Origin of the sequence: Paenibacillus sp. 1_12 (assembly GCF_900114475.1) — a bacterium.
Taxonomy (GTDB): domain Bacteria; phylum Bacillota; class Bacilli; order Paenibacillales; family NBRC-103111; genus Paenibacillus_S.
On sequence record NZ_FOTE01000003.1, the window covers coordinates 470,338 to 585,680 of the forward strand.

99 protein-coding genes and 1 pseudogene (2 of these 100 only partly in view) are annotated in these 115,343 nt (G+C 44.0%); 75 read left to right on the forward strand and 25 right to left on the reverse strand.

Going from position 1 to position 115,343, the window contains the following annotated elements; all coding sequences use genetic code 11:
- Positions 1 to 1,399, forward strand: the 3' portion of a protein-coding gene (thrS, locus tag BM210_RS09730; RefSeq protein WP_091167416.1) for a threonine--tRNA ligase. It extends 542 nt beyond the left edge of the window; only the last 1,399 of its 1,941 coding nucleotides appear in the window; its start codon lies off the left edge, out of view; the stop codon is at positions 1,397 to 1,399.
- 140 nt (positions 1,400 to 1,539) lie between these two features.
- On the opposite strand, the gene BM210_RS09735 is transcribed toward thrS, so the two are convergent.
- The gene (locus BM210_RS09735) at positions 1,540 to 2,292 is read right to left on the reverse strand and encodes an MBL fold metallo-hydrolase (RefSeq protein WP_091167417.1); all 753 of its coding nucleotides are present in this window, start codon (positions 2,290 to 2,292) and stop codon (positions 1,540 to 1,542) included.
- 237 nt (positions 2,293 to 2,529) lie between these two features.
- On the opposite strand from BM210_RS09735, the gene BM210_RS09740 reads away from it, so the two are divergent.
- The 3 genes from BM210_RS09740 (at position 2,530) to BM210_RS09745 (ending at position 3,969) form a co-directional block, all read left to right on the forward strand.
- Positions 2,530 to 3,198: a 3D domain-containing protein gene (locus BM210_RS09740; protein ID WP_091167419.1), complete on the forward strand. Its 669-nt coding sequence runs from the start codon at positions 2,530 to 2,532 to the stop codon at positions 3,196 to 3,198.
- A gap of 74 nt (positions 3,199 to 3,272) precedes the next feature.
- Positions 3,273 to 3,401 carry a hypothetical protein gene (locus tag BM210_RS35635; RefSeq protein WP_256223437.1) on the forward strand — a complete coding sequence of 43 codons (129 nt, stop codon included), beginning with the start codon at positions 3,273 to 3,275 and terminating at the stop codon, positions 3,399 to 3,401.
- A gap of 226 nt (positions 3,402 to 3,627) precedes the next feature.
- Positions 3,628 to 3,969, forward strand: coding sequence for a hypothetical protein (locus tag BM210_RS09745; protein WP_091167696.1), 342 nt, complete (start codon positions 3,628 to 3,630; stop codon positions 3,967 to 3,969).
- Between the two features lie 97 nt (positions 3,970 to 4,066).
- On the opposite strand, the gene BM210_RS09750 is transcribed toward BM210_RS09745, so the two are convergent.
- The gene (locus BM210_RS09750) at positions 4,067 to 5,362 is read right to left on the reverse strand and encodes an ammonium transporter (RefSeq protein WP_091167420.1); all 1,296 of its coding nucleotides are present in this window, start codon (positions 5,360 to 5,362) and stop codon (positions 4,067 to 4,069) included.
- A 219-nt stretch (positions 5,363 to 5,581) separates the two neighbouring features.
- On the opposite strand from BM210_RS09750, the gene BM210_RS09755 reads away from it, so the two are divergent.
- The 8 genes from BM210_RS09755 to glnA all read left to right on the forward strand — a co-directional run bounded on the left by BM210_RS09755 (position 5,582) and on the right by glnA (position 14,603).
- Positions 5,582 to 5,998: a YugN family protein gene (locus BM210_RS09755; protein WP_091167421.1), complete on the forward strand. Its 417-nt coding sequence runs from the start codon at positions 5,582 to 5,584 to the stop codon at positions 5,996 to 5,998.
- Between the two features lie 233 nt (positions 5,999 to 6,231).
- Entirely contained in the window at positions 6,232 to 7,821 is a 1,590-nt protein-coding gene (locus BM210_RS09760) for a S1C family serine protease (protein ID WP_091167423.1), read from the forward strand.
- A gap of 129 nt (positions 7,822 to 7,950) precedes the next feature.
- The gene (locus tag BM210_RS09765; protein WP_091167425.1) at positions 7,951 to 8,643 is read left to right on the forward strand and encodes a response regulator transcription factor; all 693 of its coding nucleotides are present in this window, start codon (positions 7,951 to 7,953) and stop codon (positions 8,641 to 8,643) included.
- Position 8,644: 1 nt separating this feature from the next.
- Complete coding sequence (locus BM210_RS09770) at positions 8,645 to 10,171, forward strand: sensor histidine kinase (RefSeq protein ID WP_091167426.1); 1,527 nt, start codon at positions 8,645 to 8,647, stop codon at positions 10,169 to 10,171.
- Positions 10,172 to 10,194: 23 nt separating this feature from the next.
- The gene (locus BM210_RS09775; protein ID WP_091167428.1) at positions 10,195 to 11,157 is read left to right on the forward strand and encodes a 4-hydroxy-3-methylbut-2-enyl diphosphate reductase; all 963 of its coding nucleotides are present in this window, start codon (positions 10,195 to 10,197) and stop codon (positions 11,155 to 11,157) included.
- Between the two features lie 13 nt (positions 11,158 to 11,170).
- On the forward strand, positions 11,171 to 11,701 hold the full coding sequence (locus tag BM210_RS09780) for a DUF2062 domain-containing protein (RefSeq protein ID WP_177237731.1): 531 nt from the start codon (positions 11,171 to 11,173) through the stop codon (positions 11,699 to 11,701).
- 179 nt (positions 11,702 to 11,880) lie between these two features.
- Positions 11,881 to 12,924 carry a 3-deoxy-7-phosphoheptulonate synthase gene (gene aroF / locus BM210_RS09785; protein WP_091167430.1) on the forward strand — a complete coding sequence of 348 codons (1,044 nt, stop codon included), beginning with the start codon at positions 11,881 to 11,883 and terminating at the stop codon, positions 12,922 to 12,924.
- A gap of 254 nt (positions 12,925 to 13,178) precedes the next feature.
- Complete coding sequence (gene glnA, locus BM210_RS09790) at positions 13,179 to 14,603, forward strand: type I glutamate--ammonia ligase (protein ID WP_091167432.1); 1,425 nt, start codon at positions 13,179 to 13,181, stop codon at positions 14,601 to 14,603.
- A gap of 62 nt (positions 14,604 to 14,665) precedes the next feature.
- On the opposite strand, the gene BM210_RS09795 is transcribed toward glnA, so the two are convergent.
- Positions 14,666 to 16,819, reverse strand: coding sequence for an AraC family transcriptional regulator (locus BM210_RS09795; RefSeq protein WP_256223441.1), 2,154 nt, complete (start codon positions 16,817 to 16,819; stop codon positions 14,666 to 14,668).
- A 328-nt stretch (positions 16,820 to 17,147) separates the two neighbouring features.
- On the opposite strand from BM210_RS09795, the gene BM210_RS09800 reads away from it, so the two are divergent.
- The 4 genes from BM210_RS09800 (at position 17,148) to serC (ending at position 22,987) form a co-directional block, all read left to right on the forward strand.
- Positions 17,148 to 18,686, forward strand: a complete 1,539-nt coding sequence (locus BM210_RS09800; protein WP_091167435.1) for an extracellular solute-binding protein — start codon at positions 17,148 to 17,150, stop codon at positions 18,684 to 18,686.
- Between the two features lie 382 nt (positions 18,687 to 19,068).
- A complete protein-coding gene (locus BM210_RS09805; RefSeq protein WP_091167436.1) occupies positions 19,069 to 20,385 on the forward strand; it encodes a DUF1800 domain-containing protein in 1,317 nt (438 codons plus the stop codon).
- Positions 20,386 to 20,402: 17 nt separating this feature from the next.
- The gene (locus BM210_RS09810; RefSeq protein WP_091167438.1) at positions 20,403 to 21,644 is read left to right on the forward strand and encodes a DUF1501 domain-containing protein; all 1,242 of its coding nucleotides are present in this window, start codon (positions 20,403 to 20,405) and stop codon (positions 21,642 to 21,644) included.
- Positions 21,645 to 21,898: 254 nt separating this feature from the next.
- Positions 21,899 to 22,987 carry a 3-phosphoserine/phosphohydroxythreonine transaminase gene (gene serC / locus BM210_RS09815; protein WP_091167439.1) on the forward strand — a complete coding sequence of 363 codons (1,089 nt, stop codon included), beginning with the start codon at positions 21,899 to 21,901 and terminating at the stop codon, positions 22,985 to 22,987.
- 127 nt (positions 22,988 to 23,114) lie between these two features.
- Here the strand turns inward: serC and BM210_RS09820 are convergent, their stop codons facing one another.
- On the reverse strand, positions 23,115 to 23,828 hold the full coding sequence (locus tag BM210_RS09820) for a response regulator transcription factor (protein WP_091167441.1): 714 nt from the start codon (positions 23,826 to 23,828) through the stop codon (positions 23,115 to 23,117).
- A gap of 145 nt (positions 23,829 to 23,973) precedes the next feature.
- Between BM210_RS09820 and trmL the strand changes: the two genes are divergently transcribed.
- Positions 23,974 to 24,438 (forward strand): tRNA (uridine(34)/cytosine(34)/5-carboxymethylaminomethyluridine(34)-2'-O)-methyltransferase TrmL, encoded by a 465-nt coding sequence (trmL, locus tag BM210_RS09825; RefSeq protein WP_091167442.1) that lies wholly within the window; start codon positions 23,974 to 23,976, stop codon positions 24,436 to 24,438.
- Between the two features lie 132 nt (positions 24,439 to 24,570).
- The gene (locus BM210_RS09830; RefSeq protein ID WP_091167444.1) at positions 24,571 to 24,825 is read left to right on the forward strand and encodes an AbrB/MazE/SpoVT family DNA-binding domain-containing protein; all 255 of its coding nucleotides are present in this window, start codon (positions 24,571 to 24,573) and stop codon (positions 24,823 to 24,825) included.
- A gap of 321 nt (positions 24,826 to 25,146) precedes the next feature.
- On the opposite strand, the gene BM210_RS09835 is transcribed toward BM210_RS09830, so the two are convergent.
- Genes BM210_RS09835 through BM210_RS09850 form a run of 4 tightly spaced genes read right to left on the reverse strand, consistent with a single transcriptional unit; the run spans position 25,147 to position 30,132 of the window.
- Complete coding sequence (locus BM210_RS09835; protein WP_091167445.1) at positions 25,147 to 26,217, reverse strand: phosphodiester glycosidase family protein; 1,071 nt, start codon at positions 26,215 to 26,217, stop codon at positions 25,147 to 25,149.
- A gap of 29 nt (positions 26,218 to 26,246) precedes the next feature.
- Positions 26,247 to 26,714 (reverse strand): hypothetical protein, encoded by a 468-nt coding sequence (locus BM210_RS09840; RefSeq protein WP_091167447.1) that lies wholly within the window; start codon positions 26,712 to 26,714, stop codon positions 26,247 to 26,249.
- Positions 26,711 to 28,327: a response regulator gene (locus tag BM210_RS09845; RefSeq protein ID WP_091167449.1), complete on the reverse strand. Its 1,617-nt coding sequence runs from the start codon at positions 28,325 to 28,327 to the stop codon at positions 26,711 to 26,713. Before BM210_RS09845 ends, BM210_RS09840 begins: the two co-directional genes overlap by 4 nt.
- Positions 28,328 to 28,341: 14 nt before the next feature.
- Positions 28,342 to 30,132: a cache domain-containing sensor histidine kinase gene (locus BM210_RS09850; RefSeq protein WP_091167450.1), complete on the reverse strand. Its 1,791-nt coding sequence runs from the start codon at positions 30,130 to 30,132 to the stop codon at positions 28,342 to 28,344.
- Between the two features lie 195 nt (positions 30,133 to 30,327).
- Here BM210_RS09850 and BM210_RS09855 point away from each other — a divergent pair, with 195 nt between their 5' ends.
- The 4 genes from BM210_RS09855 (at position 30,328) to BM210_RS09870 (ending at position 35,025) form a co-directional block, all read left to right on the forward strand.
- The gene (locus BM210_RS09855; RefSeq protein ID WP_091167452.1) at positions 30,328 to 31,212 is read left to right on the forward strand and encodes a carbohydrate ABC transporter permease; all 885 of its coding nucleotides are present in this window, start codon (positions 30,328 to 30,330) and stop codon (positions 31,210 to 31,212) included.
- The gene (locus BM210_RS09860; RefSeq protein WP_091167453.1) at positions 31,212 to 32,048 is read left to right on the forward strand and encodes a carbohydrate ABC transporter permease; all 837 of its coding nucleotides are present in this window, start codon (positions 31,212 to 31,214) and stop codon (positions 32,046 to 32,048) included. The genes BM210_RS09855 and BM210_RS09860 overlap by 1 nt, the downstream gene beginning before the upstream one ends.
- A 107-nt stretch (positions 32,049 to 32,155) precedes the next feature.
- The gene (locus BM210_RS09865) at positions 32,156 to 33,460 is read left to right on the forward strand and encodes an ABC transporter substrate-binding protein (protein WP_371263454.1); all 1,305 of its coding nucleotides are present in this window, start codon (positions 32,156 to 32,158) and stop codon (positions 33,458 to 33,460) included.
- 305 nt (positions 33,461 to 33,765) lie between these two features.
- Positions 33,766 to 35,025, forward strand: a complete 1,260-nt coding sequence (locus tag BM210_RS09870) for an MFS transporter (RefSeq protein WP_256223444.1) — start codon at positions 33,766 to 33,768, stop codon at positions 35,023 to 35,025.
- Here the strand turns inward: BM210_RS09870 and BM210_RS09875 are convergent.
- From BM210_RS09875 to BM210_RS09900, 6 genes are all read right to left on the reverse strand, one after another.
- Complete coding sequence (locus tag BM210_RS09875; protein WP_218184911.1) at positions 35,022 to 36,113, reverse strand: GerAB/ArcD/ProY family transporter; 1,092 nt, start codon at positions 36,111 to 36,113, stop codon at positions 35,022 to 35,024. The genes BM210_RS09870 and BM210_RS09875 overlap by 4 nt on opposite strands.
- Positions 36,114 to 36,176: 63 nt before the next feature.
- Positions 36,177 to 36,308 carry a hypothetical protein gene (locus BM210_RS35640; protein ID WP_256223445.1) on the reverse strand — a complete coding sequence of 44 codons (132 nt, stop codon included), beginning with the start codon at positions 36,306 to 36,308 and terminating at the stop codon, positions 36,177 to 36,179.
- 101 nt (positions 36,309 to 36,409) lie between these two features.
- Entirely contained in the window at positions 36,410 to 37,642 is a 1,233-nt protein-coding gene (locus BM210_RS09885; protein WP_091167459.1) for a Ger(x)C family spore germination protein, read from the reverse strand.
- 1 nt (position 37,643) lies between these two features.
- Entirely contained in the window at positions 37,644 to 39,188 is a 1,545-nt protein-coding gene (locus BM210_RS09890) for a spore germination protein (RefSeq protein ID WP_091167460.1), read from the reverse strand.
- Between the two features lie 124 nt (positions 39,189 to 39,312).
- On the reverse strand, positions 39,313 to 40,428 hold the full coding sequence (locus BM210_RS09895) for a polysaccharide deacetylase family protein (RefSeq protein ID WP_256223447.1): 1,116 nt from the start codon (positions 40,426 to 40,428) through the stop codon (positions 39,313 to 39,315).
- A 60-nt stretch (positions 40,429 to 40,488) separates the two neighbouring features.
- Positions 40,489 to 41,424: a DUF2161 family putative PD-(D/E)XK-type phosphodiesterase gene (locus BM210_RS09900; RefSeq protein ID WP_256223448.1), complete on the reverse strand. Its 936-nt coding sequence runs from the start codon at positions 41,422 to 41,424 to the stop codon at positions 40,489 to 40,491.
- 342 nt (positions 41,425 to 41,766) lie between these two features.
- Between BM210_RS09900 and BM210_RS09905 the strand changes: the two genes are divergently transcribed.
- Both BM210_RS09905 and BM210_RS09910 read left to right on the forward strand, forming a co-directional pair.
- Complete coding sequence (locus tag BM210_RS09905) at positions 41,767 to 43,659, forward strand: PrkA family serine protein kinase (RefSeq protein WP_091167462.1); 1,893 nt, start codon at positions 41,767 to 41,769, stop codon at positions 43,657 to 43,659.
- A gap of 307 nt (positions 43,660 to 43,966) precedes the next feature.
- A complete protein-coding gene (locus tag BM210_RS09910; RefSeq protein ID WP_177237733.1) occupies positions 43,967 to 44,311 on the forward strand; it encodes a hypothetical protein in 345 nt (114 codons plus the stop codon).
- Between the two features lie 49 nt (positions 44,312 to 44,360).
- Here the strand turns inward: BM210_RS09910 and BM210_RS09915 are convergent, their stop codons facing one another.
- The gene (locus tag BM210_RS09915; protein ID WP_091167463.1) at positions 44,361 to 45,899 is read right to left on the reverse strand and encodes a PAS domain-containing sensor histidine kinase; all 1,539 of its coding nucleotides are present in this window, start codon (positions 45,897 to 45,899) and stop codon (positions 44,361 to 44,363) included.
- Positions 45,900 to 46,317: 418 nt separating this feature from the next.
- Here BM210_RS09915 and BM210_RS09920 point away from each other — a divergent pair, with 418 nt between their 5' ends.
- Complete coding sequence (locus BM210_RS09920) at positions 46,318 to 47,088, forward strand: class I SAM-dependent methyltransferase (RefSeq protein WP_091167465.1); 771 nt, start codon at positions 46,318 to 46,320, stop codon at positions 47,086 to 47,088.
- Between the two features lie 45 nt (positions 47,089 to 47,133).
- On the opposite strand, the gene BM210_RS09925 is transcribed toward BM210_RS09920, so the two are convergent.
- Positions 47,134 to 48,273 (reverse strand): LacI family DNA-binding transcriptional regulator, encoded by a 1,140-nt coding sequence (locus BM210_RS09925; RefSeq protein WP_091167467.1) that lies wholly within the window; start codon positions 48,271 to 48,273, stop codon positions 47,134 to 47,136.
- 108 nt (positions 48,274 to 48,381) lie between these two features.
- Here BM210_RS09925 and BM210_RS09930 point away from each other — a divergent pair, with 108 nt between their 5' ends.
- The 7 genes from BM210_RS09930 (at position 48,382) to BM210_RS09960 (ending at position 61,500) form a co-directional block, all read left to right on the forward strand.
- The gene (locus BM210_RS09930) at positions 48,382 to 51,588 is read left to right on the forward strand and encodes a beta-galactosidase (RefSeq protein ID WP_091167468.1); all 3,207 of its coding nucleotides are present in this window, start codon (positions 48,382 to 48,384) and stop codon (positions 51,586 to 51,588) included.
- A 227-nt stretch (positions 51,589 to 51,815) separates the two neighbouring features.
- Positions 51,816 to 53,753 (forward strand): DUF2334 domain-containing protein, encoded by a 1,938-nt coding sequence (locus BM210_RS09935; protein ID WP_091167470.1) that lies wholly within the window; start codon positions 51,816 to 51,818, stop codon positions 53,751 to 53,753.
- Positions 53,754 to 53,909: 156 nt separating this feature from the next.
- Positions 53,910 to 55,274, forward strand: coding sequence for an MATE family efflux transporter (locus tag BM210_RS09940; protein ID WP_091167472.1), 1,365 nt, complete (start codon positions 53,910 to 53,912; stop codon positions 55,272 to 55,274).
- Between the two features lie 60 nt (positions 55,275 to 55,334).
- Positions 55,335 to 56,249 (forward strand): N-acetylmuramoyl-L-alanine amidase family protein, encoded by a 915-nt coding sequence (locus BM210_RS09945; protein WP_177237734.1) that lies wholly within the window; start codon positions 55,335 to 55,337, stop codon positions 56,247 to 56,249.
- Between the two features lie 219 nt (positions 56,250 to 56,468).
- Complete coding sequence (locus tag BM210_RS09950) at positions 56,469 to 57,164, forward strand: response regulator transcription factor (RefSeq protein ID WP_091167475.1); 696 nt, start codon at positions 56,469 to 56,471, stop codon at positions 57,162 to 57,164.
- Between the two features lie 89 nt (positions 57,165 to 57,253).
- Positions 57,254 to 58,411, forward strand: coding sequence for an exonuclease SbcCD subunit D (locus tag BM210_RS09955; protein ID WP_091167476.1), 1,158 nt, complete (start codon positions 57,254 to 57,256; stop codon positions 58,409 to 58,411).
- A complete protein-coding gene (locus BM210_RS09960) occupies positions 58,408 to 61,500 on the forward strand; it encodes an AAA family ATPase (RefSeq protein ID WP_091167478.1) in 3,093 nt (1,030 codons plus the stop codon). Before BM210_RS09955 ends, BM210_RS09960 begins: the two co-directional genes overlap by 4 nt.
- Before the next feature lie 197 nt (positions 61,501 to 61,697).
- Here the strand turns inward: BM210_RS09960 and BM210_RS09965 are convergent, their stop codons facing one another.
- Positions 61,698 to 62,048, reverse strand: coding sequence for a hypothetical protein (locus BM210_RS09965; RefSeq protein WP_091167479.1), 351 nt, complete (start codon positions 62,046 to 62,048; stop codon positions 61,698 to 61,700).
- Between the two features lie 22 nt (positions 62,049 to 62,070).
- A complete protein-coding gene (locus BM210_RS09970) occupies positions 62,071 to 62,769 on the reverse strand; it encodes a pirin family protein (RefSeq protein ID WP_091167481.1) in 699 nt (232 codons plus the stop codon).
- A 221-nt stretch (positions 62,770 to 62,990) separates the two neighbouring features.
- Between BM210_RS09970 and BM210_RS09975 the strand changes: the two genes are divergently transcribed.
- The 9 genes from BM210_RS09975 to BM210_RS10015 all read left to right on the forward strand — a co-directional run bounded on the left by BM210_RS09975 (position 62,991) and on the right by BM210_RS10015 (position 74,629).
- Positions 62,991 to 63,569, forward strand: a complete 579-nt coding sequence (locus tag BM210_RS09975; RefSeq protein ID WP_177237735.1) for a TetR/AcrR family transcriptional regulator — start codon at positions 62,991 to 62,993, stop codon at positions 63,567 to 63,569.
- A gap of 46 nt (positions 63,570 to 63,615) precedes the next feature.
- Positions 63,616 to 64,269: a VC0807 family protein gene (locus tag BM210_RS09980; protein ID WP_177237736.1), complete on the forward strand. Its 654-nt coding sequence runs from the start codon at positions 63,616 to 63,618 to the stop codon at positions 64,267 to 64,269.
- An 18-nt stretch (positions 64,270 to 64,287) separates the two neighbouring features.
- Positions 64,288 to 64,800 (forward strand): GNAT family N-acetyltransferase, encoded by a 513-nt coding sequence (locus BM210_RS09985; protein WP_091167484.1) that lies wholly within the window; start codon positions 64,288 to 64,290, stop codon positions 64,798 to 64,800.
- Positions 64,801 to 64,876: 76 nt separating this feature from the next.
- Positions 64,877 to 65,581 (forward strand): purine-nucleoside phosphorylase, encoded by a 705-nt coding sequence (gene deoD / locus BM210_RS09990; RefSeq protein WP_091167485.1) that lies wholly within the window; start codon positions 64,877 to 64,879, stop codon positions 65,579 to 65,581.
- Positions 65,582 to 65,912: 331 nt separating this feature from the next.
- Positions 65,913 to 68,324, forward strand: coding sequence for an alpha-glucuronidase family glycosyl hydrolase (locus tag BM210_RS09995; protein ID WP_091167487.1), 2,412 nt, complete (start codon positions 65,913 to 65,915; stop codon positions 68,322 to 68,324).
- Positions 68,325 to 68,679: 355 nt separating this feature from the next.
- The gene (locus tag BM210_RS10000) at positions 68,680 to 69,582 is read left to right on the forward strand and encodes an ABC transporter permease (RefSeq protein ID WP_091167708.1); all 903 of its coding nucleotides are present in this window, start codon (positions 68,680 to 68,682) and stop codon (positions 69,580 to 69,582) included.
- A gap of 38 nt (positions 69,583 to 69,620) precedes the next feature.
- Positions 69,621 to 70,490 carry a carbohydrate ABC transporter permease gene (locus BM210_RS10005; RefSeq protein ID WP_256223451.1) on the forward strand — a complete coding sequence of 290 codons (870 nt, stop codon included), beginning with the start codon at positions 69,621 to 69,623 and terminating at the stop codon, positions 70,488 to 70,490.
- Positions 70,491 to 70,518: 28 nt separating this feature from the next.
- A complete protein-coding gene (locus BM210_RS10010) occupies positions 70,519 to 72,099 on the forward strand; it encodes an extracellular solute-binding protein (RefSeq protein ID WP_091167489.1) in 1,581 nt (526 codons plus the stop codon).
- Positions 72,100 to 72,307: 208 nt separating this feature from the next.
- Positions 72,308 to 74,629 (forward strand): helix-turn-helix domain-containing protein, encoded by a 2,322-nt coding sequence (locus tag BM210_RS10015; RefSeq protein WP_091167491.1) that lies wholly within the window; start codon positions 72,308 to 72,310, stop codon positions 74,627 to 74,629.
- 58 nt (positions 74,630 to 74,687) lie between these two features.
- Here BM210_RS10015 and BM210_RS10020 read toward each other — a convergent pair whose 3' ends face one another.
- On the reverse strand, positions 74,688 to 75,500 hold the full coding sequence (locus BM210_RS10020) for an HpcH/HpaI aldolase family protein (RefSeq protein WP_091167492.1): 813 nt from the start codon (positions 75,498 to 75,500) through the stop codon (positions 74,688 to 74,690).
- 221 nt (positions 75,501 to 75,721) lie between these two features.
- On the opposite strand from BM210_RS10020, the gene BM210_RS10025 reads away from it, so the two are divergent.
- Entirely contained in the window at positions 75,722 to 77,332 is a 1,611-nt protein-coding gene (locus tag BM210_RS10025) for an ATP-binding protein (RefSeq protein WP_091167494.1), read from the forward strand.
- Positions 77,333 to 77,478: 146 nt separating this feature from the next.
- The gene (locus BM210_RS10030; RefSeq protein WP_091167495.1) at positions 77,479 to 78,105 is read left to right on the forward strand and encodes a type 1 glutamine amidotransferase family protein; all 627 of its coding nucleotides are present in this window, start codon (positions 77,479 to 77,481) and stop codon (positions 78,103 to 78,105) included.
- Between the two features lie 90 nt (positions 78,106 to 78,195).
- On the opposite strand, the gene tlp is transcribed toward BM210_RS10030, so the two are convergent.
- Positions 78,196 to 78,411 carry a small acid-soluble spore protein Tlp gene (tlp, locus tag BM210_RS10035; RefSeq protein ID WP_091167497.1) on the reverse strand — a complete coding sequence of 72 codons (216 nt, stop codon included), beginning with the start codon at positions 78,409 to 78,411 and terminating at the stop codon, positions 78,196 to 78,198.
- 227 nt (positions 78,412 to 78,638) lie between these two features.
- Here tlp and BM210_RS10040 point away from each other — a divergent pair, with 227 nt between their 5' ends.
- Together BM210_RS10040 and BM210_RS10045 are read left to right on the forward strand one after the other, a co-directional pair.
- Entirely contained in the window at positions 78,639 to 79,256 is a 618-nt protein-coding gene (locus tag BM210_RS10040; protein ID WP_091167498.1) for a DNA-3-methyladenine glycosylase family protein, read from the forward strand.
- Positions 79,257 to 79,272: 16 nt separating this feature from the next.
- Entirely contained in the window at positions 79,273 to 79,956 is a 684-nt protein-coding gene (locus BM210_RS10045) for a DNA alkylation repair protein (protein WP_091167499.1), read from the forward strand.
- Positions 79,957 to 79,997: 41 nt separating this feature from the next.
- Here the strand turns inward: BM210_RS10045 and BM210_RS10050 are convergent, their stop codons facing one another.
- From BM210_RS10050 to BM210_RS10070, 5 genes and pseudogenes are all read right to left on the reverse strand, one after another.
- Entirely contained in the window at positions 79,998 to 80,816 is an 819-nt protein-coding gene (locus BM210_RS10050) for an SPL family radical SAM protein (protein WP_091167500.1), read from the reverse strand.
- Between the two features lie 18 nt (positions 80,817 to 80,834).
- Positions 80,835 to 80,947 (reverse strand): annotated as a pseudogene (locus tag BM210_RS10055) (2OG-Fe(II) oxygenase); the annotation flags it as partial.
- Positions 80,935 to 81,477, reverse strand: a complete 543-nt coding sequence (locus BM210_RS10060) for a methylated-DNA--[protein]-cysteine S-methyltransferase (RefSeq protein WP_091167502.1) — start codon at positions 81,475 to 81,477, stop codon at positions 80,935 to 80,937. The gene BM210_RS10060 and the pseudogene BM210_RS10055, both read right to left, overlap by 13 nt.
- Complete coding sequence (locus BM210_RS10065) at positions 81,428 to 82,090, reverse strand: bifunctional transcriptional activator/DNA repair enzyme AdaA (RefSeq protein WP_091167711.1); 663 nt, start codon at positions 82,088 to 82,090, stop codon at positions 81,428 to 81,430. Before BM210_RS10065 ends, BM210_RS10060 begins: the two co-directional genes overlap by 50 nt.
- Before the next feature lie 172 nt (positions 82,091 to 82,262).
- Positions 82,263 to 83,231, reverse strand: a complete 969-nt coding sequence (locus tag BM210_RS10070; RefSeq protein WP_091167503.1) for a GntR family transcriptional regulator — start codon at positions 83,229 to 83,231, stop codon at positions 82,263 to 82,265.
- 163 nt (positions 83,232 to 83,394) lie between these two features.
- Between BM210_RS10070 and BM210_RS10075 the strand changes: the two genes are divergently transcribed.
- The 30 genes from BM210_RS10075 to BM210_RS10215 all read left to right on the forward strand — a co-directional run.
- Positions 83,395 to 83,910 carry an HPP family protein gene (locus tag BM210_RS10075; protein WP_256223455.1) on the forward strand — a complete coding sequence of 172 codons (516 nt, stop codon included), beginning with the start codon at positions 83,395 to 83,397 and terminating at the stop codon, positions 83,908 to 83,910.
- A 373-nt stretch (positions 83,911 to 84,283) separates the two neighbouring features.
- Positions 84,284 to 84,610 (forward strand): hypothetical protein, encoded by a 327-nt coding sequence (locus BM210_RS10080; RefSeq protein WP_091167506.1) that lies wholly within the window; start codon positions 84,284 to 84,286, stop codon positions 84,608 to 84,610.
- A gap of 240 nt (positions 84,611 to 84,850) precedes the next feature.
- Complete coding sequence (locus tag BM210_RS10085) at positions 84,851 to 85,579, forward strand: GntR family transcriptional regulator (protein WP_091167508.1); 729 nt, start codon at positions 84,851 to 84,853, stop codon at positions 85,577 to 85,579.
- 129 nt (positions 85,580 to 85,708) lie between these two features.
- On the forward strand, positions 85,709 to 86,914 hold the full coding sequence (locus BM210_RS10090; protein WP_091167510.1) for an extracellular solute-binding protein: 1,206 nt from the start codon (positions 85,709 to 85,711) through the stop codon (positions 86,912 to 86,914).
- On the forward strand, positions 86,901 to 87,743 hold the full coding sequence (locus tag BM210_RS10095) for an ABC transporter permease (RefSeq protein ID WP_091167511.1): 843 nt from the start codon (positions 86,901 to 86,903) through the stop codon (positions 87,741 to 87,743). The genes BM210_RS10090 and BM210_RS10095 overlap by 14 nt, the downstream gene beginning before the upstream one ends.
- A complete protein-coding gene (locus BM210_RS10100; protein WP_091167513.1) occupies positions 87,740 to 88,600 on the forward strand; it encodes an ABC transporter permease in 861 nt (286 codons plus the stop codon). The genes BM210_RS10095 and BM210_RS10100 overlap by 4 nt, the downstream gene beginning before the upstream one ends.
- 1 nt (position 88,601) lies before the next feature.
- Positions 88,602 to 89,648, forward strand: coding sequence for an ABC transporter ATP-binding protein (locus BM210_RS10105; RefSeq protein ID WP_091167515.1), 1,047 nt, complete (start codon positions 88,602 to 88,604; stop codon positions 89,646 to 89,648).
- Positions 89,649 to 89,904: 256 nt separating this feature from the next.
- Positions 89,905 to 90,891 (forward strand): hypothetical protein, encoded by a 987-nt coding sequence (locus BM210_RS10110; protein WP_091167517.1) that lies wholly within the window; start codon positions 89,905 to 89,907, stop codon positions 90,889 to 90,891.
- Between the two features lie 88 nt (positions 90,892 to 90,979).
- Positions 90,980 to 91,669 carry a response regulator transcription factor gene (locus BM210_RS10115; protein WP_091167518.1) on the forward strand — a complete coding sequence of 230 codons (690 nt, stop codon included), beginning with the start codon at positions 90,980 to 90,982 and terminating at the stop codon, positions 91,667 to 91,669.
- The gene (locus BM210_RS10120) at positions 91,650 to 93,185 is read left to right on the forward strand and encodes a HAMP domain-containing sensor histidine kinase (protein WP_091167519.1); all 1,536 of its coding nucleotides are present in this window, start codon (positions 91,650 to 91,652) and stop codon (positions 93,183 to 93,185) included. The genes BM210_RS10115 and BM210_RS10120 overlap by 20 nt, the downstream gene beginning before the upstream one ends.
- A 416-nt stretch (positions 93,186 to 93,601) precedes the next feature.
- Positions 93,602 to 94,321 (forward strand): YveK family protein, encoded by a 720-nt coding sequence (locus BM210_RS10125; protein WP_091167520.1) that lies wholly within the window; start codon positions 93,602 to 93,604, stop codon positions 94,319 to 94,321.
- 21 nt (positions 94,322 to 94,342) lie between these two features.
- On the forward strand, positions 94,343 to 94,996 hold the full coding sequence (locus BM210_RS10130) for a CpsD/CapB family tyrosine-protein kinase (RefSeq protein ID WP_091167522.1): 654 nt from the start codon (positions 94,343 to 94,345) through the stop codon (positions 94,994 to 94,996).
- Positions 94,997 to 95,044: 48 nt separating this feature from the next.
- A complete protein-coding gene (locus tag BM210_RS10135; RefSeq protein WP_091167523.1) occupies positions 95,045 to 96,319 on the forward strand; it encodes an efflux RND transporter periplasmic adaptor subunit in 1,275 nt (424 codons plus the stop codon).
- A 35-nt stretch (positions 96,320 to 96,354) separates the two neighbouring features.
- Positions 96,355 to 98,052: a hypothetical protein gene (locus tag BM210_RS10140; protein ID WP_091167524.1), complete on the forward strand. Its 1,698-nt coding sequence runs from the start codon at positions 96,355 to 96,357 to the stop codon at positions 98,050 to 98,052.
- Positions 98,053 to 98,219: 167 nt separating this feature from the next.
- Positions 98,220 to 100,163, forward strand: a complete 1,944-nt coding sequence (locus tag BM210_RS10145; RefSeq protein WP_091167526.1) for a lasso peptide isopeptide bond-forming cyclase — start codon at positions 98,220 to 98,222, stop codon at positions 100,161 to 100,163.
- 20 nt (positions 100,164 to 100,183) lie between these two features.
- Positions 100,184 to 100,327, forward strand: coding sequence for a paeninodin family lasso peptide (locus tag BM210_RS34275; protein ID WP_143101026.1), 144 nt, complete (start codon positions 100,184 to 100,186; stop codon positions 100,325 to 100,327).
- A gap of 99 nt (positions 100,328 to 100,426) precedes the next feature.
- Positions 100,427 to 101,365: an HPr kinase/phosphorylase gene (locus BM210_RS10150; protein WP_091167527.1), complete on the forward strand. Its 939-nt coding sequence runs from the start codon at positions 100,427 to 100,429 to the stop codon at positions 101,363 to 101,365.
- Positions 101,358 to 101,651, forward strand: coding sequence for a lasso peptide biosynthesis PqqD family chaperone (locus BM210_RS10155; RefSeq protein ID WP_091167528.1), 294 nt, complete (start codon positions 101,358 to 101,360; stop codon positions 101,649 to 101,651). The genes BM210_RS10150 and BM210_RS10155 overlap by 8 nt, the downstream gene beginning before the upstream one ends.
- The gene (locus tag BM210_RS10160) at positions 101,652 to 102,101 is read left to right on the forward strand and encodes a lasso peptide biosynthesis B2 protein (RefSeq protein WP_091167530.1); all 450 of its coding nucleotides are present in this window, start codon (positions 101,652 to 101,654) and stop codon (positions 102,099 to 102,101) included. It abuts the gene before it with no gap.
- A 17-nt stretch (positions 102,102 to 102,118) separates the two neighbouring features.
- Complete coding sequence (locus BM210_RS10165; RefSeq protein ID WP_091167532.1) at positions 102,119 to 103,315, forward strand: nucleotidyltransferase domain-containing protein; 1,197 nt, start codon at positions 102,119 to 102,121, stop codon at positions 103,313 to 103,315.
- A 1-nt stretch (position 103,316) separates the two neighbouring features.
- Positions 103,317 to 105,116 carry an ABC transporter ATP-binding protein gene (locus BM210_RS10170; RefSeq protein ID WP_091167534.1) on the forward strand — a complete coding sequence of 600 codons (1,800 nt, stop codon included), beginning with the start codon at positions 103,317 to 103,319 and terminating at the stop codon, positions 105,114 to 105,116.
- 44 nt (positions 105,117 to 105,160) lie between these two features.
- A complete protein-coding gene (locus BM210_RS10175) occupies positions 105,161 to 105,892 on the forward strand; it encodes a glycosyltransferase family 32 protein (RefSeq protein WP_091167535.1) in 732 nt (243 codons plus the stop codon).
- 11 nt (positions 105,893 to 105,903) lie between these two features.
- The gene (locus BM210_RS10180; RefSeq protein WP_091167537.1) at positions 105,904 to 107,103 is read left to right on the forward strand and encodes a glycosyltransferase; all 1,200 of its coding nucleotides are present in this window, start codon (positions 105,904 to 105,906) and stop codon (positions 107,101 to 107,103) included.
- Between the two features lie 3 nt (positions 107,104 to 107,106).
- Complete coding sequence (locus tag BM210_RS10185; RefSeq protein ID WP_091167539.1) at positions 107,107 to 108,138, forward strand: glycosyltransferase; 1,032 nt, start codon at positions 107,107 to 107,109, stop codon at positions 108,136 to 108,138.
- Between the two features lie 17 nt (positions 108,139 to 108,155).
- Entirely contained in the window at positions 108,156 to 109,316 is a 1,161-nt protein-coding gene (locus BM210_RS10190; protein ID WP_091167541.1) for a polysaccharide pyruvyl transferase family protein, read from the forward strand.
- A gap of 13 nt (positions 109,317 to 109,329) precedes the next feature.
- Positions 109,330 to 110,523, forward strand: a complete 1,194-nt coding sequence (locus BM210_RS10195; protein WP_091167543.1) for a glycosyltransferase — start codon at positions 109,330 to 109,332, stop codon at positions 110,521 to 110,523.
- Positions 110,524 to 110,538: 15 nt separating this feature from the next.
- Positions 110,539 to 111,723 (forward strand): glycosyltransferase, encoded by a 1,185-nt coding sequence (locus tag BM210_RS10200; RefSeq protein ID WP_091167545.1) that lies wholly within the window; start codon positions 110,539 to 110,541, stop codon positions 111,721 to 111,723.
- Positions 111,724 to 111,741: 18 nt separating this feature from the next.
- Complete coding sequence (locus tag BM210_RS10205; RefSeq protein WP_091167546.1) at positions 111,742 to 112,929, forward strand: glycoside hydrolase family 88 protein; 1,188 nt, start codon at positions 111,742 to 111,744, stop codon at positions 112,927 to 112,929.
- A 159-nt stretch (positions 112,930 to 113,088) separates the two neighbouring features.
- Positions 113,089 to 113,973, forward strand: coding sequence for a glucosamine inositolphosphorylceramide transferase family protein (locus BM210_RS10210; protein WP_143101027.1), 885 nt, complete (start codon positions 113,089 to 113,091; stop codon positions 113,971 to 113,973).
- Positions 113,970 to 115,343 carry the 5' portion of a lipopolysaccharide biosynthesis protein gene (locus tag BM210_RS10215; protein ID WP_091167550.1) on the forward strand. It continues 192 nt past the right edge of the window, so only the first 1,374 of its 1,566 coding nucleotides appear in the window; it begins with the start codon at positions 113,970 to 113,972; the stop codon falls past the right edge of the window. Before BM210_RS10210 ends, BM210_RS10215 begins: the two co-directional genes overlap by 4 nt.

Below are 115,343 nucleotides of genomic sequence, written 5' to 3' on the forward strand. Positions count from 1 at the left end.
TGACTTATGCCGCGGCCCGCATTTGCCTTCAACCGGTCGTATTAAAGCATTCAAGCTGCTTAGCGTTGCTGGTGCTTACTGGCGTGGTGATGCCAAAAATAAAATGCTGCAGCGTATTTATGGAACAGCCTTTTTGAAAAAAGCGGATTTGGACGAGCATTTGCATCTGCTGGAGGAAGCAAAGAAGCGTGACCACCGTAAGCTGGGCAAAGAGCTGAAAATGTTCACTTTTTCACGTGAAGTTGGACAAGGCTTGCCGTTATGGCTGCCTCATGGAGCCAAGCTGCGTCGTACTATGGAGCGCTATATCGTCGATCTGGAAGAGCGTCTCGGCTACCAGCACGTATACACGCCTGTATTGGCTAATGTAGAGCTTTACAAAACCTCGGGACACTGGGAGCATTACCAGGAAGACATGTTCCCCAAAATGATTATGGATAATGAAGAGCTAGTTCTTCGTCCTATGAACTGTCCGCATCATATGATGATCTATAAGAGCGATATGCGCAGCTACCGCGATCTACCGATTCGTGTAGCCGAGCTTGGCATGATGCATCGTTATGAGATGTCAGGAGCGCTAACTGGTTTACACCGTGTACGTGCGATGAATTTGAATGATGCGCATATTTTCTGTCGTCCCGATCAGATTAAGGAAGAGTTCAGCCGGGTTATTAATTTGATCCGTCAAGTTTATGAGGATTTTGGTATCAAGGAATACCGCTTCCGCTTGTCTTACCGTGATCCTAAAGATACGGAAAAATATTTCCCGGATGATGCGATGTGGGAAATGTCCCAACGTATGCTGAAAGAGGTAGTTGAGGAGTTAAATATTCCTTATTTTGAAGCAGAAGGCGAAGCGGCTTTCTACGGACCGAAGGTAGATGTGCAGATCAAGACTGCATTGAAAAAAGAAGAAACTCTCGGAACCGTTCAGCTTGACTTCCTGCTGCCAGAGCGCTTCCAGCTGGAATATGTCGGTGAAGATGGTCAAAAGCACCGACCAGTCGTTATCCATCGTGGCGTGATTTCGACTATGGAGCGGATGACGGCGTTCCTGCTTGAGAACTTTGCTGGTGCGTTGCCTACATGGCTTTCACCGGTTCAGGCTAAGGTAATTCCAGTCTCTACAGCTTTTGAAGATTATGCCAAGAAAGTGGAAGAGCAGCTTCAGCTCGCTGGAGTTCGCGTCGAATCCGATTTGCGTAACGAAAAGCTGGGCTATAAAATCCGTGAGGCGCAGCTGGAAAAAATCCCTTATATGCTCGTTGTAGGGGAAAATGAAATGAACAATTCCAGTGTCTCCGTCCGTAAACGCGGTGAAGGTGATCTGGGTGTGCAAAGCTTGGATAGTGTAGTAGACATGATCGAATCAGCCATTCGCAATAAGGTTATTGATTAATAAAGGTAAAACGGACTGTTCCTTAATGGAGCGGTCCGTTTGTTTGTATGTGAGGGGCTGTGAATGAGCAGTTCATCCTGTGAACTTTTTTACGGAGATATAGGATAGTCAGAATTGAACGCATGCAAGCTTCAATCTGACTAAACGGTAGCCAATTCTTTTATCCGTTGATGGATGTTGTTGGCTCTATAGAGACCGCCGTGATAGCAAATGACGTTCTCAATTTCATATTGAATAAACTTGTGAAGTGATTGTGTGGCTAACTGGATATCAACAGCATGCTCTGGAGTGGGTCCATGCAATTGTCCGTCGATTACGGCCATCGCATCAGCCGCTATTAAGGTTTTGCTCGGTTTGTGGAACAGGCTAATATGCCCTGGGGTGTGGCCGGGAGTATGGATGACGATAACGCCGCCACCGATAGGCAGCTCCTGCTCATCCTCTAAGATACAATCAACCTGTGCTTTTGGCGGATTTTCAAGAACGGATCTAAATGCTTTGCGCCATTCTAAGGGTACCTCAGCTGGCAAGGATGACACAGCGAGCTCAATAGCTTCCGGCGTAATTTTTATTAATTGCTTTTCACCTTGAATATACGGCTGTTCCAGCTTGTTGGCTGAGACGGTAATCACTTGTGGGCTGTCCGCCAATATGTTGGCCAAGCTCCCGATATGATCCAGATCCTGATGGGTAATAATGATGTGATTGAGCCGATCCCAAGATACACCGGCGTTTTCCAAAGCCTCCTGAAATTTGGGCAGCTGTCCAGGATAACCTGTATCTACCAAAATAGCTGATTCATCGTCCCATATTAGTATGGGGTGAATGGTGTCGAGCTTCCCCATCACTATGGCTGAGATTTCGAGCATCTCTAATCCGGCTGCTATTTTCATAGAATCCCTCTAGACGTTTAATGAAGAACTATGTATTATCATAGTAAACGAAAAGAGTATAGTCAATAGTTAAATATTTTATTGTAACATATAAATAAATATTAGTCAATAGTTATAAGGATTCATTTTGGTGATATTCCGAGTCCAATGGGTATGTTTTTTCGTGATTTGGACTGCTTGGTATAATTATTTTCCATTTTGGAAAACCTCCTATAGTAAGGGGTGGTATATCCAAGTATGTTACCTAAAGCGGTAAATCATGCAAAATGGATCTGTGTAGCAACAATTATGATGCTACTGATAATGAGCTTCGAGAAGGAAGAGCAAATGGCAGCCTCGAGTTGGGGAATTGAGCCTTCTGCTGTGCAGAAGATGCTATCGGAAGGTGCTAGTGTTACGTCAATGGTATCAAGAGAGTCATTGCCTGTGAAGGCAGAATCGGCCGAGCTTCAAACATCTGAGGTTAAATACGAACGTACAAACAACTATAGCATATTGCCTAATTTGAATCAGGATTTGTCCAAATACACAGCGACAGAAGTTGTTGCTACGGGCTATTTTGCTGGGAAGGAATCGACGGGGAAAAATCCGGGGCATCCCGAGTATGGGGTAACGTTCTCTGGCTTAAAGGTGCAGCGCGACAAAAATTCACTCTCAACCATTGCGGCTGATCCGTCCGTATTTCCGATAGGTTCTGTGCTGTACATACCGGGTTACGGATATGGAGTTGTTGCCGATACAGGGAGTGCAATTAAAGGTAACCGGATCGATCTTTATTTTGAAACAAAGGACCAGGTTTATAAAGAATGGGGTAAAAAGACGCTGCATGTTTTTGTCGTTAAAAAAGGTGATGGTAAAATAACGACAGTGATGTGGAATCAACTAGTCAGCGAATTATTGTTATAAAAATTCAAAAACTTACCAACATAAAAGATTGCCTTGTTACCCATACTATGGTTTGTACGGGGAGGTGATCATCCATGGCAAAAAACAAAAATAAGAAGCAACAAAATGATACCGAATTTTCAGAAGAAGTTGTAGCCAAAAATGCTAAGCAAACAGCTGCAGGTTCTCCAAGTGAAGGTGCTAATTCGAAAAATAAATACTAACATTGAGCTTGTGGAAAATGGTGTTGCAAGGAGTCGGCAGGGTTAGCTTGCCGGCTTTTTTGCTGTATATAGACGTTTAGAGCAGTTTTGAAAAGATGGATCTCAAAAAAAGAGGTTTTCAAAGCTAAATATTTAGTGTAATATAACTGTATTGTAAAGAAAGTTAACATGTGAAGACAGGTGGTATACCGTGATTGATGCTATGTTAATAGGGAGTTCGATTCCGATGATTCAACGAAAAGCAGCCGAGGTTTACCCCTTTTTAGAGTCATATGTCGCTCGTAAGGAAAGTCAAATTGCAGAAATTGAACAAATCATTGATCGATATGAGAAAAAAAGGCTTATGGAAGAAAGGAGCTATCAATCCATGTCACCTTTACGTCGGATGTTTACGGGGAAAAAGCCTGATCACCATGCGGCTGTGGAATATATCCATTACGTAAAGAGACCGATGGCTCAGATTCGACAGCTGCGTATCGAACTGGAACAAGCGAAGGCGATTATGACGGGTAGTGATCCTGGTGATTTGATCGAAATCAGCTACGATCTGGATCGGGAATTGCAATAGTTTATTATATTATATTATATATAGGTGATTATAGATAAAAGAGGATTCTCAAAAGTCATTTTGAGAATCCTCTTTTTTGAGATGATGGAGTTGGATATCAGCGATTGTTAGTCAGCTTGGTTAGCTCGATGAAATCATGATCCTGACTGTAAGCGGGCACTCCGTGGATGCCTACATCCAAGCCTACTAATTCTTCATCGCGGCTGACGCGAACTGGAACGATTAATTTGATCAATTTGAAGGCGATCCAGGTTAAGCCAAAGCCCCATATGGAGACGGTAATGAGACCGAGTGTCTGAACGCCAAGGAGGCTCCAGCCGCCTCCGTAAAATAATCCGCTATAACCTTGCCCATATCCCGCTGTAAGCTCGGGTTTGGCGAAAAGACCGATGGCTAGTGTGCCAATGCTGCCGCTGACTCCATGGACGGCGAATGCTCCGACCGGATCGTCGATTCGTTTGGATTCGAGGAATTCGGTTGCGAAAACCATCGCAATACCGCATACAGAACCGATTAAAATAGCAACGATGTCGCTAACAAAAGCACAACCAGCCGTAATACCGACAAGACCGGCTAAAGATCCGTTGATGACCATAGGAGGATCTGCTTTGCGGTAGCGGAACATCGTGAACAGGATGCAGGTTGCGCCGCCGGCTGCGGCTGATAACATGGTGGTAATGGCGATGTGACCGATTGTGGTATTCGTGGCGCTCAGTGTGCTTCCAGAGTTAAAGCCAAACCAGCCGAACCAAAGTATGAATGCGCCAACTGAGGCTAACGGTAAATTAGAAGGCGGAACAATATTTGGGCTTCCATTATCGGAAAACTTGCCAATCCGAGGTCCTATGAATAACGCTGCAGCCAAAGCTGCGAAACCGCCTAAAGCATGAATGACGGCTGAGCCAGCAAAATCGATCATTCCGAGTTTGCCAAGCCATCCGCCGATGCTCCATACCCAATGGCCTGCTATTGGGTAAATCAGACCGGTCATTGCAATTGTATATAAAATGTATGCGTGGAAGTTGATTCGTTCAGCAACTGCCCCTGATACAATAGAGATAACAGCAATTACAAAGGCGCATTGGAATAGCCAATAGGTATCATGTGAGATTGTGAGCTTGATGTGTGCAAGATCGCCTCCAAGCATAAAACCGCTGGTTCCGATTAATCCAGACAAATCCTTACCGTGCATGAAAGCGAAACCAACAAAGAAAAATACGAGCGCACCGAAGGTTATGTCTACAAACACCTTCATGATAATGCTAACTGCGTTTTTCTGTCTGACGAAACCTGCCTCCAATAAGGCGAAACCGCCTTCCATCAGTAAAATCATCGCGGCTGTGAGAACTACCCAAATGGTATCCAATCCACTGGACAAAGTCGTTATATCCATATCATTTCATCTCCCTATTACGTACCATCTAATCATTCGTTGCCCATAATTATACGTTTCCAATGATATTTATGTCAACGTATTGCGTTATATAACATGACATGATTAGATGGTTGTTTGCTGATATATAGTAAGGCTGCAGAGTTGTACATATTTTGCCCGACTGCTGCGTACTCTAACACAAAATGCGTTTTGACTATAATAAGGAGGAGTGAGCAGATGATACCGATAAAATCCGTTCTAACGAACTATGAAGAACCCTTTAATGAAGTAAGCCAACAATTACATCAATTGGAGTTCACGCTGGGAGGAAACTGGAGTTATGATCATGGTTATTTCGATCGTTATTTGGACGAGGCACATCAAGTATGGCTGCGTATTCCATTCGAAGTAACCCACGGTACTCTGGATGGTGACACGCCTGCTACAGATGCGATCATTTGCATAGGTACTCCTTTTGTACTGAAGCATGTCTATAATGATGGTTTGGATAATGAGGCGCAACTGAATGTTACTGGTGCTCTTATCAATCAATTTCAGGAGCCTATCGATAAAGATGCTCCTGTTGAAGATAAATGGGTAGCGGTGGCGAAAGATATGCTGGATCATGTGGAACGAGCTTGGAAAGTTAACTGAGTAAACTATCCGGCATAACCCTTCTTGGAGCATGAAATCATTTGTGATTGTATGGGCTGAACCTCCTATCCGAAACCAAGGATCAGGAGGTTATTTTATGAATGCAAATCATAGTAGGCATTTTAGGCTCTTTTTATTTTTCTTTAAGGTTTCTTTAAGGTTACGAGTCCAATATAAGAGCAAGAGCAGCAAACACATAACAATCTTAGAACCTTACCAAGGAGGGTTTTACAATGGAAGATAACAATAACAACAATAACAATGAATTTTTGCGCCGTCCAAGTGGCGAGTCCTCGAATACTTCATCCCATGATGAAGCAGAAGCGGGCCAAGCAGGTTCAGACCCAATAAAGCAAGATCGTCCTTCCCACTACTACTCTTACGGGCCTTATAAATCGACTATGGGACATGACGAAGTGGCAGCATCCGATACAACTGCCAACTCGATCGAAGGAACTTCTCCGGTTGAAGTGACGCCGCCGCGTCCGGTTCGTCCTTTTTCCTACAATGGTTTCGAGAAATCGAGTCAGGAACCGTACCCAAATAACAACTGGCAGCATGATAATGGAAAGAGAGGCTCCTCCGTTAAATCCGTTTTTTCCGCTTTTATGGCAGGTGCCGTATTGGTGGGAGGATTGATGTTCGCTTCCGACAAAATGAATTGGTTTACTAGTGGTCCAAGCGCTGCAAGCAGTGCTTCTACTCCAATAGCAGCAAGTAAAGTAACCGCGGCCCCTGTAACAGGTAACGGCGGGGTTAAGGAAGCGGCAATTGATTTGGGCAGACCTACCAACATCGCTCAAATTGCTGAGCAATCAGGGCCAGCAGTAGTTAAGATAGAGACGAAAGTAAAAGCGAAGAGCTCCCGGAGTAATGGAAGTTCTCTAATGGATGATCCGTTCTTCCGTCAATTCTTTGGCAATAATGGCGGAGGCACTCAAACACAGCCGAAAAGTGGAACTGAACAGCTGCAGCCCGCAGGGATGGGTACCGGATTTATTTTTGAAAAATCGGGTTATATTTTGACCAATGAGCATGTTATCGACGGTGCTGATGAAATTTGGGTAACGGTTGAGGGCTACGAGAAGCCGTTTAAAGCAACATTGCTTGGTAACAGCTATGATCTGGATTTAGCCGCTTTGAAAATTGAAGGCACTAAAGATTTTGCTTCGCTAACACTGGGCAAAGCAGAAAATACCGCAGTTGGTGATTGGGTAGTGGCGATTGGTAATCCATACGGCTTCGATCATACGGTGACGGTTGGGGTGCTAAGTGCCAAAGAACGTCCGATCTCTATTCCGGATGCACAAGGTACTCGTAACTACAAGCATTTGCTGCAAACCGATGCTTCGATCAATCCAGGTAACTCAGGTGGACCTTTGTTGAATCTGAATGGCGAAGTGATCGGGATCAACACAGCGGTTAGTGCACAAGCCCAAGGTATCGGTTTTGCGATTCCGACAAGTACAATTTCTTCCGTACTCGATAATCTAAAAAATAATGTAAAAATCCCTAAAGAGCCTTCACCTTACATTGGTGTGAAGCTGTCGGATATTGATAAAGATTGGTTGACTGAACTGAAGCTTTCCAATAACGAAGGTGCTATCGTATCTGAAGTGGAGCGCAAGAGCCCTGGGTTTGTAGCAGGTCTAAGACCTTATGATGTGATTACCGAGGTTAATGGATCGAAGGTCAAAACTTCTCAGGAGTTGGTTGACGCCATTAAAAAGCTTAAAGTGAAGGATCAGGCGGCTTTAACAGTAATGCGTGACGGCAAGAAAGAGACCATAACCGTGACCATCGGCGACCGTAACGCGGAGTAAGGATTATTTTTAAGTAAGAGATGGATAGGGTCATGAGTAAGTTGAGCGGAGCATACTTGCGGGTTGCTCCGCTTTTTTTTGTATCGGCTCTATATCTGCTACAATGTTAAGCATGGGGGGATAATATTTATGAGAGAAAAAGTATTAATTATTGATGATGATGAAAAAATCACTTCGATGCTTAAGCGTTCGTTGGCATTTGAAGGGTATACCGTATTTACTGCCCATCATGGTATGGACGGGCTCAAACAAATATTGGAGAACGATCCGGATACAGTTATTTTAGATGTAATGATGCCTCAATTGGATGGTTGGGAAGTGGTCCGCCGTATTCGCGAGGGTGGAGCTTCTGTGCCTGTTCTTATGCTAACGGCCAAGGATGAGATCGGTGACCGTGTAAAAGGACTGGATATGGGCGCAGATGATTATTTGGTCAAACCATTTGCTTTAGAGGAGCTATTAGCAAGGGTACGGGTACTATTGCGAAGAAGAAGCGCGGAAAAATCCGAACAGCCCACTAATCGCCTGCAATACCAGGATGTATTTATGGATATGGATACACGTGAAGTGTTTCGTGGAAGCCAGCTTATCGAGTTGACCACGAAGGAATTTGATCTGCTGCATCTCTTTTTGCAAAATCCGAAGCGGGTGTTATCTCGTGATGTCATTATGGAAAAAATCTGGGGCTATGATTATAGTGGAGAATCCAACGTGCTGGAAGTGTATATCGCACTCTTACGTCAAAAAACGGAGGAGTACGGTCACAAGCGGATGATTCAAACCGTTCGTGGTGCCGGTTACGTGATGAGGGGAGAGAGCTGACGTGTCTATTCGTCTGCGTCTAACATTATGGTATTCGGGGATTTTGTCCGTAGTCCTGCTCATATTCGGTTTGGGCTTATATGGTTTGGTTTACCATTACTATTTTCAAGCGGTGGAGGATGATTTGCAGCAGCAGGCTGAAAAGGTGTTATCCCGCATCGAGCCAAGGATGACTACGACCTTGCGCGGCGGAATCACCCCGGACTTTGTTCTGCAGGGTCGCGATATCATTAGCAATACAGGAAAATATTACCAAGTGACCAACTTTGAAAACGGGAAAATTAGCCAGTCGGAAAATTTGAGCCAGCTTAACCTGTCCTTGCCTGAATTAACGAACGCAAAGAAACAGCAATTAGTGAATGAAGGCTTTTTTATTGAGCACACGCGTATTGAGAATTTAAATGTGTTCGTCTACAATAGAGCGATTCCTTTAGTACTGAATGGACAGCCGCAGCTAGCAGGTGTTTTTCAAGCAGCTGTGTTTTTGACGGCAGATGAGAAGCTATTTTCCTTACTGCGGAATATATTGTTATTAACCGCACTGGTGACGGTTATTTTGGCAGCCTCGCTGGGCTGGTATTTGGCGCGTAAAGCGTTACGGCCGATTGAGCAGGTCATAGCAGCTACCAATTCTATTGAAAAAGGTACCGATCTGCACAATCGAATCAACTACTATGGTCCCAATGATGAGATTGGTCGGCTAACGGCTACGATAAATGGCATGCTTGGCAGACTGCAGCATACGTATTCGGAATTGGAGGAAGTGAATCATACCCAGCGACGCTTCGTATCGGATGCTTCACATGAGCTGCGTACCCCATTAACGACAATACGCGGCAATGTGGATTTGCTGGAGAAAATGTGGAAACGCACGGCAGATAGCGGCATGCAGCAGGATCCAGACCAAATTGAAATGTCTTTGGAGGCTATGCGTGACATTGCGAGTGAGGCAGCACGGATGTCGCGGCTTGTTAATGACTTGCTGTCGCTTGCCCGCGCCGATGCAGGCTTTCAAATCGCCAAAATCGAGCAGGATATTTTACCGATTGTCGAGGATGTTGTTCGTAAGGCACAGCTGCTTCCGCGTACGGTGGAATGGTCATCAGGCGATTTGAGTGCACTTTATCATGTTCAAGTGTATGGAAGCCGGGATTATTTACAGCAGCTGCTGTTTATTTTTATTGAGAATGCTTTCAAATACACGGAAACTGGCTTTGTAAAACTCGATTCCCTACGTACAGAGAACCAGATCGGGATTCGAATTGAAGACAGTGGAATAGGTATGGATAGAGAGGAAGTACCCTTGATTTTTGAGAGGTTCTACAGGGCTGATCTGTCACGCGGCAAGACGGCAGGAACCGGATTAGGTCTCTCGATTGCCAGATGGATTATTGACGAACACCAAGGGTCGATTGAAGTCACTACCACACAGGGTGAGGGCAGCGTCTTTATCATTTGGCTTCCTATCAAGTCTACCTCTGATTCATCTGATTTGGGCATTTCCATCGCATCGGATAATCAAGTATAATATAGGGGAAGGTGGGTGCCATAATGGACGTTATTAAAATTACTCCCCGTGGGTATTGCTATGGAGTCGTAGATGCAATGGGGCTAGCTATGCAAACAGCCAAAAATTTAAATTTACCAAGACCCGTGTATATATTGGGGATGATTGTGCATAATGCACATGTCACCGAATTTTTTGATAATGAAGGTGTAATTACTCTGGATGGTCCGAACAGGCTGGAGATTCTGGAAACCATTGAAAAGGGTACGGTTATTTTTACGGCTCACGGTGTTTCACCTGAGGTTCGTAAACGGGCCCGTGATAAGGGATTGACAGTAGTTGATGCGACTTGCCCCGACGTTACGAAGACCCATGACTTAATCAAGGAAAAGACAGCAGAAGGCTATCATATTATTTATATTGGCAAGAAGGATCATCCAGAACCTGAGGGTGCACTCGGAGTTGCCCCTGATTATGTACATCTGATCGAGCAGATCGAGGAAATCGAACATCTGGAGCTGCCGACGGATCGAATTACGATCACGAATCAAACAACAATGAGTCAATGGGATATCAAGCACATTATGAACCGCTTATTGGAAAAGTTCCCAACCGCTGAAATTCATAATGAGATTTGTTTGGCTACTCAGGTGCGTCAAGAGGCAGTATCCGAGCAAGCTATGGATGCGGATTTGGTTATTGTTGTCGGTGATCCACGCAGTAACAATTCGAACCGGCTGGCTCAGGTATCCGAAGAGATTGCTGGTGTCAAAGCTTATCGAATATCTGATGTTTCTGAGATTCAGACGGAATGGTTGAAATCGGTTCGTCGAGTAGGGTTAACCTCTGGGGCATCCACACCGACACCGATTACGAAGGAAGTATTGACCTTTCTGGAGAATTACGATCCTCACGATGCTGCAACATGGGAAATCAAACGTACAGTGAATATGAGTAAATTAATTCCGTACAGTAAAGAACGAGTGGTTGCCAAATCGAGTACGTAAGGGATGAAGGCATATGCAGCGAAAAATAGCTACTACTACCAAGAAGCCTTTTCAATTACGGAATGTGAAGCGTTGGTTCAAGTACAAATACTTGACGCTGACACGTGCTGAAGGAGGCCCGGGCATTGTTGCCTTGGGATATTCGATTGGTTTGGCGGTTGAGATGTTTACACTTCCAACTGCGGGATTGGCTTTCTTTCTGATTTTCCCATTGATCTATGTATTTCGTGCGAGTATGGCTGCTGCTTTAATAGGATTTGTTTTTGGCAAAATCATCTATCTACCAATGACATACTTTCATTTAAAGGTCGGCAATTGGTTACTGCCCCATGGTACTCGAAGGCAGTTATGGGCGTTTCTGCCGGATTGGCTGGATTTCTTTGTAAAATCGAATTTGAAGCTGCTGGTTGGTGGAATCGTAGACGGTATTATACTCGGTATTCTCTTCTATTTCCCGATTAAGTGGCTGTTAATGCTCTATACCGCCAAGCGCAAGCAAAGGCGTGAAGAGAAGAGAGCGAATCTGGTGAATGAGATCAATTAATTTGGAGTCTCGGGCTTCCTTGTTTCAAGAGATATTACTCTTGACGAGTGGCCCTTCTCGTTGTACAATTGCTTTAGTGATTAAAAGCTTTGAAGCGTATAAGCGTTGAAGCGTGTTAGTGCTTGGGCATTATAAATAAAGTTAATTATATACTTAATATATTATAGGAGTGATTGATCATGATCGTTATTATATCCAACAAAACCTCGGAAGAGCGTATTCATGAAATTGTCGCACAAATTGAGAAAAATGATGTTCAAGCTCATGTATCCAAAGGTGTAGACCGTACCGTAATTGGAATTATTGGCAAAGCGCATCCGAAGCTGAGTGAACAAATTCAACAAATGTCAGGTGTCGAGCAGGTTGTGAAAATATCGAAGTCCTACAAGCTTGCCAGTCGCGACTTTCATCCGTCTGACACTATTATCAAGATCAAGGATGTAGAAATCGGCGGCGAGCAGCTGGTTATCATGGGAGGCCCTTGTGCAGTAGAAAACGCAGAGCAAATTGACGAAATTGCGCGTTTGGTCAAAGCGGCAGGAGCACAAGTGTTGCGAGGCGGTGCTTTCAAGCCAAGAACGGGGCCATACAGCTTTCAAGGGGTTGGCGTTGAAGGTCTGGTGATGATGGCTGAAGCCGGAAGAAAACACGGCTTGCTGACAATTACGGAAGTAATGACTCCTGAATATGTAGATGTGTGCGCTGAGCATGCGGATATTCTCCAAGTTGGAACCCGTAATATGCAAAATTTCGATTTGCTTCGCAAGCTGGGGACGATCAAAACTCCTGTGCTGCTCAAGCGCGGCTTTAGCTCCACCTACGATGAATTTCTGAATGCGGCAGAATACATATTAGCTGGCGGTAATCCGAACGTCATGCTGTGTGAGCGTGGCATTCGGACCTTTGAAACCTACACGCGGAATACGCTCGATTTGGCTGCGATTCCTGCCCTTCAAACCCTGAGCCATTTGCCGGTGATCTCCGATCCAAGCCATGGGACAGGACGCCGCGAGCTGGTGGAGCCGATGTGCAAAGCATCCGTAGCTGCCGGGGCTAATGGATTAATTGTGGAGATGCATACCGATCCGGATAATTCAATGACAGGTGACGGGGTTCAGTCTCTCTTCCCAGAGCAGTTTGCCAAACTGATGGTTGATTTGGAAAAGCTGGCGCCTTTATGCGGCAGACGATTTGATACTGTCAAAGAACCTTTTCAAGCTTAAGTTCACATTCCCTAAGCAACAAAATTCGACTTGGTCTTCCGATTGTTGGAAGATCAAGTTTATTTTTTGTCGAAAATGTGAACGAAAAAAAGGCTGTGTGTAAGAATACCTTACACATAATCAAAAATACCTGACATAAGTATTGACGATTAGCGAGGGAAAGTTTTATAATATGAACAATGAATCAATAAAAAACTTGAACGATGTTCGAACAAACCATGTGAAATGTTCGGATTTTAGGAGGTCAATAGTCTATGTCAGCTCAAAATGTATTGAACATCATCGCAGAAAAAGGCATCGAGTGGGTGGATTTTCGTTTTGTGGATCTCTCCGGTAGAGCACATCACATTTCCTTACCAGCTTCTGAAGTAGAAGAGGAAACGTTTGTAAATGGGGTAGCCTTCGACGGTTCTTCTATCCCAGGCTTTAAAGGTATCGAAGAGTCCGACATGGTTATGCTTCCTGAAACGGAGTCCGTATACGTGGACCCTTTTACCGCACATCCAACAATAGTTATTATGTGTAACATCTATACACCGGATGGCGAGGCTTACGATCGTGACCCTCGTGGTATTGCACTTAGAGCAGAGCAATATCTGCAAACTGCTGGTGTGGGCACAACGGCTTACTTTGCTCCTGAATCCGAATTTTTCATTTTTGATGAGGTTCGTTTTAAAAGCGGACAAAATGAATCTTCCTACTTTGTAGATTCTGAAGAAGCACACTGGAATACCAACCGTAAAGACGAGGGCGGCAATCTTGGCTTTAAAGTGGGTCACAAAGGCGGCTATGTTCCTGTAGGTCCTACTGATTCCCAACAAGATATTCGCAGCGAAATGTGCCGTTTGTTGATGGAAGCAGGTCTTCGTATCGAGCGTCATCACCATGAAGTTGCAACTGCAGGACAAGGTGAAATCAACTTCCGTTTTGACACATTAACTAAAACAGCTGATAACTTGATGAAATATAAATATATCGTACAAAACACAGCTAGACAATACGGTAAGGTAGCTACGTTCATGCCAAAACCATTGTTTGGCGATAACGGTAGCGGAATGCACGTTCACCAATCCATTTTCGACGGAGGCAATCCCCTTTTCTACGAAAAAGGCGGTTATGGCAACTTAAGTGAAATGGCGATGCACTACATTGGCGGTATTCTGTACCACGCACCAGCTTTGATCGCTTTGACGAACCCTTCGACGAACTCGTTTAAACGTCTGGTTCCTGGTTATGAAGCACCTGTTAACCTTGCATTCTCCAAAGGTAACCGTTCCGCTGCAGTTCGTATTCCGATTGCTGCTGTTACTCCTAAGGGATGTCGTATCGAGTTCCGTACACCTGACTCCACGGCTAACCCGTATCTTGCATTCTCTGCAATGCTGATGGCTGGTCTGGATGGAATCAAGAAGAAAATCGATCCTATCGCTTTGGGCTACGGTCCACTAGACAAGAACATCTACGAGTTGTCTGATGCCGAAAAAGGCGAGATTCGCAGTGTACCCGGTTCGTTGGATGAAGCTCTGAATGCTCTTGAGGCTGACTATGAGTTCTTGGTAGAAGGCGGCGTGTTCACAAAAGACTTTATCGATAACTATATCGGTTTGAAACGTGACGAAGCAAAAGCTGTATCCATTCGTATTCATCCGCATGAATATTCCTTATACTTTGATCTGTAAGATTTCTCGATTATATATAGCTGAAAGCTCCGGAGTTGCTCCGGAGCTTTTCTGCTTTCCGTTTATTTACGATGTGATTCCCGGAATTTTCCAGGAGTAATCCCCTCTTGTTTTCGAAAAGCTCGTATGAAGTTCTGGGAATTCATATATTGGAGTTTTTCGGAAATTTCTTTGATTGTTATATCGGATTCAGTCAGCCATTTTTTTGCCATACTGTGGCGGTAGGAAGCTAGATACTCACTAAAGGTAAAGCCCGTTTCTTTACGAAAAACGCCGCTTAAATAGTTAGCATTATAATGCAATTCGGTCGCGCACTTTTCAATGGTAAGTTCAGTATCGTAGTATTTGCGAATTTTATCTAAAATTTTCTCGGAAATATTGTGATACTCAGAGTTTAGCCTGTCTCGGAAAATGCGGATCAAAGGTTTAATCACACGAATCCAGAACCACTCTTCAATTTCATGTGTGATCTGAAGCTCATTTAATTCCTCGTATAAGGAGCCTCCACCAGAATGAAGCTGGTTCAACGAAATGCCGGACTGCTCCATGGAAACCATCAAGCTGTTAAGAAACCTGAATATAGAAACCTGATACTCCTGTGGATTCATTTCTTGTTTGAAAATAAGCTGCATGAACGTCTTTAATAGCTCCCTGGACTTCTCTTCATAAGCAATTAATATCGCGTCAAAGAGCTCTGTCTCTGCCAGACTCGGATATTCTGTTAACTGCTTTTGCTTGTCCGCATTAATATTGGCATAAGGAATGATAACATGCTCGCCCAAATAAATGCGGTGCTTCAGTGCCTCAAGCCCTTCGTTATATGCAGTCGAAGCTTTTTTTATATCATGAAAGTGGAGACTAATGCCTATGCTGATTTGTAAATCCAATACTCGCTCTACAGTGCTTTGAATCGTCTCAGTTATGGAATAAATAAAGCTGTTAAACTCAGGCTGGGCTTCAAGCATCCCACCAATGAGAGTAACCTGTGTTTGATCGATGGATATGGGTGGCAGTCTAACCTCCGATGGAATGATTTCCTCAACGATATTGTTAATGGCAAATATCAGCAGCTCCAAGTCATCCTTCGTGTAGCGAGTGCCTTCCAAAGTATCAATTTGCAAAGCTATAATCGACATAACCTGCCATTCGGCAAGCTTTTCACTGAATCCGAACAGCTCCATTTTCTCATACAGTTCATTTCGCCGAATGTCCTTTTGAAACATATTCATCAGAAAAAAGGTGCTGGATTGCTGCAAATGTCGGTTAGCTTCCTGCTCCAGCTGTGATTTGGATTGAAACAGGTTTTGGATCTGATTACTAATAATTTCGAATTCATTGATCCCAAGTTTGACGTTTGAAGGGGATCTTCCTCCGATTTGTTTCAGTAAACTTTGGATTGGATTATACATTTGACGGGATCCTAACCATGCAATAACCAAGAAGATGGTAATGATGGTCAAACAGAACAAGAAGAGATATCGGCCGATTTTTTTGGAATCTTGATTTAAGCTGTCTATGGAGATAATAGAGAGATAGATCCAGTTATTAAGAGATGAGCGCAGGTAGGTAGCTGTATATTTATTACCTTCGAATTCCGTTTCGAATTGACCTACGGGTTGGGTGAATACATGGGTGTCGCTAATGAATCCTGTATCACTTGCATACTTTCCGATCATCGAAGGGTCTGTATGAAACAATATCCGTTCTTGACCATCCATAATGATAACGGTTTCTGATTCTATGGGGGTATAATTCAGAATGCTTCCTAAACTGCAGGCGGGCAGATTTGCAAACGCTAATCCAAATTTATCAAGCTTCTGATCCGGTAATTTTTTCATCAGACTGATGACGTAAGGACATTCGTAAGCATTCGCTTTCTCTTCACTGTAAAACCAAACACTGGGATTGAGCGCCCAGGAGATCGTGTTGGGTAGGTGCATCTGATTTGCTATTTCAATGTGATGTGAATATGTATCAAATGTATAATAACCTGAATTTTTAATCATCCAGTTTTGCTCTATATTCACGATAACAATATCTTCAACTTTGGTGAAAAAAGATTGGGTGTTACTTATTTCCCTGCGTAAATTCTTGTACAGTAGAAAGTCGTTTCCAGAAAAAGGTTCATTCAGAGCTGTCGCTACCACCGTCGAATTTACTAATTGATCAAAAGCATGATTTACGGTTCGAAGCACTTGCTCAACATTGGAATTCATTAATGTCAATACTTGTATTTGACTGCGATTTACTTGTTTTTGAATTTCTTGGGATGATTGAATATAGGAAAAAATACCGAAACAAATAGCGGGAAGTGTGCATAGAAGACACCCAAACATGATGAGTCTAGTGAGATAACTGAATTGTTGCAACGAAGTGTCCTCATTCCTGACATGAAAATATTATGATGTAGCTCTATTCTAGCAATCAGTTGGGGTAACGAGCAATGAGTAATTTTCATAAAATTTTTCGTAGGTCCATGTATTACAGCTGAGGGAACTGTGTTGTATAATAAATGAGATCGTTTACATTGAGAGAAGGGGTTCCATGAGTAGAAAAAACCTGTTAGTTAAACCAGTCATATATCGTCCCATTGCTATTATCATTGCTGCAGTCTTTCTATTAAACGCATGTGATGTAGTCAATACGAATACTAAGGAAACGACTCCTCCCGCAGTCGAGCCTCTTAATATAAGTATGATGGTACCGCTCCACCAAGTCAAAGCTCCCCCTAATGAGCTCATTAGCCGGATTGAGCAAGCAACTCAGACAAAGCTTGATATCGATTGGGTTCCCTATGACATCTATAAGGAAAAAATGATAAATGCTTTGGAAACGAATTCCCCTAAAAAAGTGATTTTCGTAAATCAGCCTGATTATGTGTATGTAAGAAATGAAATTCGATCCGGTATGTTTTGGGAGATAGGTCCCTATCTGGACTTGTATCCAAATTTGAAAAATGTGAATAAGACTATACTCAATGAAACATCGGTTGATGAAAGAATTTATGGTTTGTATACGGAGCGACCTGCATCAAGACAAGGTGTCATTCTTAGAAAGGATTGGTTGGACCGTCTAAACCTGAAGGAGCCAGCCACGATTGATGAATTATATAATGTGATGAAGAAGTTTACCTATAATGACCCCGATGGCAATGGAAAGCAGGATACGATTGGTTTGGCTGACCGCAATGATCTTGTCTTTGGGGCATTTAAAACATTGGGATCGTATTTCGGAACGCCAAATAACTGGGGAGTCGTTGAGGATCGATTAGTACCTGAGTTTATGACATCGGAATATATCCATACGATGGACTTTATGAAAAAGCTGTACGATGAAAATATACTGAACCGCGACTTTTCTATTACGAGTAAACAGGTTGAGCGGTATATGATCATCAGTGGTAAGGCAGGTGGATATATCGGCAGCCTGGAAGATACTCCAAGGTTGTTGGACGAGCTGCAAAAGCTGAACCCTGCAGCTGAATTAACTATCATTAACCGTATTCGCGGTCCTCATGGTTATGGGGTCTGGTCCATACCCAGCTTTAACGGATTATTTCTATTTTCAAAAAAGGAGATCAAAACAGAGGCAGAGCTAAAAAAGATTCTTGCTTATTTTGATAGAACGATGGAATCAGATGTTAGCAATATTATGCAATATGGCTTAGAAGGCAAGTATTACACGATTGAAGAGGGAAAAGTGGTAAAAACGCCAGCGATGAATCAAATGCACAACATGGATGTTTTGCCGTTATACTCCTTAATGATAGCCAATTTAAACAATCGAATATTGAAGCAAAAAGAAGAGGCACAGGACCCGCTCCAAGCTAAAATTAGTAAACTAACCTCTGATAATGAAAGCATCTTAATTCGGGACCCGGCTCAATCCCTGTTCTCTCCGACTTACGATATGGTTGGAGGAGAGCTGTGGCCAATTGTCGTTAATGCTACGTATAGCTACATACTGGGTCAAATAGATTTGAATGGTTTCCAAAAAGAAATTGATAAATGGGAACGTAAAGGGGGAGGCCAAATCATAAAGGAGTATACAGAGGCTTACCGAAAAAGGATTTCCCAAAAGTAATCAGCAAAATTCCAATTCACTCCTGGTGATATCAGCGGGGATAGCATAGTTAACGTCGGAGAAGCTGGTATCGTTTCGGCAGCCTACGGTCTCACATCAAGCAGCCCAGAATGGAATGCTTGTAGTCAATCAGATGATGCTTTATACCCAAATTTAATAGGAACCGTCCGATAAGTCATCGGGCGGTTTTTTTTCTTGTGAACTTATCCCATAGATGTGCTGTAAGCCCTATTTAAGCAAATTTGCTAAAGCTGATGGAAATCTTCGCCGATATTATTTCAATACGAATCAAATGGATACTAGAGTTGGACTCGTCACTTTTAATAATAAATCACCAGTATAATGAAGACTAACAAACATCAGCGGGATGGTGGTACGAATTATGGGAGCAGCCTGGACAGAACAAGAAGCGGTCCATCTCTTAAACCGCACAGGATTTTATACGAGTAAAGCAGATATAGAAGCTTGCTTGACTCTAGGTCAAGCGGAATCCGTAAGACGGCTTGTCGCCGGGGAATCATTAACAGGTAAGACAGTTTCACTGCAATCGATCACGGAACTGACGGCAGATGGCAAAGAAATGAAGGCTGATTCGATTGGTGATCAGCAAACCTATTGGTTGTACCGAATCTTGAATACAGAGGCACCCCTGGTCGAGAAAATGACGCTCTTCTGGCATGGGCATTTTTCTACCTCCTTTTCCAAGGTTAACGACATTCCGCTTATGCTTAGGCAAAACGAGCTGTTTCGCAATTACGCATTGGGTAATTTTCATGAACTTGTGCTTCAAATTGGTAAAGACCCTGCGATGATGATCTATCTCGATGTGAACAGTAATCGCAAAGGTAAACCGAATGAAAACTATGCGCGTGAAGTGATGGAGTTGTTTACGCTTGGCATTGGCAATTACACGGAGCAGGATATTAAAGAAACCGCACGTTCGCTCACAGGCTGGTCTTATGACCGCAAGGAAGGACAGGTTAAATTTAACAAAGGTCAATACGATGCCGCCAACAAAACGATTCTAGGAGAAACCGGAGCTTTTAATGAGACCACTGTGGTCGATGTTTTTTTTAAACAGGAGGCGTTACCGCAGTTTATCGCCAAAAAGCTGCTGAAACTTTTTGCGACGGATGAGCCCTCACAGGAATGGGTAGATCTGGTTGCAAGCGATGTGTTGAAGGACCAGACGATCGGAGAAGTGCTGAGGAAACTGTTTATGTCAGATGCCTTTTATAATCCGGATATTCAGGGCTCATTGATCAAGACGCCGATCGAATATGTTGCCGGTATTTTGAAGGCTTTTAATATCCCGTTGTCCAAAGGCTTTACACAGTCTGCACGCAAAATGGGAATGGAGCTGTTTCTTCCTCCTGATGTAGCGGGGTGGAGAGGGGGGACGACCTGGTTGATGACGACAAATCTGCTCTCACGCTTCCAGTTTGCTGAATCGATAGCCAAGCGCTTGAACAACAATTTACTGACGAGTAAGGATTATGCGTTGGACCCCTTATCCAAACCTGAGGATTTTGTACGCCAGTTTTCGCAAAATGTTGGTGTGTGGAATATGGGGGAGCAGTCAGCGAAGACGCTAGCCCAATATGCGAATGATACCTTTGTGTATGCCAAACAAAAGAACAATGGAATGAAGGGGCTGCTGCAGCTTATTATGATAAGCCCTGAAGCCCAGATGAAATAAGGAAGGAGTGGAATCGCTTGAAGCTGACAAGAAGAGACTTTTTAATCAAAGGCACCGCGCTTCTGGCAACGCTTGGGCTAAGGGGGCCCATGATTTTTGCTGAGGACGGCTCTGCACTGCCGAGTACTTCTGTCGATGATGCAAGTGTAGAGTCTCCTGTTCTAGTCGTGATCCAGCTGTCCGGAGGTAATGACGGTTTGAATACGTTAATACCCTATGGGATGGGAGGGTATTTTGACGCTCGGCCTACATTGAAAATTACTCAGAATGAAGTGCTGGCCATCAACAATGAGGTAGGGTTTCACCCCAGCCTCATTCAGCTCAATGAGCTGTATAAAAACGGAAAGGTAGCCGTTGTTCAAGGCGTAGGCTATCCGAATCCAGATCACTCTCATTTTCGTTCCATGGAAATATGGCAGACCGCTGAACCGGAGAAAATGATCCGTTCCGGCTGGCTGGCGCGATATGTCGAGTCATCACTATCCAAGTCAGCAAACCCTCTAAAGGTGCTGAAAATCGGCAACAATGCCAATAAAGCCTTTATTTCGGATACGGTCAATGTGCCTGTCATTCAATCTATGGAAACTTTTAATATTTTCGATCCGAAAACACCGAAAGCGGACCAAAACCGCCTGGCGGCGGCCTTCCTCGATATGTATGACCCGTTTCGTCAAGGGACACAGGTGAAGGTAGCCTGTGAGCAGGGCAAGGATGCTTTTCAAAGCGTTGAGGCGCTCCATCATTTATCGAATACGTACCAAAATAAAGTTGAATATCCGAAAACAAATATTTCCAGGGATTTACAGTTGGCTTCTAAGATGCTGGCCGGCAAATCGGGTACCCGCGTTTTTTATTTGGAAATCGGCGGTTTTGATGACCACGCGAATGAAAAAGAACAGCAAGCCCGTGTGCTCAAGCAGTTGGACGAGGCACTGGGTGCGTTCTATAAGGATTTGGAAGCACAGGGTCTGCAGGATCAAGTGATCACGATGGCTTTCTCTGAGTTTGGACGCAGGGTTAAGGAAAACAGCAGCGGCGGTACGGATCATGGGACAGCAGCCCCTATGTTCATCATTGGTGGTAAAGTAAAGGGAGGACTATATGGGATACAACCGAGCCTGGTTAATTTGGATAAAGGCGGTGACCTGAAATATGAGGTTGATTTCCGCTCCGTATATTACACGGTTGTAGACAGCTGGCTTCTAGGCGATGCCAAGTCGGTGCTGGGGAAAACATACGAGAAAATTAATTTTATATAAGTACGATATAGCTGTCTGATACCCAAATGCCTGCCTAAGTCAGCCACAACATACCCCATATTCAGGAGATTGAAATTTCATCAATATAGAGGAACAAATTTGTAAATAAGGATGAAGATATATGAACTGCCAATCATATGTATCGATGCTGTGAAGATTATGCTTAGGTACTTGCTGTATAGGGATAAACTTTGCTATCATAGCGATATCATTAAAAGATACTGATCCCAAATACAAGTTGAAGGTGTGAAACCATGACGAATCGAGCTTATAATTTCAATGCGGGTCCAGCGGCGCTCCCGTTAGAAGTGTTGCAACAAGCGCAAGAGGAATTTGTAGAGTACAACGGTATTGGTATGTCATTGATGGAAATTTCCCATCGCAGCAAAGAATATGAAGCAATTAACGCTGAGACGCAGCAGCTCTTATTGGAGTTATTGGGCTTGGAGTCCGGTTACCAGGCTTTATTCCTTGGTGGCGGCGCCAGTACGCAATTTGCAACGATTCCGTTGAACTTCCTGAAGCCGGGCAAGGTGGGCAGCTACATCATTACGGGCAGCTTTTCTGAAAAAGCTTATCAAGAAGGTCAAGTTGTTGGTGAAGCAGTAATCGCAGCTTCGAACAAAGCAGGCAAATGGAGAAGCTTGCCGAAGGCATCCGATATCCAGCTCGATCCGAATTCAGCCTACTTACACATGACAACTAATAACACGATTGAAGGCTCGCAGTTCTCATACATTCCAGAAACGGGCGACATTCCTTTGATCGGTGATATGACGAGTGGAATATTGAGTCGTCCTATAGATAGTAAGAAATTCTCCATGATCTATGCGGGCGCACAGAAAAATCTTGGACCTTCCGGAGTCACCGTAGCTGTTATTCGTGATGAACTGCTTCAGGAAGAGCCTAAACATATTCCTTCGATTCTACGGTATACAACACACGCAAGCAATGGATCCCTATATAATACACCTCCGGTTCATTCGATTTATATGGTGAATCTGGTATTGAAATGGGTGAAGGGGCAAGGTGGTGTTGCACAGCTGGAGAAACAAAATGTGGCCAAAAGCAGCCTGATCTATGATGTTATCGATGCCAGCGGCGGTTATTACACCGGTAATATTGATCCGGATAGCCGTTCGATTATGAATGTGACATTCCGTTTGCCAAGCGAGGAATTGGAAAAGAAATTCGTTAAAGAATCGCAGCAGCATAACTTTGTAGGACTTGCAGGTCATCGCAGCGTTGGGGGTATTCGTGCTTCCGCCTATAATGCTGTTCCATACGAAGCTTGTAAGGCATTGGCTGACTTTATGATCGATTTCCAAAAAAATAACGGATAAATATCAAAAGGCAGCCCTGTTGTCTATGGCAGGGCTGTTTTTATATGAAAAAAAGCCTTGTGCCGCATGAATACGCAGCGCTTGGCTTGGTATGACTTTGTGATTTATGATGATGACAATGATTGAATTAAGCTAAAGATTCTTTCATAGCCGGCTCAGTCAGCTTATAGCCAACGTTGCGGATGGTAACAATATATTCAGGATTGCGCGCATTACCTTCGATTTTATCTCGCAGGTGACTGATATGGACATCGACAATACGGGTATCACCAAGGAAATGATAATCCCAAACACCGTGAAGCAGCTGCTGGCGACTGAGCACCTTACCGCGATGCTTGCATAGGAACAGCAGAAGGTCAAATTCTTTGGGCGTCAGCTCAATAGGCTCACCTTTGATATGCACCTCGCGCTGATCCGGTTGAATCGAGATTTGTCCTATCGTTACCGGAGCGTTATCATTAGCAGAAGGCAAGGTTTGTATACGGCGAATAATGGCTTGTATGCGTGAAATAAGCTCTTGCGGTGAAAATGGCTTGGTCATATAATCGTCGGCACCGTTATCCAGACCGGCTATTTTATCAGACAGGTCCTGCATAGCAGTCAGCATAATGATCGGCACCAGATTGTTTTGACTGCGCAGCTTACGGCATACCTGTATGCCATCCATTTTGGGAAGCATAAGATCAAGAACAATCAGATCAGGGCGAAAGTGCTGGATCGCCGAAAATACGGCTTCGCCATCATATACACAGTGCACTTCATATCCAACAAGCTTAAGATTGAACTCTATCAACATCGAAATGGAAGGTTCGTCGTCAACGACAAGAATTTTCTTCTTCATCCATCGAATCTCCTTTGTATAAACACTTAATAACCTTATTATCGCAGGTGACTATCATCCTCATATTAAGAATAAGTAAAATGTATGTAAAATCTGACCGAATCCGTTAAGGTGATGGCTTATATAATCGAGGTGTTTGCTTACCATGGCATTTCATATTGTTTTGGTTGAACCGGAAATTCCTGCGAATACAGGTAACATATCGAGAACCTGCGCGGCAACCGGAGCCGTGCTGCATCTGGTGCGCCCATTGGGCTTTGATACGGATGACAAAACCTTAAAGCGCGCTGGACTGGATTATTGGCATTCTGTTCAAATTGAATATCATGATTCATTTCAGGAAGTAAAGGATAAATACAAGAGCGGCCGATTCTTTTTTGCAAGCACTAAAGCGCAGCAGCTTTACACTGAGTTTACATTTCAGGATGGCGATTTTTTTGTATTTGGTAAGGAAACGAAAGGGCTGCCGCCTGAAATTCTTGCTGAGCACCCCGGGCAATTAATCAAACTGCCGATGACAAAAGCAGTGCGATCGCTAAATTTGTCGAATTCTGCCGCCATTGTTTTATTTGAAGCATTAAGGCAAACCGGCTTTGAGGGATTAGACTAACAAATCTAGGTTTTTTAGCAGGATTTTGATTACATGTAGCGAATAATAATAAAGGACAAGATTCGACATTGTGGAGTGGTTCTGGGCTTGTCTATAGAGTCCATTTTTGTGTGAAGGTGAGGTGAATTTATAATGAAGCCAGCAGGAGTTGTGAGAAAAGTAGATCAATTAGGTAGAATCGTGCTCCCGAAATCGCTGCGCAAGCGATATCAAATGAATGAGGGCGATCCTGTTGAAATATTAGTAAGCGGGGATCATATTATTCTGGAAAGATTTCGTCCGCGTTGTGTATTTTGTAGTTCTATGGAACAGGTGACTGAGTTTAAAGGTCGTCAGGTTTGTGCAGAATGCATGGGTGAAATCGTTGAAATGAGAGATAAGGAGTAGGCGTTGGTTTACTTCAGCTTCCTCATGTAATGTATTGTGCACTTATAAACTTCTACAAAACTTCTACAACAAAGAAAGCATCACGTAATCCCACTTAGGGAACGTGATGCTTTTTCATTTCATTTAACTATCATAGATGCGGGATTATTCGGCGCTTAGAGGCCTTTCGTCTTGTCATCATTATAACTTGACGTGCACATTGCTACGATAAAGATTAAGAATACGAGATTAATGATCCAAAATGTTGCTGACATCGGCTGCACCCCCTATTGTCTAGTATAACCATGTACTGGGCAAAAGAAAACGGATAAAAGTGAACAATTATTTAAAAAACAAGAAATGTGTAGGCAAAGGGCGCAGCTTTCCATCAGAAGGACGATTAATGACTTGACCGTCATAGATCAGACTGGAAGACCCACCGCCGTCCAAATTATAGGCATCTTTGACACCAAGCTGTACAAGCTTTTCCTGAAGCTCTGCCAATGTGGCGCCTGAACCGCCGCGTTCATCATATCCATCTGTGACGAGGAACAGCAGTTGGTCGTTTTTAAAATTGCCAATGACGGTGCGAGGTGCTCTAGCGGGCGAATTTTGCCACTGCGCGGGTATGGCCTGCTTTTTGCCGTTTTGCAGAAGGACAGGTACAAAGGTGGCACCAAAGCTCGGCTTCAGCTTGTCCAGATCCTCCTGCCGCGAGAATCTGCCGCCGATCAGCTTACGATCACTGCTCATACCAATAAAGGCCAAATCCTCGAAGGTAGGCTCAAAGCCGTACACGTATTTTCCATTTAGCATCGTCGTGCTGAGCGGGTATCTTTTACCCGAACGGTCGTCTGCGAAGCCGCCAGCATTAATACCGGCTACAGCTCCATAACGCCGTGCTGCCTCCAAGGTCGTTTCGCTGCTGCCGATCTTGTCTTTGCCAAGCACCATTTTCAGAGCTTTATCCGTTTTGACATCGACCTTCAAAGCATAGGCTTTATAATTGGCTTCATTCAAATAAAAGAGCTTCATGTCCAAATTGGAGCTTGTAGTCTGCTTGGCAGGCTTGACCCCCAGCTTGGTGCTGAACCGACTGTCGAATATGGCTGCCGGTCGGTTAGAAACGGAATCCGCAGATTGAGCCATGGCAGCTACATCGGAGGCACTTTGCGCATAAAGCTGATAAAAACGTTCGATGGTGGTCCGAGTTTGATCTGCCGCTGTTTTGGCGAGATCCAGCTTCTGCTCGGACTTTAACAGCTCGTTTTGAATAGAAAATTCAGTTTTCACATAACTTTGCAAATCAGGAAGCTCAACTGAGAGGTGGCTGACCATCAAAAAGCAAAATATTCCTATAAAAGGGGCTGAGGCCAAAATAAAAGTGCGATTAATGAGTTGAATCGGATTCAAAGTGGGACACTTCCTTATTGAACAAGCTCTTATTGCAGGGTATCCAGGTTTTTCTTCAATTCATCCAGCTTTTTCTTCACTTCTGCAAGCTGTGTGTACAATTGGTTGCTGTTGTCAGTCTTGCTGTTGGCGCTGTCTTTGGTAAAGGCCAGCAATTCATTTAACGAATCGATTTTGGTCTGCATTTTGTTCAGATCGCCGCTGACGCTTTCTTTGAGCTGGCCCAGCTGCTTCTGATAATCCTGCTGGACAACAAGCAGCTGCTGCTCCGTCTGCTGGGCGATCTGCGCGGTGATTTGCTGTCGCATATAGTCGGTGTACAGCTTAGCTCCGTATAGTCCTCCAGTAATAAGGAGTGACCATGCCATAAATAAGAAAAGATAGGTTCTTCCTCTAACTTTACCTTTGCTTTTAACTTGCTTCTCGGTTACTGTGCTTGGTTTGCTTGTCCGCACCAAGGGCTGCTGGGATACTGCAGGGTCGAGGGGCGTATTCATAGTTGGCTCACCTTCCTGTATTCATTCGGCGACATACCGATCCATTTCTTAAACACTTTACTGAAATATTTTTCATCGTCGTAACCGACCATTCCTGCGATCTGAGCAATTTTCAGATGAGGATTGAGCAGCAGCAGCTTTGCCTTATCCACCCGCAGCTGAGTAATATAATCCGATATGTTGATTTGAAATTGCTGCTTAAATTTACGGGAAATATATTCACGGCTTAAGTAAAAATGTTGGGCAATCTCCATAAGCGTAATATCCTGATGATAATGGTTTTGGATATACTTTGCAATCTCAAAAATGGTATTGTTATCCTGCTGTTGATGCTCCAGCATTTGACTGGACAGCTTGATCAGACTATCGGTTAATTGCTCCTGCCATAAGGACAGGGACAGCTTGCCTTCATCATCGAGCGGAAGGACAATGTCTGTGCGAGTGGCATCAATCATGAATTCAGGCTGACGATCACCGAACCATTCAATCAGCCAGCGGCTGCGCAATACGGTATATTCATGGCGCCAATGATCGAGCTCTTCTATACTGATCGTGCTCAGCCTGCCAAGGGCCTGTATCCAGCCTTCGACAGCTTTAGCGATCTCAACAGCACTTCCGCTGCGTACAGACAGTCGAATAGGCTCTGCATAATCGGTAAATACGAGGGCGGGGTGCTGAACAGCAGATTGTTCCTGATATACATGTATTTGATTGTCTTTGCGCAGCAAATTGCGATGACGCAGAGCGGTCTTCGCTTGTCTGTAGGCAACGGGCAGGCCCGCTGGAAAAGGTTGTACCCAGCTCATGCCGATATCCAGTTTTCCCCTAATGGCTGTCCATATCCCATTCACAATATCGTTCAACAGCTCTTCTCCAGGTTTGAATCCGTATAACAAAACAATGATTTCATCCTCGCTGTTCCAGTAACGGTAGGCGATGCCCTGCGGCGGCTTCTGCTGAAGAAATTCATTACATATGTTCGTAAGCGAGAAGAATAATAGGTCCAGATTGGGCTCAAATTTACGCTTCAGACTAACGCTTATGGTCTCCAGACTAATGATAGCCAGCCTGCAATCCTTCATATCGCGGTCGAGACCAAATTCCTCGGATAATGCTTCGGCAGCAGCTTCAAAGCCATGAGGCTCCATAATGAAGTTGGATAGCACTTTATCCCAATAGACCGGTCGAATCTGGTTCATCTCTATATTGCGCTGCTGCTGACGCTGACGTTCAGATTCTTCCCTCTGCCAGCATTCAGCTGCTTTTCGAACTGCTGCTTCGAGCTGATCGGCATCGATCGGCTTTAATATGTAATCGACACCCCCGTATTGAACCGTATGACGTACTAGCTGAAAATCATCGAATCCGCTGATCACGATCGTTTTTCCTGAAGGATAATGGTTTTGAAGCCATTCCAGCAGCTTAAGACCATCCATCGAGGGCATCATCATGTCAGTAAAAATAATTTGTGGTTTATGCAAAGTGATTAATTCAGTTGCTTCCTGTCCATCTTGTGCTTCATATATGTGATCAATGCCTAGCTCTTCCCAGGGGACCAGCAGCCTAATGGCTTGACGTACGTGCTTTTCATCATCAATGATGATGGCTCTCATAATTCATCCTCTTTTCATGGGAACACTTGCTTTGGTGCTGGACACAGCAATGTAATCCGAAAACCGCCATGCTCAGGCTGCTCCAATTGTATATCCGCCTCACCGTTAAAGTAGAGCAGCAATCTGCTCTTAACATTATATAGACCAATGTGACTGGCTTGCTCGTTGTCAAAGGGATCTGAGTTTTTCCCCAGCTGATTAAGTAAAGCGTCAAATGCTTCAAGGGACATACCACTGCCATTATCTTCAATGACAAGCTTGACATGCCTGCCGTCTGCCGTCCATGTACTGGAGATAATAAGCAAATTGACTGGGTTGCGGTGATCAAAACCGTGTTTAAAATAATTTTCGACAAGTGGTTGCAGCAGCATTTTGGGGATTTGCAAAGATAAAGTCGATTCTTCTATATCATACCTTACAGTCAGCTCATTCTCAAAGCGCTGCAGCTGTAATTGCAGGTATGCCTTCACATGATTAAGCTCCTGCTGCATCGTCACGATGCTTTCATTCGTATTCATGCTGTATCGCATCATTTTGGCTAACGCGGACAGCAGCTGATAAATTTTTGGGGCACCATGCTGCAGAGCGAGTGTTCCAATCGATTGCAGCGCATTATATAGAAAGTGAGGATTAATTTGTGCCTGTAAAGCCTTTAATTGGTTCGTTTTATTGGCAATATCAAGTTTGTATTCGCTCATAATCAGATTGTTAATGGTCTGCATCATCAAGCGGAAGCGACGCGCGAGAATACCGATCTCATCGTTACTGGTCACTTGAATGTCCACATCCATGTTGCCTGTTTGTATTTTACTGATATACCCAAGCAAATTGCGGATAGGTGCCGTAAACCGGAACGATATATAAAGTGTTGCCGAAATGACGACAATCAAAAACAAACTGAAGATCATGGCATTGATAATCGTAAGCTCTCTGGCATTTTTGTAAAGACTTTCATAAGGAATGCGTTTAACCAAGGTCCAATTCATATAAGGTGCGGTCATACGCTCATAAATGTGAACGCCGGAAAATTGCTTGCTTTTGAATTCAAAGCTGCCGCTATTTGCGTTCTGCGAAATTAGATGTTGAACCCATTGTTCATTCAGGACATGCCCCAAGGAAACGGTATCTGCCGAATAAATGATAGTTCCCTTTTCATCCAGGATATACAGCTCCTCTTGTCCCTGCGTATACAGCTCTTCACAGATGGAACTGATGACTTCCAGATCAAAATCAATGGACAGTGTACCCAGCTCTTTTTGTGTAATTGCGTTGCGAATGGAACGATGTAACGTGATGACAGTGGAAGGCGGCGCATAAAACAACCTACCGGTTCCGTAATCGTGACTGACATGGGTGGGTTCCATATACACTTCGGCATTGTCAGTTGGCATGTATTTGGGAGGCGGGCCTTCACTTGGAACCGGATTTCGTTCAGAAATCAACAGGGAACGCTCGCTCTTGGCCATAAATAAATACACTTGCCTGATTTCCTTGACGGAGTTGGCAATTCCTAGCACACTTCGGGTGATTTCATTTCTGCTTAGATAATCGCTATCACCATTTTCGATGATATTGTACAAGGTGCTGTTATTGTATATGGAAAGCGAGCTTTGCTCGATGACGTTCAAATAATTCATCATATTTTTGTTGGCCTGATGAATCAGATTCAAATTGCTTTGGACGGATTCATTGGAAACCGTTTGTTTGGTGAAAAAATAGGTGATAATAATGGAGGTCGAAATGGGCACGATAGTGGCGACTAGCAGAAAAACAATAAGCTTATTGCGGATACTGCTGCGGATCATACGCGTCCTCCTCAGGGTTTCGCTTTAGCGAAACCGACTTCGTAAGCAAAGCTAAGGTGTACCTCAACAAGTGCACAACCATTGTACCAAGGGGTATCAATAAATTCCACCTGTTGCGTCACCATTGTCAGTGTTCTAGTGTGTTAAATCTTTCTATACTGAGAACATAACTCGCATCGAAAGGAGAGAGATGCCATGAAAGTAAAACAAAAAGGCTCGGGTTGGCTTCCTCAATTCGTCTTTGTCGGTCCAGCCGTATTATTTTTCATAATTATCGTTGTCATTCCGTTTCTGATGAGTATCTACTATTCATTCACAGAATGGAATGGGGTATCAACCACAATAAAATGGGTAGGATTCGATAATTTTAAGCAAATTATAGTGGGGGACGAAGATTTTCACAAGTCATTCTGGTTCACGACCCGTTTTAGTGTTGTGATGGTTATATTAACCAATGTCGTTGGGTTTGCTTTGGCGTTACTGTTGACACAGGCACTTAAGACCCGTAACGTATTGCGGACCGTGTTTTTTATGCCCAATGTTATCGGGGGTTTGCTGTTAGGCTTTATCTGGCAGTTCATCTTCGTAAAAGGGTTTTCAACGATCGGAGAAATTACACATATCGGCTTCTTCCAGCTTCCATGGCTCGGTGATGCACCGACGGCGTTCTGGGGTCTCATTATCGTGAGTGTGTGGCAGACTGCCGGGTATCTGATGATCATCTATATTGCCGGGTTGGCAAATGTCCCCAAGGACATATTAGAAGCTGCCTATCTCGATGGTGCGACACGCTGGCAAGTGTTACGTTCCATAACGGTCCCATTGATTATGCCATCAGTTACAGTTTGTCTGTTCCTGGCGATCTCCTGGGCATTCAAAATGTACGATCTAAACGTTTCCTTAACCAAGGGTGGTCCATTCAACTCCACGGAATCGGTCGCGCTCAATATATATAACGAGGCGTTTTCTAATAACAGGTATGGTCTTGGGACAGCCAAATCATTGATTTTCTTTGTAGTGGTTGCTGTGATTACGGTCGTTCAGGTTTGGGTAACGAAGAAAAAGGAGGTTGAAGTGTAATGGAAGCGAAAAACACCTACAATCTTCGGATACTCGGTCTTGAAATTCTCGGCATTCTGCTGGCTATATTGTTTCTGGTTCCTTTTTACTTTGTTATTGTGAATTCGATGAAAACCTTTGGTGAGATCCTGATCAATTCAGCTAATATGCCGACTTCGCTTAATTTTGCGAATTATGCCAAGGTATGGGATATTATGAAGTTTCCTAAAGTGTTCTTGAATTCTCTGCTGGTTACCGTTTTCAGCAATATTGGGCTGGTCATTATCAGCTCCATGGCCGCATATCGACTGGTACGCTATCCGAGCAAGGTGAATAACTTAATTTTCCTCGCTTTTGTAGCGGCAATGGTTATTCCTTTTCAATCGATTATGATTCCACTGGTCCGTGTAGGCAGTCAAATTGGCATCATGGACAGCATTCCGGGTCTTGTGATCTGCTATTTCGGTTTTGGTGTTTCGTTGAATGTATTCCTGTATCACGGATTCATCAAATCCATCCCGATTGAAGTGGAAGAATCAGCAAGAGTGGATGGATGTTCACCATATGGTGTATTCTGGAAAATCGTGTTTCCGTTGTTGAAGCCGATGACAGTAACCGTTGTACTGCTGAACAGTTTGTGGATATGGAACGATTTCCTGCTGCCAATGCTCGTATTAAGCAGTCCGGATCTTAGAACGATTCCGCTCGCAACGTTTTCCTTCTTTGGCCAATATACGAAGCAATGGGATTTGGCTTTAGCTGCATTGGTGCTGGGTGTGCTGCCGATCGTGATCTTTTTTCTGGCGATGCAAAAGCACATCATTGAGGGGATTACAGCCGGTTCTGTAAAGGGATAAGTTTTGCATGAACAAACATTATTTGGGGGTCATACCAGGGTGGCGCTGCACCATTTGTCACCCGTTAAATAAATACAATTCTAGGGAGGCTAATCAATATGAAAAAAATGAAAAAAATGACTGCAATCAGCTTAACCGCATTGTTGTTCGGATCTGTACTAGCAGGCTGCGCGAAAAGTGAGCCGGCACCAGGTGCGACTGGCGGTACCAATACAGGAGCTGCAGGTGGAGCCAAAAATATCACGTTGAAAATGTTCCAATTCAAAGTGGAAATTGCTGAACCGTTGGGTAAACTTGTTGCTGAATATGAGAAGGCTAATCCAGGTGTGAAGATTCAAATCGACACTGTAGGCGGCGGCACGGATTATGGCGCAGCTTTGCTGGCTAAGTTCAACTCAGGCGACAAGCCGGATATTTTCAATAACGGAGGATTCTCCGATCTTGATAAGTACATTGAGCATCTGGAGGATTTGTCTGATCAGCCTTGGGTAAAGGATTTAGTTACCGTAGCTAAGGAGCCTATGACTAAAGATGGCAAGCTGTATGGTCAGCCGTTAAACCTGGAGGGCTATGGATTTGTTTACAATAAAGATTTGTTTAAACAGGCAGGTATCACGGAACTTCCTAAGACGTTGTCTCAGCTAGAAGCCGCGGCTCAAAAGCTGCAGGATAAAGGAATCACGCCTTTCGTGAATGGCTATGGCGAATGGTGGGTACTAGGTAACCATTTTGTCAATCTTCCGTTTGCTCAACAGCCGGATCCGAATGCATTTATCGATGGCTTGAATAAGAAAACAGCCAAAATTACCGGCAATGCTGCTTTTGATAACTGGGTGAAGCTGTTTGATCTGCAATTAAAATACGGCAATAAAAACCCGCTGCAAACCGACTATAAAACGCAAGTAACTGAATTTGCTACAGGTAAAGCAGCTATGACACAGCAAGGTAACTGGACGCAGCTGCAAATTACGCAAACGAACCCGAACATCAATGTCGGACTCATGCCTATGCCGATCAGCGATGATGCTGCAGCCAATGACAAGCTGCCAGTAGGTGTGCCGAATAACTGGGCTATTAATAAAAACTCGCCGAACAAGGAAGAGGCTAAGAAATTCCTTAACTGGATGGTTTCCTCGGATATCGGTAAAAAATATATCACTGACGAATTCAAGTTTATCCCTGCCTTCACGAACATTACTGCCGATGAGAAAATACTTGGACCTTTAGCTGCAGACATTATCAAGTACAGCAAAGATAACAAAACATTAAGCTGGAACTGGTTCAAATTCCCGGGCGGCGAAGCATCAAGCAAGAAATTCGCAGCTACGATGCAGGCTTATGTTGCCAAACAAAAAACGAAGGATCAAATGCTCGACGAATTCCAAAAAACATGGGACAGCCTGAGCAAGTAACATTCGGCAATTTCCAGATCGTAAAAATAGCAAAGAACTAGCAAAGAATGGCCTCAGCGCATGCGCTGAGGTTTGTTTTTTTGCAATCGAGTAAGCATCTGGAAGGAAAGCGGGAGAAAGTGACCCTATTCTATGCATGATGAAAACAAATGCTTATATATCCCTTAATTTGTAGCCATAAGCGGTTTATTGACGATTTATTCATTTAACAGAGACAGGCTCACACTGGTACAATATACAAAAGAATAAGCATAGGCAATATAGAAATAAATGAAATCAGGTAAAGCTGCTGACGGGGGACGGGCATGATAACGAGGCTGGGATCAGGTATTAAGAATTGGATGGACTCGAGGCGGTTGCATATTCCCGAGGAAAAGCGGCTGTCTAAGGATGCGGTTACATCCTTGTTTATTCACTTTTGCTTTCAATTTGGGGCATCGATGTCCGGTGTGTTTCTCACCTTGTATTTGTGGCGGCTTACTCACAGCCTCTGGATCAATGGGATGTATAACATCATCAACTATGCGGTTGCGCCATTTGCTTTTATGCTGGGCGGATTACTGATCAAGAAAAAGGACCGTATGGTCACCTACCGCTTTGGGATCGCATTGATAGCGTTATTTTATTTGATTGTGGTTCTGGCTCAGGAGCGTGTCGTCGATTATTACGTGTTATTTGCTATTTTTGGCGGTATGGCGGGGGCGGTTTACTGGGCAGGGGATTTGACTTTGATGTATGATGTGTCAACAGAACAGAACCGTATCCGATATTTGGCGATGAATATGATCGTGTTTACGTTGGCGGGACTGATAGGTCCTGCACTGGCTGGATATATTATCCGCCAAAGCAGTGGACTGCAAGGATATACCATTGTGTTTTCTATTGCTTTCATGATGTTCCTAATGGCAGCGATCGGAAGCCTGCGAATAAAAACAAAGGCTAACCATCATAAGGCCTATTATTTGAAATATGTTGGACTCCTGATGAACAAAAACAGGCTTTGGTTCAAATCGCTATTTTGCTTCTGTATTCTTGGGGTACTCCAGGGCATGATGATGTTTTTGCCAAGCATATTGCTATTTAAAATTGTAGAGCGTGAGGATCTGGTAGGTTATCTGGGTATGCTGTACGCAAGTCTGGGGATTGCAACCGGTATGTATATTTCGCGTTATGGAAGGGATAGCTGGGCGCGGCAGTTTATTGTCATTTCAACCATTGGCTGTGTAGCTGGGAGCTTATTATTAGTATGGAAGCTTAACTTGTTTACTGTCATTTTGTTCATGATCCTGTACTCGATTTGTGCGCCGCTGCAGGGGAATACGATCACTTCCTATTATTTTCGTATCATGGGCACACTCCCATTAAAGGGGCAGCTTCGCGTAGAGTCCGTTGTGATGAGAGAAACATTTGTGAATGTGGGACGGATTATCGCTATATTCGTACTGATCATTTTGAACCGCTATGCGGGAGATTGGACTTTGCCTTGGGTACTGCTGGGCGCATCGCTCGTTCAGATCGGGATCTATTGGCTGATAAAGCCGATGGGGCAAAAGGTGGCGGCTTAAGACTGACTAAAACGGCGACGAAGGCTGGCAATTCCCCATAATAGAACAGGCAGCGCTACAAACCCTGTTAAAATATAAAAAGTTCCGCTGGTTGAAATAAAGTGTGCAAGCTCCTGAAGGTTGGAAGACACCCAAATGGACATCACGGTAATTAAAAAACCAAGTGGTAGAACAATCGAGCGATAGCTGTCGAGCTTTAGCCACTCGGCGGCGCCAACTGCAAACGTGTAATAAAAAAATGATAGCTTGGAAAAGGTCCCAAGCACCCATATCATCATAATCATCGCTTCTACATGCTCGAAAAAATCGGCAAGCATAATGTAACGGGATGCAAACAGCACAGGATATATAATGCGTCCTGCCAGCTGTCCCATCAGCATTAGAATCGCGAGATTCATGATAATCATCGTGAACGCCACGGCGGCTACAGAAATATGGGCCCACTTTAAAGCTTTTTGAGGATCTTTAAGCGAAGGATATAAATAAGAAATCAGTATAAACTGACAAAACCAGCCTTGAACCACAATTGAACCTTTGATTGGAGGGACAACCCCCTTTTCCAAAAAAGGAAGCAAATTTGTCACCTTCATTTCCGGAATAATAAAAATAATCGTAAGCAGCAGAAGCAGAAGTACGACCGGAAGAAACAATTGAATACTTCTTGCAATAACCTCGATTCCGGCTCGGACTGCAAATGCGCATACGAGCACCATACTTGCAGCAACGATAACAAGGGGCGTTTTTTTGAAAAAATTCCCGATGATAAATTCGGAGTAGTCCCTTACGGTGGCTCCGAGAATATGCAGATTAAACAGTAAAAACAAGAAACCAATGATTTTACTAGTATATGTGCCAAGAACTGACTCCAAAAACCCAAAAAAGCTTTGATTGGGGTAATATTGATGCAGCCGATAAGTCACCCATACCATCACAAATCCGCAAATACTGCCAAGTATCGGGGTAAGCCACATATCGCGACCTGCTAGAGAGGTTGTGACTGACGGCATTAACAGAATAGCCGTTCCCAAAATGGTTTGATACATAATGATTGCCATTTGAGCGGATGAGATCTGTTCCTTTGCATTCATAAGCTTTAATTTCTCCTTCTTTTCGTTCGCCGTTTCCATTGTGATGCATAGCGGCTTGCAAGCCTAACTTGGAGGAGGCTTTAATAGGTCACCAAGTGGCTTGTAGACGGATTCAATAAGCTGAGTAGGTCCAGGCAAGTTCGGCTTAACTATTAATAAAATAGCTAATATCCATCCTATAGCTAGTATCCACATAAATGCCCTCCTATTTCTTGACTGCTGCCGCAGTTTACCCCACTCAATCCCTACGATCAATGCCATTACAACAGTTACACTTATGATATTAGCCCATTTTATTAGGAATCCACTCCTTTTTGTGGTGAGGTTGCATCCGGATTTGAGATACCGGGTCTGACAATATGTGAACTGGATATGATTACGACTTCCATCTTGGAGAAGATGTCATTCCAATTTGCTTTAGATGTGTTCCAGGCTTTAGGGTATTTTCTGTGGAAGGCCTCAGCAAATCCGAAAATATCGCTGTGGAAGCTTTTCTGAGCAGGCTGTAAAGCTTTTTTTGCACGATCTTCAATCAAATTGTCCATACTGGTTTCGATTGTCTTGATCCACTCCGGTTCCATTAGGCTGATTCCGGTCGTATTCTGCTGCACATCTTCCTCGGTTTCAATATGTACGTTCATCCGCCAAACGCCATTCACAATGCTGGGATGCAGCTGGGTATTGCTGCGAATCATACGCAGAGATACTGAGCCTTTGGATTTGGTGGGAGTCACAGTAATAACGGAGGTTTTGATCTCGTCTCTTAGCCATAGAATCCCGCGTGCTGCCTGACTGTCTAGCTTCCCGACCATTTTGCCATCCTTGAGAATTGCACTTCCACTAATAAAAGAAATAGTCTGGTTAGGAGGCAAACCTGGCTCCGGAGGTTGTATGACGATATAGGGGAGTGCAGCGGCGTTGGCATCACCTGTGAGCATTTCTGACAAATCCTTGATCGTAACCTGCAAACCGGTATGAAATTTGGATATTTCCCGCAGTACCTCTGACGAATTACGCTCTAGTGGTGGGATCAGTCGTAATGTATCTTTGCCCAAGCCCTTGCTAATGAAAACATTGGCCCGCTCCCGCGGCTCCGATGACCGAAGCATGAAATCGACATCCTCACGGATTCCTTGCTGAGCCCTCGCCTGACCAAAAATGTACACCTCGTTATGTCCCCAAAAAACTTCTCGCGGCAATCTTTCCTGAAGATGTGACATCGCATCGGCAATGGACACACCTTCAGCGGATATAACCATAGTTTGCTCTTGAGTACCACCTTTGGAGGAAGTCCCTCCTAAGGAGGCACTTCCTCCGCCTTCAGCTTTAGGGATGAACACTTGAACGGACAGCTCTAGGAGCCCTTTGCTTTTTTGATCGATAGCGGCCCCCATAACAAAAGCAAGATCATTAATTTCTTTTCTGTCCCAACAGCCTGTGGTAATAATCAAGATCAAACTACACAGGAGCAGCACGCTTAGGGTTCGGTTGAAACGGTATCTGATTTGCAAATCAGCTTTGCCGCGCATGCTACGTGGTCCCGTCTTTGCCGGAACCCGGTATGGTGTCGGCGGATTGTCGAATGCTGTTAGGATTTCCGGTGAGATCAGGTCTTGTATTCAGACTCCATAGTGGAGCGCGGATGAGCACATCCTTCCATTCTCCTTTTTTCATGGGAGCCATCGAAGACAGATAAGGCACACCAAAGGAGCGAAGCGAGCTGAGGTGAATCACGAGCACGATAATTCCCAGCATCAAACCAAGCAAGCCGAGAAGACCTGCCAGCAGCATGATGGGAAAACGCAGCAGTCTGATCGCAATGCCAAAAGTGAAATGGGGAATCATAAAGGAAGCGATCCCGGTCAAAGCAACAACCATGACCATGGGGGCTGATACCAGACCAGCCGAGGTCGCGGCTTGTCCAATAACAAGTGCACCAACGATGCTCACGGCGGCACCCACCTGCTTCGGTAAACGGACGCCAGCCTCACGTAAGCCTTCAAACGTAATTTCCATCAGCATGGCTTCGACTAGAGCTGGGAACGGAATATCCTCACGAGATTTGGAAATGCTCAGCAGAAGCGTGGTTGGAAGCATTTCTTGATGATAGGTAAGCACAGCAACGTACATGGAAGGGCCTAACAGAGCAAATACAAGAAACATATATCGCGTCCAACGTATGAAAGAACCGAATATATAGTTTTGGTAATAGTCTTCAGGCGACTGCAGCAGGGAATAGAGGGTAGTCGGAGCTACCAAAGAAATCGGGGTTCCATCGACGAGAACTGCAACACGACCTTCCAGTAGACCGGCAGTAACAATATCGGGTCGTTCCGTTGATTGCACCTGTGGAAAAGGAGATTTCCTTGAATCCCGAATAAGCTCTTCGATATACCCGCTTTCCAAAATCCCATCGATATCTATATGCTTCAGCCGTTCCGTCATTTCTTGCAATAAGGCTTCATCTGCCAAGGAATCGATATAGGCGATAGCTACCTGAGTCTGCGTGTAGCGTCCGATCTGCATAGTTCTCATCTTGAACGAAGGACTGCGGAGCTTGCGGCGCAGCAAGGACATATTGACGCTTAAGGTTTCTGTAAAGCCTTCACGGGGGCCGCGTACAACGGATTCGGACATCGGCTCCTCAATGCTTCTTTTCTCCCATTTACTCAAACCAAAAGCAAGCCCAAAGTTTTCTCCATCTATAAGGATAACAGGCATACCTATCGAAATGTGTTTGACTACTTGTTCAAAGGTAGTGACGGTTTCGGATTGAGAGACCGGCAATATTTCCTTGAGCGCAGATAGCAGCTGACCGTCCTCCAGATTGTGCTTTTTCATAAGGGAAGTTAATACTTGACGGTCCAGCGCAGCTGCATCGGTTAAGCCTTCAATGTAAAACAAAACCGCATCGATTTGGCTTCCAAATGAAAATGGATGTACCACCAAATCGGGGCAGTCGACATAAATCGTTTGCAGGTGCTCGGTATTAGTTTTCAGGTCATCCAATAATGGAGTGCAAGATGCCGGGGTAAATTCAAATACGGGATGGTTGTTGGGCTTTAATGGGCTCATGGGACTCTCTTTATCCTATTCATGAATGATATGGAGTTTATTATCTCCTGCATGGCCCATTTCTATAACTATCCAGATTGAAGAAGGATTACGGAACGAAGTGATGGGAACAACGAGTTGTGGGTTATTTAACATTGGCTGTTCCATGTTCAAGTCTGGCTATCCACGGTTCAATAGATTCCTCACCATTCACAAACAAGCGCTTTAACAATAGTCGGCCTTGCTCACGAGTAGTCATGCCTTGATCAATGGTGAAGGCAAATCGGAAGCCATACTCCTTCAGCAGTTTTAAAGTCGTTTCATTTTTTTCTCCAAAGGGGTAGCAAAATACAGAGGTATCGATATTCAACTGCTCATCGATTTGACGTTTGGATTCACTGATTTCAAAGGCTTGGCTTTTCGCGGAAAGCTTGGGAAGATGAGGGTGCGTCATGCCATGAGGCTGTATGTCCCAGCCTGCTTCATGCATTTCCTTGATTTGATCCCAATTAAGGAAATATCCGTCCTCGGTTGTACCGGGTGATACAAAGAGGGTGGCGTGAAAATTAAGCTGTTTCAACAACGGCAGAGCATGCTCATAATTATCTGCATACCCGTCATCAAAGGTTAGCAGAACGGGTTTCTTAGGAAGCGTTAATGTTTTTCCATCCATATAATCGATAAATTGTTGGAGTGTGAGCGTATGGTAGCCGTTATTGGATAAGTAGAGCATTTGCTCTTCAAACTTAGCAGGGGTTATGACAGCACGATTGCCGGGATCAATCGTAATACTGTGATAGTTTAGTACTGGAATATGCTGGGGCTGCTGCTCAACTGCTGCTTCATCAGCTGCAGGTTGTGTAGTTTCTTGGAGCTGGGAATTGCCGCTTACAAGAGAGCTGACCTGAGAGCTGTCAGCTGTAAATGTAAATGCAGGTGCAGGTGCAGATGTAGATGTAGATGTAGATGTAGATACAGTCGGAGATGCAGTGTCATTTGCTGGTGCTGCAGGTACTGTAGAAGTATTAGGGAACATAGACATATATACGGAGGGCTTCAATGGTCCAGACATTGGGCTGTCAAAAAGCGTTTGCACGCGCAGCGGCACATCGGATTCGGCAGATCGTACAGACGGTGAGATTAGACGTGACCAGGATAAACAAATCAATAGCAATAGACAGCATAATAGTAATATATACCATCTATAAGCAATGAAAGCGTTCTTTAAAAGGTCTTCAGTTGGTTTTAGCAGACGATTCATATCCCATGGACAACTCCCTCCAGGAAAATCTACTACTATGATTATGGTTATTGCACGCTTTTATACCTGTATCTGTGCATCTGAGCTGCTTGCATGTTCAGGCAATGGCGGCAGTTCGGCTACTACGTGCCCATAAGTGACAAGTGCCTCTTCACCAAGCGGGCTCAAACGATAAATGCCTCTTTCAACTCGCTGATACCATCGGTAATAATTTTTTTGCAGTAATCCAGCTGTCTTGGGATTGCCAGTTAGTTGACGCAAGCGAAGGGGACTTAAGGTGCCGTGATGATGAAGCAATTGTGCCAGATGAAGTGCTTTCTCACGGTAAGAGGTCATTAGCTTCTTCTTACTGCTGCCGCCTACATTGTAATCTGCCCGACGCTCCATGAATTCCTTCACTATGCCATCCGCTGCCCGTTTATTGAGACGAGGCAGCTTGGCTGGTGTATACAGCGGCTCTATATTTGTATTAATCGCGTTAGAAGGTTCAGCATCAGAGCTGCATGCATAATCCGCTGCGGATTCAAAACGATTGTCGGCATCCATAGTAGAAAATGGACTATCAAAATCGGATGGCATAGAATCGGCTAAATTTGAAGTGACAGCAGCTGTGAGCAAGTCTGCAGCAGCCTTTGATGGATGGCATTCGATATGAACAGCAGGCTGCTTTCGTTTGAAAAATTGAACGGTTATCATGCCGATTCCGAGCATTTGGCAAAGCTTGCGCAGCTCAGGCCAACTGGCTCCATGAGGGGCGCGCCCTTTATTAGGGAGCTCAAAAGCGACATATACACAACGGCTTAGACGAAGCCGATCGATGCCCTGCAATAGTAACGGGATAGAAAAGTATCTTTTTAATTCCACAATAACCGGCTGCTCTTCACCACGGATGGCGACGAGATCACAATGGCGGACTTCCCCTCTAACTGAATAGCCTTGATGCTCGAAGAAGGATTTAACCGGTGCATAGAGCTCGGTCTCGGTTTTGATCGGCACGGTTGTCGTTCTCCTTTGTATAAGCTTGTTTACCCAAATTACAATAATTATAGCACAGATTGATTAGTTGGAATGGATGACTTGTTGTAATCATAGTGCAGGGCCACTTTTCAATAATTGAATTTTTTGTCTAAAATTTTAGGTCAACTTATCCCCATTCATTGCATACTTATTTATTACACTTCAATTTTGATGGTACCGCACAGGCGACGTCTCTAACGAAAGAAGTCAGCTTTTAATCGGTAAAATGGTTTATGCTTGCGAAGTCAGTTTTCCTTCGGAAAACTCGGCACATGCTTACGAAGTCAGTTTTCCTTCGGAAAACTCTTAGGAGGTTAACCCATGGACATATTCAAAAAAATTTCGGACCATCGCACGGAAATTGACCGATTGGCATGGACGGGAACGTTTGCCGAATATATTGAGATGGTTCGTCAAAGGCCTTACTTGGCTATGACTGCCCATAGCAGAGTTTATCGCATGCTGGCTGCTCAGGGATTCGGGGACGAGACCAAAAAGCGGTACCGCTTTTTTGATCAGGACATTTTTGGCCTTGACCATGCGATAGAAAAGCTTGTGGAAGAGTATTTCCATTCCGCGGCAAGGCGTCTGGATGTGCGGAAACGGATTCTGCTGCTGATGGGTCCGGTGAGCGGAGGCAAATCAACGATTGTGACGCTGCTCAAGCGGGGCTTGGAGCAATTCTCACGAACCGAGGAGGGAGCGGTCTTTGCCATCAAAGGCTGCCCGATGCATGAAGAACCGCTGCATTTGATTCCACAGCAGCTGCGCTTTGAGGTGGAGCAGGAGCTCGGAGTGAAGATCGAAGGGAGTCTATGCCCATCCTGCCAAATGAGACTGCGAACGGAGTATCAAGGTCGGATCGAGGATGTGCTGGTCGAACGGGTGTTCATTTCTGAGGAAAGCCGTACAGGAATTGGCACGTTCAGCCCATCGGATCCCAAATCACAGGATATTGCCGACTTGACGGGCAGCATCGACTTTTCAACCATAACGGAGTTCGGTTCTGAATCTGATCCGCGTGCCTACCGGTTTGACGGAGAGCTGAACAAAGCAAATCGCGGGATTATGGAGTTCCAGGAAATGCTGAAGTGTGACGAGAAGTTTTTATGGAATTTACTATCGCTGACACAGGAGGGGAACTTCAAGGCTGGGCGCTTCGCTCTGATCTCTGCCGACGAATTGATTATTGCCCATACGAATGAATCGGAATACAAATCGTTTATTGCGAACAAGAAAAACGAAGCCCTGCAGTCGAGGATGATCGTCATGCCGATTCCATACAATTTGAAGGTATCGGATGAAATTAAAATTTATGAAAAGCTGATAGGGCAAAGCGACATGGCCCATATTCATATTGCCCCGCACTCTTTGCGCGCAGCGGCGATTTTTTCCATCTTGACCCGGCTTAAGGAATCGAAAAAACAAGGTATGGATTTGGTTAAAAAAATGCGGATGTACGATGGCGAGGAGGTTGAGGGGTACAAGGAAGCTGATCTTAAGGAAATGCAGAATGAGTATTTGGAGGAAGGAATGTCAGGCATTGATCCAAGGTATGTCATTAATCGGATTTCCAGTGCTTTGATTCGTCAGGGGCTGCAATTCATTAATGCGCTTGATGTGCTTCGTGCATTGAAGGATGGATTGGATCAGCATCCGTCGATTACAAAGGAAGAAAGAGAGCGTTATTTGAATTTCATTTCGGTAGCCCGCAAGGAATATGACGATTTGGCCAAAAAAGAAGTCCAAAAGGCTTTTGTATATTCATTCGAGGAATCGGCCAAAACCTTGTTCAACAATTATCTCGACAATATTGAATCCTATTGCAATTGGGGGAAAGTGAAGGACCCGATGACCGGCGAGGAAATGGACCCGGATGAAAGGCTGATGCGATCGATCGAAGAGCAAATCGGTATTTCCGAGAATGCCAAAAAGGCATTCCGCGAAGAGATCCTAATCCGCATGTCCTCCTATTCTCGTAAGGGCCATCGTTTTGACTACAGTAGTCATGAACGTCTTCGTGAAGCCATCGAGAAGAAGCTATTTACCGATCTGAAGGATATTGTGAAAATTACAACTTCGACGAAAACACCAGATGAATTGCAGCTGAAACGAATTAACGAAGTGATCAGCAGGCTGGTTGACGAGCATGGTTATACCGTTTCGTCAGCGAATGAGCTGCTGCGCTATGTGGGCAGCTTGTTAAATCGATAAAAATTGTTGGATAGGATGCAGAGAACCAGTCCCACCGTTGTCCCTAGGAGGACACGGAGGGAGCTGGTTATTTGTATTAAATATTGAGGGCGTGCCGCAGATGCTAGACTGCGCATAGGTTCGCATATTAAAGGAGACGTTCATATGCGTATCTCTTTGCTGCATAATGTAACCACAATGGTTTTCGTAATCCGCATAAGAGTAATTGTTTTAGCGCCCATTTTCCTTTTCAAACTCACCTTATAGGCGAATGTACATATGATGTACTGTGAGAATCGCCATTCCAAATGGATAAGGGAGAGTTAAAATGACTAATCAAAATGGAACACAGGAGCAGAATCTGCAACAGCTTCAAAGCGAAATTCTGCCTACAGCTGCTATTTCACGTGAGCCCGTAGGTGGTGGCTTTCATGGAGGCGGACATGGTGGAGGCGGACATGTTGGAGGTGGATACCATGGCGGTGGCTTTCATGGTGGAGGTGGATTCCATGGAAATGGCTTTAACGGAGGTTTCAATAACTCGCTGCTGCTGCCGCTAGCATTGACGGGGTATTCACCCTACTACCCTTATCCGTATCCATATCCTTATCAGCCGTATCCATACCCGTATCCGTATCCTGCATATCCGACTTACCCAGGAAATGTGTATTAAGCAGAGTTATCGAGTAAACGATGATCAAACTTGGTTGGGCAATCCATGTTTATAAAATGGCAGGCATCGTGATTTCAACAGTGGTGCCAACGCCGATCTCGCTTGTGATCCGTAGTTTTCCCCCATGATTTTCGATGATTTTGAATGTGACCATCAGTCCAAGGCCTGTTCCTCTTTCCTTTGTCGTATAAAAAGGCTCACCGAGTCTTGGAATGCGCTCCTCTGGAATGCCGCAGCCTTGGTCAGTAAAGCGGATCATAATTTGATCCGTTTCTTTCATTTGCAAATCAATAAGAATATGGCCGCCTTCACTCATCGATTCAATGGAGTTGTTCAGTATATTTATAAATACCTGTTTAATCTGATTTTCATCACAATTGATTAAGGACAGGTTGGCTGAGGCCTCTGTGGATAGATTGACATTGTGAAGCGCTGCCTGTGAGCCTACCAGAACAATCGTATTTTGCAAAATGACCCTTAAATCCTTAGGCTGATATGCAACCGACTGAGGCTTCGCAATGACAAGAAATTCACTGACGATAAAGTTGATACGCTCCAGCTCGTCCTGCATGATTTCGAAATAGGATTCATATCCTGAGATTTTGGACTGCATCAATTGAACGAAGCCCTTTAAAGAGGTTAACGGATTTCGAATTTCATGAGCCACACCAGCGGCCAATTGACCAACAATCGAAAGCTTCTCAGAGCGGATCAGCATTTCCTCAGCGCGCTTGCGCTCACTGATATCTTTGCCAATCATGTACACGCCGCTCATCTGACCGTTGACTACAATAGGTACGTTCAGTATGCTCAGTTCGACAATACCACCATCTTTGTGCAAAAAGCTAATCTCATATTGGTGGGTTTCTCCGCTCATCGTTCCAGTAAACTGTTCATGCCAACGATCCAGATGCTCAGGAATAATCAGATGATGAATCGATTTGTTCAATAACTCGATTTCGGAATAGCCGGTTATGGAGAAGATAGCGGGATTCGCGCTGGTACAATTCCCTTGGCTATCAAAAGAACAGATAGGATCAGGGTTATTCTGGAATAATGATTTGTATCGACGCTCACTTTGCTCCAATTGCTTCTCAGCTTTTTTTCGTTCATATATGGCCTGAATCATGGCATAAGAGCGGACAAAACGACTGTCCTCCTCCTGCGCAAGAATGGTTTCGAATATATCATCCTGGAATTCATCCGGGTTATTGCTATTGTGCAGCTTTTTCAATTCACCGAGCATGCTTTGCACATTAATAATGTGATCTTTATGCACCCATGCGGCAGATGCAGATTTGGAAGACTTCTCATTCTCGGGCTTCAAATGTACAACCGCTTTTTTGACATCATATTCGATAACATGGTTCATATTAACCACATTCATTTGATCGATAAGCCGGAAGCCATCTTCATACATAGCTTCTTCAAAAGCTTCAAGCGAGGCAGTCCAATAAAATTTATCGGTAGCCGTATGAATAACGAATTCCTTGTCCTTGATTTGCTCCAGTTTGACCACCTCGTCAGATTGGACGATCAAAATATCGGAGCCTCGTTTTCCATCACGTGTGACTGGGATTTTCTGCATATTTTTTTCACCTGCCTGCATCGTTTCACAAAAGGTTTAGCATTTTCGATATTGTAGTCGGCAAGAAGGAATTCGAGGTGTAATCGAAGAGTTGTCCTAAATCTAAAGTGGATTGAAATCACAACGAATAATGAATCCATTATATAGCTACTCGTTTTCATAAGTAAATGGAATTTTTTAAAAAACTGAACAATACGTGATGAAGCCATGCGTAATGTCGGCAATACGTCGAAAATTTGCTGCAAGGCGTAATCAATAATATACAGCTTAGCTGTAATATGGAAATCATGTGTGTTTCTTAGGATCATTTTATATAGAAAGAAACGTTTATAGGTAATAACTATATGTATAATCGATTTAATATATTTCACTTATCAAGCTTCTAGCCTCATAATTATAAAAAAGGAGTTGATGTAGGATGAATAAGCAGTCAGAAGGAAAATGGGATGCAGATCATTACGACAACAATATGAGCTATGTATCGCGTCTTGGAAAAGGAGTCGTTGGACTGCTGGCGCCGAAGCAAAATGAACGGATATTGGACTTGGGCTGCGGGACTGGCGAGCTGGTTAATGAGATTGTTCAGCTAGGAGCAGACTGTAGGGGAATTGATGGTTCAGAAGAGATGATTGCCCAAGCGAGAACCAAGTATCCTGCACTAGGCTTTGAAGTGGCTGACGGTCATTCTTTTCGTGTTGTTGAGCCTTTTGACGCTGTTTTCTCCAACGCAGCGCTGCATTGGATGACGGAGCCCGAGCGTGTGATTGAGTCGGTCAGACTGGCGCTGCGGGATCATGGACGGTTCGTTGCCGAGTTTGGAGGCAAAGGTAATATCGGTGCGATAGTTCAGGCTATATCAGAGGTTCTTGGCACATTGGGTATTGATGCAGGAAAGCTTAATCCCTGGTACTTTCCGGCAATCGGAGCATATAGCTCCCTGCTGGAGAAGCATGGCTTCGAGGTTCGGTCCATGGAGCATTACGACAGGCCGACCCCGCTGGATGGAGGTGTGAACGGGCTTAGGCATTGGCTGGACGCGTTCGCGGGTATGTTCTTCGCCAAGCTTGACGTGATGCAACGGGAGGAAGCTTATGTGCGCTGTGAACAGCTGCTGTATGCGCACTTGTTTGATGGTGAACAGTGGATCGCGGATTATCGCAGATTGCGGTTTGCAGCAGCTGTGAATTAGCTAAAGCTGTGAATGATCCCACGAAGCAGAAACATTAGGAGAAGTTTAACCTGATCCCCGTACAATCAGTCGAGCGGACAAAATGACCTTTTCCGTATGTACACTGGGATGAGCCAGATTACGTAACAAGGCCTCCACGGCTCTGGTGCCCAGCAGCTCCTTGGCCAGTTCCACTGTAGTCAGTGGAGGTATGGAGCAGGCACTGGCGTCGATATTATCGATACCGATGATCTTACATCTGGATGGCACAGGTATCGAGTGCTCCTGCAGCAGCTTCATCAGCTTGAGCGCAATTTCATCATTAGCGCAAATAAAGCCATCCGGCAGCTCTTCGGACGGAAGCGACCCAACACGTTTGGTCAACTGCTGCTCCCATGTGGGCTGCCCATAAGAAATGGTCCATTTTCTTAATGAGCAGCCTTCCATTCGATGGGAGTGCTCGTCCAGTGCTTGGCGACAGCCCCACCATCTTTCCTGAAAGCTAACCGAATAGGGATCCTTCCCCACAAATACAATCCGCTTACAGCCCTGAGACAACATCCGGCGGCAAGCCAATCGGGCAGCCTCCAGATTGGCATTCAATATACAATCGGCACGAATAAGCGGTTCCTCATGATCAACAAGAATAACCGGCGCATCCGCTCTATGCAGCTGAACGAGCTTATTCAGTGAGGTTATCGGAAGAGTCCCCAACACAATAGATCCTAAGCAGGTCGGACTGGATATAGCCGCGAGTGGAGAAGTCATGGGGTTGTCCGTCATCAGCTTGCCGGGCGAGAGCACCTGTGTCTGCCAGCCATTGCCTTTGCAGCCAAGGATGACGCCGTTAAGTACGCGTGACCAAAAGCTGATCTCGTCTCGCTGTTTATCATGAGCCCATATCGCCACATAAGCAGAAGCAGCATCAGTATGGGTCATGTCACCATCACATAATAAATCTGCAGCAGAAGGCAAGCCAGAGACAGCCTCAGATGCTGTATCGTTTGGCAGAAGGGAGGCACTTCTTTTGTCGGTCTTTATCCGATATCCGAGTGCCCTTGCCATAGCCTCCACTTCACGTCTGGTCGTTTCACTTACGCCAATCTTGCCGGATAAAGCTTGTGACACCGTATACTTGGAAACACCCAATCGATCAGCAATAAGCTGCATCGTTATTTTGGCATGCTGGCTAGATAAAGGAATCATCCCCTCTTACAAAATCAATTGACTAAACCTCATCATACCATTAAAGTGAGTCACGGAAAACAGCCTGTGAGCCTAACAAACCTAACAAAATAGATGGAGGTTAAGTGGATGAGTAAATCAGTCGTTTTTTACGATCAAAGCTTTCCTTATGCAGGAGCGCGCCCTGATGCTGCGGCTTTGGAGCAGCTTGGCAAGCATGCGATTATTGCGGATGCGTATGAGCTTGCGGAGCATTTAACTCAAGCCGATACTTTGATTCATTTGCATGGGCCCTATATGCCCAAGGCAGCATGGACGGGTATTCTTGAGCATCTTCGGCAGGGAAAGGGTCTTGTGCATCTGGGGGGAGCTCCATTCAAGGTGCCCGTATTCGCAGGATCCGAGGATGGTTCAAACACCTCATTGTGGATAGAAGAACCTGAGCAAACCGGTTACCACCAGCAATTGAATATCCATGAAGCCATTGCAATCGATCCGTCTCCCATAGCCAAATTGACAGCGAACATGGATATTCCCTTGTTCGCTGATAAAATCGACTTGTTCACAGTTGAACCCACATATGGACTGGTGCTCCATGTAACCAAGGTGGATGATCAGCCTGGACAGCTGGGATCAAGCGGGCCTATGGATGCCCACATCGTACCGTTGATGTTGGGCGTAACCGAAGGCAAGGTGAGTAGGGAAGCGGCAGCCCCCGCTGTCCTGATCGAAAATACGAAGGGAGCCTTCACTGGTGGACGCTGGATTCTGGTTAATCAGCAGTTGAGTCCCGCATTCTGGCACGATGGTGCAGGTATAGACGCGTTGCTGGAATGGAGTCGTTACACATCGCTTGGTGTCACCGAGCTATGGCTGAAGACGAATTACGCCTCCTACGAGCCAGGTGATAAAGTAACGACCAGCTTGCAGCTGCAAAAGCTTGGCAGCAGAAGCGGTGCTAATGCGGAGTGGACGTTTACCTTAAAGCTGAAGAAGGCGAATAACAGTACGGGGATGATAGCGGACCCAAGCTTTTCATACAAGGACGATCAGTTTACCACTGTTTGGCAGGGTGAAACGAAGCAGTTGGCTTCACATGAGCTGGGTTTTGTCCGCAACAGCCTGCCGATTCCGGTGGAGACGGGCTTTTATATTGTGGAATGCGAGGCGGTATCCACGGATGGAGAGACCCGCCGACTGCGTCAAGGCTTCTGGGGAATGGATACGGAATGGCTGCAGCAGGGTGAAATGATCAGCGTGGACCGTGATTACTTTTGGAAAAACGGCCGTCCGCTGCCTGTGGTCGGTATGACCTATATGACCTCAGATGTGGCTAGAAAATTCCTGTTCATGCCAAATGTAGCTGTATGGGATCGCGATATGGCACAGATGAAACGAGCGGGCATCAATATGCTGCGCACCGGTATTTGGACAGCCTGGCGCAGTGTGATGTTCGTCGACGGTCATCCTTATGAGGAAGTGCTGCGGGCTATTGATGCTTTTATACTGACGGCCAAACGATATGATCTGGAAGTTACCTTTAACTTCTTCGCATTTACTCCCGAAACCTGGGATGGTGTGAACCCTTATCTGGATCCGCGCAGTGTAGAGGCACAGAAACGGTTTATTGCGGCAATCGTGTCGCGCCATAAAGAATCAACAAATGTACATTGGGACTTGATTAATGAGCCGTCGATGTTTGATCCGCGTCGTTTGTTCTCCGGGCCCCGTTCTTGCCAAGATCCCTTTGAGCGTAAAGCTTTTGTCCATTGGTTGAAGGAACGTCACGGTTCCGTCCGCTTGCTTCAGGAACGTTGGAATATGACGCCTGATGAGCTGCCTGCTTTTGAAGCTGCGCAGCTGCCTGAGCCGAATGATATCAATTTTAGAACGACAGAAAATCTTGCGAAAAAAGGCGGACCATGGCTCGACTACACCTTATTTACGATGGACATGCACAATGAATGGGCTGCTAAATTAATTAAGACGATCCGCTCCATTCAACCGAAGCAGTTGGTTACGGTCGGGCAGGATGAGGGTCTCGGAGCGCAGCGCCCATCTCCTTTTTTCTATGCAGAAGCAGTAGATTATACGACTGTGCATTCTTGGTGGAAAATGGATGATCTCGTATGGGATGGTGTCTTTACCAAAGCGGCTGACAAACCGAACCTGATTCAGGAAACAGGCATTATGTACGTGGAAACGCCGGATGGACGAGCAAAGCGGAATGAAGCAGAGCTGCGCAACATTTTGGAGCGAAAATATGCTTATGCTTTCTCCACAGGCGGTGCGGGAGCGGTACAGTGGATCTGGAACACGAACTTTTATATGAATAATATTAATGAGTCCAATATTGGAGCACTGCGGGCAGATGGAACGGAGAAGCCGGAAGCGGGCGTATCGTATGATTTTGGACATTTTATGGAATCGATTCGTGACTTGTTTGTTGAACGGAAGCTGGAGGAAACAGCTGTAGTTTTTCCATATTCAAACGATTTTTCAAATCGTAAGCTGGCTTATGAAGCTACGACGAAGCTGGTCCGCACGCTGTCGTACAATTTGAATGTACACGCACGAGGGTTGAGCGAATATCATTTGGACTCTTTGACGGAATGGGCGCCTAAGCTGATTATCGTGCCCAGCGCGCACAACTTCAGTACGGATGCATGGGATAGGCTGATTGCTCATATTTCTGAACAAGGTGGCGTGCTGCTCATTACAGGTCCTGTTGGTCTGGACGATTATTGGCGTCCAATTGCCCGACTAACGGCTGAGGTCGGCCCAACAATTGTCACTAACCTGCTGCGTGAAGAGCTGCTGGAGATCAACGGACGAAAGCTGCCGGTTTCATTCGGTGGAGCTCGGATTGCAGATGCCAATAAGCAAAGACCACTTCTGCCGCCAGCAGGGAATGACAGTCAAGGGGCAAGTATGAAAGGAACTATAGGCAGCAATAAGCTAACAGATGTGCAGCTTGGAAAAGGCCGGTTGATCTGGTGCCCGTTGCCTGTGGAGCTGAATGACCGTAACGAGCCTTTGGAAGAGCTGTATAAGCTGGCGTTAGCAGCATCCGGAGTTTCAGAGGAGCTGGAATGGCAGCTGGGCGGCGATTGTCCGGGCTTGTATGGTCGCAAGCTTAGCTTCCGTGAGGGCGCATTGTATATCTTTGTCTCGGAGTATGCGATCGATATGGATATTAGGGTCAAGGACCCTGTTACCGGTGTTAGCTATGCTTTTGCCGTGGAAAGTGAGCGGACGGTTATGTTTGCAGCTAATCTGAAAGGCGAGATCACTGCTGTCTACAGACCGGAAGAAGTTACAGTGACAAGCTTGTAGCACGCTTTTCTGTAGATAAGCTGAGACTTTTTCAGCAAGGATTTCAGGCCTTTTTTACAACAATAGGGATAGGGTTCTTTACCAGGACCTTGTCCCTATTTTTTAAAAGAAAATGATGTTCGCGGCACAAAAAATCTGCTACAATCATCGTAGTACACCCATCATCATAGAATAATCTGATGTAAGCGTTTTATTAGTTTTGGGATAGCAGCTAGAGGGGAGCTTGAATGACGATGACCATGCTGTTTAAATTCAAATGGCTGAAATATGCCTTGTCTGCTGTTGTGATAATTACAATGTTCTTGGCTTATGAAATTATCACGGTAGAAGGGGAAGCCAGCACCCCGCGTTTTGTGCTTATGAGGCTTGAAGATATCGGCCCGGGCGGACAGTATGAAACGCTGGAACAGCTGGGTAAGCTTCGAACCGTGCTTGAATATTTACGTGATCAGCAGGTTGTGTATCATCTAGCCGTCATTCCACGTTGGATCAGTATGCCTGCGGATGGAAGCCATTATGACGTTTCACTGGATCAAACGGATAATCCTTACGTAGCCGCTTATCAGAAGGTGTTGAAGGATGCGATCGCTGACGGAGCTACACTTGGTATGCATGGATACACGCACCAAGTTGGCAATGTTCGCCGTGATGACGGACATCAGGATTCAGGAATTGGGAATGAGTTCAACAATCCGGGCTCCGAGGAAACGATGAGTGCCGCCTTTGCTGAACCGAGATTGCAGGCTGGACTGGACATTTTTAAAAAAGCGGGACTCAAACCGCGTTTTTGGGAAGCACCGCATTATCGGTCAACTCCTGAGCAGGATAAATTGTTTCGTAATTATTTTGGCCTGAATTACCAGGCTGATGTGCAGACAAACCGCAATACGCCGGTTGCCCAATATGTAACAGAGCGTAACAGCGGGTATGGCCAATCCTCTCTGGGGGCTGCATATGTACCTACTCCATTTGATTATATTCCTTCAAATAAGGACGAAAAGCTGATTTTGGATCGTGTAGGCAAATCGAATATTGTAGCTTCGTTCTTTTTCCATCCTTTTCTGGAATTCAAATATTTGGCTCCGGTTGTGGATGAGACGGGAGAGAGCATCCTGCGTGATGGTTTACCTGAATATCATTATTTAAGTCAGGACAAAAGCTTGCTTCAGAAGCTCGTTCTCGGTTTGAAGGCGAAACACTATTCGTTCTTTTCTATACAGGACTATGTTCCGTTTACGCCTGCTCACAGTGTGAAGTTAAGCTCTTCTGCACAGCAGGACAAGGAAAAAATGATGCTTGGGGATGTAACCGGTGATGGTCAAGCGGATCTAATCCGATGGGATACGAAAAGTGGGTCCATTACCGTAACGCCTGGCTCCTATAATGGAATGCGCAATGAACCGCAGGGCTCTCCAGCTCTTTGGGCGAATGTTGCTTATAAAGCTGGTGCAGCAGCGGCGCTTGGCAGCAGCAGCAAGGAGGACATCAGCAGTTTGTGGATCTTGCAGCCATCAGGCATGCTTGAGCGTTTTAGTTCGGACGGACAGCGTTTCTCGCTGACAAACAGCTGGAAGACAGAACCGCGCAGCTGTGCAAATCTATTTGTTCTGCCTCAGACAGATGGTGATGTAGTCGTAGCTGGCCTGACAACGGACCGTTTGCAGCTGTTTGGCTATGTGGTGAGTAAAGGTTTAGTGAAACCGATCAAACCGTATACATTTAATAATGAGCTCACAGCTGAACTGCAGCCTCGTAAGCTGGATAATGGCGGGTTTGGCCTATTCTCTTCAAGGTCTGGTGCTGCTAAGGGGATTCAATGGAATGCAGACCTCACGACCATGGAATGGAAGCAAAATAAGCAAGAGCTGGGCATTCCCAATGAGGATGGCGTACTGAGGTTTGGTGATTTTAATGGAGATGGACGCGAAGACGTGTTGCGCTGGAATGCGGAAACCGGACGTTTTACCGTCTATTTGAATAACAAGGAAGGCGGATATTCGCTGCTGTCTTCTTTTGGCCCATGGGGTAGACCAGGCTCCAAATTGGTCGTAAAGGATTTGGATGGAAATGGTAAAAGTGACTTGGCTTTGTTCAATCGCGAGGAAGGTTTTATGGATACCGCACTTTCCTTCGAGAGCAGAGACCTGCAGCTGCACCGTCCGTAGGCATAATTATCAATTTGATTAATTTGAGAACGGCTCTTGGATGCAGATGCCAAGGGCTTCTTTTCCTATAAAATAAGTTTCTTGAATAGCAATCCGATATGGGGCACAATGAGGAGGGTCTGACTCACACAACTTTTATCAAGGAGAACTGGAAATATGGGTTTTACGAAAAATTGGAAAATGATTTTAGCGCTTGCGCTTCCTTCGATTATTTCTTTTGCCTCAGGAACCGTTACGGGAACGATTAACCTGATTATGGTGGGCTCCATGGGGGCACTCGTGATTGCCGCCGTAGGCGTATCCAATATTATTGCCTATAATGCCTGGGCCATTTGCTCCGGCTTTGGTCATTCCGTGAATTACCTGGTCGCGCAAAATTATGGGGCAGGGCAGATCAAACAGGCTGTAGAGCGAACGTATATTGCACTTTATGTAGCTCTGCTTGCAGCCATCTGTATTGCAACGCTTGGTATTGTCGCACCAAGTGGGATCCTGCAGCTGATGGGCAGCTCCCAGGAGCTGGTCGACACGGGATCTATCTATTTACGCTATCGTTTGTTTGCGGTGGCTTGTTTTATGATTAGTTTTGTATTTCATGGTTTTTTTCGTGGTGTTGGGGATACACGTACTCCTATGGTGATGACGATCCTATCGAATGTCACGATGATTTTTTTTACTTATACGCTGACTTACGGCCAGTTGGGGTTTCCTAAGCTGGGACTGGAAGGAGCGGGGATGGCTGTTTTTTTGGGTGAGGCTTTATGTCTGGCCGGCAGTATGTATGTTTATCTGGTACGGATGCATGGTCGCTTCGGCACACGCCGACGTGTGAGGATGAGTGGTACGGAAGCCCGGCTTATTATTGGAGAAAGTGGTAAGCTTGGCACGCAGGAGCTGGCAATGAGTGCGGCTATGTTTGTATTTACGATGTATGTTACGAGACTTGGAACGGACGCGCTGGCAGCAAATGAGATTGCGTTGAACGTGATGGGGCTTGGTTTCATGCCTGCTTTTGGCTTTGGGGCGACAGCAACCATATTGGTCGGTCAGGAAATCGGGCGAGGTGCCCCATTTAAAGCAAGACGCATGGCGACTGATGTGGCAGTACTGGGTAGTATTTTCCTGTTTGTGCTGGGTCTTGCCGAGTTTATTTTTGCCGAACCAATTGCCCTACTGTATACAGACGAATTTAATGTGTATAGGCTGGCAGCCCAATTGATCACGGTATCCGCTTTTTTACAGCTGTTCGATGGCTTGCTCAATTATTACGCGGGTGGTCTTCGGGGGATCGGGGATACCACGTTTCTACTTCGTATCTCGCTCATTTTGAATTGGGTGATTTTTATCCCCGGTGCTTATGTATTGATCTTTGTGTTGAATTGGGGAAGTATGGGTGCGTGGATTTCGCTGTATGTATTCCTCTTCCTGTTCGCGCTTGCGTGTGTGCTTCGTTTCTATCGAACCGACTGGCATGGTGTGACCATGAAGCAAGCTGAGTCAGGGAGTGCCAGTAATCATTAGTCAAAATCATAGTGCCGATGAGAGCTAGGCATTTACAAATATTGAATGGAGATGAATATTGTGAGTAAGCTGCAAACAAGCGGAATTATCACGTTGTTGGCATTTGGCGTTGTATCCATGGTTATAGCTTATACCCAACTGCCTGACCGTTCCAAGGAAGAGTCGGCGCAGGTTCCTGCTGTTCAAGCTGTCCCATCGACGGCACCCCCATCTATGGGTACAAGCCTGACATTGAACGGCTCGTCCACGCAAGCTCAGACTGCAAATACGAATTCACCAGAGGCGTCCTCCACTGTTCCGCAGCAGTTGGCAGAAACCCCCGAGCCAGCGTCTATTTCGCGAGGACTTATCTACCTGGACCCAGGCCATCAACGTAAAGGGAATTCGCAGCAGGAGCCGGTATCGCCTGACTCCAAGGAAAAGAAAGCAAAGGTTACCGGAGGTACAAGAGGCGTTGCTACAGGAAAGCCGGAATATGTGCTGAATCTGGAAGTCGCTGTGTTGTTAAAGGAGGTGCTGATCGCTCGGGGATTCGAGGTGCAGATGACCCGTGAGGATCATGATGTCGATATCAGCAACGTCGAGAGAGCGGAGATGGCGAACGCAGCGAACGCGCAGCTTGCAGTCCGTATCCATGCTGACGGGAATGATTCGCCCAAAGCCAAAGGCTATTCGGTCTTGTACCCGGATGCAGGAGTAAGGTCAACGCAGAGCATTCAACCGACAAGCAAAAAGGCAGCAGAATCGATTCTTGAAGCGCTGAAAGCCGGAACAGATGCTGCATCCAGAGGGATGGTGGCCCGTAGCGACTTATCCGGGTTTAACTGGTCGAAGGTGCCTGTAGTATTGATTGAATTAGGATTTATGACGAATCCGGCAGAGGATAATCTGCTGTCCGATCCTGAATATCAGCAGCGGATGGTGGATGCGATAGCCGACGGGATCGATACCTACATGAATAACAAGGAAGATTAGTAGTTTAGTAGATTAGCAGTTTCAATGTGAGGAACACGTAGATTGGTTTGGAGCAGAGTATGAAGTAAGATGTCTTTTTCAAGGGATATGTGAATGTGTGGAGATCTCATCAGCGTTTCCAGTACATACTGCTTGACCTTGGAACGGCATTTGTCTATCGTAGTAGTATGAGAGAATGCCACGTGTATGACATAATGTGTTGGATGGAGCGGATGAGTCGTGGCAGAGCAGACAATTTTGGTTATTGAAGATGATCCGGAGATTCGCAATATTATTCAGTTATATTTGCAAAGAAATCAATACGAGGTTGCCTTGGCAGAGCATGGCGATGAGGGGATTGCTATGTTGGAGGCGGTCCAGCCGGATTTGATCATTTTGGATGTGCTCCTACCAGGCAGGAACGGTTTCGAGGTGTGTAAAGAGATTCGTAAGGTTTCCTCGGTACCGGTGCTTTTTTTGAGTTGCATGATGGAGGAGCATGACAAAATCGTAGGTCTTGGCGTTGGCGGTGATGATTATATGACGAAGCCTTTCAGCCCAAATGAGCTGGTTGCACGGGTAGAAGCGCATCTGCGTCGCCCTTTTTTGTTAGGAAGCCCATCGAACAGGGTTGAGAAAATTCAATACAAAGGTTTATATATGGATTTACTAAACCGCCATGTATCTGTGAATGGGACTGCTGTAAACCTTGTCAAAAAAGAGTTTGAGCTGTTGAGGTATTTGGGCAGCCGCCCCGGAAAAATATTCACTCATGAGGAGCTGTTCCGCGAAATATGGGGGCAGAAAAGCTACAACGACACTCGTACGTTAATTGTACATATCAGCAATCTTCGGAAGAAGATAGAGCCAGACCCAGCAAATCCGGAATTTATTATTAATGTCCACGGAGTGGGTTATAAATTTAATGCATCATGAATGGAACCAGCTTGAGATGTAGTATTCATTTTACGATGTCAGGCTGATCATTTCTAAATATCCAAGCATTTGAACAGGAGGGAATCACCTTGAAATTCATACATACGGCGGATTGGCATCTTGGCAAGCTGGTCCAAGGCATCTATATGACCGATGATCAAAAATTCGTGCTGCAGCAATTGATGGATACCGTAGAGGCTGAGCGACCGGATGCGGTAATTATTGCAGGTGATTTGTATGATCGTGCCGTTCCTCCCACGGAGGCTGTAGAGCTGCTGGATGAGCTGCTGGAGCGTATCGTGATCGGGTTGAACACGCCAGTTTTGGCGATTTCAGGAAATCATGATAGCCCGGACCGGCTTGATTTTGCAACGACAATGATGGAAGGGCAAGGCCTGCATCTATCAGGCCAGCTTAAGGGTAAGCCGGTAGTATTAAGCGATGAACACGGCGAGGTGCATTTCCATCTTGTTCCCTATGCAGACCCTGCGCAGATTCGTTACCAGCTTGCCGACGAAAGTATAAAAACGCATGATGATGCGGCAAAAGCGATCATTGCTAGAATCACCGCCGGTATGAACCCAACTGCCCGTCATGTGTTCGTAGGCCATGCCTTCGTGACCCCGTATGGAGAACAACAGGAAAACACGAGTGAGTCCGAAAGACCGTTGTCCATTGGGGGCGCGGAATATGTGCATGCCGATTATTTTGCACCCTTTCACTACACTGCGCTTGGCCATTTGCATCAAGCCCATTATGTGCGGCATGAGAAGATACGCTATGCGGGCTCTCCGCTGAAGTATTCCATATCCGAAGAGCATCATCAGAAAGGTTATTATATGGTAGAACTCGACGGACAAGGACAAGTAAGCATAGACAAAAGAAGCTTTTATCCGAAGCGGGATCTGCGGCGGATTGAGGCAAGCATAGAGGAAATCGAGCATCATCCAGTGAACGAGGATTATGTATTCGTTACGCTGTTAAATGAAAATCCAGTGCTGTTTCCGATGGAAAAGGTGCGTACCGTTTACCCGAATGCGATGCATGTGGAGCGCAAATGGACACGTGGCTTGAATACGTCTGAAAGGCCAGAAGAAGAAAAGCAGCAGGAGCGGAAGCAGCGCGATCCGGCTGCTTTGTTCGCTGCATTCTATGATCAGGTCAGAGGCAATCCGCTCTCGGATGAGAAACGCCTGTTATTTCAGCGTGTATATGCGGATGCAGTTGCAGGGGAGGAATCGGAATGAGACCGCTGCGTTTAACGATGACAGCCCTTGGGCCCTATAAACATAAGGAAACGATAGATTTCAGTCGGATGGAGCATCATCGCTTATTTGTGATCTCGGGCAATACAGGGGCAGGGAAAACGACGATATTTGATGCGATTTGTTATGCACTGTATGATACGGCGAGCGGTGAAGACCGGTATGAAACCCGGATGCTTCGCAGTCATTTTGCCGATGATCAGACACCGACTACGGTGGAGTTTGATTTTGCTATCGGCTCAAGCTCTTATCGGGTCGTCCGCCAGCTTGCGTATCGGAAAGGCAGCAACAAGAACGAAACGCCGCCAACTGCGGAATTGTATGAAATCAGCGGGGGACAAGCAGTTCCCTGCGTGGACCGATTTACGATCAAGGATATTAACACGAAGCTGCAGCAAATCATCGGATTGACCAAGGATCAATTCAGCCAGATTGTCATGCTGCCCCAGGGCGAATTTCGCAAGCTGCTGACCTCGGACACAGAAAATAAAGAGGAAATTCTCCGCCGGATATTCCGTACAGAGCTTTATCAAAAGGTGGAGGACCGCTTCAAGCAGCAGGTACGTGAGAACAAGGAGGCTGCTGATCGCCTGCGAACCGAGCTGGAATTTACAGTCCGGCAAATGTCCGTTTCCCTGCCAATCCGCGAGGAAAGTGCGCTCACATTGACGCTGCAGCAGGACAAGCAGAATATCGTGCAGCTGCTGCAGGCGCTGGAAGCAGAGATCAGCTATTATACCTCCGTTGTTGAACAGGCTGCTGCAAACAAAGCAGCGCTCGAACAGCAGGTACAGCAGGACACGGAAGCTTATCATAAAGCTGCTGCGCTGAACGAACGCTTTGCGGACCTAGTGAATAAGCAAAAATCGCTTGAGCATTTGGAAGGTCGTCAGGCGGATATCGAGCGCGATAAGCAGCGATTAGGGATGGCCGAAAAGGCAGCGGCGCTGGAGCCTTATGAGGAGCAGAGCCTCAGAGCCGGCGAGCAGCTGCTCGTGCTGACAAGCAAGCTCAAGCACAAGGCGGCTGAAGTCGAGAGTGCCGCACTAGCCTTACAGGACGCGGAACAGAAGCTTCATGCCGAGCAAGCTCGTGACGGAGAACGTAAAGCTGCGGAGCAGGCTCTGCAGCGCCTGCAGGATATGGAGCCAATTGTGAGATCGCTGCATGAACGTCATGCGTCGATTGTCCAGCTGGAGGCTGAGGAGAAGGCCGCTGCGGCCAAGCTGGCTGGGACGGATGCAGCTTGGGCACAGGCAGCTGCAGAGAAGCAGCAGCTTGCCGGGCAGATCAAGGTGCTGGACCACGCGGTCGATACACTGCCGGAGAAGCTGACCCGCTTGAATGAGCTGCGGGATCATGCAGGCAAGATGAAGGATATGCTTCGACTTCGTCTTCAATTGGAGGAATGCTTCAAGCTGCAGCAGGAAGGTCAGGCGAAGCTTGCCAGCGAACTGGCCCAGCATGACAGGCTGGAGGCCTTATGGATTGAAGGTCAGGCGGGGCTTCTGGCAGAGCATTTGCATGACGGTAAGCCATGTCCGGTATGCGGAAGCACGGAGCATCCGGATAAAGCACAGCCAGAGTCGGCGATTCCTACCCGTGCTCAGCTGGATGCGGCCAAAAAGCAGCTTCATGCAGCAAGAGAGGAATACAGCAAAGCGGAAGCTCAGGTTGCTGCGGCGAATGCTGGGCTCTCAGACAAGCAAGCGGATCTGACGCAAATAGGCGTCTATTTTGACAATATTAACGAAGCATATCAGCAGCTTGTAGGGGAAGGAAAAAGCCTGAAGGAAGAAACCGATGCCTTAGGGAAGCAAGCGGAGCAGCTCAAGCAGCTTAAAGTGGCATTAGAGTCCATCCAAATTCGATCGGATCAGCTGAGCAATGACAAGCATGTGATTACGGATCAGCTGGGTAAAATTACCTTGGATCGTTCCTTAAAGCAGGCAGCTCTAGTCAGGGATTTGGAACCTATTGAGCATGAGCTTCGTTCCTACCCAAGCCTGAGAGCCAAGCTGCAGGAGCAGTCTAAGCAGGTTGAAGCGATGATGGCAGTCTGGAAACAGGCTCAGGAGCGTCACAGTCAGCTGCAAATGAAGTGGGCGCAGGAGCAGGCGACACGTGTACAGATGGAGCTGCAATTACAAGAGGCAGCTCAGCACTGTGAAGTGATGACTAGCCGATTTGGGTTGGAGCTGGCGAAGAGCGGTTTTGATAACGAAGCAGCTTATCAAGCTGCCAAGCTGTCGGAAAGCAGCCGCTCCATGATGAAAGAGCAGCTGCAGCAGTTCCAAACCGCGATGTCATCGCTGCTGCAAGCGATCTCTGATCTGGAGCAGGAACTGTCCGGTAAGGAACGCGCTGATCTGGAGCTGTTATTCGAGCGGTTAGCGGCATTAAAGCAGCAGCTTGAGCAAGCCGCGGCGCTTTATCAGGACGCACGGACCTGCATGCAGACAGCTGGCAGCCTAAAGCTGACGGTCGAGCAGACGAGTGGGAAGCTGATTGAGGCGGAGCGCAGCTATGGCGAGGTCGTCGATATTTATCAGGTATTAAAGGGCGATAACTCACTAAGGATATCGTTTGAACGATATATTTTGATCGAGTTCTTCGAACAAATCCTTCATGCGGCCAATCTGCGATTGCACAGCTTGTCTAATGGCCAGTTCGAGCTGATGCGCAGCGAACGGGTGGAGAAGCATAACAAAGCGAGCGGTTTGGGGCTGGATGTGTTCGATTCTTATACAGGGCAGAACCGTGATGTCAAAACTTTGTCCGGTGGCGAGAAGTTTAATGCTTCGCTTTGTCTGGCGCTGGGCATGACGGATGTGATTCAAGCTAACCAAGGCGGGATTTTGATTGAAATGATGTTTATTGATGAAGGCTTTGGCACACTGGATGAGGAATCACTGAACAAAGCAATCGAAACGCTTATTGATTTGCAGCGCATGGGCCGGATGATCGGCGTCATTTCCCACGTTGCGGAGATCAAAGCTTCGTTTCCCGCGATATTGGAGGTCACGAAGTCGCGAGAGGGCTACAGCCGCGTCGAGCTGATTTTGAAATGATGTAATAAGCATACTCAAATAAACCTTCAGTTTTCACTTGTTGAGCTGGACTGAACTCCGAACGAAGTTTACTTTGTCATAAAGTCTACTTCTTACAGAGACAGCTCAAGTCAGGTGATCCTGAAGGTTTATTGGTTTCTAAAGAGAAAGCGTATCTTCATCATGTATGATGTTTGAAGCAGGCAGAAATGATCATCTTATTGTTTAGATACATGCTCGTTGCTGTAGCCTGTACGGGTATTCACGATAAGCGTAAGCTGGCGGGCTGTCTCGTCAGTGACAAGCTCTGGAAGCACCGTATCATAAAGCCACCATTTACGAATGGAGCGTCCCTGCGCTTCCTCGAGCTCTTCAAAATAAAACAGGTTTAAATTGGCCAATTCCTCTTGAATGGTCTGCATCACACCGGCATCGACGTCTTCTACGACAAGCTGCCAGCCCTTCTCGCAGGCGCTCAGGTTAAACGTGTTACCGCGCACTCTAGAATCCAGCAGCATACGACTGGTCACATGCTTGATCAGCAGTGTTTTGTGTATCGATTCGGACATAACGTCTATTCACACCCTTCTATTAAGGTAAGTCGATCAGTAGCAGCAAGGCGCCGCTATCTGTGCGGAGAGTCAACTCAGAGGTTTGCTCGATACGGGCAGCGTCACGCTTGGCGAGTCTGGATTCACCGTTCAAGATCAAGTCACCCTCGATTACCATCACATAAATGCGCCGGCCTGGCTCTTGGGCAAATTCGAGTGTCTTACCTGGCGCAAGCTCCGAGAGATACATCGTCAAATCCTGATGGATATGGGCAATACCTTCCCCGGATTGATGGGATACGATCGGCAGCAGCTCATTGCGTATAGCACTTGTGTCATAGCTGCTCGTTTCGTAGGAGGGCGTCAGACCGCTTACATTCGGTGTAAACCAGATCTGCAAAATATGGACGTCCTCAACACCCGGATTAACCTCGGAATGAATAATGCCCGTACCCGCAGACATTCTCTGCACTTCCCCAAAAGTAGTCACAGCCGATTGTCCGGTGCTGTCTTCATGCTTGAGCTGTCCCTTCAACACAACGGAAACGATCTCCATTTCCCGATGAGGATGAGCTCCAAAGCCGCGTCCACCTTGGACAATATCATCATTAAATACACGCAATGGACCAAATTGAGTATTAAGCGGGTCATAGAATTCACCAAATGAAAAGCTGAAATTACTTTGTAACCAACCGTGGTCAGCCGAATAACGAGAGGAAGCAGGGTATACATTTATCATAACTGAAGGCTCCTTTGAACAATCAAAGTGATGAGACTTATTAACTATAATTAATATACCATATTACTTTTTACAAGTAAATAATGAGTAACTTGAAGAAGGCTAGCATTCATGATTAATTTTATTTTTCCTTTTTTTGTCTTAAAAGTATTTACAGACCGACGGTCGGTATGTTAACATATTTTCAACTGCAGGATACCCTGAGAATGAAGGAGCTTAATATGGAACACAAATTGGACCAACAAACCTTATCACAAATTTTATCCGTGACTGAACAGTTGATTAAAGAAATGGGCTGCCAGCAAACGACGCTTCAGATGATTATGGATCGTACTGGATTGTCAAAGGGAGCCATTTACCACTATGTAAAGAGTAAGGATGAGCTTTTTGGGAAAATACTTGAAAGCTACATGACGGCTGTTAATCATCAGTTTCATGAAGCGGTTAAGCAGTCGGTAGACAGTGATATTCGACCTGCGATACAAGCGATTGTGTCGTCGATGGCGGAAAGGGGAGTAAGCAATTCTATATTCATCTATTTGTTGAGCCAACAGCACAAGCCGAATATCGCCGCGATATTAAAGGAGCTGCGCCGAAGCCTGATGGAGCTTACAGAAACATGGATTATGATCGGGCAAGAGCATGGAGCTATTCCAGCTCATGTGGATGTGAAGGTTTTTGCCTCTATGTTTGTGACGCTGTCATATGGGCTACGAGTGAGCCAAATGATCGCAGATGATCAGTATACGCCCCAAATGCAGGATATATTCCGTTTTATGGTCACCGCATTCCAGAAGTAATTTGTGATGAGGTTAGACGTGTGCAAAATTGAGGAGGTCTCACGCGATGAATCGCAAAAAAATCATTCAAAATATGATCATTTCCCTATTGATCAATGGGGGATTGCCTTTGCTCGTTTACACCATTCTGGAGGGACATACGACGGATGTGATGGCGTTATCGCTAGCTGCCATTATTCCACTATTGGATACGTTCTATCATATTCTAAAATATAGGAAGCTGGATGTATTTGCCGCTTTTATGGCAACCGGGTTTATTCTCAGTGCGGGGGCAGTGCTGCTGGGCGGGGATCAACAGCTGATTTTATTAAGAGACTCTTTTGTTACCGGCATTATGGGATTAATATTTCTCGTTTCCCTTTTGTTTCCGAAACCGATTATTTATCATTTTGCTTTTCGCTTCGTTGCTTCTAATAATGAAGATCAGAAGAAGGCATTTGCAGAGAATTGGAATTTTGCCTACGCACGTAAAGTGATGAGGATCATGACGGCTGGCTGGGGAATTGCACTATTGGGGGAAGCCGTTATAAAAGTGATCATGGTTTATTCCATGTCGGTTACAGCGTTCTTGGCACTGTCGCATCTGGTCATGTACGGCATCATAGGTTTGGCGATCTTGTGGACTTATTTGTATAGAAAGCAGTCAGGACGACGGCTGGCCGAAATCAAGAGTGAGGCTTCCATAATCAAAGTATCTTGAAGTGATGAGGTGAATCAAATGGGAATTGCAGAAATTAAAGCTCTTCAAAAGGAGGATCTCAAAGCGGTAAAAAGCTTGTATACGTCCGTCACGCGAAATCTTCGACAAACAGGAAATTACCAATGGGATTGGTTGTATCCTAATTTGTTTATTATGAAAAATGATCTGAAGAGCGGACATTTATTCGGTGTGAGGGATGGCAAAGATATTATTGCTGTCATCGTCGTCGATGACAAGCAAAGCGAGGTCTATTCGTCCTTGGATTGGCAGGATTGTGAAGGCAAGGCTGCCTGCATTCATCGGCTTGCTGTTCATCCTGATCATCAAGGGAAAGGGTTGGGCAAAAAGCTGCTGCAATTCGCCGAAGCTTATATAGCTTCACATGGATATACAAGCATTCGGCTGGATGTGTACTCAGAGAATGATACAGCCCTTGGCATTTATAAGCGCGGAGGCTACAGCCAAAGGGGAAAAGTCCGTTATCCGTTTCGCAAGGTGCCTTACCTTTGTTTTGAAAAGATATTGAATTGAGTAGTCCAACCATTCGCAACTTTTCGATCGAATATGGTATTGTTATTTTTGACAACATTAAATGGAGGTTGGATACATGACAGCTCATATTCAGGCGAAAAAAGGCGACATTGCCGAAGCCATATTATTGCCAGGCGACCCTTTACGCGCCAAGTACATTGCAGAGAATTTCCTTGAGGATGCGGTATGCTACAATCAGGTACGGGGTATGCTTGGATTTACGGGTACGTACAAAGGTCAGCGGATTTCCGTACAGGGGACGGGTATGGGGATGCCCTCGGCAAGTATTTATATTCATGAATTGATCCGCGAGTTTGGGGCAACCGATCTGATTCGCGTCGGAACTTGCGGCGCTATCCAAAACGATGTGCAAATTCGCGACGTTATTATAGCGCAAGCAGCGTGCACCGATTCGGCGATTAACCGGAATACATTCCCGGGGATTGACTACGCGCCTATTGGCAACTTTGATTTAATGAATAAAGCCTATACAACCGGAGTGGGAATGGGACTCGGAATTAAGGTAGGTAACGTCTTTTCGGCGGACATTTTTTATTCTGACGATTTGGATGTGTTGAATAAGCTTGGACGGTATGGCGTTCTTGCCGTGGAGATGGAAACAGCAGCGCTATACACGCTAACTGCAAAGTTTGGTGTACGCGGACTGTCCTTGTTAACCGTCAGTGATCATGTCCTGACGGGAGAACAGACTACACCTGATGAACGACAAACGACATTCAACCAAATGATTGAAGTTGCTTTGAATACCATTTTGAAATAAGAAACACCGAAATGGTTCAGCATTGCTGAAAACAAATGAAGCCTGCTTATCAGCTAGCAAACATTCCTCGACGCCATATTGTCGGGGAATGTTTGCTTTAATCTTAAGCTAAAATGCAATTTATAAGGGAGAAAATGATCTCCTTTTCAGATTTGTAAATTAAAACGTTTACATCACGATTTGAGTTGAGTATACTGAGCGTAATTAACTTAATGAATAAGTTAGTTAGGCTAAACGATTAAGAGCTTATTCAAAAAGAGAAGCGGAACCGAAAGGGGTGTGGAGAAGTAAATTCAAGATACAAGCTCTATAAGAAGAGGAGGCACACATAATGGCATATTTGAATTTGATTGGGGCCACAGTAGTATATTCCAAGGAAGCCAAAGGTGCAGAAGCCAAGGCGGTTGATGTTCTAATTGAGGAGCTGGATAAACGAACAGGAGTCTTGTTAAGCCGCGCAAATGGTTATCCAAAAGGAAACGTTCCGGTTATAGCGATAGGTACAAAGGAGTCCTTTGCGTCACTCGATGAGGGTGAGGATTGCCGACGTTTGCCTAAGGGTCTTCCAACCCTTAAAGCGGAAGGTTATGTAATTCGTACCGTGTCAGATGCCGACTGCCATACGGTTTATATCAATGGCGCAGATGCCCGTGGCGTAATGTACGGAGTGGGAAAGCTGCTGCGATCCTTAAAGTGGAGTGATAACGTCTTACAGTTGGAACACGAGCTCAACCTGAATGAATCTCCGAGCTTCCCTCTGCGTGGCCATCAGCTTGGCTACAGACCCAAAAACAATGCTTATGATGCTTGGAGCACGAATCAATTTGACCAATATATTCGGGATCTGGCTATTTTCGGAGCCAACAGCATCGAAATATTGCCGCCAAGAACGGATGATGATGCTATAGGGCCAGTGATGAAGGTCGAACCGATGGAAATGATGATTCAATTATCAGAAATCATTCATTCCTATGGGATGGATACGTGGGTCTGGTATCCGAATATGGGAGGAGACTACTCGAATCCGAATACGATTGAAGCGGAGCTGGCTGAGCGGGAGCATATATTCAGCAGTGTTCCGCATATTCAGCATATCTTCATCCCAGGAAGCGATCCGGGAGATATGGAGCCTGAACCGTTATTTAAATGGTGCGAACAAGTAGCCCATTTGCTGAATCGTTACCACCCTGACGCTAAGCTTTGGTTATCGCCTCAAGTTATGAACGGGGATCCGACTGCATGGAAAAAGGGATTTTACGAGCAGCTGAGCAAGGAGCCTGCATGGCTGGGCGGAATTGTATTCGGTCCTCATGTGGACGAAGCATTATCGGAGCTACGGAGGATTGTTCCGCAAAAATATCCGATTCGACGTTATGAGGACATCACTCATAATTTCCATTGCCAATATCCGGTCACAGATTGGGACCTCTCCTTCGCATTAACCTTGGGCAGGGAAAGCAGCAATCCTCGCCCGTTGGCGCAGAAGCATATTCATAACGAGCTGGCCTCTTATGCTATCGGTAATCTTTCTTATTCGGAAGGTATTAATGACGACGTCAATAAATTTATTTGGAACGATCAGGATTGGAACCCACAGACGCCAGCTGTCGAAACGTTGCGGGATTTTGCCAGATGGTTTATTAGCTGTGAGCAGGCGGATGGAGTGGCTCAAGGCTTACTGGCTTTGGAGAACAACTGGATCGGCCCTCTGGCAGCTAATGATGGTGTGGAAGTCACCCTGCTGCAGTGGCAGCAGATGGAAAGAGAGGCATCTGAGCGCGTATTGAACAATTATCGCTTCCAGATGGGTTTGCTGCGTGCCTACTTTGATGCCTACACCAAAAGGCGGCTTTTCTACGAAACCGAGCTGGAATATAGAGCCAAAGAAGCGCTTCGGGATGCGAAGCAATTAGGAGCGCTGGGTGCTGTGCAGCAAGCTGAACAGATTCTTGCCCGGGCTGTGACAGAGCTGGTAGCCCAGGATTACCGCAGACGCTGCGAGGAGCTGGCCGACAAACTGTTTGCCAACATCGGATACCAGTTGACCGTGTCACGGCATTATGCGATAGCTCAGGATCGAGGCGCTTTTATGGATGCGATCAATGCTCCCTTGAACGATGCCCGTTGGCTGCTCATCAAGTGTGCCTTGATCAAGAAGGAGCAGGATGAGGCCAAGCAACTAGCGATGATCGATGAGGTTTTGAACCGGATCAATCCGGGGCCTGGCGGATTTTATGACAATTTGGGCTCGTTTCGCAGCAACACCCGTATAGACCCGGGACAGGGATGGGAACAAGACCCCGGCTACCTGTACTCGCCGAGAACGGCTCATGCGGTTTACTTGCTATCAGGTACGCGTGCGGAAGCAAAAGAGAAGGAACTTGGCGGTATTCCACTTGCCTGGATCAATCATATTAATGTGATGCTCGATACCCCGATCATCATTCGTTATGATCAGTTGGACCCATCCTCCGATTACATAGTGAAAGTCGCATATGTAGGAGAGATTGGTGTGGAAGCGCATAAGGCTGTCCAGGTAAAGCTAACGGCTAATGATACCTATGTGGTCGAAGAGAACCTGCTGGTGAACGGGTCAACAGTAACGATCCGTGAATCACTCATTCCCCGGGAAGTGGTTAGCAGTGGTGAGCTGAAGTTAACCTTTCTTCGCACCCAAGGCACCAAGCGATTGAATATAGGAGAAATCTGGTTGGTCCGAAGTGATCGAAGCGAGCAAATATGAGGATGGATCTCATTACTTGACTCATACAATAAGTATATCAACCAAGCTATTCCATAGTGCTGAAAGGCGCTGTTGAATAGCTTTTTGTATTATTCGCATGGTTTCAAAATGAAACAAGATAGAAAAATGAAACAAAGCGTGTATTGTAGAAAAAATGGAACCTCACCTCCCAAATTGGTTGTTACCCCACTGTTTTATGGATGCTATACTGATAATCGTTACAGCAGTAAATTTGCAGGAACCTTTTGCAACCGCTTTCCGGGTTGAATCAACAGTAGGTAACTAGTAAGGAGGGCGTATATAAATGGCAGTAAGGAGCGTAGCGGAGACAAGTAAAGCAGCCGCAACGATTAAAATGACGGAAAGAAGAAAAAGAATTGCCGAGAGTAAGTACCTGTACATCATGCTCTCGTTACCTATCCTTTATTTTATTTTATTTAAGTACGGTCCGATGTTCGGCTTGCTGATCGGCTTTCAGGATTATAATTTTGTTAAAGGCGTTTTTCACAGTGAGTGGGTGGGGCTTCGACATTTCCGTGAGTTTTTAAGTGATCCGTATTTTTGGAGATTAGTAAAAAATACAGTGCTTCTCAATGTGTATATGCTCCTATTTTATTTTCCCACCCCGATCATATTGGCACTGATTTTGAATGAGGTCAGATTAAAATGGTTTAAAAAGCTGTCGCAAACCGTCAGCTACCTGCCGCACTTTCTTTCAACTGTGGTGATATGCGGCATGGTGGTCAATTTTTTCTCCAACGATGGTATGATTAACCGAATTTTGATTGAATTCGGGAGTGACCCTAAGCCATTTTTAATGCTAGCTGAGTGGTTTCGGACGATTTATATCACCTCGGATATATGGCAGGGCGTAGGATGGGGTTCGATTATTTATTTGGCTGCCTTATCATCAATTGATCCGCAGCAATATGAAGCGGCCCGGATGGATGGTGCTAACCGATGGGATCAGATTCGTCATGTTACTTTGCCTGGAATAACTCCAGTTGTAACGATTATGTTCCTGCTTACGCTCGGCAATATGATGTCCATTGGTTATGAGAAAATATTGCTGCTATACACGGGTCCCACCTATGAAACAGCTGATGTGATATCGACCTTCGCTTACCGACGCGGTTTATTGGGGAACGATTTTAGCTATGCTACAGCTGTCGAGCTTTTTCAAGCGGTCATTTCACTTTGTCTGATTACGGCTGCAAACCAAGTGTCGCGGAAAGTGAGTGAAACGAGCTTATGGTGATAGGTCTCTGTCACTGCACATCATGAAAGGAGGATAACATGAAAAAACAAATGACATGGGGCTCCCTTTGCTTTGATGCCTTCATTTATCTGAGCCTGATTGTCGCTATCTTTGCCTTTGTATATCCGCTCTATTACATGTTTATTGTTTCAGTCAGCAATGGAATGAACGTAATGAGGGGGGAAATCAAATGGTTTCCGATCGGATTTAATCTAGACGCGTATTATACCATTCTTACGGATCCCAAAATTATTAGGGCTTACGGCAATACGTTGCTGTTCACAAGTGTGGGTACTTTCATTAATGTGGCGGCGACCGCATTGTGCGCTTACCCCTTATCCCGAAGTAAGCTTTACGGACGTTCTTTTTTTACCGTATTCATTGTCATTACGATGCTATTCCACGGTGGAATGATTCCGACGTATCTGGTTGTTGACAGCTTAGGGCTAATGAACAGCATCTGGGCTATCGTGATACCACCAGCGATCAATGTATGGTATATGATCATTATGAGGACGTTTTTCCAGAACATTCCGAATGAAATCCAGGAATCGGCCTATATGGATGGTGCCCATGAGATCACTATATTTTGGAGAATTATTATTCCGCTCTCGGCTCCTGTATTCGCTACCATGATCATGTTTTACGCAGTATGGCATTGGAATAGCTTTTTTCCTGCTACGATCTATTTACGTGATAACACCATGGTACCCGTCCAAATCATTATGCGCAGTATGATTGTAGATGGCAACGTAGGCGAGGTCAACTCAACGAGGGATCTGACCACGATTCTCATAAGTATGAAGTATGCCGTCGTTATCGTAACCATTTTACCCATTCTCGCAGTGTATCCGTTTATACAAAAATATTTTGTTAAAGGCGCGATGGTTGGATCGTTAAAGGGCTGACAAATCCATTATTGTAGGAGGGGAAAGTATGAACAGACATAAAACGATGTTGCTTTCATCCGTGGCGCTAATGCTGGCTGTTACGGCTTGCTCGAATTCTTCACAAAAGGAAGTGATGAAGGAAGCGACCAAGGAGGGAACAACCACTCCGAAGCCTGCTGCTGCAAGTGGTAAGGCATCCGATGTTCCATTGACCGTAAAGATCCTGAAGGGCTCTTCCAGTATTAATTTACAGGCACCGTTATTCGATTATATATTTGAGAAAACCAATGTAAGGATTCAGTTGGAGCTCGTCACTACGAATTTTGAGCAGAAAGCACAAACGATTATAGCGACCAACAGCCTTCCGGATATTATGGAGGTCGCCTATGGCAAACAAATGTATGTCGACGGTGCCAAGAACGGACTTTTTCTACCGATCAGCGACTACATCAGCGATGCGCCCAATTTGGCCAAAATTATGAAAGAGAATAAAGAAATTGCTAAGAACAATATTGACGGCAAAATCTATTCTTTTCCGAAACTGGGAGCGTGGAAGCTTCAACTGGCTCAAGGGGCGATGATACGATACGATTTGCTGGAGGAATTGGGGCTGGAAGCACCAAAAACCTTTGACGACTTGTATAAGGTGCTGAAAAAGTTTAAAGAGGCATATCCCAATTCCATTCCGTATACCGGAAGAGAAAATGCATTTAATTTATTGAAGCCGCTCGCCTTTGCAATGGGTTCTGGAAATCGGATCTACTACGATCCGAATATAGAAGGCGGCAAATATGTATACGGTCAGGCCCATCCTGAGTTTAAACCGGTTCTTGAATTCACGAGCAAGCTGTTTAAGGAAAAGCTGCTGGACCCCGACTATGCGGTCAATACATCCGATGCCATGAAAGAGAAGCTGGCTTCCGGCAGGTCGTTGTTCTATTACGATAATAACAGCTTCGGTGTCAATTTTAATGAAGCCTTAAAGCCAAAGAATCCCAAAGCCCGATTCGAGCTGCTTCCGTTGATGAAAAACGATCGCGGTCAAACTCGAGGCTGGATGTACAAGAAAGACTGGATGCACAATATCGTCATCAGCTCGAAAACGAAAAATCCACATGAGCTGGTTCGATTCCTGGATTGGTTTTATGGTGAAGAAGGGACACGTGCCACCGCTTACGGGGTTGAAGGGGTTAATTACAAAATGGAGAATGGGAAGCCGGTTATTCTGGATAGCATAATCAAGAAATATGCTCAAACGAAGGACCCTTTCCGCAATATGCAAACCGATCTGGCTACAGGGTTTGAGCAGCTTGCTCTTAATGTCGACGAGCATCCCATGATCGAGACCTCCGCCCCGGAGCTGGTGAAATGGAAAGATATGATTACGACCGAAAAAGGATATGTATACGAGGTAGTCTCTCCACCGTTTACGAATGATGAGCTTTCCCGGTTGAAAACGCTGCAATCCAAGGTGGACACTTTGGTCGATCAGGAAATGGATAAATTCATTATTGGTGTCCGACCTGTTAGTGATTTCGATAAGTTCTCGCAGCAGCTCATAGACAGCGGAGCTCTTGAAATCGAAAAGATATATAACGAAGCCAATCAACGTTACCAAAAACAATAGTTGTGCTTTTAAAGGACTTCTGAAAGGAAAGCCTGCCAGAACCGCGTTTTTAACGGCCTCGGCAGGCTTTTGCATATTTCTGAATGATCACTTGTGGCTAACTGAGCTATCGTAAGGTAGGGCATTCCATTTTGCAGGTTTGGCAGTATAATAAGATCATAAGGAAACGCCTTCATTCAATGGGATAAAGAAAGAGGGTAGTTAGGTAATGAAAACATTGAATTCTAAAGGCTCCGTTCCATTAAACCGCCTCTTTTTACGTATATTGCTCTACTTCCTCTCTTTTTTGATTCCTATCGTATTGATAGGGGCTATTTTTTATGTAACTACGACGAATCGACTCAAAGAAGAATTTACACAAAAGTTTGAAACGAATTTGTATTCGTCTGTTCGAACGATCGACATTTATTTGAATACGGCACAATCCAGCTCGGGACCCAGTTTTTTTTACGAGGTTAAAGCGATTCTGAAGCCATACGCCGAGTATCGCGATGATGAGCGTTTGGACCTAACCAAAATTACACAAACCATCGCAAGAATTTCCAACAATTTAAGTGAGATTATCGATAATATATTTGTGTTTACGGATGATGAGAAGGTATTCAAGCAGGATGGAATGGAGGATTTTCAACAGTTTTTTGAGAATTACAAGTTTATTGGATATGACCCGAATCTGTGGAAAGACAAGCTTATGAACGGCAGGCCGCTTGAGATTTTGGAGCCTACTGAGATTAGAGTCAACAGGTCGGTAAGTAAGCCGGTTATTCCTTTTTTGTTCACCAGTCTGGTTAACGGCCATAAAGCGGTTATGGTGTATACGATTCCAGTTGACATCATCGATAGGACATTGCGGAATCATACCTTGGTTGACTCTACCCAATTCATTGTTATCGACAACAATCACAACAAGGTCATTTGGAGCAGCGCCAAACAACTAACAGAACCAACCGTCATTTCGCAAATTCAGGAGTTCTTTAAATCGGGGAGCCTTCAGCATGGGGAAATGAAGATCAACAAAGAGCCATTCGTCGTGACTCAGGTGATGTCGGAAACGTACGGCTGGAGCTATTATTCGGTGACGCCTGTAGCCGAATTTCGTAATCAAACGAGCTATTACCTCTTTTCTTTATTAACGACCTGCTTCGTGCTGGTTGTGGTCGGTATCCTATTCTCGATTATTTTTACCTTCAATTTGTACAATCCAATTAAACACATACGGGATATCCTTGATCATCCTGAGGAAACCGATGAGCGCGTGGAAATGCCCGACAGACACACGGCATTCGATTTTATTGGCACTCGCATCAATCGGTTGATCGAACATAACCATCAATTCAAGCATGAGCTGGAAACCGTGTCCGTCGGCTATTTGGAGCAATCGCTGTTAAATTTGATTCATGGAAGAACGGCAGTAAACAAACTGGAAATCGGAAACATGCTAAGCAAGCATTTTTCATTTCATAAACCTTCCTTTCTGTGCTGCATGATCCGCTTCGACTTTAAAGAGGCGTTCTACAAGGACATTCAGGATGTGGAGCGGTTACAGATTTTGAGTAAAATGAAAAAGATTATATGGGGGCTTCTGCGGCCTTACGCTAATATTTACTTGATGGAGGAGCATGATCATCTATACATCGGGATTATTAATTTGCAGGACGCGGAGGAAACGGAGCAGGTCAGGAAGGGCTTGCAATCGGTCATCGACACGTTCCACTATGATTCCCGCTATTGCTTCATTTATATTGGGATTGGAGAAATACATGAAGGGATTCAAGGCATAGCACGGTCTTACGCGGATGCGTTGAAGGCGCTGGAATCGGCAGATGGACAGATGGATTTTCAAGTTATAGATGCCGCAGCTGTTTCTCACGATTCGATGCATTATTTGTATTCCTTTATGGATGAAAACAGTATTATCAATTGCTTGAAAGCAGGCGACATGGCCAATCTACGGCTGAAAGTGGACAGTATCGTAGGAAAAAATAAAGAGAAGGGAATCCCCCGCCACTTGATCGCGGAATTGTTGGCTGAAATCTACAATACAGGCTGCCGCTTTCTGGCTGAACGGGGGATCAATCCGAATGAACTGATGGAATCTGGCAGGCTGGGTTCCTTATCTAATCACGATGAACAATTGCTTCTGGTGTTTACTTTTTTTGAGCTGATTATGGATCGTATTTTCATACAGGAGCAGGACGGCTTCAGCGAAATCAGCTCGCTCATTATTGAATACATCCATGAAAACTATCATCATGATTTGGGTCTGGAGAAGATTTCAGGAGAAATGGGCGTTTCCTCCAAATATATTTCACATGTATTTAAAGAAAAAACAGGCGAAAGTCTGATTGGATACATCAGTAAATATCGTATTTCCAAGGCCAAGGAGATGCTGGTGGAAACCGACCTGAATGTGAGCGAGATTTCCAATCGTGTTGGTATATTCAGCCGAACGACATTTATCCGCCTGTTTAAAAAGTATGAAGGTACGACTCCGCTGCTATACCGGAATTTAAGAAGCCGCAATCAATAAAATCTGAAGAGTCGAACAGTCACAGACTTGTAACGCTTGGATGTGTTCAAATTCAAATTCAAATCCGAATTTTATTATCCATATTTTGTAAATCGTCGCCTAGTTTTTGTTTGATTTCGTTGAGATCTCGTTCCATTTGGGCTATAAAGGCAGTCATATCGGAGGCGTGAACGAACAGGTTCATGCCTTCCTGACCCCATGCAATTTCCTGCTCCACTCCCCAGAAGTAATGAATGCCTGCCGCGACTTGAGCGGCTCTTGCCTTACGTATGATCGTGCTTACAGCCTCCTTAAATACAGGGTGTTCGTATTGCTCTGGTACGTTCAGACTGCATGATAAGTCGTGGGGGCCAATCAAGACGCCGTCCAACTGCGGGACCTGCAGGATGGCATCAAGCGCTTCAAGCGCGGGCTGGCTCTCGATATTAACGATCAGTATATTCCCCGCATTAGCCTGCTCCAAGTAAGCAGCAAGCGGCTCCTCGGGAACTTCGTCACCTTGAAGAATACGTGATAATTTCTCTCCTTTTATCGGCCGCAGCTTGACGGCACCACGAAGCGCCTGTACCTGCTCCACGGATTCGATATAAGGTGCTACAATACCGGCTGCTCCCGCATCCATAGCTTTACTTGCTTCATAAGGGTCTGGAGAAGGAATACGTACGATGGGTGCAATGCCGAGCGCTGTATACGTCCGGCACATCCAGGAGAGCATGTCTCGGTCGATGGACATATGCTCCGTGTCGATAAAGACGAAATCAATACCCAGCTTTTGAACTTCTACTGGCCAGCGAGGTGAGGTTGAAATAATCAATGTGCCATAAGCTCTTTGCCCGCTGCGCAGATGATTCTGCAATTCGACTTGATTCATGAAGGCTCCCTCTTTTCTAATCACTTATCCTTACCTTTTCAGGTTAGCGCATGTGGTTCAAATAAGAAACGTCCACTTTCGGAACGGAAGTTTCAATTTAGGCGGAAGACCGATTTGTTTTATTTTCCACCTTGTTTCAATTTTACCGTGAATTCATGCAAAGACTTTAAGCAGTTAGTTGTGGTATTCTATAAGCAAAACCAACCCGAGGGGATTTACTAATGGAAGCTCATTATATCAGCGAATCCAAAAAAAGGTGTTTAGAAGCGGGATTACAAGCAGATATTCTCCCCTTTCCGAGAAATCGATTACATTTGCATGAATTGCATGAAAGAAAGAATAAGTTTGCAGAAGCGATCTCAGTTATGGATTTTTTCAGTGATAAAACAACGAAGTTGTTAGAAGGAACACCGATCCTAATCACGCTGACTGATGATCTGGGGTACATTATCAGTTTCTTCGGGAATGAGGCCATTAGAGAATCGGTTGAGCAATTCGGTATTAAAGAAGGTATTCAGTTTATCGAAAGAGACATGGGAACGAATGTGGTGGACATGGCATTGCAGTACAAAAGGCCAGTAGAGCTTATGGGGACAGACCACTTTCATAACCATCTGCATACGGCAGCCTGCTATTGTGTTCCCTTTGATTTTATGAATGAGGTCGGTGGGTTGACAGGCACGGTTAGCATGATGACATTACTTGATTTTCATAGTAAGTTCGCGTTGCCCTTATTAATCAATATGGTGGACTCCATGCAGCGTGAAATTGTCCTCAGAAGGAAAAATAGAAATCAAAATATTCTCAATCATATGACGCTCAACACGGTAAACAATGGAATTATTATCGCAGATCAGGCCGGCAGCATTATTGAGTTTAACCAGTTGATTGAAAAGGTTACTAATTGTAAGAGGGAAGATGTCATTGGCACCTCGGTATTAAAATTTGACCTATTTGCTCCCTATATGCTCGGAGTGTTACAACACGGGGATCGAATAGAAAATAGGGAGTGTACACTCTCCCTTTTGCACAATAAACAAATGACCTGCTTGCTGGACGCCATCCCTATAGTGGACGACAATCAGGAAATTATAGGTGCTTATCTTCAAATACGGGATATAACCGACCGCATTATGCTTGAGCAGCAAATCATTATGTACGAAAAATTTTCAGCGATAGGGAAGCTTGCCGCGGGAATTGCCCATGAAATACGCAATCCACTTACGTCGGTTATGGGATTTATTCAATTATTAAGGGAAAAGAAGCCCAGTGCTGAAACGAATAGGCGCTATCTGGATATCGTATATAACGAATTAATTGTTTTGAAAAAAATGGTGTCCGATTTCGTACTGATGGCCAAACCGAGCTCTCCGGAAAAAAAAGAATATGTGCTGCAAACCATAATTGAGGATACCGTTCAATTCATGACCAGCCAGGCTAATCTAAAAAATGCGATTCTTACAACGGATTTATGCATTACGCTGATCCTGATATCGATAGATGCCAATCAAATTAAACAGGTGCTTATTAATATCATCCAAAATGCTTTTGAAGCCATGCCCGAAGGCGGTGGAGAAGTAGAGATTAGTCTCACTCCCAATTTGCAGGACAATTGTGTGGAAATAACGATTAGCGATAACGGAGTAGGCATATCGGAAAAGCAAATAAACGAAATATTTAATCCCTTTTATACGACAAAAGAAAATGGTTTAGGGCTTGGCTTGTCGATATGCTATCGAATTATCGAAAGTCATAATGGGAACATTCAAATTAAGTCCAATACAAAGTATGGCACCAAGTTTATTATTACACTCCCGTTTCAAAATTCATAATCCTTAGGATAGTCATATCTTTATCAACTTTAATAACTTCACTGACAGCAGATGTCAGTGAAGTTATTTTATAATGATGATAATCTTTGATTACCGATGTATGGTTGGTATCTCTTGATGAATTGTACAATAAGGAGAACTTGCAAATGAATAATACGGTATATCTTTATGTGTTTGACACAATGGCTGACTGGGAAATAGGTTACTTAACTGCCGAACTGAACTCGGGAAGATATTATAAAAAGGGGCAGGCTCCATCTAAAATAATTACAGTGGGACTTGAAAAGACTCCAGTAACTACAATGGGCGGATTGAAAATATTGCCTGACATCAAACTGGATGAGTGCAGCATTGAAAGCACAGATATATTGATTTTACCCGGTGGAGATACATGGACAGAAACAATTCACCAACCCATCTTAAAATTCGCTGAGAGGTGTTTACAGGAAGGTGTATGGGTTGCAGCGATTTGTGGTGCTACAATAGGACTTGCCCAGACAGGATTGCTGGATTCATGTTGGCATACAAGCAATGATCGGGAATACCTTAAAATGATCTGTCCCACTTACACCGGCGAAAAGTATTACAAAATGGAGTTTGCTGTAACTGATGGAAAACTGATCACTGCATCTGGAACAGCTCCGTTGGAATTTTCTGTACACGTCTTGAATGCTCTGGGTGTGTTTTCTTCAAAAACATTAGATGCCTGGTATAGTTTTCATAAGACTCAAGAATCCAAATATTTTTATGAGCTGATGAATTCAATCCAATGAAGGTATCAACATGTCGGGAACAGAAAAAGCAGTCTCCTTCCAAACTGGAAGGAGCTGCATGCGTTTTAGTATGCGAATAGAACGATACTTTTACGGTTGAGCTTCGTCTTTTTTTTCTTCTGCGAAACTGTTAATACTTTCTTTGCGCCGATTGTTTTTATTTTCAATCGTTTGCTTCGCATCTGTTGTAATCTCATCTGCATGTTCATCCAGATAATCTTCTGCTTCCTGCAAATTAGCTAATGTATGGTCGATATGTTTTTGCAGGTGCGCCTCATTATCTGACCGATTGTCCGGTTTGGCCAAAGGAATCCCTCCTATTCAATGATTACTGCCTATTTAAGATGACCTAAATCGCACGAAACTATTCGAATTCATATTCAGAATGGACTTCACGGTTAACTTGAATTTCGCTATATTGCTGTTATACTCGACTATCGGTACTTATAGAGCTTGGTAAGGTATATTATTGTTATAAATGCTCCATCAATGAATTTAAGGTTGATAATAAATGGATATCGGGGGAACGTGACTTGGGAACCGTTGCAACGAAGAATTTTGACTATGGACAAGAAGAAATCGATTATCTCCAGCAAAAAGATCCAACACTTGGGGCAGCAATGGCACGTATGGGCAAAGTTGAACGTGTCATTATTCCTAATCTGTTTGCGGCTCTCGTCCATGCTATTGTAGGTCAGCTTATTTCGGTTAAGGCCGCCCATACGATTTGGGAAAGAATGCAGCATCAATTTGGAGAGATGACTCCGCACCATATGGCCAGGCAGACTGCCGATGATATCCAAAAATGCGGGTTGACGATGAAAAAGGCCGTTTGCATTCAGCATATCGCACAAACCATTGCACAAGGAGCTTTTAATTTGGAAGAGCTGTATGACTTGCCAGATGCAGAGGTTATGAAAAAGCTGATGACATTAAAAGGAATAGGTAAATGGACCGCCGAAATGCTGCTCATCAATGGCATGGAACGCCAAGACATCGTCAGTTGGGGTGATATCGCCATTCGTCGTGGTATGATGAAGCTGTATGGGTTGAATACCATTGACAAAGAGCAGTTTGAACAAATCAGCCTTCGATATTCGCCTCAGGGTTCAGTGGCTTCCATATACTTGTGGGTGATTTCATATGAATAGGCAGAGGAGCGGTATGGTGGAGAATTCAATCAAGGAACAATTATTTGGATTGGCTGAGGTGGATTATCAAAAGTTCTCCGCGGCATTGATCCCGAATATTAATAATGTTCTAGGTGTTCGGCTCCCGGAGCTGCGCAAGCTGGCCAAAATCATCGCAAAAGGAGATTGGCGAACCTATCTGGAACAGGCCGATAATGAGTATTTTGAAGAAATTATGCTGCAGGGCATGGTCATCGGCTATGTACAAACAGATTTGGATGAGCTTCTACGCTATGCAGCTGACTTTGTCCCGAAAATTGATAATTGGTCGGTATGCGATAGTTTTTGTATAGGGTTAAAGCTGACCATAACGAATAGGGAACCCATGTGGGATTTTTTGCAGCCGTATCTCTTGTCTAATCAGGAATACGACATACGTTTTGGAGTGGTCATGCTTTTGGACTATTATATTGAAGAGGAATATATTAGCCGTGTCTTACAACGGTTGGATAACATCAAGCATGAAGGTTATTACGTCAAAATGGCGGTGGCCTGGGCATTATCCATTTGTTATGTGAAGCTTCCTGAACCGACAATGACGTACCTGAAAAGCAATTCACTGGACAAGCTGACCTACAACAAAGCACTGCAAAAAATTACAGAATCTTACCGGGTGGATCTGGAAACCAAAAAAATGATTCGCAGCATGAAGCGAAAATAAAGAACCGATGTTATTAGAAATCCAAAGGCTTTGACCTTAATTTAAGGTTCAAAGCCCTTTTGGCTTACATAAATCTGATCATCAGAAAAGACCTGTTTCAATCGCTCGTAGACAATTTGGTAGGCAGACGGATCATACCATTGCTCCAAACCGATTTGTTCATACTTAGACTGAATGCCGATATTCCGTGTTCGTTTTCCGCCGCTGCCATCTCCCATAAAATAATCGTCCAGGCATACACGATTCACTAATGGTTTTAGCAGCTGTGGAAATGCTTCACTGCTTGGCAGCATGGGGGCAATGGTTGCCTGTGTCGGAACGCCGGCGTCAGCCAATAATTGAAGCGTCTTTAATCGGGCGGCAATGGGAGGGGCATCCGGGGAAAAATGTTTGCGGATGTCCTCTCGATCGGTTTCTATGGTCATACTGACTCTCACCTGATCGCCAAGATGTAAAAAAAGATCGATATCTCTACGAACAAGAGGGCTGCGAGTCTGAACGAACAAAAAGTCGGGTGGATCGCTGACCATGACCTCCAATAAAGATCGGGTTACTTGTTCTTTGTGCTCGATGGGTTGATAGGGATCCGTACTTGAAGACATGAAAATGGTGACGGGCCCTTTGTTTTTGGCTCTTAGCAGTTCTTTTTGAAAAACATCGGCTGCCCCTTGCTTGATATCGACCCACGTTCCCCATGCCGCGCCACGGAAGGTAGAGACTGGCATTTGCCGAACATAGCAGTAAGAACAGCCAAATGAACAGCCTGTATAAGGATTCAGCGAATGGCTATAGCCGGCAAGAAAGCCGGTCCCTTTATTCAGCAGCGTTTTCGGATTTTTGTACAAGTATTCGATTTTCATAAGCTGACTCCAAACCGTTTATTTAGCATCATGAAAAATAATCCCAGCCTGTACCTTGTTCCCCACTTAACCGTGCTGACGCCGTGACGGAGCGTGGTTCGATAATAGCCGCGCGTGCCTAATGCGGGTCTCCATCTGCAATCATACCGTCCTGCTCCAATTGCAGCAGCTTCGTTTTCATATCCATACCTCCACGATATCCGGTTAGCGCTCCGCTTTTACCGATTACGCGATGACACGGCACCGTAATTAATACAGGATTGGCACCGATCGCAGCTCCGACTGCACGAACAGCGGCAGGTCTTTGGATCTGTTGAGCAATGTCCGAATAAGATTGGGTGTGTCCATAAGGAATGGTGTGGAGTGCATTCCATACAGCCATTTGAAAGGGCGTTCCACGATAATCGAAGGGCATCGTAAAGCTTTTGCGTGTTCCGCTTAAATATTCGATGAGCTCTTCCATATAAGTCTGAAGCCTCTCGTCATCACGTATTAACGTGCTTCCCGGAAAACGGGCATGTGCCCAAACAGACAATTCCTCAAAGGGATAATTTTGTGAGCCGACAAAACAAAGTCCTTCAGATGTAGCGGCGATGTGCATGTTCCAATCCTCATGAGTGATGAGGGTCCAATAAAGATCGGGTTTCGTTATGGTTTCCATTTTCAAATGCCTCCTTCATGTTGTTCTGGTGCAATTGGCGATAGCTTGATGGGGTGTGACCGGTTTTCTTTTTGAACAGAGTTATAAAATACGGCGTGTTGGACAAGCCAACGACCGTGCCGACTTCACCTATGCTCTTATTTGAAGCCATCAGCTGTTCCGTGGCCTTATCTATCCGAACTTGCTGGATATATTCAACCGGAGTCATACCTTTGACTTTCTTGAATGTTCGATGCATATGATAGGGACTTCCATGACAGATATAGGCCAGAGTCTCCAGTGTTAATGATTCCGTGTAGTTTTTGTCGATATATTCCGTTACTAATGCGATCCATTCGTCATCTGGCAAGTTCTGACCGGTTGGCTTGCATCGTTTGCAGGGTCGAAATTTGGCCGATATCGCTTGCTCAGCAGTTTGAAAATAGCCGACGTTTTCTGGATTAGGCGGTCTGGATTTGCAAGAGGGTCGGCAGAAAATACCTGTTGTTGTGACTGCGTAAAAAAAATGACCGTCATATGAAGCATCATTGGCAAGGACCGCCTGCCACATTTCTTCTGTCAGTGCTCTCGGGATTGGCATGTTTGCTGCATCGATACAGCTACGGGATAACATTTCTATATCCTGGCTCAGTTGCTTTACCATATTTGTTCACCTCCAGTACCAGTATAACCCCAAAAATAATCACTTGTACGCTTTACAGAATGTAACAGCAAGATAACGAAATTGCTTGGTTCCTGGTATTTGAAGAATAAGTAAATAATGCCTTTAATACATAATATATTGGTTATTTAAGGTTTTGAGAAAAATCTCTGAGAAGTGCTTCGCTGCTTTTTTCCAGCTGCATAGGAAAGCGGCTTACCTTGTCAGGCTCCAACTCTTTAACCTTGCTGTATACGGCAGTAGAAGCATAAACACGCTCTGATTTTTCCAAGCAAGCAAGGAGCTGAGCATGATCCCGAATGCCGACAGCATAGGGCTTAATAGAGTGGATTCCAGCTTCATGAACGCGTTTAGCCATCCATTGTCCTCCAGCTTTGCCAAGGCAAACGAAAGTAACTGGACATCCTTCCGTAAGTTTTGCAATGTCCAGAAAAGTGGATGTTTCTACAAGAGCACCAATAACACACAGCTTGACGTCCTTTTCAGCAAGCATTTGTCTGACTTGATCGTGATGATTGAGTGTCGTTACGATCATAGAAGAAAATTCAAGTTCATTCGTAAGCGTGATAGGAGACGATTCAATATCTTCCAGAAAAATAGTTTTTACCTCTGCTCCTGTTACCCGCTGAATCTCACTGCTGTAAAAAGGATGGTCATGCTCTTTGCATTCTACAAACAAGAGTCTTCGGGGTGCAGTCTTTTCCGAGCCATGCATTAATCCGTACGCAAGTGAGGCTGTGAAAAATGCTTCGACGTTGATCGATTTCAGCTTTATCTCATCAATCGTACGCTCAAGCAAATCATGCATGATCGATCTGCTGAGCCGAAGCTCGTCTGTTTGTGGACTATTCAGCACAAGTGTACCACGGCCTTTATGCATGGAAACGATACCTTCTTCTTGCAGGTGATGATAAACTAAATTAATCGTATTTCGATTGAGTCCAAGCTGAGCAGCAAGATCATTCGTAGAGGGAAGCAGCTCTCCAGGGGAAATATGTCCGATGCCAATTAACCATTTCAATTGTTCTTTTACCTGTATATTCGCATCCAACGCCATGGTCGGATCGATTGTTAATTGGATAGGGAAATCCATATATATAACCTCGCTTCACAAAGAATGAGCCATTTGAGACTACACAATCCCAACTTTGTTTCAACCTCATATTGACAATCTTATCATAAATCACGTATTTTAAATACAATAGTTACACAGTTTAATGGTTATTTAAATGATGAATGAAAGTAGGGTAATGGAAATGGGAATTAAGTATTATTTGCGAAAAATGAAAGGTGAAGGCCGTTCACCGCTTGTCATTCATATACGTAATGTGATCATAGGATTTGTCGGAGGGACTGTGACGATCGCTGTTCTTGCATGGTTAACCGATATGAATGCCGGTTTGTGGATCATGGCACCATTTGGAGCCAGCTGTGTTCTCGCATTTGGTCTTTGGGATTCTCCATTGTCGCAGCCGCGTAATATTATCGGGGGACATCTCGTGTCGACAGTGACAGGATTAACGGTTCACCACTTTTTGGGTGGCGGCGTTGCTGCTATGGCATTAGGCGTTGGTTTGGCTATCAGCCTGATGATGCTCACAAGAACTACACACCCTCCAGCAGGTGCTGATCCCCTTGTAGTGATGATGTCAGGAAGTCATTGGTCATTTATTTGGACACCGGTACTTGCAGGTTCGATTGTGATTGTCATTATCGCGCTCATCGTGAATAACCTGAGCCGACAACGAGCCTATCCTAAATTTTGGTGGTAGTAATGAGAATCTGTCACTCCCAATGACAACTGTGAGAACTAGTTATGAAAGTAACTTCCGGACCCAATAGGGAGCTGGAGGTTATTTTTATGTTTGAACACTGAAATACTTTGAATCTTGCAACAGTAATCCTATTTTGGAAGGAATAAAAGAGTGAATTTTAGATTGTTACACTACAGAATATGACAGCATATTACATGAAAATCTTAAATTGAAATGGGGAAAAGGTCCTTACTTTAGCTGAAAATAGCGAAAGTTACATAGTTGACAAATTTAAACAAAAAAATTGTGATAGTCGATTATATGAAGATCAAATAGGCATATGGAGAATAGGGTACATGCCACAAGCTATAGGAAGGAAAGGGGCAATTCGATGGTTATTTGGAAAGGCGCAGGGATCTTAACGATCCCAATTGTCTTCGTAATGATTTTCCTGACGATGGGAATAGCATCTATTTTTATAGATCATCCGATGGATTCTGTTAACGAGCATGTTTGTGTAGGTATTGGATCCATACTATCGGCCGTACCGATCTGGTATGCAGGGAAATATTATAATAGAAACAAAGATCAAATTTATTTGGATATGAAGACGGGAAGACAAATACAGTTAGGTGTACAGCATAGCCTGTTCTTTATCCCGATGCAATTTTGCGCTTTTGTGGCTATATTCATTGGAGTATTGGCTTTGTTGAGCTAATAACAAATTGTTCATTATCTGTCTAATAGACAAAAAGATTTCAAGCAGTGACCGCAACTCGGTATTCATCGGGGGAGCGGTCGTTTGTTTATTCTGTTATCTTGGAGCTTATGGATCTACAAAAAACGAGTTCCTGGCAGCTGCGATCATAACTCCGATATGCGCTTTTACACTTTTCCTAGAGTCTGTTAGGATAGAAGCAAGAATGGCAATTTACAGCAAAGATAGGATGAAACAGAGATGACAGATCAGGTGAAAGTCAGTCATTACATCAAAATTAAGGAAAGTCTCGATAAGCTGATGACGAGCGGAGAGCTTAAGGTAGGGGACCGTCTGCCTGCGGAAAAAGAGCTGGCCCAACAATTTCAAGTGAGCCGGGAAACGGTTCGCTCTGCGATGAAACAGCTGGAGCAGGAAGGCAAGCTGGACGTGAGAAAAGGGGTAGGGCGGTTTGTGCGACGGCCGTTAAGCTCCATCCCAAGCAGTATCGACCGGTTCACTTCGACCGAAGAAATTATCCGCTCTGCGGGATTGGTGGAAGGTCAGCTGGAGCAAAATATTCGCACAGAGCCTTGTCATGAAGAATGGGCTCATTTATTGAAAATTCCACTAGGCAGTCCTGTGATTATTAATGAACGGACTCGTACGGCCAATAAAGAGCCTGTTGCTCATAATATTAATATTATGCCTCTTACCTTGGTTGAGCAGGCTTTTCAAAAAAAACCGCTGACCGGCTCCCTGCTCCGATTTTTGGAAACTGAATGCGGTATTCGGTTGACGGGTACCAATACCGAGCTGGTCGTCCCACATCACACCGACCCTGTATGCCGCAAGCTCCAAGTGAAATCGGACACAACGGTGCTGATGATGAAGCAAATCCATTTTGACCAGCAGCATATGCCTGTATTATTTTCGTATGATTATTTTCGCAATGATGTGTTTCAGTTCTGGGTGAACCGTCGGCGATAGTGGATCACAGCATCGGAGAACTTAATAATTTCTTCTCATATAGATGACATACCGTTAACAAGTCCCTCCTATAATAAGAAGTGAAGATGTCTAGACAGCAACTTCAAAAATTCGAAAAGGGTGGGGAATATGAAGAAAATAATGAACGTGCTGTGCGCTCTGACTTTCACGGCGATCGTGACGGCAGGCTGCGGAGCGAATACTGCTGCGACTAGTACTCCTGCTGTCACGAACGGAACGAATGCAGCAGCTCCTGCAGCCGCTGCACCCAAGAAATATGAAATTAATCTGGCTACAGCCGGTGATACGAACATGACCGATCTGCAGGAAAAAAATGTAGTCGGCGAGTTTCAAAAGAAATATGCCGGTTCTCAGGTTCGCGTCGTCAATTCAGGTGCAGGAGATGGCGGAACTCAGAAAATATTTGAGAAATTAAAGGCGCAAAAGGATGCTGGCAAGACGGAGTGGGATATTGATCTCGCGATTGTGCATCAAAGCGGCATGCAGCAGCTGATTGATAATAATCTGCTGGACAAATGGGTGCCGCAATCAGCCAACAAGCAGTATGTAGTTTCCCCCGACAGTAAGAACAGCTTGGGTACAAATGTGGAAGGCTACGTGATTCCACTGTTTCACAGCCAGGTCGCCTTTGCCTATAACCCCGATAAAATCAAACAATTCCCTGCTAATTTTGAAGAACTAACCGCTTGGATCAAAGCTAACCCCAAACGTTTCGGATATAACGGCATCCAAAACGGTGCAAGTGGAGTTGCTTTTGCCACTGCTTATACATATTGGAAATCAGGTGATTACAAAGCGTTGAGTCAAGGACCATTCGATGCAGCACTGGAGCAAAAATGGCCAGCTATTATGAAGGAGCTTAAAGCACTTCCTGTTACCTACACCAATGGTAATAATGGGACGCTGGATATGCTGAACCGCGGCGAAATCGACATGGGACCCGTATGGGTGGATATGTTTAACCTTTGGGTGGATGAAGGCCGTATGAATCCTAACTATGGTCTGAAAATCGCCGATCCTGGCATACCGGGTCAACCGATGTATGTGGTTATTCCCAAAAACGCAAAAAATAAAGAAGCGGCTATCTTGTACGCCGATCTGCTGACCTCCCCAGAAATTCAAACGAAGGTAATCGTGGAGAAAAATAGCTGGTATCCGGGTATCGATGCAGCAGTGATACTTCCATTGGTTAGTGAAGCTGGCAAGAAAAAGCTGTTTAAGGATATTACTGCAGATGACCTGAACAAGCGTGGCCAGTCGTTCCCGATAAACACCTATTTTGATCATCTGAAAACTGCATATGAGAAAAACTAATTCTCCTTCCATCGTCTTCTGGCACAAAGCAGCAGGAGTGGGACTTGCCACTCCTGCTATTGCCGTTGTCGCGCTGCTTTTTATGTATCCATTTGTCCTCTCCTTTATATCGAGCTTGCGTTCACAAGACGAAGTCTGGACGTTAGCCAATTATGCGGAAGCTTTTTCTTTATATGGCGGCGATTTGGTATTTACCCTTTGGGTCTGTCTGGCAAGTCTCGCCCTGCTAATCGGAATCTCCGCGATGATCGGTGGTTTTCTGCGTTTGGGTGCCTACCCAGTGCTGGAATTTATTTTCAAAATCCCGTTGTTTGTCCCGTTCGTCGTTGTTGGGCATGCCATGCGTGTATTTCTGGCACCTCATGGTACGCTCAATTCGGCGATTGCCATAACAGGTTTGTTTAATCCGGATTTGCTGCCGTCCTTTGCGTTCACAACGTTTGGTCTCATTGCCGCATTGGTTTGGAAAAACCTCGGTTTGGCGCTGCTATTGGTGCTTGGCGGTTTTCGATCGGTGAATGAAGGTATGCTGGAAGCAGCAAAAGGGATGGGTGCGGGAAAGCTTAGGTTGATCTGGCATTTTCTCGTGCCGATGAACAAAAGCAGTATCGGGGTTATGGCGGTGCTGACCTTCACATCCATGCTTGGCTGCTTTTCCATACCCGCTATGCTGGGCAACGCAGGTGGTCAGCAAATGCTGATGATGGATCTATATCACCAAAGCGTGTATCAGCATAATTACGGATTGGCAAATGCCATTGGTGTCCTTACCTACATAGCTTCTATGGGAGCTGCCATTTATTATTTAAAGGGGTTGTCAAAGAAATGAACAAATCCATTTCGGTAGCGGCTTCTAACGGTTCGCTCGATCTGACAGATCGCAAAGCGCCCTTTGTCCGCATGACACGCCGTCTGCTGATTTATGCAGCATCGATATTTTTCGTTTTCGGTCCTCTATCGAGCCTTATTTTATGGTCAGTAGCAGAAAAATGGTTCTGGCCTCACCCGTTTCCGAACGTTTGGGGGTTTAAATATTGGCATCAAGTGTTCGAAGGTAAAATGCTCTCTTCGTTGGGTTTAAGCTTCGTTATTGCAATTACGGTCACGCTGATTTGTCTGGTGCTAACTGTTCCCTTATCCTATCTCATAGCTCGTAATAGGCTGCCATTAAAGCATTTGATATTGTTATTGTTTTTACTGCCTCAGGCATTTCCTCAGCTTCCGGTGTTCACGAATGCCATGACGATTATGTATCGCTATGATCTCGTAGGCACATTGACCGGTCTGATTTTGATCCATCTGGTCGGTGCGATCGTATTTTCCGTATGGACATTGGTATCCGTATTTCAATCTGTCGCAGAATCGATGGAAGAGGCCTCCTATATGCTTGGCGGCGGTAAAGTGTACACGTTTTTTCATGTGGTGCTGCCGATGGCTGCCCCCGGAATTATCGCGGGCTCTTTATTAGTATTTTTATATTCATTGGACGAATTTACGGGCAGCTTGTTGATTGGCGCGCCTTTTCATATTACGATGCCTGTCTTTATGTATAATGCAGCGAATGGCTACGAAATGCAGGTGGCATCCGTTACATCTGTGCTGCTGATGGTACCGGGAATCGTGTTGCTGTTTTTTTTACAGCGGTTTATGCGTTCAGAATATTTGGCTGCTTTCGGGAGGGTATAACATGGGCATTACCATTGAGGGCTTGAATAAACGGTACGGTAAAAAGAGAGGCATTACAGACATCAACCTGCAGCTGCCCGTTGGCGGGCTAACAGCTATCGTCGGACCAAGCGGCTGCGGGAAAACGACGCTTTTAAGGACACTTGCCGGATTTTTGTCGGCTGATGAGGGTCGTATCTTGTTCGGCTCACGTGATGTGACCCGTACTTCACCTCAACAGAGGAAGGCGGCGATGGTGTTTCAGCATTACGCGCTTTGGCCGCATATGAGTGTATTCGACAATGTCGCTTATGGCCTTAAGCTGCAAAAAATTTCCAAGCAGGATCGCGAAGCCAGGGTGCATGAAGTGCTGGAGAGGGTGGAGATCGATACGTCGGATGTGGCCAGCCGTTATCCGCAGCAATATTCCGGTGGACAGCAGCAGCGAATTGCCTTGGCTCGGGCTCTTGTCGTACAGCCTGAGGTGCTTTTGCTGGATGAGCCGTTATCAAATCTGGATGCGAAGGTGAGGCAGAGGCTTAGGGTCGGCATTAGGAGCATTCAGCAATCTTTTGGAATTACGGCGGTTTATGTCACGCACGATCAGGAAGAAGCGTTATCAATGGCGGATTATGTGATTGTGATGAATGAAGGTCGGGTAGAGCAAGCAGGCACACCGGAGGAGATTTACCGGCAGCCTTCCACTTATTTTACAGCTCAATTCCTTGGGGAAAGTCATACCATCTCGCTTTATCGCCAAGGTAAGCTGCAGAAACTCGTCATCCGTTCTGGTGAAGCCAAGATCGAGCCATTCACTGCTGAAGTGCTGCGTGATCACAATATTGGGCAGGTCGAACAGGCTGGAGAAGGCAAACAGCAGGTTTGGGAAAAGGATGAGCATTTTGTTATGGAAGGTTTCATTCGCCATCATCTGTTTATGGGATCGTATTACCGTTATATGGTGGAGATTGAAGGCCAACCGATCTTTGTAGATGATGACGGGTTACTTCAGGCAGGTCCTTGTATAGTGAAAATCCCTCAAGTGAAAGCTTACTGGTTTGACGAATAGTACACCCTTTATTTAGAGGTGATTTGATATTGATGCGTTTACATGTAAACGGTGATCTGCATTAGTGTTGAAGTCGATAGACGTGTGCGAATGGTATTCTGAAATGCTGATCGCAATGATGAACAACATAAACGGAGTGATGCGAGGTCGCAGCTCCGTTTTTTCTATGTAGTGAGGTTTCTACCATCTGGCTGCCACATTGGTCCTTTATATTGAGGTTGTAAGAAACAATTTCTTGATTAGAGGAGCGAACCCAATGAAAAAATCAATGCTTAGCATCGGACTTATCAGCTCATTGTCTGTGACGATTCTCTGTGGAGCTGTGGTAGCAGCCAAGGATCGAGCTGATGATGCATCTGCACCACCATCGTCTTTCCCTCAACACCATTCAGCGGTATCCTCACCTAACAGAGAATCTCAAGAAGCGTATCAGCAGCAGCTTGTCAGCAAATCCGAAGTAATCTTGAAAACCGCAGCAGATCTGAGTATATCTACGGAAGGCTTGGGGCTCCAGGACGTCGTAAAAGCTATCGGTGATCATGATCATGAAATTGTCCGTAAGCTTGGATTGGCACCACCTCCGCACCCTGAGGGCCGTTCCTTCAATAATCAACATAAAAAAGAGACTGGCCCTGGTAGGGAGAGGCCGGACCCGCGTCCAGAGCGTGATGCATCGTCAAGAACGAAGGCTTCAGCTGACCCTGTAAATGGAAATACTCCTGCTCCTGTAGTCGATAGCAGCAATGCTGGACTGACTGCGAGTTCAGTGGTTATATCGGGTGGATTCATTACAGATCCACAGGATAAAGGCAGACCTGTTGTGCTTATTGCTGCGGCACTTGGGGTCCCCACTGAAGTATTCAGAGAAGCATTTAGCGGCGTAACCCCTGCTGGGCTGGAAAGAGGACCAACTGGCGAAGAAGCTCAACGAAACAAGGCAGCCCTTCTTAAGGTTCTTGGACCCTATGGGATCACCAATGAGCGTTTGGATGAGGTATCCAACTATTATCGCTATAATGGAAGCAACGGAGGGACCTGGCCCAGGACGCAAGCTACAGCGGCCGTAACTGTGACAGATGGTATTGTGACGGATGTAAAGATTACGAATCCAGGGTCTGGTTATACATCCAATCCAACGATAACCATCATGGGACCGAATGGTAAGATAACAGCGGAAGCTTCGTTATCCTATACCAAAGATTTTAAAATAAATGGGAGTATTTCTGCTATCACGATCAAATAACTTGTTTTCGACAAAAACAATCGTCCTCTTATGATAGAATATTCAAAGATACAGTTGCTGGATGATCTCTCCCGTAAGGAGTCTTACTATGAAAACCATTATGATTGTGGAAGACGAGACAGCCATTTCCCGTGTGTTGTCAGCTTATATAAAAAAGGCAGGTTATGACTGTGTCGTCTTTACACGGGGGGATGAGGCAGTTGAACAGTTTGCAACGATTCAGCCCGAACTTATTTTACTTGATGTGATGCTGCCCGGGATGGACGGATGGGAGGTGCTGCGAGAGGTACGCCGCAGAAATGCTTGTCCTGTCATCATGCTCACAGCCAGAGGTGACATAGGTGATCGCCTTGCAGGTCTAAACAGCGGAGCCGATGATTACATGACGAAGCCGTTTGAGCCGGAAGAGGTTGTTGCCAGAATTCATGCGGTACTGCGTAGGCCTTCACAAACCTTGATCGCAGAAGATCAGAAGCATTACGGCAGTTTGAGGGTTCATTTCAAGTCCCGAACCGTCTACTTGAACGGAGTTAGCTTATCTCTTACGCCCAAAGATTTGGCGGTGCTGCTTTTTCTGACGGAGCATCCGAACCAAATCTTTAATCGCGAGCAGTTAATCGAACGGATATGGGGAATGGACTACGAGGGAAGTGACCGCGCAGTGGATCACGCTATTAAACGTCTGCGCCAAGCACTGCTTCATATGCCTCTGGAAGAAGGTGAAATTCGGACTTTGCGGGGAACGGGGTATCAGTTCTATGTCAACCAGAAAGCTTAAGCGAAGCACGCTGCTCCAATACTGGACTAAGCGCTATGTCATGACTTTATTTATCGGTCTACTCATAATCGGAGTCACATCTGTTGTATGGTTACAGTATGAGGCTCTGAACAGTCGATTGCACAATATCGAGAGCTTTTCGCAGCAAGTAGCGGACTATGTCACAAGCAATACCGGGCAAATCGAGATACCCGACCAGTTTTATAAGTGGATTGATCTTAATCAAAGAGTATACAAGCTTCCCGGGCAATTTGGATTAACCGTATTTAATCAAACCGGAAAGGTTATGTTCTATAAATCAGCACCCCTCGAATTGGTTTCGCCCGTTCAAGAAGGCGGGAATCCGCCGTCTCCACCACCCCTTACCAATCATGACCAGCAGGCCTTGTCTTCAAGTAACTCTGGTACTATATCAAGCGGCGCTTCTGGAGCCGATCCGGCGTTTCCATCTCCTCCGGCACTTGTAGATCGGGTCATCGTGAACAAGTCCGGCAACTCCTATACAATAGTCTCCCCAATCTATGGTTCGAATTCGGTTATCGGGTCGATTGCGATTTCTTATGCCAAAAAGGAGCTAACCGACATTAGCCAGCAGTATGGTTTGATTTCTTCTTTGCTCCTTATTTCGGGTCTACTCGGGTGGCATATCCTTTATTTACTGCTGCGTAAATTATCCAAACCACTATATGCTGTTGTTGACGCACTTAAACAAATTCAGTCGGGAAATTATACACAGATGCTGCAGGAGAACGTTAAGGAGCAGGAGATTTATGATCTCCTTATCTATTTTAATGCAATGGCGGCAAGGCTGAAGCAGTTGGAACATTTGCGCTTGGAGCTGCTAGCCGGAGTAACCCATGAGTTAAAGACACCGGTTACATCGATACGAGGTCTGCTGCGCGCCATTAAAGACCAAGTCGTAACCGCTGACGAGGCAGATGAATTTCTGGATATTTCGCTTAAAGAAACGCAGCGGCTGGAGCGGATGGTATCTGATTTACTTGATTTCAATGAATTTGCATCCGGCCATGTACACATCGATAAGGAAGCTTTCGATCTCGGCAGGCTGTTGAGAGAAATCGTGTATCAATGGAGCCTGATCTATCAGGAGGATGATCTGGAAATACGGACGCATATACCCGAACGTAAGATGATTTCCTTTGGCGATACCGGACGAATTCAACAAATTATCGTCAATCTTCTTAACAACAGCCGACAAGCTGCAGAAGGCCGTTGCATCATCACAATCTCTGTAATGGAATATTCGAGCACAATGTACGAGGTACTGGTAAAAGATAACGGTTCAGGCATTCCGATTGAAGAGCAAATCAACATCTATGAAAGGTATTACCGGGGATCGAATAAAAAGCTTAGAATACGCGGCTTGGGGCTTGGGCTTCCCTTGAGCCAGATGCTGGCGACCGCTATGGACGGCATGCTGATCCTCAAGGATAGCTCATCTCAGGGAACTACTTTTCAGCTTCTTCTACCCAAGGCATCTTCTTTTAGCGGTTAGAGCTTCTATTATTAATGAACTATCGACAAATAGAATATCGACATAAATTCCATAATTTTACTCATGATTAACCATTTCAATAAAAAAAATCTAAAAATTTACATAAATATTATTAAAACTTTAGGTATATTAGTCTATTTTCATCTGGACTAGTTCAATAGTCTCGTGCATAATGTAAGTAAAAGGAATTCTTTGGATATGATGGCGTTCTAATTTTATGTATAAAATACTTAAAAATATAAATTTATAACAAAAAGGTGTATAATCCATTATTATCCATAACATTTATTCCATAATATAACACCATGTTGGTGTGTTTTGGGCTGTATAAGCTCCTTTTTTGTTGAAAAGTAACCCTGATGATCAAACCGTTAAAGAAGTGAATGATATGAAAAGCTTGTTATTGGAGGACAATAATGGATATTAGTCTTAAAGTTTATTATGCCATGATCAAAAAGTACGTTTGGGTCATCATTCTATTTGTTTGTACTAGCACTATCGGAATGGCAATTTACAGCAATTATAACTATCAGCCTATATATCAAGCATCTACTAAGTTAATCATTAATAACACGATTCATGACGATTTAATTGGTAAAGAAAAAATCGATTTTGGGTCGATTGGTTTAAATATTATGTTAATCAACACTTATAAAGAAATTATTAAGACCCCTTCAATTCTAGAGAAGGTTGTGCAGCGTTATCCTGATTTAAATTTGACCCCCGAACAGATTATTTCCAAAATTAACGTTACTGCAGTAAATGAAACTCAATTAATGGCTATCGTTGCTACCGATATGTCGCAGGAACGTGCAGTTAAGATCGCTAATTCTGTTACTGAGGTGTTTCAAGCAGAAGTACCTAAGATAATGAAAACCAACAATATCGCAATATTAAACAGGGCAAAAGAAGTCGATAATCCCCGGCCTATTAACCAAAGATCGGACAAGAATATTATATTAGCTGCTTTCGCTTCGTTGGTCGCTGGTATAGGATTCATTATCTTTTTGGATTCATTGGATGATACTTTGAAAACGACACAGGAAGTGAACACCGTATTTGATGTTGAGACGCTTGCTAAGATTCCCAATTTTAAAGGCGGCAAGTGGAAGCACCTGAAAAAAAGAAATATGTAGAAAGGATGGGGAAAGCCATCTATGGTTCAAACAATCGGTAATCCCAGCATAGTCATGCTGTCCAATCCGAACTCCCATATATCAGAAATGTATCGTACTTTACGATTTAATATTGAATGCATGGATGCAGAGCATAAGGTGAAGATCATCGCGATTACTTCGGCTAACCAAGGTGAGGGTAAGACTACCACTGCTATTAACTTAGCTATTGCGTTTGCCAAAGCTGGAAAAAAGGTCTTGCTGGTTGATGCTAATTTAAGAAACCCTGCTTTTCAAAGGGAATTTACTTCAGTTGTTAAGGGTAACAGTGAAGGGCTTACAAATATTATCATGGATAACAAAGAGATGGGGGAGTTGGTACAGCAGTCTGATATTGAAAATTTATTTATTTTAATGTCAGGCAGCTTAGAACAGAATGCTTCGGATATTTTGTCATCCAAGAAAATGGAAGCCTTACTTGTGGAGATGAAGAGCAATTTTGAAATCGTTTTGATTGATACTCCATCCATGCTTAAGCTTACCGATGCTAAAATTGTGTCATCAATGTGTGATGGTGTTCTGCTTGTCGTCGAAGAAGGTAAAATCAAGCGAGCTGCAGCCCAAGAAGTGAAGGAGGAGTTAGCCAAAGTAAGGGCTAATTTACTCGGAGTCGTAATGAATAGAACCAAGAAATAGACGGCATATAGCCTTGGAGATTTATGAAGAGAGTGAGGATTTATTATCATGGATCAAGCAAAAGGAAAGAGATATTTAATTCCACGTTGGCTGAAAATAGTGGTTGTTATGGCTCTGACCCTTTTTATTCTTAGTGGATGCTTCGGCTCGAACCCGAATCCGGAGTCTTATGCTGCTAATTCCCAACTGCAAGGCAAGAAGGTCAAAGTAGAAAAGGTATCTAAGCAAAAAATTGCTGAACCGTTGGAACGTGTAGCAGAAGTACAAGCATCTGTTCAATTCTCGCTTCTAGCTAAATCGGAAGGAGTTGTTCAGGAAGTACTTAAAAATAGGGGGGAATTTGTTCAGGAAGGCGATCTAATTCTCAGATTACAATCACAGGATCTGCAAGCTCAAAACCAAAAAATGCTCATTGCTGTCCAGGATGCACGAGACGCGTTAAATAGGGCCAAAGAGAAAGCAGGTAAAGAGCTTTCTAATAACAAGGTTGAGATGGAATATTCCATTCAAAAGATGACTGAAAAGCTGGATTCCATTACTAAGAAATACAATAAAATAAGAAACGACTTTGACGTGAGGCTGGCTACGAGGGCCCAATTGGAACAAGCGGAAAGTGAGTGGAAAGGAGCCTCTGATGATTTGGCTCAGCTTAAGCGGAAAAGCACTTTGTTGAATGGAACCGTCTCGTTCCCTGAATTGGAGAAAGTGCTTCGTGAAGCCCAAAACGCTCATGATCAATCAACGCAAGTATTAGCAACGCTTAATATTACAGCACCCATCAGTGGAATCCTAACAGGAGTCCAAATGATTCAAACAGGAGCGGCTGTAAAGCCGAATGATGTGCTTGGGCTCATTCAGAAGTTGGATCCAATCATAATAAAAGCCAATCTGCCAGATGAAGAGGCAAAGTTAGTCCGGGGTAAAACAGAACTGAGCTATTACCTACCAGGGACGAAAGAGCGTAATAAAGTGAAAATTAATTATTTGTCCGATATTATGGATCCACAAACCAAAACCTACGAGCTCATTATACAGGTTCCTAATCCGGATAAGGGATTAAAGCCTGGAATGAAGGTGCTAATACAATTAACAAATAGTGAAGAGCTTGATGTTGTAGCTGTCCCTTCATATAGCATAGTTAAAGAAGGTGAAGATTCCTTTGTCTACGTGCTTGTCAATGACACGGTAGAGAAACGGAAAGTGAATATGGGTCGTGCTAGTGATTCGTACCAAGAATTGCTATCAGGAGTTAAGGAAGGTGAGCTAGTAGTCACCTCGGGACAACAGCAGCTGGTAGACAAAGATAAAGTACAACGGCCCTAGTGAAAAAGCCGATTGGGAAAATGGAGTGACAAGACGTGAAATATTTGATTAAAAGAAGCATAGCTTCCTTGATGATCTCAATATCCCTTATATTTTCGACCCTACCGTTAGACGTACACGCAGCAGAATCTGTAACATCACCTGTCCAAGGAGTATACTACTTAGCGGATACGATTCAGGTGGAAGTAAAAGGTATTCTCAACGAACATACGACGGATGGAACACGAATTGGTGTAGTGCTCTACATGACTAATATTGGCGATCAGATAACAGGTCTTCCAGAATATGAGCTCAGGGTAAAAACGAGTGAAGGCATCGAATATATGTTGCGACCTAGCAAAGTCAATGCGGCTGCTATTCTGCCTAAGGAAAAGATCGAGTTTTCTTATATGGTTGTGGTAGATCGCGAGGAGTCTTTCATGCTCTCTGAGCTTTTATGGGTTGACGTGAATCCTTTCGTGTATCCAAAGAAAGAAAAACCAGAGCTAACTATACCAATCTTGGGGTTTGAATGGTATGGAGATGCTTCGAATATTACGAATCTGGTTTCGATAAAGCCTTGGGCCGAAGCGTTCACGATTCCTTTATTATCATCCCCACTGGAGTATATGCCTGTAAATCTCAAGAAGCAGCAATCTCCCACAGGAGTTGACGCACTCCTAACCATACTTGTTGAAAATAAAGCAAAGCTTATACAGTCAGTCCCTGATTTTCGAATAGACGGTAAAACTAGCAAGAAAATATTTCATGGTAGTAGAGTGGAGAAAGGAGCCATCACGATCGAACCTGGTGATAAGCGCTATATTCACTATGCCATACCGATGGATAATCAAGAAGAATTACTGAGCCTGAATGTGCTTACTCCAGAAAGCTTTGTCATAGATGATAAGAAGAGTATCAACTATACAATTGGACGGTTGAACATTCAGCTTCCGGGAACAGGCGAAGCTTTATATCAAGCAACACCCTATGAACGAGGTGCGTTTATTCCATTCGATCCTTTGAACAAACTTATTTCAACGAATATTCTGGTATCGTTGAATGAGCTTCAAATGCACGAAAGCGATGGGGAACGATATAAAACAGTTGTTGCCAAATTCAATATAGAAAATCGTTCTGATACTATGATCGCGGTTCCGAACTTTCTAGTAGAACTTACAAGTGGTGAGGGATCTAACTACATGGGCACTCGTCAAGAACTGTCGAACAAGTCGCTCATCCCGAATATCAATTATGTCATTTATTACTATTTCGTTGTACCTTATACAGAAAAGGGAAATCAATTGATTGTGAGTATACTAGATGGAGAATCAGCGGCACCTTATAATATCCCAATTGCCTCTTTGCAGACGAAGATTCAAACCGGCAATAACAATGCCAAATTATCGTTTTATCCCTTCGAGGTGCAGTTGAATGAATGGAAAATCGAAAGCAAATACGAAGCTGGCGAACTCATGTATTCGAATAAATTGTTCCTCGACATGAATATTCTTCAGGGTAAAGCAGTGGTTGATCAGAAATTCACTAAAATGCTGGTAGAGGTTGTTAGAGAAGGTAAGGTGTTCGCCTCGGAGGCACTGTCTTTTATAGGAGATAATCGATTGACTAGAGGAGAGCGTTTTATTTCCTTTAAGTCCAAACAATATTCCTATGATTACTTAGTGAAAATCTATGAAGTTGTTGATACACCTTATGGGGAAGCTAAGAGGTTGTTGAGGACCTTGCAGCAGTGACATAATCTTACTTCGTTAAACAAAATAATACCAAGATATAATTGACAGTAAAAATATTACATGATATCCTAAATATGGATAGCAATAAGTCTAAAGTCCTATTTGATAGAGTCGATGTTATATTTTTCGTTGTGCATGAGGGTCTTGTCTATTGGAAGGAGCACACTATGAGTGCCATAGCAGGAGTGTACAATCGAGCTGGTAATTTCGTTGACATAGAACATGGCAGCATTCTTATGGAAGCCTTGCAGATCTATCCGGCTGATGCCATTTGTACTTGGTATGAGGATAATATATTTCTTGGCTGCCACTCACAGTGGATCACTCCAGAGTCTATCACGGAACAGCTTCCCTATTATGATTCTATAAGACAGCTAGCTATTACTTCGGATGCTATTATTGATAATCGCCAACAATTGTTTGAAAACCTGCAGGTACAGCCCGGTCAAAGAACAAATATGAGTGATAGCGAGCTGATCTTACTTACTTATGCTAAGTGGGGAGAAGCAGCTCCAAAGTATTTAGTAGGAGACTTCGCTTTTATGATTTGGGATGGAAGAGAAAGGAAGCTCTTTGGAGCGAGAGACTTTTCCGGTAGCCGAACGTTATATTTCGTGAATAGAAAGAGGCAATTTGCCTTTTGTACGGTTATTGAACCTTTACTAGCTTTACCAGATATGAAAAGAGAACTCAACAAGTCGTGGCTAGCGGAATATTTGGCCATAACAGGAATGGTAGATGTAGTCAGTGACTCTTCAACCGTTTATAAGGATATCGAGCAAGTGCCTCCATCCCACAGCATTTCTATTACTGGAGATCAAGTCAAACTGAAGAGATATTGCACAATATCAATGGAAGACCAGCAGCTTCAGTTGAAGTCGAATGAAGAGTATGTCGAAGCATTTCGTGAAGTATTTCAGGAGGCTGTGACATCTCGTTTGCGTACTCATCGTCATGTAGGTGCACAATTGAGCGGAGGACTGGATTCCGGTGCTGTAGTAAGCTTCGCTGTGAATGCATTACGCAAGAATAATCAATCCTTACATACATTTAGTTATATTCCCTCACAAGATTTTAAAAATTATTTGCCTAAGCGCTATTTAGCTAACGAGAGCCCCTTTATTCAATCCACTATAGAATATGTAGGAAGTATTAACGAGCATTATTGTGACTTTGCTGATAGGAACTCTTTATCTGAGGTTGATGATTTTCTTAAGATTATGGAAATGCCGTATAAATTTTTTGAGAACTCCTTTTGGCTTAAAGGAATGTTTGAGAAAGCCAGTATAGAAGGAGTAGGCGTATTACTGAACGGTGGAAGAGGCAACATGTCGATATCCTGGGGCCCAGCTATTGATTATTATGCAGTTTTGTTGAAGAAACTCAAATGGGCTCAACTAACCCGCGAGCTGCATCATTACAGCCATAATGCTGGAGGAAGCCGGTTGCGAAGGTTGCCCGAGATTACCAGAGTTGCGTTTCCTTTCTTAGATCGAATGTTTCCGGAGGGTGAACCTTATCAATATCCAACGTTAATCAACCCTGAATTTGCAAAAAGAATGGGTGTTTTCGAAAAACTCAAGGAATACGGAATTGATCGATCCGGCTGGTCTGCAGAAATGAATGCATATGAACAAAGGAAGAAGCACTTTGAAGACTTGTTTCATTGGAATGCAAGTAATACATTAGCGACCAAATTATCATTACGTTATTCCCTTTGGAAGCGGGATCCTACTAATGATATTAGAGTCATCCGCTTTTGCTTATCTGTACCCGAGGGGCAATATGTGCAAAACGGACTGGATCGGGCTTTAGTTCGAAGAGCTACAGAAAATTATTTGCCCGATAAAGTTAGGTTAAATCAACGAATCAGAGGGGCTCAAGGCGTCGATTGGGTTCATCGTATGATTCCGCATTGGAACGCATTTATAGAGGAAATTCAGCAGCTTAGTACCGATCCTTTGGCTATGGAAATTTTCAATGGTCCCGTCATATTAGCTGCTTTAACAAAGGCTCAAATGGGGGCAAAACCTGAACAAGCGAACGATCCGGATTATCGGATATTGATGCGCAGCTTGATTGTTTATCGGTTTTTGAAAGGTTTAGAATGATTTGGGAGGAGGTGATACAAATGGAAAACAGGAAAGAGTGGAAAAAACCGGCACTCGAAATGTTAGATGTACAAATGACGGAGGCTTCTACAACTGATGGTCCTGAAACTGATGAAGCATACATTGCAGGGATAAGATCAAAATTGCCTCGCTTTACTAGCTAGGAACTTTATTGTTAATTTTAATTTGGAGTAGACCCTTATACATCAAAGCGAGTATAGGGGTTTCTCATATTGTGATGGAAACGATTTGGAGTGAATACCATGTTAGAGCATACAACTCAATATAGATATATAGCGTTTGGCTTAATTATTTCAAGCGAGATTCTCTTACCGGAGCTTCAGCCTATAAGCCATTCCGTCGGCAAGGTAGATGTTGAGATAAAGATTGATGATAGAGTTAATTATAAGGAAGAGCTTGCGGATAACCCCTATGAACATATAGTGAAGGATCATGCCGTCCTATTCTTTATTCCCGATCATGCCTTTTTCTCTATAAGTGACGGACGTACCATAACGATCTTTTCTCTACCAGAAGCGGATTATGACTTAATTCGTCTCTATATACTTGGTTCATGCATGGGTGCCTTGTTGATGCAAAGAAGCATTTATCCCTTACATGGGAGTGCAGTGGAGATTGATGGTAAGGCATATGCTTTTATAGGAGAGTCAGGCGCAGGAAAGTCCACATTAGCTTCAACCTTTTTAAAACAAGGCTACAGACTGGTTAGTGATGATGTTATTGCCATATCCCTATCGCCATATGACCATTCACCGATCGTCACGCCATCTTATCCGCAGCAAAAGCTTTGGCAAGAAAGCTTAGATCATTTGGGAATGGATGAACATAGGTATCATTCTATTTTTGGCAGGGAGAAAAAATATGCGATTCCGGTTTCAACTAGCTATTACACAGAGCCATTGCCGCTTGCCGGTATATTTGAGCTAGGAAAATCAGATAGTGAACAAATTGATTTTCGTCCTATTAAGAAGCTAGAGCGGTTCAAGACCCTGGTTACTCATACCTACCGTAATTTTCTTATTCCCCAATTGGGTCTTAGGGAGTGGCACTTTTCCACCTCCGCCAGCATCATGAAACATGTGGATATGTATTATATTCGTCGTACTGTAGTTGGCTTTAGCGCTTCGCAGTTAGCCGATTTCATTCACGATACGATAAGCAGGAGGAATCATTATGTATAATACGCAAGAGGTAACACTTCAGGATGTGGTTAAACAAGCTGAAGGAACAGTTGTAAGTGAAATGGATGGAGAAATGGTTATGTTAAGTATTGAGAAGGGTAAGTATTACAATTTAGGTGAGATTGGCGGAAAGATTTGGGAGCTTATCAAGGAGCCAACGGCGGTTCATAAGGTTGTTCATATTTTAACTACGTTATATGAAGTGGAATTATCAGAATGTGAAGCCCATGTCATCTCTTTTCTTGACGAATTGTTAAAGGAAGAGCTTGTTTTAATTAGGGAGTAAATGATGCTAAGAAAACTAAGAACATTGTGTTCTTTAGATATAAAAACGTTGTGCTTGCTATTGGAAGCCTTCATCTATTTAGGATGGGCGCGTGTTCTTATCTTATTGCCGTTCTCAAAGATCGCTCCATCTCTGGGCCAGAGCATGCAGGAGACCTCCTTCTCATTGAATGGTGATTGCTTGGTTGTATCAAAAGACTTACAACGTGCTATTCAAATCATGAGCAGACATACCATATGGGAGAGCAAATGTTTAGTCAGGGCGATTGCCGGATTGAAAATGTTGGAGAGACGTAGAATTGAAAGCACCCTATATCTGGCTATAGGTAAGGACGAAACAGGAAAAATGATTGCACATGCTTGGCTGCGGTGCGGTTCCTGTTATATTACAGGCTCAGAAGGTATGGAGAGATTCACAGTTGTTGGCAAATTCGCTAAGACAATTATCTAGCACTGAAGGAGATATCAATGGGTAATAAAGAGCGTCTCCATTGGGGCAGTCTTTCCAAAGAGTTAAGATTGTTGCTGTTTATGATGGGTCCCGAACAGAAGGATGCTAACCATCAAAATGATATGGAGCTGTTTCAAAATATTGATTGGGAGCATTTCCTTAATTTAGTAAGTCATCACCGATTATTTTCACTTGTATACAAAAAAATAAGAACTCTCGATAAGCAATCGTTTCCCACGCAGGTTGTACAGACATTACAACAAGAGTATAAGCTTAACACTTATGAGATGCTGCACTTAAGTGGGGAGATGGAGCGTTTATGCAGGCAGCTTAGTGAAGCATTGATTGATTGCTTATTTTTGAAAGGCCCTATTCTCGCAACAGAGCTATATGGGGATCTATCCCTGCGTTCCTCCTGTGATCTAGATATACTTGTACATCTCAAGGATCTGGATCGAGCTGAGCAGCTGTTGCTAAACCAGGGGTATGTTAAAGACGATTATTTCTCTACAAAAATGAATGATTGGAAATGGAGACATCACCATATCACTTTCATACATCCTCATAGAGGGATTAAAGTTGAGGTGCATTGGAGGCTAAATCCAGGTCCTTCCATAGAGCCTTGCTTCGAACAGCTGTGGGAGCGGAAGCGAGCGAAGGCCATTAAAAATGGTACTTTATATTTTTTAGGCAAAGAGGATCTGTTCCTGTTTCTGACTTCACATGGAGCTCGTCACGGCTGGTCGCGACTGCGCTGGCTTGTGGATATAGATCGACTATCCAAACAAAGTTTGGATTGGAATCACTTAAACGGTCTTCTTCGAAAATTTGAAGTTTCTCATGTCGCCGGGCAAGCTCTTATTTTATGCACGGAGCTATTACATACACCTCTTACATCGAGTATGCTCCCGCTCACGGAGAATAGACAGGCAAAGAGGCTAGCCGTAGATGCGTTGTTCTATCTAAGACAGATGGTCAATCTGCATACTGATCCTTTACCGGATGATGTGGCTAAATTTCATAAGCTTCATTTATTTGCATTAAGGGGGATTCGCTCTAAGCTTCTATTTATTATCAGCTTTCTTTACCCTTATCCTATCGATGCCGAAACCTTACCTCTGCCCAAGGGAATCCAATTCCTTTATTTCCCTTTACGGCCATTGTTATGGCTTTGGAGGACTACAAGGAAATATGCTACATCCGGGAGGATTTAGAGTGAAGCAGATCATATATTTTACGAAACAACTATATGCGTTTACAGGGAAGCTGCTCTATATCAATTTAATTGGAATGGTACTCATAAGCTTCATGGATGGGATAGGGATTATCCTTCTAATACCATTGATCAGTGTGAGTGGAATTCTGGATGTTAACACATCAACATCACCCGTTGAGGGTGTGTTTCAATTTCTGCAGCAGCTTCCTGCAGCAGCTAGCTTGCCAATAATATTAGGCATTTATTTAGTGTTAGTTCTTGGCCAGTCTTTCTTGCAGAGGAATCTGACCATTCAAGATGCCAAGATTCATACCCGGTTTATTAACCATTTGAGGTTACAAACTTATCGTGCCATACTTCAAGCCAACTGGAGCTTTTTTGTTAAAAAAAGAAAGTCAGATCTTGTCCATTCCTTAACTGGGGAGCTCGGACAGGTTACTGGAGGAATTCAATTATTTTTGCAGCTGCTTAGTTCGATTACATTCACATCCATCCAACTTGCAATTGCTTTTTGGTTGTCTGCCAAGGTAACAAGTTTTGTGCTGATTTGCGGGTTCCTTCTACTGCTATGCTCCAGAAAATTTATTTATAGGTCAAAGGCGCTTGGGGGACAACTGCAAGAGATGGCGAAGAGCTATCTTGCTGGAATCACGGATCATTTTAATGGTATTAAGGATATTAAAAGCAACAGGCTGGAAGCCCCACGATATGAGTGGCTTCGTACCTGGTCCGCTCAAATCGAGAAAGAACGTATCAAGCAAGTCAAACTAGCAACACATTCACAGCTATTATATAAAATTTCATCAGCGGTGCTCATCACCATATTCATCTATGTTTCTATAACGTTTTTTCATTCCGAGCAAGCACAGATGGTAATGATTTTAGTTATATTCTCTCGGTTGTGGCCACGGTTTACTAGTATCCAATCCAATATGGAATCCATTGCTTCGATCCTACCTGTGTTTAAAACATTAATTGAACTGCAAGAGGAATGTAAGGAAGCAGAGGAATTAATGGATATCGAGCTGCAGCCTGACGGTAAAATAGATTTGATAAATTTGCAGCAAGGAATAACATGTAATCAAGTATATTTTCGCTATAGCTCAGAGGGAGCTTTATATGCACTACAGGATGTAAATGTAACGATCCCTTCTCTTCAAACGACGGCTATCGTAGGAAAATCAGGTGCAGGAAAAAGTACATTAATTGACATATTAATGGGATTGACTCGACCAGAAAAGGGTCAAGTGCTTCTAGATGACACCCCGCTTACAACGGATAATTTAATGTCATTTCGTCATATGATCAGCTATGTCGCTCAAGATCCTTTTTTATTCAATGCAAGCATAAGAGAGAATCTGCTAATGATTGCACCGAGAGCTACTGAACAGCATTTGTGGGAAGCGTTAGAATTTGCGGCCGTGGACGATATGGTTCGCAAGCTTCCACAAGGATTAGATACCTTCATTGGGGACCGTGGAGTAAGACTCTCAGGCGGCGAGCGGCAACGGCTGGTATTAGCTCGAGCCATATTGAAGAAACCTTACATACTGGTTTTGGATGAAGCAACGAGTGCTTTAGATACTGAGAATGAAGGCAAAATTCAACAAGCGCTCGAAAAGCTTAAAGGCAAGATGACGATTATTGTAATTGCTCATCGACTGTCGACGATACGCAATGCGGATCAAGTTATTGTTTTGGAGGAAGGGAAAATCATTCAAACCGGAAAATTCGATCAACTGGCTGAGGAAAAAGGTGGAGTGTTCGCTAGTTTGTTAGGAAATCAAATGCCGGCATAAACATGAAATAACAATATAACGAGTTCTTAGGGGGTAATCATCCAATGAATATCATTCCCAAAACGATCCACTATTGTTGGTTCGGCGGAAATGAAAAGCCAGATATCGTGAAACGATGTATGGACAGCTGGGCTCGTTACCTGTCGGAATATGAATTTGTCGAATGGAATGAAAATAATTTTGACATTAATTGCAACATGTACGTCCGAGAAGCTTATGAAGCCAAGAAATTTGCCTTCGTAAGTGATTATGCCAGGGCTCATGCCCTATATCACTTTGGCGGAATATACTTGGATACAGATGTTGAGGTATTCAAGTCGTTTAATGATTTACTGCATCATGAAACGTTCTGGGGGTTTGAGCAGGAAAACTATATAGCAACCAGTACAATTGGCGCTGCTAAGGGTAGTCAGTTATTGAAGCAGTTTGTAGATTCTTACGAGGGTATAGGTTTTAAGAAAGAGGATGGCAGTTACAATGACTTGACCAATGTTGCCATGATTACAGTAATTCTACAAAAGCTGGGGCTGCAGCTCAATGGAGACTATCAAGAAATCAAGGGCGTGGGTGCTTTTTACCCCCAGACATATTTCTCACCTTATGATTATATTAATTGCAGAAAATTCATAACAGACAATACTTATGCGATGCATTATTTTCATAAGAGCTGGCTGCCGCCAAAAGTAAGATTAAAGAGCAGCATCAAGCACTTAGCCGCAAGAGTTATAGGTGGTGATAATATAGCGCGAATACGCAAATTAGTAACAAGAGCATAGGAGTCCACATGATGAAGAATATAATGATTGCTTCTTATGACATGGAAGTGGGCGGTGTTGAGCGAAGTCTCATCAGCCTGCTTGAGAATTTTAATTACGATCAATATGCCGTGGATTTGATGCTCTATCGTCATCAAGGCGATTTTATAAATATGATTCCATCACGTGTACATTTACTAGAAGAGGTTTCAGCGTATACAACCTTCAGAAAGTCTATCCGTGAAATTTTCCAAGAAAAACAATATGCCATTGGGGTATCGAGAATTTTATCAAAATTGGCAGCTGTATTTCAAGGTAAAATCAAACATATAAAAGAGTCAGGTTACTACCAAATGCAACTTATGTGGAGATATGCGCTGCCTTTTTTGCCTAAAGTGGAGAAAGAATATGATATTGCTATTAGTTACTTATGGCCTCACGATTTCATAGCAAAGAAGGTTAAGGCACGAACGAAAATTGCATGGATACACACAGATTACTCAACCGTGGATACCCATGTTGAAATGGACCTTAACCTGTGGAATCAATTTGATCACATCATTGCAGTTTCAGAGGCGTGTAGAGAAGCTTTTCTAACTAAATACCGTTCTCTGGAACACAAAGTCAAGGTTATCGAAAACATCACCTCTCCTCTATTTGTTAGGAATATGGCCAATAACGAAGTTAATGACTCTATTGCATCTGATTCTCGGTTCAAGCTTGTCACAGTCGCACGATTGTCGAGCGCAAAAGGGATTGACCTAGCGATTGGTGCACTGAAGCTGCTTCAGGATAGGGGCTATGGGGATCAGGTCGTATGGTATGTTGTTGGGTACGGTGGGGACGAGGTTATGCTTAGGGAGCTAATTAAGAGTAACAACCTGACAAGCAGTTTTATCTTGTTAGGGAAAAAAATCAATCCTTATCCATATATAAAAGATTGTGATTTATTTGTTTTACCTTCGCGCTATGAAGGAAAGGCAGTGACCGTAACAGAAGCAAAAATCCTCGGCAAGCCGATCCTAATTACCAACTATTCTACGGCTCCCAGCCAGATTAATGATGGGGTAGACGGGGTTATCTGTGAATTGAGTGAAGCGGGGATAGCGGCTGGGATTGAAAAGTTAATGAAGAACGCTGAGTTAAGAAGAGACTTAACAAATTATTTAGAAGAGCAGGACCACAGTAATAATGATGAAATAGACAAGCTTTATCGATTGATGGGTGCTTAAGTTATGGAAATCAAAGTTAGTGTTATCATTCCTGTTTATAATGCGGAACGTTACTTGGTAACTTGTATCGAATCTCTTTTAAATCAAACGATTCGAGAATGTGAGTTTATCTTTGTCAACGACGGCTCAAAGGACAAATGCATGGAAATAATTGAGCGGTATCAACAAATTGATGATCGCATCAAGCTGATTAATCAAACAAACCAAGGGGTCAGCATTGCGAGAAATAATGGATTAAAAGCTGCTGTAGGTGAATACATCGGGTTTGTCGATGCGGATGATTATATCAAAGAAGAAATGTTTGAGGTGCTTTACACTGCTGCCAAACAAGGCAATTGCGATGTGGTAATTTCGAATTATGAGAGCGAAATGAATGATCACTTGGTCGTTACACGGTATCCATTTCCAACCGATTCCATTTTAAGAAGCAGTTATATCGAAGAAGAGCTGCTCACCTATTTTCTAAAGAAAGAAGATTTAAATACGGTTTGCAGCAAGCTTTATAAGCATGAGACGATCCGTACATTTAAGGTTGAATTTCCCGGACATGTTGCATTAGGAGAAGATGGTATGTTTAACCTGAGGGTTTTCAGACATGCAGCAGCCATTCAATATATGGATTACACTGGCTATCATTACCGTGAGGTCGCGGGCAGTGCCACTAGAAATATCAGTGAGAAGGATTATTTTCAGAGAGCATTGGAAGTGTATAAACAGGACTTAACTGATGTGATTGGCGAGAATTTGGATAAGGTCAAGGTAGAGCAATTAAAATCCATCAAATTAATTCATAGCGTAATGTCTTATATCCATATTTATTTTACTCCGTCTCCAGAGATGGTATTCGGCAGAAGATATGCCATTGTCAAGAAAATGATAGGTAATACACATGTCCAACAAACACTCCCTATATTTTATGATGAAATGTACAGCTCATTAGGCCGATTTGACAAATGTATGGTGAAATTGATGCAGCGTAGGTCTACGTTAGGTTTGTACTTTCTAACAGCTTATAGCAGATTAAGGAACAAATAAGCAAAGGGGTCTTAATAATGAAAATTATGATGTATGCCCATGACGGGAGCTTAAATCGAGGCTGTGAAGCTATTGTTCGTTCATCGACTTCGATTATTAAAGAACAAATTCAGGGGGCTCGGGTGTTTTTGGCTTCGGGTAAGCCTACAACTGATAAAATTATTACAAATCTGGACGGCATTTACGATGGATCAGCAGTGAGCATCAAGAAATATTCCTATGATTGGTTACTATCATCCGTGAAATTTAAACTTTTTAACGATGAAACGTATGCCTTTGGAAGAATACATAATAAGATCATTAAACACATTGATAATATGGATGTATGTTTATCCATAGGTGGTGATAATTACTGCTATGGAGAACAGCCTGGCTGGTATGAGATTAACAGGCGTGTGAGGACTCAAGGAAAGAAATTGGTACTATGGGGATGCTCGATTGGTCCCGAGGATCTTTCCCCCAGGAAGTTAGAAGACTTGAAAAGCTTCGATCTTATCCTTGCCCGTGAATCGCTTACGTATGAGCTTTTGGTTAGTTGTGGTCTTACCAATGTAAAATTGTGCGCAGATGCCGCTTTTACTATGGAAAAAGAAGAATTGCCGCTGCCAGCAGGTTGGAAGGAAGGTAAGATGATAGGTCTTAACTTCAGTCCACTTGTTTGGAAAAGAAGTCAAAACTCTCAAACAGCAATCAGAGATCTCATTTCTCATATTTTACAGACGACAGACCTGGTTATTGCCCTTACACCTCATGTTATCGAGGCAGATAATGATGATTCTGAAATTTTGAAGAACTACTATGAAGAATTTAAGTCCACAGGAAGAGTAATCCTACTCCCTAATGATTTGAATGCTATGCAGTATAAAGGATATATTGCCAGAATGAGGTTTTTTATTGGAGCCCGAACTCATGCAACGATCGCCGCGTACTCCAATGCTGTTCCGACAATGGTGTTGGGCTATAGTGTGAAATCAAAAGGCATAGCCAGAGATATTTTTGGCGAAGAAAAATTAGTTCTTGGTATCGAAGATATAGCAAACAGCAGCAAGCTCATCGCCAAAGCGGATGAAATGTTCCGCGAGGAAGAGGCCATCAAAACACATTTAGAGCAAACCATCCCTCAGATCAAAAGAATGTCCTACAAAGCAGTAGAATATCTGAACGAATTAGTTCAATAGATTGGGGTATATGATGAAGAAAGAGCTATTATTTGTGATACCAAGTTTAACCTCAGGCGGTGGAGAGAGAAGCTTAGTAAGTTTGTTAAGTAAAATTGACTACGATCTATATAATGTTGATTTATTTTTATTAACTCACGATGGTTTATTTATGGATCTCTTGCCCAGCGAAGTGAATCTTATACCGTTATCCGAGGAATACAAGTTGTTCACATTACCAATAGTACATTCCATGAGAAAGCTTTTGATACAAGGCAAGCCATCATTAGCCTACAACCGGATCATGTTTTCCATGAAAAATAGATATTCGGATAATCTCTCTAAAAGAGAACAATACAATTGGAAATTTATTTCAAAGTCGCTGGATCGGTTACCCAAAAAGTACGATGTTGCCGTTGGCTTCTTAGAAAAAACATCGATTTATTTTTGTGTGGAAAAAGTAGATGCAGACAAAAAAATGGGCTGGGTACATACCGATTATGATAAATTGGGAATGGACACCAATATTGATAATGAATATTTCAGTCAATTGGATCATATCATCACGGTCTCTGAAGAATGCGCCAACATCTTAATTAGGAGTTTTCCCGAGCAAAAAGAAAAGATAGCGGTTATTTACAACATTGTATCTCCCACAATGATCAAAAAAATGGCTAATGAGACGAATCACGATCTATATCTAAAAAAAGAAGATGAGGTCATTATTCTCTCTATAGGTCGTTTGCATAACCATAAAGGATTTGAAATGGCCGTAGAAGCTTGTAAGAAAGTAATAGATCGTGGGTACAAAATCAAATGGAATATTATTGGGGACGGGGAAGAACGAGATAAACTGACTCAGCTCATCAAGGCGAATGAACTGCAAAACACGTTTATTTTATTAGGATTAAAGACGAATCCGTACCCATATATAAAGCAAGCGGATATTTATGCACAAACCTCAAGAGTCGAAGGGAAATCTATCGCTATTGACGAAGCCAAAATTTTAAATAAGCCTATTCTTGTAACCAATTTCAGCACGGCTAGCGACCAGATCAATGATAACGTTGACGGTCTCATTGTTGAGATGGACTCAGATGCTATCGCAAATGGAATAGAGAAGCTTATTGTTGAGAAGAGCTTAAGAGAAATGTTTATAAAAAATCTAGCTGGATTACAATTAGGGACCGAACAGGAGATTGACAAGCTTTACGATCTAATTAAATAAACTAGGTGGTTACTTGTGAAAAAAAGACTGCTATTTATCATTAATAACTTGGATTGTGGCGGAGCGGAGAAGGCACTCATATCGTTGCTGGAAACAATAGATTACGCTAGTTATGAAGTCGATTTATTTTTATTCAAGCATCATGGTTTGTTCTTCAACAGTATCCCCAAACAGGTCCGTTTGTTAGCGGAGCCAACTCATTATAAATATTTTGATATGTCGATCAAGAAGGTTTTTGTGGAATGTTTGAAAAAGGGCAAGCTCAATATTGCTTTATCGAGAGCTTGTGCAGGTTATATTTTTAAAAATGAACGCAATCGGGCTGTGTGTGATCAACGTGTTTGGACGTATATAGCCCGAACGCTGCAGGGGATTGATAATCAGTACGACGCGGCCATAGCATACTTGGAAAAAAATCCTATATATTTCTGTATCGATAAGGTTCATGCAGTTAAGAAAATAGGCTTTATACATAATGATTATGACAAGCTGGGAATGGATCCTAAGCTGGATCTTGTATATTTTACTCAATTGGATCATCTAGTTACTGTTTCCGAGCAGTGTGCTGTTGTGCTCAAGCAAAGATTTCCCGAACTTGAGAACAAGATTGAGGTTATGCATAATATCGTATCTCCTCCGATCATTCATAACTTGGCTTCCATCGAAATGGATGATTGCAAAACTTCAGGAGTGAAGCTGATATCTGTTGGAAGGCTTGTGTATCAAAAAGGATTTGATTTGGCAATTGAAGCGTGTAAGGATTTAATTCAGAATGGTTATCCCGTGACTTGGTATGTTATTGGTGAAGGTGAGGATCGCTCCAAGCTGGAGCAGCTGATTGCGGACCATAAGCTTCAACAATCCTTTATTTTATTGGGCACAAGAGAAAATCCTTATCCATACATTAAGGAAGCGGATATTTACGTCCAGCCATCCCGATTTGAGGGCAAATCGATTGCTTTGGATGAAGCAAAGATATTGCACAAACCGATAGTTGTCACGAATTATAGTACGGTAAACGACCAAATTACGCATGAATTCAACGGTTTGATTGTCGATATGGATGCTGCAGCGGTAGCTGAAGGAATTAAGAGGCTGCTGGATCTGCCAGAATTGAAATATAAGTTAACCGCTAATCTCTCACAGGAGAAGCAGGGCACAGAATCAGAAATTAACAAATTGTATGCGTTAGTTGAATAGCAGGAAGAGGATGCAATGATGATCATTCAAATCGTTGGTGGGGTGCTGCTTGGTATCCTAATAATCATATTTTCGGTCGATCTCATTTTTATAGGTAAGGATTGGCTAAGTCGAATCTATATTGGACGTTTTAGTGACAAGCAGCACTGGAATCGATCGATTACAGGAGTAGGTTTAGATTGGCTTAGTAACACACCCAAAATAAAAGTGACTGATAATACAAGATTAGTGGCCATTGATATGATTAAAGGAAACTATTCCAGCAGCGCTATTCAACATTGGCAAGAAGCATCTCTACTGTTGGGTTTATCGGAATATATAAAGGTCCAGGATGACGGTAAAGCCAATGGAAGAATAGAATCCTATCTCAGTAAGAAATTCGATCGTGAGGGTCAATGGCTACATAAGCCAGTCCATGTAGATGGTGCTATCCTGGCATACGCGATTATGAATCTTGGTGATAGCTATACCCATACATATAAAAAAGCACTGGATACTATGTGGGAATTGATTCAGCAGCATATCGGAAGTGACGGCACAGTGGCATATCGAAAAACGATGCAGAATTATAGATATGTCGATACCATAGGCTTCATTTGCCCTTTTCTTGTTGCATATGGAATCAAATATAACAAATCGGAATGTGTAGACTTGGCTGTTAAACAGATACGTGCCTATGAGGAGTATGGCATGCTGCATGAGCTTTTCATACCTTGTCATGCATATAGGTTAGATAGTAAAACACCTCTTGGACTGTACGGTTGGGGACGAGGAATGGGCTGGTTTGCTATTGGCTTAATTGATGCCTGGAAAGAGCTTCCCGAGCACCACACCTATAAATCAGTCTTAAGTGAAACTATAAAAAGATTCGCCAAAGCGATCATTCCTCTCCAGCAGCCCGATGGGAATTGGAATTGGACAGCTACTAGAGAAGAATCTCGACCAGATTCCTCAGCTACTGCTACGCTTGGTTGGTTTTTGCTTCATGCATCTAAAATCGAGGGAATTTCTGAGGAATGTCAACATAGCTTCGACAAGGCAATCAGCTATTTAATGAAGGTGACCAGAAGAAATGGAGTGATTGATTTTTCCCAAGGGGATACCAAAGATATTGGGGTGTATTCAATGCTCTTTGATCTCCTTCCATTTACCCAAGGATTCGGTATTCGAATGATAAATTATGATCAGGTGGCAGACAAGACATAAAGGGGTTTTACTAACATGGAGTTCTGGGTGATCGCGGTTGTTTCAGTACCACTGGTTGTATTTCTTATCCTACGTTATAACCGAGTCATGAATCCGTTTATATGGTCTATCACTGTGTATAAATCGGATAAGGTTGTACAGGAGATTCCCCATGAAAGAGTGTTTATCAAACCAAGCTTACAAGCCTCCGATGTAACGGATATTCAAGCCGAGCTTGTTGCAGACCCTTTTCTGGTTATTCATGATTCAATTACTTATTTGTTCTTTGAAGTGTATAACAAAGTTTCAGAAAAAGGAGAAATAGGCTTTGCAACAAGTATAGACCTTGAGAATTGGAGCTATGGTCAGATCGTTTTAGATGAAAAATTTCATTTATCCTATCCTCAGGTGTTTAAGTATCGTGATGAATTTTATATGATTCCAGAGTCTATCGGTGCTGGTAAGGTGTTATTGTATAGAGCGGCAAATTTTCCTTATGGCTGGGAAGTCACTCAAGAGCTTATACAAGGCAAATACGTTGACCCTTCCGTATTTCAATATGAAGACAAGTGGTGGATGTATGCTGGAACGAAGGGACAATTACATTTATTTTACGCCAACGATCTTCGAGGAAACTGGAAAGAGCATAAATGCAGCCCAATTAATACCCATAGCATCCATGTCACCCGTCCTGGAGGAAGAGTCGTTGTGGATAATAACGTGATATACAGGTACATGCAAGAAGGCACATTGAATTATGGACAGTCGGTCCACCTATTTCAAATAACGAAGCTAACAGAGGATGAATTTGAGGAAATCCAAATGGATACGGTTTTAAAAGGAACGGATAAGAAAAATGATTGGAGAAAGGATGGCATGCATCATATTGATCAATTAAAACTAAATAATAATCAGTGGTTAGTTGCTGTAGATGGTCATACATCTAAAAGAATCCATTATATTCTTTGGAAGATGGATCGTTTGTTATCAAAAATCCAATATAAAATCTATAAAAATAAAAATTCCGGTAGACTGCATAACTATAATTTCGGAGATAAAAAATGAGAATAAAAAATTCTATAGTCAACATATCTGCAGGCTTAGCAAATCAGGTAATTATCACAGTACTAAGCTTTTTCTCTAGGACCATATTTATTCATACGTTAGGCATTGAATATTTAGGAGTCAATGGCCTTTTCACAAACATATTAGCCATGCTGACATTGGCTGAAGCGGGTATTGGTTCGAGTATTGTCTATAGTTTATATAAACCGATAGCAGAAAATAATAGAGAAAAAATCTATGCATTGATGCGGCTTTACAAAAAAGCATATGGAATCATTGCACTCGTTGTGTTAGTGCTTGGCTTGGGCTTGCTTCCATTTCTTCATGTATTCGTCAAAGATACAAGCATCGATAATCTTCATCTCATCTATATCATTTTTCTCATGAATACAGTGATGCCTTATTTTTTTCAACATAAAATCGCTTTTTTAAATGTAAATCAAAAAGGGTATATCATCACGGGAATTTATTCGGTCTCCTCCATTTTATCGATGCTGCTGAAGATTGGAATTTTACATTATACACAAAATTACATAATGTACTTAATTATTGATAGCATAATTACTATAACCAACAGCTTGATTATGGTGATTCTTGTGGATCGTATGTATCCATATCTAAAAAAGAAAACATCAGCGGTATTGGATGCTGCTGTTAAGAGTGATATTGTCAAAAATATTAAAGCTATTTTATTGCAAAATATTGGAACCTACCTCATTTTTGGTACGGATAATATTATTATCTCATCTTTTATCAACGTTGCGGCTGTAGGCTTATATTCAAATTACAATATGCTAATAGATATCTGTAGAACTTTTATTAATCAAGTCTTTAATAATATTTACCATAGTGTTGGTAATTTAGTGGCGCAAGAAAGCCAAGATAAAATTTATAGTGTATATAAAGTATACTGGTTCTTGAATTTTTGGCTCTATTCTTTCTTTTCTATATTTCTCTATATCATTACAGAGCCTTTTATTAATTTATGGATAGGGTCTTCATTTATTATGAGTGGCAGCGTATTGATAGTTCTTATGGTTGTTTTTTATGAAAGAGGTATGAGAAACGCCATTACGACGGTGAAAACCACAGCGGGCATTTTTCATGAGGATCGTTACGCCCCACTAGTCCAGGCTGTAGTGAATCTGGGTTTCTCGATTTGGTTGGTACAATATTGGGGGATTGTAGGGGTGTTTCTGGGTACGTTAATCAGCGCTGTGGCCGTTCCAATATGGACAACGCCATATCTTGTATATAAGAAAGTATTTAACAAACCACTAAGCAGTTATTTTATGACTTATTTATTTTATGCTGGTGTAGGGCTAGGTACTTGTACTGTAACTTCTCTGGTTTGTAAATTGGTGGTACCG

Coding starts and splice junctions, on each gene's coding strand:
- BM210_RS09735 (WP_091167417.1), bottom strand. CDS start 2,292: ATGAAAATAGCAGCCGGATTAGAGATGCTCGAAATCTCAGCCATAGTG.
- BM210_RS09740 (WP_091167419.1), top strand. CDS start 2,530: ATGTTACCTAAAGCGGTAAATCATGCAAAATGGATCTGTGTAGCAACA.
- BM210_RS35635 (WP_256223437.1), top strand. CDS start 3,273: ATGGCAAAAAACAAAAATAAGAAGCAACAAAATGATACCGAATTTTCA.
- BM210_RS09745 (WP_091167696.1), top strand. CDS start 3,628: ATGATTCAACGAAAAGCAGCCGAGGTTTACCCCTTTTTAGAGTCATAT.
- BM210_RS09750 (WP_091167420.1), bottom strand. CDS start 5,362: ATGGATATAACGACTTTGTCCAGTGGATTGGATACCATTTGGGTAGTT.
- BM210_RS09755 (WP_091167421.1), top strand. CDS start 5,582: ATGATACCGATAAAATCCGTTCTAACGAACTATGAAGAACCCTTTAAT.
- BM210_RS09760 (WP_091167423.1), top strand. CDS start 6,232: ATGGAAGATAACAATAACAACAATAACAATGAATTTTTGCGCCGTCCA.
- BM210_RS09765 (WP_091167425.1), top strand. CDS start 7,951: ATGAGAGAAAAAGTATTAATTATTGATGATGATGAAAAAATCACTTCG.
- BM210_RS09775 (WP_091167428.1), top strand. CDS start 10,195: ATGGACGTTATTAAAATTACTCCCCGTGGGTATTGCTATGGAGTCGTA.
- BM210_RS09780 (WP_177237731.1), top strand. CDS start 11,171: ATGCAGCGAAAAATAGCTACTACTACCAAGAAGCCTTTTCAATTACGG.
- aroF (WP_091167430.1), top strand. CDS start 11,881: ATGATCGTTATTATATCCAACAAAACCTCGGAAGAGCGTATTCATGAA.
- glnA (WP_091167432.1), top strand. CDS start 13,179: ATGTCAGCTCAAAATGTATTGAACATCATCGCAGAAAAAGGCATCGAG.
- BM210_RS09795 (WP_256223441.1), bottom strand. CDS start 16,819: ATGAATTCCAATGTTGAGCAAGTGCTTCGAACCGTAAATCATGCTTTT.
- BM210_RS09800 (WP_091167435.1), top strand. CDS start 17,148: ATGAGTAGAAAAAACCTGTTAGTTAAACCAGTCATATATCGTCCCATT.
- BM210_RS09805 (WP_091167436.1), top strand. CDS start 19,069: ATGGGAGCAGCCTGGACAGAACAAGAAGCGGTCCATCTCTTAAACCGC.
- serC (WP_091167439.1), top strand. CDS start 21,899: ATGACGAATCGAGCTTATAATTTCAATGCGGGTCCAGCGGCGCTCCCG.
- BM210_RS09820 (WP_091167441.1), bottom strand. CDS start 23,828: ATGAAGAAGAAAATTCTTGTCGTTGACGACGAACCTTCCATTTCGATG.
- trmL (WP_091167442.1), top strand. CDS start 23,974: ATGGCATTTCATATTGTTTTGGTTGAACCGGAAATTCCTGCGAATACA.
- BM210_RS09830 (WP_091167444.1), top strand. CDS start 24,571: ATGAAGCCAGCAGGAGTTGTGAGAAAAGTAGATCAATTAGGTAGAATC.
- BM210_RS09840 (WP_091167447.1), bottom strand. CDS start 26,714: ATGAATACGCCCCTCGACCCTGCAGTATCCCAGCAGCCCTTGGTGCGG.
- BM210_RS09845 (WP_091167449.1), bottom strand. CDS start 28,327: ATGAGAGCCATCATCATTGATGATGAAAAGCACGTACGTCAAGCCATT.
- BM210_RS09850 (WP_091167450.1), bottom strand. CDS start 30,132: ATGATCCGCAGCAGTATCCGCAATAAGCTTATTGTTTTTCTGCTAGTC.
- BM210_RS09855 (WP_091167452.1), top strand. CDS start 30,328: ATGAAAGTAAAACAAAAAGGCTCGGGTTGGCTTCCTCAATTCGTCTTT.
- BM210_RS09860 (WP_091167453.1), top strand. CDS start 31,212: ATGGAAGCGAAAAACACCTACAATCTTCGGATACTCGGTCTTGAAATT.
- BM210_RS09865 (WP_371263454.1), top strand. CDS start 32,156: ATGAAAAAAATGACTGCAATCAGCTTAACCGCATTGTTGTTCGGATCT.
- BM210_RS09870 (WP_256223444.1), top strand. CDS start 33,766: ATGATAACGAGGCTGGGATCAGGTATTAAGAATTGGATGGACTCGAGG.
- BM210_RS09875 (WP_218184911.1), bottom strand. CDS start 36,113: ATGAATGCAAAGGAACAGATCTCATCCGCTCAAATGGCAATCATTATG.
- BM210_RS35640 (WP_256223445.1), bottom strand. CDS start 36,308: ATGTGGATACTAGCTATAGGATGGATATTAGCTATTTTATTAATAGTT.
- BM210_RS09885 (WP_091167459.1), bottom strand. CDS start 37,642: ATGCGCGGCAAAGCTGATTTGCAAATCAGATACCGTTTCAACCGAACC.
- BM210_RS09890 (WP_091167460.1), bottom strand. CDS start 39,188: ATGAGCCCATTAAAGCCCAACAACCATCCCGTATTTGAATTTACCCCG.
- BM210_RS09895 (WP_256223447.1), bottom strand. CDS start 40,428: ATGAATCGTCTGCTAAAACCAACTGAAGACCTTTTAAAGAACGCTTTC.
- BM210_RS09905 (WP_091167462.1), top strand. CDS start 41,767: ATGGACATATTCAAAAAAATTTCGGACCATCGCACGGAAATTGACCGA.
- BM210_RS09910 (WP_177237733.1), top strand. CDS start 43,967: ATGACTAATCAAAATGGAACACAGGAGCAGAATCTGCAACAGCTTCAA.
- BM210_RS09915 (WP_091167463.1), bottom strand. CDS start 45,899: ATGCAGAAAATCCCAGTCACACGTGATGGAAAACGAGGCTCCGATATT.
- BM210_RS09920 (WP_091167465.1), top strand. CDS start 46,318: ATGAATAAGCAGTCAGAAGGAAAATGGGATGCAGATCATTACGACAAC.
- BM210_RS09925 (WP_091167467.1), bottom strand. CDS start 48,273: ATGATTCCTTTATCTAGCCAGCATGCCAAAATAACGATGCAGCTTATT.
- BM210_RS09930 (WP_091167468.1), top strand. CDS start 48,382: ATGAGTAAATCAGTCGTTTTTTACGATCAAAGCTTTCCTTATGCAGGA.
- BM210_RS09935 (WP_091167470.1), top strand. CDS start 51,816: ATGACGATGACCATGCTGTTTAAATTCAAATGGCTGAAATATGCCTTG.
- BM210_RS09940 (WP_091167472.1), top strand. CDS start 53,910: ATGGGTTTTACGAAAAATTGGAAAATGATTTTAGCGCTTGCGCTTCCT.
- BM210_RS09960 (WP_091167478.1), top strand. CDS start 58,408: ATGAGACCGCTGCGTTTAACGATGACAGCCCTTGGGCCCTATAAACAT.
- BM210_RS09965 (WP_091167479.1), bottom strand. CDS start 62,048: ATGTCCGAATCGATACACAAAACACTGCTGATCAAGCATGTGACCAGT.
- BM210_RS09970 (WP_091167481.1), bottom strand. CDS start 62,769: ATGATAAATGTATACCCTGCTTCCTCTCGTTATTCGGCTGACCACGGT.
- BM210_RS09975 (WP_177237735.1), top strand. CDS start 62,991: ATGGAACACAAATTGGACCAACAAACCTTATCACAAATTTTATCCGTG.
- BM210_RS09980 (WP_177237736.1), top strand. CDS start 63,616: ATGAATCGCAAAAAAATCATTCAAAATATGATCATTTCCCTATTGATC.
- BM210_RS09985 (WP_091167484.1), top strand. CDS start 64,288: ATGGGAATTGCAGAAATTAAAGCTCTTCAAAAGGAGGATCTCAAAGCG.
- deoD (WP_091167485.1), top strand. CDS start 64,877: ATGACAGCTCATATTCAGGCGAAAAAAGGCGACATTGCCGAAGCCATA.
- BM210_RS09995 (WP_091167487.1), top strand. CDS start 65,913: ATGGCATATTTGAATTTGATTGGGGCCACAGTAGTATATTCCAAGGAA.
- BM210_RS10000 (WP_091167708.1), top strand. CDS start 68,680: ATGACGGAAAGAAGAAAAAGAATTGCCGAGAGTAAGTACCTGTACATC.
- BM210_RS10005 (WP_256223451.1), top strand. CDS start 69,621: ATGAAAAAACAAATGACATGGGGCTCCCTTTGCTTTGATGCCTTCATT.
- BM210_RS10010 (WP_091167489.1), top strand. CDS start 70,519: ATGAACAGACATAAAACGATGTTGCTTTCATCCGTGGCGCTAATGCTG.
- BM210_RS10015 (WP_091167491.1), top strand. CDS start 72,308: ATGAAAACATTGAATTCTAAAGGCTCCGTTCCATTAAACCGCCTCTTT.
- BM210_RS10020 (WP_091167492.1), bottom strand. CDS start 75,500: ATGAATCAAGTCGAATTGCAGAATCATCTGCGCAGCGGGCAAAGAGCT.
- BM210_RS10025 (WP_091167494.1), top strand. CDS start 75,722: ATGGAAGCTCATTATATCAGCGAATCCAAAAAAAGGTGTTTAGAAGCG.
- BM210_RS10030 (WP_091167495.1), top strand. CDS start 77,479: ATGAATAATACGGTATATCTTTATGTGTTTGACACAATGGCTGACTGG.
- BM210_RS10050 (WP_091167500.1), bottom strand. CDS start 80,816: ATGAAAATCGAATACTTGTACAAAAATCCGAAAACGCTGCTGAATAAA.
- BM210_RS10060 (WP_091167502.1), bottom strand. CDS start 81,477: ATGGAAACCATAACGAAACCCGATCTTTATTGGACCCTCATCACTCAT.
- BM210_RS10065 (WP_091167711.1), bottom strand. CDS start 82,090: ATGTTATCCCGTAGCTGTATCGATGCAGCAAACATGCCAATCCCGAGA.
- BM210_RS10070 (WP_091167503.1), bottom strand. CDS start 83,231: ATGGATTTCCCTATCCAATTAACAATCGATCCGACCATGGCGTTGGAT.
- BM210_RS10075 (WP_256223455.1), top strand. CDS start 83,395: ATGGGAATTAAGTATTATTTGCGAAAAATGAAAGGTGAAGGCCGTTCA.
- BM210_RS10080 (WP_091167506.1), top strand. CDS start 84,284: ATGGTTATTTGGAAAGGCGCAGGGATCTTAACGATCCCAATTGTCTTC.
- BM210_RS10085 (WP_091167508.1), top strand. CDS start 84,851: ATGACAGATCAGGTGAAAGTCAGTCATTACATCAAAATTAAGGAAAGT.
- BM210_RS10090 (WP_091167510.1), top strand. CDS start 85,709: ATGAAGAAAATAATGAACGTGCTGTGCGCTCTGACTTTCACGGCGATC.
- BM210_RS10095 (WP_091167511.1), top strand. CDS start 86,901: ATGAGAAAAACTAATTCTCCTTCCATCGTCTTCTGGCACAAAGCAGCA.
- BM210_RS10100 (WP_091167513.1), top strand. CDS start 87,740: ATGAACAAATCCATTTCGGTAGCGGCTTCTAACGGTTCGCTCGATCTG.
- BM210_RS10105 (WP_091167515.1), top strand. CDS start 88,602: ATGGGCATTACCATTGAGGGCTTGAATAAACGGTACGGTAAAAAGAGA.
- BM210_RS10110 (WP_091167517.1), top strand. CDS start 89,905: ATGAAAAAATCAATGCTTAGCATCGGACTTATCAGCTCATTGTCTGTG.
- BM210_RS10115 (WP_091167518.1), top strand. CDS start 90,980: ATGAAAACCATTATGATTGTGGAAGACGAGACAGCCATTTCCCGTGTG.
- BM210_RS10120 (WP_091167519.1), top strand. CDS start 91,650: ATGTCAACCAGAAAGCTTAAGCGAAGCACGCTGCTCCAATACTGGACT.
- BM210_RS10125 (WP_091167520.1), top strand. CDS start 93,602: ATGGATATTAGTCTTAAAGTTTATTATGCCATGATCAAAAAGTACGTT.
- BM210_RS10130 (WP_091167522.1), top strand. CDS start 94,343: ATGGTTCAAACAATCGGTAATCCCAGCATAGTCATGCTGTCCAATCCG.
- BM210_RS10135 (WP_091167523.1), top strand. CDS start 95,045: ATGGATCAAGCAAAAGGAAAGAGATATTTAATTCCACGTTGGCTGAAA.
- BM210_RS10145 (WP_091167526.1), top strand. CDS start 98,220: ATGAGTGCCATAGCAGGAGTGTACAATCGAGCTGGTAATTTCGTTGAC.
- BM210_RS34275 (WP_143101026.1), top strand. CDS start 100,184: ATGGAAAACAGGAAAGAGTGGAAAAAACCGGCACTCGAAATGTTAGAT.
- BM210_RS10150 (WP_091167527.1), top strand. CDS start 100,427: ATGTTAGAGCATACAACTCAATATAGATATATAGCGTTTGGCTTAATT.
- BM210_RS10155 (WP_091167528.1), top strand. CDS start 101,358: ATGTATAATACGCAAGAGGTAACACTTCAGGATGTGGTTAAACAAGCT.
- BM210_RS10160 (WP_091167530.1), top strand. CDS start 101,652: ATGATGCTAAGAAAACTAAGAACATTGTGTTCTTTAGATATAAAAACG.
- BM210_RS10165 (WP_091167532.1), top strand. CDS start 102,119: ATGGGTAATAAAGAGCGTCTCCATTGGGGCAGTCTTTCCAAAGAGTTA.
- BM210_RS10175 (WP_091167535.1), top strand. CDS start 105,161: ATGAATATCATTCCCAAAACGATCCACTATTGTTGGTTCGGCGGAAAT.
- BM210_RS10180 (WP_091167537.1), top strand. CDS start 105,904: ATGAAGAATATAATGATTGCTTCTTATGACATGGAAGTGGGCGGTGTT.
- BM210_RS10185 (WP_091167539.1), top strand. CDS start 107,107: ATGGAAATCAAAGTTAGTGTTATCATTCCTGTTTATAATGCGGAACGT.
- BM210_RS10190 (WP_091167541.1), top strand. CDS start 108,156: ATGAAAATTATGATGTATGCCCATGACGGGAGCTTAAATCGAGGCTGT.
- BM210_RS10195 (WP_091167543.1), top strand. CDS start 109,330: ATGAAGAAAGAGCTATTATTTGTGATACCAAGTTTAACCTCAGGCGGT.
- BM210_RS10205 (WP_091167546.1), top strand. CDS start 111,742: ATGATCATTCAAATCGTTGGTGGGGTGCTGCTTGGTATCCTAATAATC.